Source organism: Rhodococcus sp. 06-1460-1B (assembly GCF_002258475.1).
Classification (GTDB): Bacteria; Actinomycetota; Actinomycetes; order Mycobacteriales; family Mycobacteriaceae; genus Rhodococcoides; species Rhodococcoides fascians.
On sequence record NZ_NOYS01000022.1, the window covers coordinates 57,672 to 172,069 of the forward strand.

Consider the following 114,398-nt stretch of genomic DNA (forward strand, 5'->3'; position numbering starts at 1 on the left):
GTACCGTCCGAGGTGAACAGCCGGGCATTGTGAATCATTGGTGGGAGTCCGCTCGATCGGTAGAGCCGTTGAGCGTCCGCCTCGGCGACGGAGTGAGCGTTTCCTTCCAGATCCCTGATCGCCAACCGTGTCGATGCGCTGTAGCGTCTCGGCCCCTCCGCCAATTCGATTGCCAGCTCTTCGAGTGATGCCGCACCCCGTCTGATGATCTCCGCAATCAAAGCCGTGCACTGAGATCGTCCGCGTAGTGCGCGGGTCGCGTCGACGACACTCCGGGATACCGGAGCACAGCGCGGACCGTGGTCGAACACGGCTTCGGGCATGCGCCAGGTGCGTTCGGATCGGACGAATTTGACGGATGCTCGCTGCATCTCGTTCGGGACGAGAATGTGAACTTCTTTCGACGGTGGATTCGGCCCCAAGCCATGCACACTCAATGCCGCGTTCCCAGTGAGGATGCTGTGTGGACCGCCGTACGCCAGGGCAGCAGCCATTCGCTGTCGGTGAGATGGGAAGCCGTTGTGCAGCAGCACCACCCCTGGGAGCAAGTGCTGCCAAGGTCCGCCGGCTGCGCATCGGCCGGCTACCGTCCCGTCCGCGACACCGGCCGAGCGAAGCTGTGCCCTTGTCACGACGCCGTGATCGGCGACGTCCTCGAGCATCGATAGGTCTGTGGCCCAAACTCCCCGTTTCATGCCTCGACTGTCGAGCGCGACACTGACACTTCGACGTCGAAAACGGCCGTTCAGGGGTTCCCTGTGGATGGTCGACGAGGTTGTGCACAAATGTCTCGAGGGCGTGTCTTGTGCACCGAAGACTGTCGGGGGTCGGTGGTAAGCCCCCGCTCCATCGATCGTGTGCCGAACCCCGCTCCATCGGCCGTACGCCAACCCCCGTCCGAATGAATGCGGGATTCAGTCAGTCAGAGTGCAACAAAGGGACATTGATCCCAAAAGGGAGCGGGCGACACCACGCGGAGGGGCGGGCGAGGCTGGGTGGACTATTTCTCGAAGACTCGCAGCTTTCCGTCTTCGTAGAATCCCGATCGCGTGGTTTCTCCGGTTTGTAGGTCTGCGGGCACGGCGCTGGGGTAGTACTGCTCGTAGCGCTCGAGTGAGCCCCAGTCCCTGGCCCAGTCGTTTTTGAGGTAGGTGGGGACGGCGACTGGCTTGGCGAGTAGTTCGGACCATCCGAGCGGTCCGCCGTTCTCGCCGGATTGCCAGGTGTCGGTGGAGCTGACGGCCAGTGGGCGGTCGGGGAGGATGCGGTAGCCCGGTACCTCGGCGACGCCGTAGCGGTGGTCGAACGGCCGTTGGCACGGGAACTGGAGTCCGACGGCCCAGTCGAGCAGAACGGGCTGCTCACTGCCGATCATGGTGTTCAGGTTGTCCATCACCGGAACTCGCGGCGGGGTGAATGCGAGCCACTGGTCGCCGGTGAGGTTGGGGTCGTTGGCGACGATGCGGACGGCGTCGGCGTCGGGTGCGATGTCTGCCAACGGAACTCGCAGGTTGCGCCACGAGGGTGCGGGTCCGATGTCGCGAGGTAGGTAGGTGCCCTGCGCCTGGACGCTTCCGTCGGGCTGACGCTTGCCGTATTCGAGCAGCAGCGACTGGCCGTAGGTGAGGGCACCGGTGTCGTCGTAGGACCAGATGCGTCCGGCTGCGGAGAACACGACGAGTGGTGCGTCGTCGCTGCGGGCGGGTAGCTGGTACCAGCTCGAGGTGGCCTCGGCCGGTTCCTGGATTCCTTCTTGGTAGGAGCCGAGGACAGGTGTGGTGGCGGGGTCGAGTCCGAAGGGGAGGGCGGCGGTGGAGCCGTTGACGCCCAGTGCGCCGGTGCCTCCTGCTGTTCCCGAGCTCTGGCCTTCCTCGAAGGCGGGGCCGACGGCTTGTTGGTCGGTATTGCCTTGTCCTGGTTTGACTTCCACGGCGTCGGCGCTGAGGTCGCTGGGGATTCCGTTGGCGGTGAAGTTGCGCAGGGTGGCGCTGGCTCCGCCGAGGGGGCCTGCGACGGGATCGAACTCACCCGGCAGGGGGCTCAGTACATCAGCGTTGGGATCGGCTTCGACGAGCACGTCGTTGGCGAGTCCGCACGAATTGCCCAGTACCGATTGCACATTGGAGCGCGCGAGCGAGTAGGCGGGATATTGGGAGACGGCACCCTTGACGAGGGAGAGGACCTCGAACAGCACCATGATTCCGGCGATGACGGTCAGTGGTGCGGCAGCGAACTTGCGAATGCGTCTACCGCGGGCCGACGTCGGTTTCGGTTGTGGCGGTGCGTATCCCTCACGTAGGTATTGGAATGCCGCGACGGCGAGAACCAGTCCGAAGAGGACGAGGAACAGCGAGCCGGATTCGTTGCCGCCGAGCGAGACCGTCTTGTCGAACCACGGCACGCCGTAGCTCGAGACGTACCAGTACCCGTTGATACCCGAGAACGACAGTGCGAGAACGAACATCAGGCCGGCCGTGAACAGTGATCGGTTCCGGCGTGAGCGCAGTGCACTGGCCGAGACGGCCACTGCGGTCAGTGCAGCGAGCCCACCGGCGATTCCGGCGTAGGAACCGAAGTGGTGAGTCCACTTGGTGGGGTTGAACATCATGAAGAAGATGGTTCCGAGGACGACGCCGAGCAGTCGCCAGGCAGGCCCGTTCGCGATTCCGGGAATGCGCCGGCGGCGCAGGAGCACGAACAGCGTGGTGAACAGGCACAGGAGCATCGCGAGGAACGCGAAGCGGCGGGCCACGGAACCGTCGACGGTCTGGACGAAGAGGTAGTAGTACCGCAGGAAGTCTTGGTACCACGCCTCGTTGGGGCCGATGATGGTGCGCACTCGGGTGGATTCGATGACCGTCGCGAAGGTCTGGTCGGCGAACACGACGACGAGGACGAGTACTCCGGCAGCGGCCAACGGTGCCAGCATGGCGAGGGTGCCGACCTGCCGGTGGCGTCGGACCACGATGCGAGCGATGGGCCGGGCTCCGGCGAGAAGCGCTGCCACACACATCAATCCGGTGGGTGCGGCGGCCAGGGTGAAGGCACCGATGAGGCAGGCGGCGGCTGCGGGAAGCAGTCTGCCGGTGGCGATGGAGCGTTCGATCGAGCACCAGGTCAGCAATGCGCCGAGGGCGACGATCGGCTCGGGACGCAGTCCGTTGTTGTACGGGAGCCAGAAGGCGAGGAAAACCAGTCCGCCGGTCCACAGCGCCACGTTCGATTTGCGCACCGCGCGTCCGAGTCGCGGCACCACCTCGCGGCTGATCACCATCCAGCACAGGACTCCGGCGATCAGGGCGGGCAGGCGCATCCACGGGCTTGCGGTCGAGATCTTGGCGAAGACGGCCAGGACGTCGTAGTACCAGCCGAACGGTGCCTCGGGGACGCCGAACCAGCGGAAGTAGTTGGCCATGTAGCCGGAATGTTCGGCCGCGCGGGCCATGGTGAGCAGATAGCCGTCGTCGGAGGTGTTGGCACCGACGAAGTGCCAGCCGACGAGGACTCCGAGAACCGTGACGTCGACGCCGGTGAACTTCCACCAGTGCGACGGGAAGAAGCGGCGGTGCGCGCGGCGGTCGGTGCCGTCGAGCCGTGCGAGCGCGCCCATGGCCAGCAACGTGCAGGCGATCGCCAGCACCATTATCAACGACTTCAGGATGGTCGGAGTCGACGAGAAGCGGGAGTCGACGTCGACGGTGACCGACATGTCGGCCGGGGCCGCGCCACTGAGATCACTGAAGATGCCCACGACCTGCGGACGGAGGTCGCCGTCGAGCCGACCCTGGACGGGTTGGCCGCTTTCGTCGGTCAGTCCGGTGAAGGCTGCGGAAGTGTACTGGTCGTTCGAGGTGATCTCGATGGCGGCGCAGCGCGTGCTCTGGACGTCGGCGCGCGGTGCCGTCGCGACGACGACGTTGCGGTCGAGGACATCGACGTTCGACTCGCCGACGCGAACGAACAGGCTGTTGAGGGCGGCACCCTCACCTTGCGGGGGTGCGGTCGCCAGCAACAGCCCGCCCGACGCGGGTAGTGCGGCCACAGCAGAGCACGGGAGGGTGGCGGACAGTCGCAGGGGTGCCTGGGACACCAGTGGGGCGTCCACGTCCTGTAGGAGGCCGTTCTGCGGCCACTCGATACTCGCGGTGGTCTGCGTGACGGGTGCGAACGGAGTGATCAGTGCGAACAGCACGCCGAGTATGCCGGCCACCATCGCGATCAGCCGGGGAATCCGTACCTGAGCACGAAGTTCGTCCGAGGCTCCGAGCGGAGCGGGGACGGGGGGACCAGCTGATGAATCTGTCACGACGTCGGGCACGATTGTCGATGTTATGCGAGCGTGACTTCGAGGTCACACAGGCGCCGTCCCCGGATCCGATGGAGAAACAGGGAATCAGCCGGTCTTCATCGGTCCGTCGCTGGACAGTCCCGACCGAGACTGTTGCTCGACGGTGATCCGGGCGGTCGCGGCAGCCGGATCGAGTGGCGTGTATCTCTCGATCGACCCCCAATCGCGGGCGTAGTCGTCAGCCAGATACGACGGCAGAGTCTGGGCACCGAGCAGCAGTTCGGTCCACCCCAGCGGGCCGCCACCGAAAGAATCCTGCCAGGCGTCGGTGGATTCGGCTCCGGTTCGGTCGGGCAGGATGCGGTACTTCGGCACCTCGGCGACGCCGTCGCGATGATCGAACGGACGCTGGCACGGGAACGCCAGCCCGACCGCCCAGTCGAGCAGAACGGGGTCGGTGGACCCGACCAGAGAATTCAGCGTCTGAGTTTTCGGGACGCGAGGGGGAGTGACGGCAAGCCACTGATCTCCGGCCAGGTCGTTGTCCTCGGCGACGATGCGAACGGCGTCCGCGTCGGCGGGTAGGTCGCTCATCGGTACGCGCAGGTTGCGCCACGACGGTGCCGGGCCGATGTCGAGAGGCGTGACACGGCCGAGTGCCTGGACGTCGCCGCCGTCGCGGCGTCCGTATTCCAGTTCGACGCGTTGGCCCGGGGTGACGATGCCGTCCTTGTCCACCGAGCGAATTCGGCCTGCGGCGGCGATGGCGATCAGGTCGCCCTCTCCAGGCAGCGAATACCAACCGGAGGTCAGTGACGCGGGCTCGGTGGCTCCGAAGCTGCCGAGGACCGGGGTCGTTTCGGGGTTCAGTCCGAACGGCAGAGCGACTGTGCTGCCGTTGATTCCGACGTTCTCGTTGGTTCCGCCCGAGGTGCCTGCGGAGTTCGACGAGGTGGCCGACGCGCTCTCTTCGGAGTCCTCGGGGCGGATGGAGTTGGCACTGCCCTGGGCGGTGTCCTCGGAGTCGGCCGTGAGGTCTTCGGCGACGCCGTCCGGGGTGAATCCGGTGCTGCCGCCTGCTCCCAGCGCGTCCGGGGCGGGGTCGATCGGCTGCAGGACGGATCCGTTGACGTCGGTCTCCACCTGCACGTCACCGGCGAGTCCGCACGAGTTGCCCGCGAGTGCGGAGAAGTTGGATCGCGCGATGGAGTACGCAGGGTATTGCGCCACAGCACCTTTGGCGAACGAGAGCACTTCGAATGCGACGACACCGCCGGCGACGATGGTCAACGCGGAGGGGGCGAAGCGTCGACGCGTGGTGGTTTCTGCTGTGCGATAAGGCAATCGGACATGTTGGTACGCCGCATACAGCAGGGTCAGCACGGTCAGGCCGAGCAGGATGGTCGAGAAGCCCTTGCCGGCAATGGACGGCGGCTTATCGAACCACGGAATGCCGTAGCTCGAGACGTACCACCAACCGTTCGAGCTGGTGAACGCCACGGCCGTCAGGAACAGCACCGCGGCGGTGAACAGCGTTCTGTTACGCGGGGATCGGACGGTGGCCGCCGTGACGGCCACCGCTGCCAGTGCGCCGAGGGACGCGGCGAGACCGGCGTACACACCGAAGTGGTGGGTCCACTTGGTGGGGGTGAACATCATCAAAGCAAGTGCGCCCAAGACGATTCCGAGTATCCGACGCGATGGCCCGGTGGCGGTACCGGGGATGCGTCCGTTCTTGCGGAGCATCACTGCGATGCAGACGACGATGCACAGCAGCATCGCGAACATGCCGAATCGTCGGGCGAGCGAGCCGTCGGGGGAGATGGTCATCAACGCGTCCCAGCGCACCCGTTCCTCGAACCAGGGCACGTTGGGTCCGAGAGCCGAGCGCACCCGGGTCGCTTCGAGCACGGTGCTCAGAGTTTGGTCGGCGAAGATCGCGATCACCACGGCCAGTCCCGACGCGATCAGCGGCGCGAGGACCGCGAGCAACCCCACTTGGCGGGCTCGTTTGACGATGATCATCACGATCGGGCGCAGTCCGGCGAGCAGCGCGGCGACGGCGATCAGTCCGGTAGGTCCGGCGGCGAGGGAGAAGGCGGCGATCAGTGTGCCGACCGCGGCGGGCAGCAGTCGTCCGGTGGCGATGGCCCGCTCGATCGAGCACCACGTGAGCAGCGCGCCCAGGGCGATGACGGGTTCCGGGCGCAGTCCGTTGTCGTAGGGCAGCCAGAAGGCGAGGAACACCAGGCCTGCGGTCCACAGCGCGACGCGGTTGGTCAGTACCGCGCGCCCGAGGCGGGGGATGACCTCGCGGCTGATGACGAGCCAGCACAGCAGTGCGGCGATCGTGGCGGGTAGGCGCATCCAGATGCTGGCGGTGCTGACTTTGGCGAGGGCGGCCAGCATGTCGTAGTACGGCATGCCGAACGGTGCTTCGGGAACGCCGAACCAGCGGAAGTAGTTGGCCATGTATCCGGCGTGCTCGGAGACGCGTGCCATGTTGAGCAGGTAGCCGTCGTCGGAGGTGTTGGCACCGATGAAGTGCCACAACACCAGCACTCCGACGACGACGGCGTCGACGCCGGTCACCGTCTTCCAGCGCGACGGCAGGAAGCGGCGGTGACGCCGACCGTCCACGCTGTCGAGGCGATGCAATGCGAACAGGGAGGCGACGACGGCCAGCGCGCCGACGATCATCGCCAGCAGCTTGAACGTCGTCGGGGTCGAGGAGTAACGGGAGTCGATGTCCACGCGCACGTTCAGACCGTCGACCGGCGCGGTGAGGTCGGTGAAGATGCCGACGACCTGAGGTCGGACGTCGCCGTCGACAGTGGTGGCCGCGCCGCCGAGGTCGACCACCGTGCGAGCGGCGTTCGAGGAGATGGTCAGCGCGCAATCGGAGGCCAGGTCGGATACGGGAGCCTCGGCGAGAACGCGATCGCGCAGCAGCACCTGCAGTCGATCGTCGTCGACCCGCACGGTCAGTGCTCGCTGCTCGGTTTTCGCGGCCGCGATCGGAGCGGTGGACATCACCGTGCCGCCGCCGTCGAGCCGAGTGGCAGTACTGCACGGGATCGTCGCGTCCAGATCGAGCGGGGAGTAGCTCACCAGCGGAGCGTTGACGCTCCCGAACGAGTTCTGCGGCCACGACAGCGTGGAGACGTCCTGCTGCACCGGCAGCAGCGGAGTGGCGATGGCCAGGACGGCACCGATGATGCCGGTGACGATCGCTATCAGCCGGGCGGTCGTGATGTTCGGAGCGGTCGCAGGCACACCGGCGATGCTATTGGACGAGCGAGCGCACATCCCACACCCATACGCCGCCGGTGTATTGCGGCTGGACGTCGAGCAGCTCGGTGACCGTGCTGCGCAGGGCGACGGTGTTCTTGCTCGGCGGAAGTACCACGACGTCGGCTTCCCAGAAGCTCATGTCCTGCGCCGCCTGGCTGCGCTGATCGGCGGTGATCTCGGGGACGGTGCCGGAGTCGTAGACCGAGCCGAGCAGCAGCGCCGTCGGGCGGTCGACGGCGCCGTACTTGGCGACCTTCTCTTCCTGATCGCTCGGTCCGACGAAGTATCCGGCGGCCAGCGTGAAGCCCATGTCCGCGTCCATCTGCCAACGCAGCGGACGGGCGTCCTCGGGCCGTGGGAGAGGGACGGTGACGACGGAACCGTCGTCGACGTAGTTCTGCCAATCGCCGTCGGCGAAGAACCGAGGTGTGGGGGATTTGTCGACGGTGACCAGCGGCGTCGGGATCAGCGGAACGAGGGCGAGGGCGAGTCCGGCGATCCAGAATGCAGGCAACGGCCGTAGTCCGTTGCGGAACGTCCGGTCGGTGGCCAGGACGAGCAACAGAGCCAGTGCGGGGACCGCGCCGAGGGCGAAGCGGGTCTCGAGGACGGATTCGACGAGTGGGTATTCGGCGAGTTTCGTCCACGGCAGGGTGATGCCGGTGTCGTTCTTGCCGATCGTCAGCGTTGCGCCGAGCGAGAGCACGCTCATGACGATGGCCGTGGCAGCCGCGGCTCTGGCGCAGGCAACACGCCACATCCACACTGCCGCCACGAGGCACAGCGCGAGCAGCGGCCAGCCGAAGTAGGCGTTCTCCTCGGTGGCGTTGATCCGTACGTTCTGACCCGGGGTGGCGACGCCACCGATGGATTGCGTCGGGAACTGGAACAGGGCTTTGGCGTCGTTGCCCATCGGGCCGTGTTCGAGGAAAGAATACGACTGCGGTCCGAAGAACTGCCACCACAGCGGCAAGGCCACGATGGCCAGCGCGATGCTCGCCGATACCGCGAGCCGGGGTACGGCATTGCGGACGGCCGGCCACAGGGAACGCGGCCGGGACAGGTAGTAGACGACGGCGAAGATGGCGAACGACATCGCGAATATCAGCAGCGGTTCTTCACCGAGCAGGATCTGCAGCGCGACGATCAGGCCGAGCCCGACGGTGTTCTTGGTGGTTCCGCCGCCGTGTGCGATGCGGGTGACCAGCATCGCGATGACCGGGAGCAGAAACAGCACCACGAAGTTCGGGTGGCCGTTGGCATGGGAGATGGCACCGGGCGCGAAGCCGCACAGTGCGCCGCCCATTGCGGCGGCACCCTTGGACGCGTTCAGCTGACGCGAGAACAGCCAGTACCAGGCGAACGAGGTGCCGGCGAGACCGGCGGTGAGGGCGATCGCCCAGGTGACGGTGGGTCCGAACAACAGCGTGATCGGAGCGAGCGGGATGGAGATGCCGAACATCGCCGTGTTCGCCATCAGATTCACCCCGAGCGGGTAATTCTGCAGGTCACTGGACAGTGGATTGTCCAGATGCGCGACGGCGTGGGCGGCGACGGAGAAGAACCACTCCCACATCGTCTGGTCCTGGCCGCTGTTGTAGAGGTAGCCACCGTTGAGATTGCGCCACTGACCCTGCAGGACGTACACGGCGGCGATCAGAAACCCGACGGCCGCCACGAGGTCGCCACGCCCGACGCCGGAGTGTCGAGCCGGTGCCGTGGTCGGCTGCCGCTCGAGAACGCTCTGGTCGTGGGTGGTCATCGCGTCGAGGTTACAGAAAGATCACGGTGGGCGAAAACTCGAACGTGCTGGGTCACACCGGCTGGAGTGCGACGCCGCCCCACCCGTATGTACAGATCAGTCACCGATCCAGGTGGCCACGTTCGTCACGTCCTCCCGTTCGGTTCGGAACGAGTTGATCGGGTGCTCCAGGTCCGCGTATCCGAACGAGATGCCGAGCACGATGCGCCGGTGCTCCGGTATGTCGAAGTAATCGTGCAGAAAATCGGAGTACGACGCGAGGGCGGCCTGTGGGGCGGTTGCGATGCCGAGGCTGTGTGCGCTGAGCAGAAAGGTGTTGACGTACAGACCGCAGTCGATCGCTCCGTACTCGCCGAGATCGGCCTCGGTGGTGATCACGGCGACGTGTGGCGCATCGAAGAAGTCGAAGTTGCGGAGCATCTGAGCAAGGGCGCGCGGATCCCCCTTCTCGATGCCGACACTGTCGTAGAGCTGCAGTCCGCACGCACGGCGACGGTCGCGATAGTCGCCGGCGTACTGGGTGGGGAAGGGGATGTCACTCTGCACGGGGCCGCCGCCGCGGACGTGGTCCTGGAGTGTCCGGCGGAAGCGGTCTGTCCCTTCCCCTTCCGTCACGATGACCTGCCACGGCTGGGTGTTGCACCACGACGGTGTGCGCTGGCTCAGCGCGAGCACACGCTCGATATCGCCGCGTGGCACTGCATCCGGCCGGAACTGTCGGCACGTCCAGCGTTCTTCGAGAATTCCGGCGAGTGCCGAGAATTGCTGCCCTCGATCGTCTGTCACAGCGTCCATGTACACCCCTGGTCTCATTTCGAGACTACAAAGTAGCAGCAATAGTCTCGTTTCGAGACTGCTGGGTAAGGTCGACGGTATGCGTCATGCGGAGCTGGCCGATGTGCCCTGCTCGATTTCGAGGTCTCTGTCCGTTCTGGGTGACCGGTGGACGCTGGTGATTCTGAAGTGGTCGTTCGCAGGGGTTCGCCGTTTCAACCACTTCCAGAGCGCCATGGGGATCTCACGAAGTCGGCTGCAGGATCGACTCGACCGCCTCGTCGAGCACGACATTCTCGCCAAGGTGCAGACCGATTCCACCTACGCGGAATACCGGCTGACCCGCAAGGGCCACGACATCTATCCGATTCTGATGGCCTTCAAGGACTGGGGCGACGCGTACATGGCACCCGACGGTGTCCCCGTGCACTACACGCACCGCGACTGTGGGGGCAACGCACACGTGAGGCTCGAGTGTGACTCGTGTGGCGATGAGATCACGGCTCGTCAGGTGCTGCCGGCGCCTGCCGCGGGTAACCCGCTTGCGCCGTGACGTACTCGGCCTGCGGCCGCGGTCTCGATCCGGCGCGCATGGCGTTTATGCAGTGCGCACCACCAGTGCGAAGGGGCCGATATCGGTCACCGTGAAGCGTGGATCCTCGAACAGTGACTCGGGGAAGGTGACGGTGTAGCGCCGCACGTTCGGATCGTTCGGGTAGACGTCCTCCGCCAGTCTCAAGGTGTAGCCGTCGGCACCGCGGCGGAACAGGAAGGCGTCCGGGGCGCGCCACTGGCTGGTGTCGAGCGCCTCGATCATCTGGTCGGGAGTCTCGAGCTCGGTCCACCGCTCGATGGCGTCGGCCCGCTGATCGAACTGCGCCAGCGGGTTGGCGTAGTGCGAGGTCAGTCCTTGGAATCCGAAGTACGGGTAGTAGCTCAGGAACGAGGTGTCCGCAGTGAGCAGGACGGTTTCGTCGCGTGGTCGACCGGTCTGTTCGGTCAGGGCGTCGTCGACCTCGCGGTAGTACGAGACGGCGCTCGGCGGACGCATATCGGCACGGTTGCCGTCACCGTCGGTGTCGGAGTACGCGACGGTGATCTCGCTCTGCAGTACCTGGGGGATGTTCTGCGCGAAAGCCATTGCGCCGATGGCCGCGACGACGACGGCAGCGATGCGGAACTTCGGGGGCTCGTTGATGGCCTGGTAGATCGCGTGGCTGCCTTCGAGGAATCCGAAAACGCCTGCGCTGCCGAGCAATACGATGAGAACCGCTTCGAGTCGGAACGAGAGCAGTGTGGTGCCCGCAGCCGTGGCCGCCATCGACAGCAACGTCCACAGGTAGACCGCGACGACGCCGACTCCGAGTGCCTGTGCTCGACGCGACGACGAGAAACGTACTGCGACCCATACCGTTCCGATGAGGCACAGAATGCCCATCATCGAGAACTCGAACATCGGGAACGGAAGCGTTGCACCGGCCTCGGGCAGGTAGTGCAGTGCGGTGCCCGATGTGGACGGTGCGCCGCGGAGGAAGTCGACGAGATACGGCAGCCATACCGTCGCCGCTATGAGGCCCGAGATGACGGCGATCGCAGCCACTTTGATTGCGATAGGAATCAAGGCCCGCCAGGTCTTGCGCTCGCGGTAGGAGAGAACGGCGGCGAACAAGGCCATCAGCACGACGGTGAACGCGGCCAGACCCAGGTACAGGGTGTAGAACGTCGCGGCCAGACCGAGGAACAGGCCGGTACCGATTACCGCTCCCCAGCCGCTTGCTGCGCGTCCCCCCGTGGGGATGAATGTCCCATTCTTGCCGTCTGACCGACTGGATGCCGCATTCATCCCGACGGGCCGATGCAACGCGCCCCAGGCCAGGAGCAATGCCGGGGCGAACAGCAGCACGATGACGGCGCTGTAGGCCTCGGGGGAGGCGTAGGCGACAACCAATGCAGTCGTGACAGCGCTGACGGCGACGGCCCAGTCACTGCGGATCAGGGCCTTCCACAGTACGAAAGCGACCACCGACGTGACGGCAAGCAGTCCGATTGCGTACGGCTTGAACACTTCCCAGCCGTCCATACCCAGCAGGTTGCCGACGCGTCCGCCGAGCCAAAACCAACCGGCGGGGTAGAACGGTGGGATGTCGGCGTACGTCATGTCGCGCAACGACGCCGAATCCGTCAGCCGCGTCAGGTATTCGGTGCGAAACTCCTGGTCGACGGAGATGCCGAACAGGTACAGCTTGGTTGCCGCCAAGGGCATTCCGAGGGTGACGGTGACGAAACCGGAGAGCCCGACCCACGCCGAGAGTCGAGCGATCCACGGCCACTTGCGGATTCGGTACAGGTAGATCGACGACGCGAACAGTGCCGCGGCTACCACCTGGCCCAGAGTTGTCAGAGCGCGAGTGACGTTGGACGAGTTGAACGCCGGCCACTGAACCAGTGAGAAGGCGTACAGCCCGACCGTCGCCACCACGACTGCGACGAGCGCACCGAGAACGATCTCCCCGACGGCAGAGGCGGTTCTGCGAGCCGGTGCAACCCCGTCAGTCATCGAGATCAGATGGGCAGCTTGCGGAAGATCGGCCGCGGCACGTGTCGCAGCACCATCATCACCAGACGCCACGGTGCGGGAGTCCAGATGAGCGGGGTGCCCTTGCGCGATGCATTCACCGCGAGCTTCGCGATGACCTCCTTGTCGACGGTCATCGGTGCTTCCTTGACGTGGGCGCTGAACTTGGTGCGCACCATGCCCGGACGAACGACGGTGACCCGAGGACCGAACTCGCGCAATGCTTCTCCGAGTCCGAGGTAGAAACCGTCGAGGCCGGCCTTGGTGGAGCCGTAGACGAAGTTGGAGCGACGGACCCGCTCGCCTGCCACCGAGGACATGACGATGATGCGGCCGTACGCCTGCGCCTTCATCTTCTCGCCCAGCAGAACGCCGACCGACACCGAAGCGGTGTAGTTGATGTTCGCGGCGAGGACGGCCTTGCGCTGGTCCTGCCAGAGCTGCTCGGCATCGAAGTCGACGGCGAAGGCAACGATGGCGACGTCGACGTCACCCTTGGCCCAGGCCGCATCGATGACCTTCGGATGCGACGCGGTGTCGAGTGCGTCGAAGTCGATGACGTCCACGGACTTCGCGCCCTTGGCGGTGAGCTGTGCAACGGCACTCTCACGCAGCGGATCGTTGGGCAGCGCAGCGAGAACGACGCGTGCCGGAGACTTCGACAGGTACTCCTCGGTGATCGCGAGACCGATCTCGCTGGTGCCACCCAGAACGAGAATCGTCTGTGGGTTACCTACGGCGTCTATCGTCACAGCAGTTCCAGCCTTCTAGCCATATCGGAGGCGAAAACGCCTGTGGGGTCTACAGATCGACGAACCTTGATCCATTCGTCGATCCGCGGGTACATCGAGTGGAACGTCTCGGCGTCGGTGCGCGAATCCTTCGCGGTGTACAGACGACCGCCGAACTCGAGCACACGCTTGTCGAGTTCGCGGACCATCTCGTTCAGCCCCGCCTTGATGGGGAAGTCCATCGCGACATTCCAGCCGGCCATCGGAAAGCTCAGTGGAGCTTTGTTTCCCGGCCCGAACAGCTTGAACACGTTTAGTGCCGAGTACTGGCCGGAGCGTTGAATGAACCGGATGATGTCCTTGAACTCCTCGAGCGCCTCTGTCGGAACAAGGAACTGGTACTGCAGGAAACCCTTGGGCCCGTAGCCTCTGTTCCACTCACCGACGAGGTCGAGGGGGTGGTAGAACTGCGTCAGGTTCTGCACCTTGCCGGTGTAGTTTCCGCCCATTCGGTAGTACGCCTCGCCGATCATGCTCATCGACAGTTTGTTCAAGCCGCTGATCGGAAAGATGTCCGGCACAGTCAAGAGCTGGGGTGCGTCGAACTTCAGTGGATCCTTCTGCAGTTTCGCGGGAAGTTCGTCGAACTTGGCCAGCGATCCGCGAGTAATCGTCGCGCGCCCAAGCTTGGGTGGTGCGCTCATCACGTCGAACCACGCACTCGAGTACGTGTAGTTGTCCTCGGTGCCGTCCTGGTGAGCCGCGACGGTCTCGTCGAGGCTCTCGGTGCGGATGCCGTCGTTGATGAAATAAGCCGTTTCTGTCGGCGTCATCTCGATCGTCGCACGCAGGATGATGCCGGTCAGGCCGTTGCCGCCGACCGTCGCCCAGAAGAGCTTGGCGTTCTTGCCCGTCGGCGTCAGGTGACGGATCTGGCCATCGGCGGTGAGCAGTTCCATCGAGCGGACGTGGTTGCCGAAGCTACCCGCGCTGTGGTGGTTCTTGCCGTGGATGTCGCAGCCGATGGCACCACCGATGGTGACCTGACGGGTACCCGGAAGCACCGGTACCCACAGGCCGAACGGCAGCGCAGCGCGCATCAGCTGATCGAGACTCACGCCGCCGTCCAGATCGACGATCCGCGTCGCGGTGTCGATGCTGTAAATGCGGTTGAGCGCCGTCATGTCGATGACGAGCCCACCGGAGTTCTGTGCGTTGTCGCCGTAAGACCGGCCGAGGCCGCGTGGAATGACGCCGCGTCGGAGGTAAGTCGGCTTGGAGTCGTTCTGCTCGGCGACCTGCTTGACCGCGTTCGCGATGAGCTCGGGGTCGGAGGTAGCGAGCACCTCTCCGGTCGAGCGCGCGGTGCGTCCGAATCCGGAGATCGTGCGGGTCTGCGTGGGTAGCGGCGCAGTGTTCCCGGCCTGTGGTTCCAGGGGGAAGAGTGCGTCGTCGGCTGTCGTGGACATCGCTCAAGAGGGTACCCGCATTGCGATAGCAGCTAATGTCAGTCCTCGTGTCCACCCCTGATCGCTCCATCGAAGACGGCTCCGGGAACGACGACTGGTCGCCCGAGGACGACGAGCTGCAGCATCACGTCCCGCTGCCCGTCGAGCTGCCACTGACCGAGAACATCGCCGACGCGGCCCTCGATCTCAAGACGCAGGTGGTGCGGTTCTTGGCGACGGGTGTGCTGTCGGCGATCGTCGATCAGGGCGTCAATCTGATCCTGCATTTCGTGTTCGGCGTCGGGGTGACTCTGGCCAAGGCAATCGGGTTCGTGCTCGGCACCACCACGGCGTACCTGATCAACCGTCGGTGGACGTTCAACGCGGCACCGTCCCGCGCTCGGTTCTTCGCCGTCGTCGCGTTGTACGGAGTCACCTTCGCCGTCCAGGTCGGGATCTACACCTGGCTCTACCAGGTTCTTCCCGACGGCTTCTGGTACGCCAACGTGGCATTCGTCGTCGCGCAGGGAACGGCGACGGTCATCAACTTCCTGGTGCAGCGGTTCGTGATCTTCAAAATTCGGTAACTGTTGTGGGGCGCTAAGTTTCCTTGATCCCGGGCCGAAGTCCTGGTTCAATATGGCCCCAGGAGGGGAGTATCCCCCAGCAGCTTCGTCGTCACCACGGCCCGGCAATCCGGGCCCGGCGAGCGGCCCGCATCGGGCGGGAGAGACCTCCAGTTCACCGAACTGGAGGTTGTCATGTCCGTTCCATTCTGGGCTTGGGTGGCAGTACTCGGCTTCATCGTCGCCATGCTTGCGGTCGATTTGTTCGCCCATCGGCGAGCACACGTCATCGGAGTGCGCGAAGCGGCTGTCTGGTCCGGTATCTGGGTCGCTTTCGGCGTTGGATTCGGAGTACTGATCTGGGCCACCGCCGGTGCCGAGTTCGGCCAGCAGTACTTCGCCGGCTACCTGATCGAGAAGTCGCTGGCGGTCGACAACGTGTTCGTGTGGGCCATCATCTTCACGTATTTCGCGGTGCCCAGGGAGTTGCAACACCGCGTCCTGTTCTTCGGCGTACTCGGTGCGCTGGTCTTTCGTGGCATCTTCATCGCCGGGGGATCTGCCCTCATCGCCAGCTTCAGCGCGGTGCTCTACCTCTTCGCGGCCTTCTTGATCTTCTCCGGATACCGCATGGTGCGTCAGCGCAACGAGCATCTCGATCCCGAACAGTCTCGTACGCTGCGGTTGTTCCGTCGCTACGTTCCCATGACCGACGCGTTCTACGGGCAGAAGTTCGTGGTGCGCATCGGGGGCGTTGCGTTGGCCACTCCACTGTTGGCGGTGCTCGTACTCGTCGAGGTCACCGACATCGTCTTCGCTGTCGATTCCATCCCGGCGATCTTCGCCGTCACCGACATCCCCTTCCTGGTGTTCACCGCCAACGCATTCGCCATTCTCGGACTGCGGGCGATGTACTTTCTGCTCGCGGACCTGATGCACCGATTCGTGTATCTGAAGGTGGGACTGGCGTTGGTCCTGATCTGGGTCGGCATCAAGATGGCACTCAAGGTCGACGTGTTCTACATCCCCACCGCCGTCTCGCTCGGTGTCATCTCGTCGATTCTCGCGGTCTCCGTGATCCTCAGTTTGCGAGCCACCCGAGGGCAGGATGCGCACCCGCAGGTCGACCAGTCGGCGTCTCCGTTCCGGACGGCGACGGAAACGGAACTTGCTGCGGCTCAACCTTTGTGGAGCACGCGCGGTCGACGGAAAGACCGTCTGTAGCCTTCGCATCGGGTGTTGGGGCGACGCCGCACGACCGCGGTGTCGCCCCAACAACGACCAACTCAGAAGGTGGGCAGGTTTCCTGCTTCGAGGGCTTCGGTGAGGGTGGGGGCGGCTTTGTCTTTGGCGGAGAGCTCGTAGGTCAGAGGCGATCCGTCGCGGCCGGTGGTGGGCCAGTCGATGCCCAGGGCGGGGTCGAGGGGGTTGATGTCGCGGTCCAGTGCCGGGGTGTACTCGAGGCCGCACAGATACATGACGGTGGAGTTGTCTTCCAACGACAAGATGGCGTGCCCGAGGCCTTCGGAGAGGAACACCGCTTTGCGGTCGATGTCGTCGATCAGCACGCTGTCCCATTGCCCGAACGTCGGGGAGCCGACGCGCAGGTCGACGATGACGTCGAGGAACGCTCCACGGGCGCAGGTGACGTATTTCGCTTGCCCGGGTGGGTTGCTGGTGAAGTGGATACCGCGCAGCACTCCGGCGGCGGAGACCGAGCAGTTCGCCTGCTTCAGATCCAGGGCTCGCCCGGTGGTCTCCTCGAACAGGCTCGCTTTGAACCATTCGAAGAACACGCCGCGGTCGTCACCGAACTGGCGTGGGGTGTATTCGTAGGCACCGGATATCTTCAGTTCACGAAAGGTCATCTGTTTCCTCGGTCGATCAGGTCCAGCAGGTAGCGGCCGTAGCCGGATTTGACGAGTGTCTCGGCGCGGGCGCGCAGTTCGTCGTCGGTGATGAATCCTCGTCGCCAGGCGACTTCTTCGGGGGACCCGATCTTGAGTCCTTGGCGTTGTTCGATGGTGCGCACGTAGTTGGAGGCGTCGAGGAGGGAGTCGAAGGTGCCGGTGTCGAGCCAGGCGGTGCCGCGGGGGAGGACTTCGACCTGCAGGCGGCCGGCGTCGAGGTAGTGGCGGTTGACGTCGGTGATCTCGTATTCCCCGCGGGCGGAGGGGGCGAGGTCGCGGGCGATGGCGATGACGTCGTTGTCGTAGAAGTACAGGCCCGGGACGGCGTAGTTCGATTTCGGGGCGGCCGGTTTCTCCTCGAGGGAGATGGCTTTGCGGTTCGCATCGAATTCGATGACGCCGTAGGCGGTGGGGTCGGAGACCTCGTAGGCGAAGACGGCGCCGCCGTCGATGGTGTCGAAGCGTGAGAGTTGGGTGCCCAGGCCGGGGCCGTAGAAGATGTTGTCGCCGAGCACCAGGGCGGCGGAGTCGGTGCCGATGTGATCGGCTCCGAGGACGAAGGCTTGGGCGAGGCCGTTGGGTTCGTGTTGGACCTTGTAGGTCAAGGAGATGCCGAATTGGGAGCCGTCGCCGAGCAGGCGTGCGAACTGGTCGGCGTCCTGAGGCGTGGTGATGATGAGGATCTCTCGGATGCCGGCGAGGATCAGGGTCGAGAGGGGGTAGTAGATCATCGGTTTGTCGTAGACCGGGACCAGCTGTTTGCTCACTCCCATAGTGATCGGATGAAGCCTTGAGCCCGTGCCGCCCGCCAGAATGATTCCCCGCATGAGCCCGAAGTCTTCCAGACCCTCCGATCACCCGCTCGGTCGTGCACCTTCGTTCCGGCGCGCGAGGTGGCAACTGCCCATAGACTCCGGCCAGCCCTGCCCCGTTCCGACGGAACCGCCCGTCGACCGAACAAAGGACAAGCCACGTGACGACGAGTAGCCAGATCGCCACCGGTGCCACTCAGATCACCGAATTGATGGCCGGAATGACCGACGCCGAACGCGCGTCGGCCACGCCCTGCACGGAGTGGACAGTCGCTGACCTGACGGACCACCTGGTGCACACCGCGGCCAACCTGGTGACGATGGCGCGAGGTGGGGAGATCGACTGGTCGGCCGCACCCGAGCCCTCCTCGGATCCGGTTCCGCTGTGGACCGCCCGGACCCGCGAACTGCTGACCGAGCTCGACGCAGGTTCACCGCTGCCGGCCGGCATGGTCGCTGCTGAACTTTCGGTGCACGCGTGGGACCTTGCGACCGCGCTCGGGCGCGGTACCGACGACTTCGACCAGACCGTGGCGGAGGAGGGGATGGTGTTCATGTCGGCCAATATGACCGATGAGCGCAGGGGTGGTGCCTTCGATCCCGAGCAGCCTGCACCCGACGGAGCAAACGCGTACGAGCGCATCGCGGCTTTTGCCGGGCGTACTGTTCGACGGTCCTGACACGTCCAGCGGCGCTCACTGCCACGGGATTCGATAGGGCTGAGACAGGGCTTCGGTCGTCGATGTCGGCCATTCCGACGGCCACACGATCAGCGGATCGGCTGTGAGCTCGTCCACCTCCGGAGGCAGCGGATTCGCGTCCACCTGGATTCGTTCCCAACTGCATTCACCCGACGCGACGCGGCGTGCGTAGTGGAACAGGTCGGCCGACGCTCGCGGTGAGGACGCCACGCGGGCCAGTAGTTCCGTTGTGACGGTCCGGGTTTTCAGGTCTGCGTTCGAGGCGCGTGTACGCATGGCTTCGAGCTCTCCGCAGGATGCCATCAGTCGGTCGTAGGCAGCGCGGGCGTGCGGAGGCAGGGACTCGATCATGCGTCCCTCCATGGTTCGTCGCCGGTGCCGACGGAGAAGTCCTCGTCCGGTGTGTCGAGTACCGGTCGGATATCCGCGGTCTTGCCCGCTTCGACGGCTTGCTTGCCGTAGTCGAGGAGGTCGTTCAGCGGCCGCAGTGTGTCGTCGATCTTCTGGCCCACCTGGCCTTCGGGGTCGCCGAGCGCGTCGAGGAACCCGCCGAAGTCGTCGACCACCTGCTCGATCTTCACAATGAGATCCTTGGTCAGATCCATTGTCGTCAAGCATATTTCGATGATGCTCTCCACCTGCCATGTAGTGCCGACCACCGGCACTTTCTTGAGCACGACCTTCAGCGCACCGCGGGCGTTGTCGAGGGCCACTTCGGACTCGAGCAATTCGACGATCTTGCGGACCACTGCCAGCGCTGCGCCACGAAGTTGCTCGGCGATGGCTGTACAGATTGCGGCGATCGTTCGGCCGGCATGCCCTTCCCATCGCATTGCGGCGAGTTGTCGGTCGGCATAGTCGGTGAATGCCTGTGCGGCTGCACCGTTCCAGTGACCGTCGACGCGGCGTACTCCTGCAGCCAACGACTCTGCTGCGGCTTCCATGGCGTCGCCCGCAATCTGGTACGCCTGACCGATTCGACGGATTTCGTTCCAGTTGCCGGTGACAGGAATGGTCGCTTCGCGTAGCGGACTCCACCCGGAGAGTTCGAAGATCGTTCGGTCGATCTCGCCGAGCCACTCGGAGGCATCGGCGAGCACGTCGCGGATGTCGTCGATGGCGGGATTGGTTGGAGGATAATCGATTCCGTGAGGATGACTGTAGTCAGCGGCACCGTCGAATTCGTCTACATTCCCGGCCGCGGCGTGATCCGAACTCCCGCGGTCGCTGCCGGGTAGCGGTGGCACAGATGTGTGGGCGTTGAGCAGGTCGTAGTTCTTTCGATCTTGATCGGCATACAACCAGGCAGCTTTGTTCAGCTCGGCCCCCATCTCGCCGCAGTTGGCCGACAGGTGAACGTGTCGGGTGCGGGTCATCTCTTGGAAGCGCGCGATATACGGACTCAGCTTCTTCAGAATTTCTCCGACCACGTTCTCGCCGAGGCCCGCGTTGTCGAGCAAGTAGTGGTGACTGGCCAGGGTATCGGCACCGATGCGATCGAGAAGATTACCGAGACCGGCGATGTTCGCCGCGTCCGCCGAAAGGAGTTCTTTGGTCATCGCGTCACCCCGCCGGGATCGGTACGGCGGAGTGTGGAAATGATGTCTTCGACGACCGAATGATCCACTGCCCCGTCGACAGCGAGGTCCAGCTTCACGAAGAACACGGCGACCGTCGCCGTCGCGAACCCGGGCACGGCAACAACATCGAACGTCCCCTTCGTGGGGTCACAGTCGGCTCGCTTGTGCACGCTCGATGCCGTGACGGTGTATCGCACAGCCGGCCCGCCTGCGACCTCGATGTCGCTCGGCTGCGAGTACTCGATTCGAGGCGGTGCGGCGGAGTCGTCGCCGAAGATGATCTCTGCGCCTCGTGCTGCGTCGAGCGCTGCGGTGTGCAGATCCATCGCGCGGCGCCCGGTCATGCCGGACATGGCAAGCGTCGACCCGTCGGATTCCGGGCAGTAATTGCTCCCGAAATCTCCGATCGAGCCGTAGACGACCGATCGACCGGCATTCGACCAACCCGCGATTCCGGTCGAAAAGTTCCGCCACTCTGCTGGTATGTCGTAAGTCCAGCCGAATTTGGTGGCGATGGGCTGCGGCTGCCCGTCGGGCACCTCGATTTTCGGTGGCGGGCGTTCCATCGACGGAAAACCCGGCGGCAGGGGCGGCGGCACTGTCGTCGAGCCCGTGGGTCTGGGTGACACCGGTGGCAGAGTCCGTACACCCTCGTACGGTTCCGGCACTTGCGGAGCCAGCTGCGGAATTGCCCACATGAACCCGAACAGCAGCGTTGTCAGTGCCGCGAGGCGGACAAGAATTTTTCCCAGACCCATTGACGTACTCCCCCCGAAGTCGAACAGAAGCTAGCACGCGCGCCCGACAAGAACGGCCCGCACGACCCTCCACCGGTAAAGTGCCTGTTCATGAGAATTCTCGTCACGGGTGGGGCCGGGTTCATCGGCGCGAACTTCGTACATCAGACCCTCGCGCAGCGCCCCGACTCCCAGGTCACCGTGCTCGACAAGCTCACCTACGCCGGCAACAAGGCCTCTCTGGACCCCGTCGCCGATCGCATCGACTTCGTGCACGGCGACATCGCCGACGCCGATCTCGTCGACCGCCTCGTCCGCGAGACCGATCTCGTCGTCCACTTCGCCGCCGAATCCCACAACGACAACTCGTTGACCGACCCGTGGCCGTTCGTGCACACCAACGTCATCGGAACCACCACGTTGCTCAATGCGGTCCGCGAGCACGACGTCCGCTACCACCACATCTCCACCGACGAGGTCTACGGCGACCTCGAACTCGACGACCCGGCGAGATTCACCGAATCGACCCCGTACAACCCGTCGAGCCCGTACTCGTCGACCAAGGCGTCAAGCGATCTGCTGGTGCGCGCGTGGACCCGATCGTTCGGCGTCCGCTCCACCATCTCGAACTGCTCCAACAACTACGGTCCGTATCAGCACGTGGAGAAGTTCATCCCGCGTCAGATCACCAACATCCTCAGCGGCTCACGCCCCAAGCTCTACGGTGCCGGCCAGAACGTGCGCGACTGGATCCACGTCGACGACCACAACAGCGCCGTCTGGGCCATCATAGACGGTGGCCGCATCGGCGAGACCTACCTCATCGGAGCCGACGGCGAAGCCAACAACCGCACCGTCCTCGAAGCGATCCTCGAAGAGACCGGCCACGAGCCCGATGCCTTCGATTTCGTCACCGACCGCCCCGGCCACGATCTGCGCTACGCCATCGACTCGACCAAACTCCGCACCGAATTGGGTTGGACACCAACCTATGTCGACTTCCGAGCAGGGTTGAAAGCGACCGTCGACTGGTACCGCGACAATGAGCAGTGGTGGCGACCGCAGAAGGACGCCACCGAGGCCGTCTATGCGACGAAGGAGTCCGTACTGCCTTAGCTGCTGCGCGACATCCGATGTCGCAGCAGCAGGTACACGGCTCGCCGCATGAACGAGGTCATGAGTGCCTTGGCGTTGCCGATGCGAACGTCACTGTCGGACAACAACGTCGGGTCGCTCGCCTGGAGGGAGCGGTGGAAGTCGGCGGCCTGACGGGCCTGCTGGGTGGCGAGCTCGACGCTCCACTGTCCCGAGTTGATGCGAAACGACGCCAGCGGCTGGGGAATGGCAACGATGTCGCCGCGCAGCGCTACCGCAATGAAGGTGGCCTGGTCGATCAGGTACGGATGACTGTTGTCCCACAGTCCGACTGCGCGCAGTTCCGACAGCTTCATCATGACGCCGCCGGGTTCACCGAAGATGTTGGCTCCGGCCCGAACTGCCGTTCTCGCGGCCACTCGACCCGACGTCTTTCCCTGTAGTCCGCCGAGTCCGCGCGCGGCGATGACGGTTTTGCTGTTGGCGTCGATCAACGTGCGTTGCGCGGCGACGAGTACCGCGGTCGGATGGGCGTCGAAAGCCTGAACCTGGGCGGCGAGCGCGGTGCGGTGGATGGTGTCGTCACCGCACACGAGTTTGATCAGCTCGCCCGACGCTTCTTCGGTGACGCGATTCCAGTTGGCCTGTGCCCCGCCGCCCGCGGGTGTGGTGAGGAGTCGAATGCGTGGATCGTCGTACTTCTGGGCAACGGCCAGGGTGCCGTCGGTCGACGAGTGGTCGGCAATGACCAGCTCGAAGTCCGTGAACGTCTGGGCGAGAATCGAATCGATGGTCTCGGCCAGGTATTCGGCGTTGTTGTACGCCGGGACGACGACGGAAACTCGGGGTGTCATGGTGTGGGGTCCTGGCTCTTTCTGCGAAACGAGAAGTCGCGGTAGCCGAAGAAGCTGACGACTGCCATCACTGCTGTGACGACCAATTGGGAAGGGATGGGCGGGAAGTGGAACACCGAGACAGCGAGGGTCATCAGTGAGATGTTGGCGAGGAACGCTCCGAAGTTGACCACGAAGAACCGGAGCAGATCTCTGAAGAAGTGCCCGCGAACGCGAAACACGAGGTAGCGATACATCGCGAACGCGCACAGTACGTTGCAGAGATACCCGAGCACGATGGCGGCGTGGTAGCCGTATCGCTCGCCGATCAGCAACTGCCACACGATGAACCATGCGGTGCCCAGTGCGGTGTTGACGCCGCCGACGAGCAGAAATGCGATCTTCTGATTCTTGACGATGCGCATCAGTGGTCCCGGTGCACCGTTCATGCCGGCCGGAGGCGCGGGAGTCTGCGGTTCGGTCATCGGCCCACCGCCAGTGCCTGACGCGTCGCGAACAGGGTCGAGGCGATACCCGCAGGCAGTGTGCGGTGGGTGCGTCGATCGATCTGCGGCCAGACGTTCGACCGCAGTCGTAGGTCGCGTCCTTGGAACGCCGCGAGGGGAGAGGCCGCCAGCACTACGTTGGGGCGTCGACGAAAGACCGTTCGGCAGGCACCGAGAATGGAACCGATGGTGACGGCCTCACCCGAGGCGAAGATCTTGACGGTCGGAGCGATACGTCGTTCGGCGGAGACGGTTAGGGCGTCGGCCACCATTTCGGCGGCGTCGCTGACGTAGAGGTAATCGCGCAGGGTGTCCATGGGGACGTAGATCGACACCGGTGAGGCCATCAGGTATCCGCGGCACAGGTGCGAGATCAACCCCTGAGGTTTCGCGAGATTCTGTCCCGGGCCGTAGAGGTTGGCGAATCGGCCGACGACAACGTTGACCCCGGTGCGGATGCCGAATTCGGTCGCGACCGACTCGGACTGCAGTTTCGCGAAACCGTAATCGCCCAACGGGATCGGCGGTGTTTCTTCGTCGTGTGGGGCTCCCGGTGCGCCGGCGTAGACGCCTCCGGCAGACGACGCGAGAAACACCGTTCCGGTGTCCGCGCGGTCCGCAGCGACGGACTCGATCCGGGCCAGTACGGTCCGGATCAGATCGTTCTCTTCGGCGAATTGTGCTGCGCTGGTGCCGTTCACGCCGGCTCCGGCGGCCCAGACGACGTTCCACGCGCCGGTCCGGAACGAGTCGAAGAAGGCCGAACAGCGTTGCAGCAGAGTTTCTTCGGCCAGTGACCGGTCGGACCACGGGATTGCACTGGTGTGCACGTGATGTCCGCGTCGTCGAGCTTCCCGCGTCACCGATGCGCCGAGCAGTCCGCCGCTGCCGACGACCCAGGTGTGCGTCGTCGCGCTCACGCCGGCGGTGCGGGATCGGTCGACGGTTCGGTGCGTCCGAGCGGCCCGTTTCCAGGGTCGGTCACGATCAGGTAGGGCGGCTTGCCCATGGCGGTCTTGACGTTGACGCCGACGTACTCGGCCACCACTCCGAGCGAGAACAGGGTGGCTCCGAAGCCGAACAGCAGGATCACCATCGTCGATGCCCAGCCTCGCACTTCGGCACCGGAATCGAAGACGAAGTACGACACCAGCACGTAGGCGACGAGAACGAGGCCCAGTAGCGCGAAGGCGATGCCGATGAAGGACACCAGCCGCAGACCTTTGGTGCCGCTGGAGAGCACCATTCGCCAGAAGTGCGACAGAAGCGTCCGCAGCCGGTATCCCGATCGACGGTCCACTTCTTCTCGCAGGGCCACCGGGCTCGTCGTGACGTCGCCTGCAATCCACCCGAGTGCGATGTCGAGGTATGCCTCGGAGCCGGCGTAGGCGGCAACGGATCGACCGACTTCGCCGAGGACCAGGCGGTAGCTCTGGTAGTCGACGGTGTTGTCTCCGGCCAGAGCCTTGGCGATGAGCCACTTCGCTCCGCGTGAGGCGGCGTTGCGCCAGAGTCCGTGCGGTGCGACGTTCGTCGGCTTGGCGTAGACGACGGTGGATTGCCGGTCGAGGGCGGTATCGAGCATGCCGCCGATCGCGGCCGGGTCATGCTGGCCGTCCTCGTCCATCGTGACGATCCACTCGCCGCCGCTCGAAGCCATGCCGGCGAGGGTGGCCGGGTGTTGGCCGAAGTTACGACTGAGCCACACGCCACGAACGAACGTATGCGCCTCGGTCAGCTGCCGGATCACGGCTGCGGAGTTGTCGGGTCCGTGATCGAACACGAGGAGAACTTCTTCGACGATCATCGGCCGCCCGAGGGGCGTGTAGGTGACCTGCGTCAACGGGATGATCTCGTCCATCAGCGCGCTGAGCGTCCGTTCGCCCTGGTAGACCGGAACCACGATGGAGATGCGGTGCGGAGCAGCAGCGTCGGACGTCACGAGGTCTGACCCTATCTGCTGGACGTCGTACTGCCGAACTCCGGCGCGGAGGGGCGTCGACGTCGTCGAACATCGAGTACGACCAGGCCGATCAGCACCATCACCCCACCGGCCATGGCAGCGAGTCCGAGTCGTTCACCGGGCGGCCGGAAAGTGAGTTCCAGGTCCGCTGCGTCGGTGCCGGGCGGCAGGTCGACGTACAGGAAGATATCGGCCAGGCCTTTCGTCTGCAGCGGCTCACCGTTCAGAGTGGCGGTGTAGCCGGGCCAGGCCAACCGCGAGAAGACGACGCTGCCGCCGGCGGGCGCGGAGACGGTGACGTGCTCGGAGTCCGCGTCGGACGAGATCGGGTCGGCGGAGGCGTTCACCGTCGCTACGACGCGTCCCGACGCGTCAGGAATCAATCCATCGACGCGTTCGAGGACGTAGACCTGCCGAGCGGAGTCGGGGGTGGGCGCGGTGACCCACTGCCAGCCTGCGGGCGCGGCCTCCCTCTCGGCCAGCGGATACTGCAGTTTCTGCAGCACGACGCGGTCCAGCTGCATCAGATCGGCATAGGTCTTGCCGGTGTACGGCTCGATCTCGAAGAGCCGATCGAAGGCGTCGGTGCAGGTCGAACCCTCGTGCTCGAAGCACAGCAGGTTTGCGAAATCGAGGTAGCCGACGGGGGTGTAGGCGTTGACGTAGTCCAGGCCCATCACCTTGGCGGAGTTGCCGTAGACCTGCGAGTGCCACGGCAACTGCGGGTCGTCGGGCCCGTCGGCTTCGGTCTCGGTCAGCGCACGACTGCCGAGCTGCAGCGTCGAGCCCTGCCACTGCGGGAACTGCGCCTTGGCCTCGGACTGCGAGGTGGGGAGCCACCATTTGGCGAACGGCGGTTGGTACCCGGCCACCTGGTACATCGCGATCGGCGCGATCGTGACCAGGATCAGCGCGGCGGTGGCCCGGGTGGAGAAGCGGTGGGCGAGCAGCAGGGCGAGTGCGCCGACCAGCAGGATCGCGAGCGCAGCAACAATGTGGCGGCCGAAGAACTCCGGACCCGACGAGCCGGCACGCAGCAGCAACACCAGCGTCAGCAGGCCGGCGGCGAGCAATCGGGGCCGCAGCTTGTCCAGAGTTCCGTATCGGCTGATCAGGGTGACGACGAGGATCAACGCGACGATGGCGACGAAGGGGAGGATGCGCGCGGGCCAGCGGATGGGGCCGATATCGCTGGGGCCCGCGGTGAAGACCAGCGCGAACGCCAACAGAATCAGTGGTGCGGCCAGCTCACGCAACGCCGTGGGCACCCGACGCCACGCGATGAACGCGAGCGCAGGGACGAGGAACCAGGCGATGTAGGTGACCGGGGACTCGGTGGTCTCGCCTGCCCACGATTCGATGCTGGTCACGGCCGTCGGGATGCTGGCGGTCAACGATTCCGACCACGGTGCCGTCAGGAAGTTGTCGTTGAACGTTCCCTCGTCACCGCTGCGCCAGGTGACCGCGGAGGTCAGTACTCCCGGCAGAAAGGTGACGGCCCCGCAGGCGGCCGCGGCGATGCCGACGCTGCACACCTTCAGCGCCGGACGCCACAGGCGCTGGAACAACCGTTCGCCGATCGCGACCGAGCCGATCATGACTCCGGCCATGACCGCGGCGTGGACGTATCCCACGCTGATGGCCAGGTAGAGGAACACGAACGGCACGACGGGGCCGCTGTGGCCGCGGGCGTACTTCACCGAGCTCGCCCATGCGTTGGTGATGTACGCGGTGCCGATGAGGGCCGTCACCCACGAGGTGTTCTCGAAGAACAGGGTGAAGCCGACGAACGGCGCGCTTGCGCCTGCGACAGCGGCCCAGTTCGCGCGTGCCCCGTAGACGAGCGCGACGCGGTACACACCCCAGGCCAGCAGGATCGAGAAGCCGAGTTTGACGACCGTCGCGAGCAGGACCAGGTTGTCGATCGAGGGCGAGACGTAGTTGATCGCCATCTGCACCGGGTTCCACAGTCCGCCCTGGCCTTCGACGGGATAGTTGCCCGCCATCCACTGATCGAGCACGAGGGACGGGAAGTGACCGTCGCGCATGATGCGCCCGAGTTGAAGCCAGTTGGGGATGGCACCGGATTCGGTGTCGTCGATGTAGAAGAAGCGAGGGTCGACGCTGAGCACCAAGAGATAGCCCAACACGACGACGGCCGCAATCGCCGCTCCCCATACGAGGCGCTCTCGTCTGCTGTCGGGCAGGGAGCTGCTCGCGATCTGGGTATCCGTGGTGGGCAAGGGTCAACTCCGTGAGTTCGGGCAAAGACACCCGACTGTAGCTGTCGCCTTGCTCCCGAGCCGAAACGCCGACGCATGCACCACGCAGATGTCCGCAGGAAAGCGGCTATTGCGAGTGACCACTCTCTAAGTTACTGTTTCGTCATTCTATGACGGAGGTCACATGAACCCGAACATTCCTTTCGATGTCGTCATCGCCGGCGGAACCGTGTATGACGGATCCGGCGGCCCTGGAGTTCGGGCGGATGTGGGCATCGTCGACGGCGTCGTGCGGGCCGTGTCGTCCACTCCCCTCGAGCCGAGCGCGACGACCGAGGTGGTCGATGCCACCGGCAAGTGGGTCACGCCGGGGTTCGTGGACGTACACACCCATTACGACGCAGAGGTGTTGGTCGGGCCGGGTCTCGAAGAATCCGTCCGGCACGGGGTCACGACGGTTCTCCTGGGTAACTGTTCGTTGTCGACTCTCTATTCCACTCCGGTCGACATCGCGGATCTGTTCAGTCGGGTCGAGGCGCTGCCCCGCGATCATGTGCTCAAGGCCGTCGATGCGCACAAAAATTGGAACAGTCCCGACGAGTACATCGCAGCGCTCGAGCGCCTGCCTCTCGGTCCCAATATCGCTGCATTGGTTGGGCATTCGGATCTGCGCGCGCACGTCATGGGATTGGACCGCTCGACCGATCGCAGTCAGAAGCCCACCCGCGAGGAGTGGCGCGCCATGTCCGACGCGCTCGAGAAGGCGCTCGATGCCGGGCTGCTCGGAATGTCGACCATGACGAACCCGTGGGACAAGTTGGACGGCGATCGATACCGGTCTCGTTCGTTACCGTCCTCGTATGCGCGGTGGAGCGAATTCCGTTCTCTGCACAAGATTCTGCGTCGACGCGGTCGGTTGTTGCAGAGCATTCCGAACCTGAATACCAAGTACGACATGTTGTTCTTCCTCGCCTCGGCCACCGGGGTCGGCCGCACTCCGCTCAAGATCTCGTTGCTGGCGGCGGCCGATGCCAAGGCGTCGCCGTGGATCCATCGCGTCTTCGGCCCGCTCGCCCGGATGGTCAACGGCCCGGGCAAGGGTCAGTTCCGCTGGCAGCACCTCCCCACCACGTTCGACGTGTATTCCGACGGCATCGATCTCGTGGTGTTCGAGGAGTTCGGCTCCGGCCGCGCCGCACTGCATCTGCGAGAAGAGTTGGGACGCAACGAGTTACTGTCGGACGAGGCCTACCGCCGCTGGTTCCGTGCCGACTTCGAGAAGAAGTTCAGCTCGCGCGTCTGGCATCGCGACTTCGCCGACGCCGAGATCACCGAATGCCCCGACGCCTCGGTCGTCGGAAAGAACATCGCGGAGGTCGCGGCCGAACGTGGTGTGCACGTGGTGGACGCGTTCCTCGATCTGGTGGTCGAGCACGGCCGAAAGTTGCGCTGGCACACGACGGTTGCCAATCACCGCAAGCGGCAGATGGACAAGCTGATCAATCAGCCCGGGGTGACCGTTGGTTTCTCCGATGCCGGCGCTCATCTGCGCAACATGGCGTTCTACAACTTCGGCATTCGGTTGCTGCACCGCGTGCACGACGCGCAAAACGATCGCCGGCCGTTCATGACCGTGGAGAAGGCAGTGCACAAGCTCAGCGGCGAACTGGCCGACTTCTACGGTGTCGACGCCGGTCACCTGCGGGTGGGGGACCGTGCCGATATCGTCGTGATCGACCCGGAGGGCCTGAACGAGGATGTCCTGGCCTATCGCGAGGAGACCATGCCGGAATTCGGTGGCCTGAGCCGCATGGTCAATCGCAACGACCGAGCGGTCACCGCCACTCTGGTCGCGGGCCGAGTCGTGTTCTCCGGCGGCACCTTTGCGCCCTGGTTCGGTGTGTCGGAGCGGGCCGGTAGCTTCCTGCGGGCAGGCACTCCCACGGCCCCGCGACGCCGGGAGCGTGTGTGAGTGGCGAGTCAACACCAGCGTCGAACCGAGACCATCGGAAAACTTCTCGACGCGACTATTTCGTCGTTGTGCGAGAAGGGCTACGCCGCAACCAGTGTCAGTGAAATCGTCAGCCGGGCCGGGGTGTCGTCCGGGGCCATGTTTCGACATTTCGACACCAGGCTCGACCTGATCGTCGCCGCAGCCGACGAGGTTCGTCGACGTCAGTTCGAGGAGTTTCGCCGCGGCCTGTCCGGTTTCGGTAGCGCATCCATCGAGCACTGTCTCGAACTGCTCAGAGCAGCGTGCCGCGCCCCGATCAACGGGGCCTGGTACGAGCTGTTGACCGCCGCCCGCAGCGACAACGAGCTGCGAGAGAGACTGCAGCCCTTCACCGTTCGATATCACGAGCAGATCGCCGAACTTGCTCGTGCGCTTCCCGTTGCCGGCGTGATCGATCCGCAGCATCTGGAAACGGTGGTCTTCAGCGTCGTCCACCTGCTCGACGGCGAGGCGTTGGCAGCCGTGGTCCATCCGCAGCCCGAGCAGGAAGCCATGCGGTTGAAGATGATTGCTCACCTGTTGCGTGGCGGCGCACTGCATGCCCTGACCGACGCGGGATGACCCACTGGACGGTGCGCATCGCCGGTGCCGAGCTTCCCGTCTTCGAATACGGGGACCCGGCCGCGAAGTCCACAGTGCTGCTGGTGCACGGCTATCCCGACAACCGTCACGTGTTCGATCCGCTGATCACCGCGCTCGGTGACACGGTCCGGGTGATCGCCTACGACACTCGAGGCAGCGCAGCGTCCGTGTTGGAGCCTGCGGCAGACGTCGCCATCGAGCAGCTGGCGCGGGACGCCTTCGCGGTGGTCGAGTCGATTCCGGGCCTCACCGGCAAGGTGCACGTCTTCGCCCACGACTGGGGGTCGGTCCAGATGTGGGAGGCGATGGCCTCGCCTCGGGCGAGCACCGCATTCGCGTCGTACACGTCGGTGTCGGGGCCGAGTCTGGATCATCTGCGGCAGGTGGCACGGGCGCGGTCGGTCCGGCCGCATCGGTGGCCGTCGCTGGTGGGGCAGTTGGCCAGGTCCTGGTACGTCTTCGGGTTTCACGTGCCCGTCCTGCGAACGCGAATACCGGCTCTGCTGGCCCGACTGCAGGCCGAGGGCGAGCCGACCCCGACGGCTACCGACCAGCAGCGCGGCATCGCGCTGTACCGGGCCAACGTGCTGCGGCGTGTGCTCCGTGGGCCCGATCCGCGATGCGTCGTCCCGACCACCGTGGTGGTCCCGACACACGACCCGATGCTGTCGACGAACCTCACCGAGGGTCTCGATCGGTGGATCCCCGACCTGCGCGTCGTTCACGTCGAGTCGGGCCACTGGTGGCCGTACACGCACCCGGCCGACGCCGCTCGGGTGCTGATGGAGAGGGTTCGGGAAGGGGAGTAGGTGGCGGGCAGTGCGGCGAGCGTCGGACGGATCGGCCGTGGGCTGTGCAACCATGGTCAGTGGTCTTCTTCTCGGTACGGCCACACCTGTGATCGCTCGAACTGTCACTACTCGAACTGGATGGGGTATTTCTCGGTATGGACGGCACTGCTCTCGATCGTCTCGGTTCCTCGGACGTGCCGGCTGCCGCCGGCGGTGACGACACGGCCGAACTGACAGTTCAGAGGCTTCTGTTCGACGGCCCGTCGCCCCTGGTCAGCGCAGACATGTACAGCGAGGTCCGCAAGGGCAACGCCGAGCGCACCCGCACCGGTGTCCGGATCGCCAAGCGCAGCGTCGTACATACCAACAGCTACTTCGGACGGTTCCCGGCCAGCTACTGGCAGCGGTGGACCACCGTCACCGAGGTGGTGTTCCGGGCGACCGTCGCCGGTGCCGGCCGGATCGATCTGGTGGCCACGGACTACAAGGGTCACGAGCGCACGATGGCCAGCACAACGGTCGATTCCGCGAACGCGTCGACTCAGTTGGCCGTTCCCGTCGCCACCACGCAGTTCCTCGACGGCGGCGCGCTGTACGTCCGCTTCACCACCACATCGAGCGAGTTGTCGGTGCAGGACGCGGAATGGACCGTCGCCGCACCGGAGAAGCTGCGTCCCACCTCGGTGGTGATCTGCACGTTCAATCGCGCCGACGACTGCGCCAACACCGTCGCTGCCATGGCCGACGATCCCATCGCTCTGCTCGGTGTCGACAACGTCTACGTCGTCGATCAGGGCACCGATCAGGTGCAGACGCGGGAGAAGTTCCAGCGCGTGGCGGCCGAGCTCGGCGACAAGCTCGTCTACATCACCCAGCCCAATCTCGGAGGTGCCGGCGGGTTCACCCGCGGCCTGTACGAGGTACAGGGCAAGGGCGGCGATCCGGCCAACGTGATCTTCATGGACGACGACGTGCTGTGCGAGCCCGAGGCGATCGTGCGCATGAACTCGTTCGCCAACATGACCGTCGAGCCGGCGATCATCGGCGCCCAGATGCTGTACCTGCTGCACCCTGACCGCGTGCACGTCGGTGCCGAGGTGGCCAACCTGCAGAAGCTCGAGGCCGGAGTCCACGTCAAGAACGCGGTATCGGACAAGAGCGCATTCAAGCGCAAGCGTCAGCAGGACGTCCGCGTCGACGCCGGATACAACGGCTGGTGGTCGTGCCTCATCCCGTCGGAGATCGTCGGGCAGGTCGGCTACCCGTTGCCGCTGTTCTTCCAGTGGGACGACATCGAGTACGGGCACCGTTCGCGCGCAAACGGATTCGCCACCGTCACGCTGCCGGGCGCAGCGGTGTGGCACGCCGACTTCGCGTGGAAGGACTGGGACGAGTGGCACCGCTACTTCAACCTGCGCAACGGCATGATCACCGCCGCCCTGCACATCGAACTCGACGGTAAGACGCTGGCCAAGCAGCTGTTCACCGACCTGCTTCGCTACCTGGTGTCGATGCAGTACGGCATGGCGTACACGCTGATCAAGTCCGTCGAGGACTTCCTGGCCGGTCCGGAACATCTGCTCGACGGCGGCATGGACGCGGCCGGTTCCATTCGGCGCGAGCGCGCAGCGTACGGAGAAACCAAGCGGCACAACGCCAACGACGTTCCGGGGGTGCGTCCGGCCGACATGTTCATCACCCCGGCCGGCCCGCACCCGAAGAAGAGCATGGAATTCGCCGTGCTCGCCAAGCGCGTCCTCAACCAGTGGCGCGGCACGGTGGATCCGGGCCCCGTTTCCATCTCGGCCGACGACGCGCACTGGTGGCACGTCTCGCTGTTCTCCCACGCGATCGTCACCGACCGCTCGCAAGAGGGCGTCCGAGTTCGCAAGCGCAACAAGGCACATGCCGTCGAGCTGCTCAAGCGCGGGGTGACGGCACTCAAGCGTCTGCGCACAGAGACACCCGCCGTGGCAGCGTCGTACCGCGCCGCCGTCCCGCAGCTGACGAGCCGCGAGAACTGGGCTCGTCTCTACGGGCAGTAGCTAGTTCGACCGGACCTTGGGTGCCGTGCGAATCCGCACGACGACCTGTTCGTTGTCGGCGGTGTACCCGAGGTAGTCGAATTCGGTGCCGGTGCGTGCGACGAATTCCGTCCACGCCCGGTACTCGTGGTTGCGCCAGCCGGGGAAGTTGAAGTACTCGTCGAACACGATGACGGTGCCCACTGCGAGTCGATCGGCCACGAGGTCCAGCACGGTGACCGTCGACGAGTACAGGTCGGCGTCGAGGTGCAGGAAGGCCAACTTCTCGTGGTGGCCCTTCAGGAAGCCCGGCAGAGAATCCTCGAACAGCCCCGGGACGATCTGTGCGCCGGGCACTTCGGGGATCGTGTCCTGCTCGAACAGTCCCTTCGGGAAGCCCGTACGCCAGGTCTCGGGTAGGCCGGAGAACACATCGAATCCGGCGACGACGGTGATGTCCTTACGCGACGCCAATTCCTCGGCGATGATCTCGAGCGTCGTCCCGCTGGCCACTCCGAACTCGAGCGCCATGCCGCGAATGGAGACCTCACCGAGTGCGAATCGCAGTGTTGCGTGCGGCCGCAGGAAGGTCGGTGCCTCCGGCATCATCTCTTCGGCGAATTCTGCGCTCTGGGCGGCGGCCTCGACGTCGGAGGCGTACGGAATGTCGCGACGCATCCGCATCTCGAGACCGCGAATGAAGGCGTGCAGATCGTCGATCTCACGTCGTTGACGTTCGAGGACGTCGAGCAATTTCGCTTGCTGATCGCTGGTCTGCTCGGCCAGCTGCGCGGTCTGCTGCGCCAGAACCTCACCGATTGCTCGTTGAAGTTTTTCTCGAGCCGACGACTTGATGCGATCCGCGAGCTTCCGAGGTTCCGTCATGGGCACACGGTAGCTGGTGAGGGCGCGTTCGCAAACACGTCAGGGCTTACGAAAGTGCTCTCGACGGCCGAGTCCGCGCAACCGGAACCACTCGGCCAGACCGCGAGGATTCCTGGTGGTGATCAGGAAGAACCAAGTGAAGCGAATCCACTCCTGCGGCAACAGCTTTCGCATTCCGGGCTGCGACATGAGGTAACCGCGGTTGCGGTAGGTGAAGTACCGCTTGGTCGCATCCTCCGGGTACTGCGTGTGCATCCGGCCACCGAGGATCGGCTTGAACTCTTCGGCTCCGTTGGGGTGCACGTACGCGGTCGTGAGACACGTTCCGAACTTCAGGCCCGAGCGCTGCAATCGGCGGTGTACTTCCACCTCGTCACCGCGCACGAACAGCCGCAGATCGGGTACGCCCACCGCATCGATCGTCGACGCCTTGAACAGGGCACCGTTGAACAACGATGCGATGCCTTCGAGCAGATCGTCTTCGGGATTCTCCGGGTCGATCAACTCCGAGCGAAGACGGCGCCACTCGACGCCGCGTCGCAGCGGAAACGCCAAGCGATCCGGATCCTCGATGTCACAGACGACTGGGGAGACCTCGTCCAGTCCGTGCGCGAGCGCGCAGTCGTAGAGGGTTTCGAGGACCTTCGGGCCCTCGGGTCGGCCGTCGTCGTCGGCGAGAAACACCCAGTCCGCGCCGAGCGAGAGCGCATACAGAATGCCGAGCGCGAATCCGCCTGCGCCACCCAGATTGTGCTGCGAGCCGAGGTACGTCGTCGGCAGGGCCGTCGACTCCACCAACTCACGGACGTCCGGCTCGTTCGCATTGTCGACGACGACCAGATGATCGAGCGGACGCGTCTGGGCACCGATCACGTCCAACGACAGAGCCAACAACTCACGCCGCTTGTGCGTGACGATGACCCCGACAATCTTGTCAGGCACCGGTGTTGTCCTCGCGCTCGATCTCTTTCAGGATCTGCGCGACGTGGTCACCGGCGTCGTCGCCGTCGTATGCCCGCACCACGTCCTCGATGCCGCCCTGCTGGCGAATCTGGCCGTGATCGATCCACATCGCGGTGTCGCACAGCTGAGCCAGGAACTCGTTGGAGTGGCTGGCGAACACCAGGATTCCCGAGCGCTTCACCAACTGCTGCAGTCGGTGCCGGGCCTTCTTCATGAACTCCGCGTCGACGGCACCGATGCCCTCGTCGAGCAGCAGGATCTCCGGGTCGATGCTGGTGACGACGCCCATCGCGACGCGCACCCGCATACCTGTGGAGTAGGTGCGCAGCGGCATGTCGAGGTAGTCGCCGAGTTCGGTGAAGTCGGCGATCTCGTCCATCTTCGCGAGCATCTGCTTGCGCGTCTGGCCGAGGAACAGCCCACGAATGATGATGTTCTCGTAACCGGAGATCTCCGGGTCCATACCGACGCCCAGATCGAACACCGGCGCGACGCGGCCGCGGATGGTGGCGCTGCCACGCGTCGGCTCGTAGATGCCCGAGAGCAGCCGCAGCAGCGTCGACTTGCCCGCGCCGTTGTGACCCACCAGGCCGACGCGATCGCCGTCCTTCAGGTTCATCGTGATGTTCTTGAGAGCTTCGACGACGACGACGTCGGAGGAGTTCCGGTCGATGGCACCGCCGGCTTTGCCGAGGAACGCCTTCTTCAAGGACCGCGTCTTGGCGTCGAAGATCGGGAAGTCGACGCATGCGTCATGAGTACTGATGCTGATGGACAACTGCTGACCCCTAAACCCAGTAGGGCACGCGGGCCCGGTACTTCTTGAGAGCGACGATGGCCAGCGCCCACCCGACGACGGTGAACCCGAGCACGATGTACCAGTGGTACGCCTGCTGGTCCTCGCCGATCAGAGGGGCCCGGATGATGTCCAGGTAGTGGAACAGCGGGTTGATCTCGACGAGCTTCGCGCGATTCGCGGCCTCGCCGCCCATCTGCTGTAGGCCCGAGGTGGTCCACACGATCGGCGTCATGAAGAACATCAGCGTGACGAAGCTGCCGAGGATCGGGGCGATGTCGCGGTAGCGGGTGGCGATGATGCCGAAGAGGATCGACACCCACACGGCGTTGAGCAGAATCAGGACCAGCGCCGGGATCGCGAAGATCACGGTCCAGTGCAGTCCGCCGGGCGGCCAGAAAATCGCGATGATGATCACGTAGATCAGCAGGTTGTGGCCGAGCAGCAGGAGCTGACGCCACACCAACCGATAGACGTGCACGCTGAGCGCACTGGGCAGCTGCTTGATCAGGCCCTCGTTGGCGACGAAGACGTCTCCGCCTTCGAGGATCGCGGCGCTGATCAGGCCCCACACGATCAGCCCAACGGTCACGTGCGGCAGGAACTCGCGCAGATCGATGTTCAGGAGCACCGAATACAGCAGGCCCATGGCGATGGCCTGGACGCCGGTGGCGATGGTGATCCAGAACGGGCCGATCACCGACCGTCGATAGCGCTGCTTGATGTCCTGCCAGCCGAGATGCAGCCACAACTCACGCTGGTTGAAACCGGTCCGCAGATCGCCGAACGCGCGCCGATAAGTCTGTGAGTCCGAAACCGGAGCAGGCATCTGTTCTCCTGCCTCGCTCTCGGGATCCTTCGCTGGTGCCGACACGACGGTCGACACTACCTGTAATCGACCATGCAGCTCATTTTGCGAGCGTGTGTGTGGTGTTACAGGTACTGGCCGGTACCGCTGCCGTGGCCGCCGGCCGGTGTGGGCATGACGCCGGGAGGCAATGCACCCTGACGCATCTGCTCGAGCTGGGCCCGTGCGGCCATCTGCTGAGCGAACAGTGCCGTCTGGATGCCGTGGAACAGTCCTTCGAGCCAGCCGACGAGCTGAGCTTGCGCGATCCGCAGTTCGGCGTCGGTGGGCACGACGTCGTCGCCGAACGGCAGCACCAGACGCTCGAGCTCGTCGCGCAGCTCCGGGGCCAAGCCCTGCTCGAGCTCCTGGATGGACGATTTGTGGATTTCCTTGAGCCGATTACGGCTGGCGTCGTCGAGAGGTGCCGCGCGCACTTCTTCGAGCAGTTGCTTGATCATCGTGCCGATGCGCATCACCTTGGCGGGCTGTTCCACCATCTCCGAGAGGTCCGATCCGTCGGACGACTCCTCGTTGGCCGCCGATCCGGAAGCGCGGGCTGCAGCAGCGGTGGCTTCCTCGCGGCTCAGTGCGAGTGGCTCTCCGTTGGGGCCGATCACGACGACGTGATCGCCGGGTGCATTGTTCGACTCGGATTGCGTCATGCATCCATCTTTACGCGTCGCCTGCCGTTGCGCGATCGACAGGGGCGATTATCCTGGTTCGGTCGTTCGCAACCGGGGTGTCAGGAGGATCGAAGCGTGCGTTGTTGGCTGCCGTTCCCTGGGGAAACGGGACGTGAAACACACCCTCGGCGGGTCGGCGCTTAGAGTGTCCGGCATGGGGTACGACGTCGCACGGGTCAGAGGGTCCATTCCCTCCCTCGGCGACGGGTGGATTCATTTGGACCCTCAGCTGGGAATGCTGATTCCGGATCGCGTGTCGACGGCCGTCTCCACGGCGTTCCGGCACAGTGCGTCCAATCATTCGGCCGGCAACATCGCCGCCAAGCGGAGTGCTGCTCTGCTCGAATCCGCCCGCGTCGCAATCGCAGATCTGGTCGGTGCCTATCCGTCCGGGGTGGTCATCGGACCGGATCGGGCGACGCTGCTGTCGTGGCTCGCCGATTCTCTGAGCTCCCGGCTCGGGCTGGGAACCGGCTTGGTGCTGTCGCGTCTGGACGAGGAAGCCAACGTTGCGCCGTGGCTGCGGGTCGCCAGCCGAACCGGAGCACACGTGCGCTGGGCCGAGGTCGAGATCGATACGTGCGAGCTGCCCACGTGGCAGTTCGAGGAACTCATCACCTCCACCACCCGGCTCGTCGCGGTCACCGCGGCGTCGCCGATCGTGGGTAGCGCTCCCGACGTTCGCGTCGCGGCGGATCTGGTCCACGAGGTCGGTGGACTCATCGTCGTCGATGCCGCCGGAGCAGCCCCCTACGCGCACGTCGACATCAAGGAACTCGGAGCCGACGTCGTCGCGATCGACGCGGCCGCGTGGGGTGGGCCGTCGGTGGGTGCGCTGATCTTCCGCGATCCGACACTGCTCGACCAGTTGCCGTCGATGTCGCTGAACCCGTCGGCGAAGGGGCCGGAACGGCTCGAGGTCAGTGGTCATCAGTACGCGCTGCTGGCCGGTGTCGTGTCGTCCATCGACTACCTGGCCAACCTCGACGACGCAGCCACCGGCACTCGCCGTGAGCGGCTCGAACTGTCGATCGGGTCGCTGCAGCACTATCAGGATCGGCTCTTCGAGCATCTGATGGCTGCGCTCGCCACCCTCGATCACGTCATGGTGCTCGGCACTGCGCCCACGCGTATCCCGACCGTCAGCTTCACCGTCGACGGTATGCCCGCGGTGAAGGTGTCCGAGCAACTCGCGCAGGCTCGAATCGGCAGCGTCAGCGGGGTCCATGGTGGCAGTCGTCTGCTCGACGCCCTGGGCGTCAACGACGAAGGTGGTGCCGTCACCATCGGACTCGCTCCCTACACCACCCGGTACGAGATCGATCAGCTCGTGAAAGCTCTCGCTGCGCTCGCCCTTTGAGCGGCTGCGCCGCACGTGCGCGAGGTGCCTCCGGGTCGTTCCGCAGGCTCCACTCCGGCCTCGTAGCCCACTACGAAGTTCCACGCACGACCCTCGGACGCACATCACTGCACGCGCAGGATGACTTTCCCGATCGTCTCGGCGTCGTCGAGCATTCGATGTCCTTGTGCTGCTTCGGTTATCGGGATTTCGGCATGCACGACGGCGGTGACGCGGCCTTCGGAGATCATCGGCCACAGGTGCGCGGTCATGTCGGCGACGATGTCGGCTTTGCTCGACGGTCCGGTCTCGGGGCGTCCACGCAATCCGGCCGCGTGTACCGAGCCACGCTTGGCGATGAGCTTGCCGAAGTTCAGCTCACCCTTCACGCCGCCCTGCATTCCGATGGTGACGACGGTGCCGTCCATGGCGAGCGCGTCGAGGTTACGGTCGAGGTACTTCGCGCCCATGTTGTCCAGGATCAGGTCGGATCCGTGATCGTTTGTCTGTGAACGTATTTCGGTGACGAAGTCTTGGTTCTTGTAGTCGATGAGTATGTCGGCACCGAGGTCCGCGCACATGTCCAGCTTGTACTTGGATCCGGCGGTCACGGCGACGGTGACGCCCAGCTGTTTCGCGACCTGGATTGCGTGCGTACCGATTCCGCTGCCGCCGCCGTGGATCAGCAGTACTTGGCCCGAACGCATGTGCGCATCCATCACCAGGTTGGACCACACCGTGGACGCGACCTCCGGAAGTGCTGCTGCCACATGGAGATCGAGGCCCGCAGGGATCGGGAACAGCTGGGTGGCAGGCACGGCGACCTGCTCGGCGTACCCGCCACCTGCCAGCAGCGCGCAGACCCTGTCGCCGACGTTCCAGCCGCTGACGCCGTCACCGAGCTCGGAAATGATTCCCGAGCACTCGAGACCGAGGATCTCGCTGGCACCCGGGGGCGGCGGATAGTTGCCTTGACGCTGCATCAGATCGGCACGGTTGACGGCGGTGGCGAAGACGTCGACGATCACCTGTCCGCGGGCCGGTCGTGGATCGGGAACCTCGGTCCACTCCATGACGTCGGGATCGCCGAATTCTTTCAGTGTGATTGCACGCATGCATCCATGATGCGCCACCACTGTCGCAGGCGCTTTACAGGTCCCAGAGGTTGATGCCGAAGTCGCCGGCGTGACTGTCGATCTGTTCGAGTTCGGCGTCGGAGAAGTCCAGATTGTCCAGCGCCGCGACGTTGTTCTCGAGCTGCTCGACGCTCGATGCGCCGATCAGTACCGACGTCACTCGCCGGTCGCGCAGCGCCCAACTCAGTGCGAGCTGCGCCAGGGACTGACCGCGGGCCGACGCGATGTCGTTCAGTGCGCGAAGGTGCCCGATGTGGTCGTCGGTGAGCCAGTCCGGGTTCAGCGACTTGCCCTGTGCTGCGCGCGAATCCGCGGGAATGCCGTCGAGGTACTTGTCGGTGAGCATGCCTTGAGCGAGGGGAGAGAATGCGATGACGCCTGCGCCGATCGCGTCGAGTGTGCCCAACAGTTCGGGTTCGATCCACCGGTTGACCATGGAGTAGCTGGGCTGATGGATCAGCAACGGAACACCGGCGTCGGCGAGTAGATCCGCCATCTTCTGCGTGCCCTCGGGCTTGTACGAGCTGATGCCCGCGTACAGGGCCTTCCCCTGTTGGACAGCGCTGATCAGCGCGCCGGCTGTCTCTTCGATGGGAGTGTCGTGGTCGGGGCGGTGGCTGTAGAAGATGTCGACGTGGTCGAGTCGCATACGCGTTAACGACTGGTCGAGTGAGGACAGCAGGTACTTGCGGGAGCCACCGAAACCGTACGGGCCGGGCCACATGTCCCATCCCGCTTTGCTGGAGATGATCAGTTCGTCGCGGTACCCGGCGAAGTCCTCGGAGAAGATGCGGCCGAAGTTCTTCTCGGCGCTTCCGTACGGCGGACCGTAGTTGTTCGCCAAGTCGAAATGGTTGATTCCCAGATCGAAGGCGCGACGAAGAATCGCGCGCTGCTTCATCAGTGGAACGTCGTCGCCGAAGTTGTGCCACAGGCCCAGCGACACCGCCGGCAGTACCGGCCCACGCGATCCCACTCTGCGATACGACATGGATTCGTAGCGATCGGCGGCGGCAACGTACGGAGGGTCGATGTAGGGATCTGTCATAACTCGACCCTAGGTCTCATCGGCGAATCGGACCCCGAACCACGGCAAGCTACTCGTGAGTAGATTTCCTGCCTAAGATGACTCGCGTGACGGCCGAATTAGCCATTGGTCCCGGGGGGGACCCGCAGTGGCTCGACACTGCGGAAATGAGAGCTTGGCGTGCCTATGTCGACGGCGGTCAACGATTGATGGAGGTATTGAACAGGGATCTACAGGACAAGCACGACCTGTCGATGGCGGAGTACCGCATCCTGGTGATGCTGTCCGAGGCGGACGACGGCTCCATCCGCATGAGCGAGTTGGCCGACGGGGTTCTGTCCTCCCGAAGTCGCCTCACCCACCAGATCAGGCGAATGGAAGTCCAGGACATGGTGCGCCGCAGTACCTGCGCGCACGACGGCCGTGGCGTCCTCGCCGTCATCACCGAGGAAGGTCGACGACGACTGACGGAGGCAGCACCCACGCACGTCCGCAGCGTCCGGCAACATCTGGTCGATCTCCTCACCCCGACCGAACTCGACGTCCTGGGCGACATCTTCCAGAAAGTGGACGCCGCAATGGACGCATCGGCAACCCGACCCCGACGCTGACAGACCGGCAACGAGGGGCGATTGGGCCGGTGCCGCCCCGGCCGTTAAGATCGCACACGGAAGCGTGGCAGAGCGGCCCAATGCACTCGCCTTGAAAGCGAGAGACGTGTAAAAGCGTCCGGGGGTTCAAATCCCTCCGCTTCCGCCATATGTCGATTGATCGAGCCCGGTCCGCCCGCGAGGGTGGACCGGGTTTGTTCGTTTGTGCATTCCTGTCGTCGGCCTCACACGCCGAACCGACGTCAGCGCTCGGTGTATCGCCGGATCCAGCTCGATAGCCGCCCACCTCGGGTCTGCTGACGCCCTTCTAAATCAACCGAAGAATGAGACAATCGATCAATGAAACACACTGCGACAGTCCGAGTTTCGGATAGTGAGATGCGATTGGCCCAGCAAGTCTCCCTGGATTTGATCTGGCCTCCCAGCGGTGTTCCAGGATTCGTGTATTTCGGCGACGGAGGAGCACTGATCAAGACTGGAATCTCGGGAGGGTTCGTGAGCGTCGAGCTAGAAGTGCTCGGAAGTGAACCTGATCTGAATCTCGCCCCGTGGGAAGACGTCGACGAGGGTGACCTGGCAACCAAGGCCGGAGGCATACGTCTGTCAGCAGGTATGGAGGTCACGAACTGGATACCCGGAGGCAACGAGGGCCTGACGGCTCGACATCCAGCGCTCCACCGGGTTCGGGTCAGCGCCGCAGGCAGAAGCAAGAACCGCGACTTGGTGATAGTTGGCGATGGACCTGTCGAGTCGTACTCGATCGAGATCTGGCCGGTGTCATCCGTATCGGCATCGATCGTCCGCAAGCGCTCGTCGGGCTGTTAGGGCTCGGAATATTTTGGCTCACAGCCTGGGTCGGTGTGGGACTTTTCCATCGACGCAGATGTCGAGTGCTCACAGGAAGGCTGCCGACGGGCTGGCATCAATACCGGTTCAGTGGGTACTACCTGCCAATGAGCGAAGAAGCGCGGCGCAACGACGGCGACAACGAGGGACCTCTGGAAGAGGAGCTCGAGGAGAGTTTCGACGCTGTCGTCACCGAAGGCGGTGAGCGATTGCACCGCACCGTACGCACCGTGCTGATCACCGGACTCTTCGGCGGACTCGAGGTCGCTCTGGGGGTGATGGCGTACCTGGCGGTGCTGGACGAGACCGGCAGTCACCTGCTGGCGGGCCTGGCGTTCGGAATCGGCCTGGTGGCCATCTATCTCGCACACGGTGAGCTGTTCACCGAGGATTTCCTGATGCCGATCGCCGCGATTGTGGCCCGCAACGGCACGCCTGCGCAGCTCGCGAAGTTGTGGGTCGGGACGCTGCTCGCGAATCTGCTCGGCGGTTGGTTCGTGATGTGGTTGATCGCGCACGCGTTTCCGCAATGGCTCGAAGTGTTGTCCGAGTCGGCGCATCATTTCGTCTACGCACCCTTGGATCTTCAATCGATCTGCCTCGCTGTTCTCGGCGGCAGCACGATGACACTGCTGACCCGCATGCAGCAGGGAACCGAATCCGACGTAGCGCGGATCATCGCCGCCATGGCGGCGGGTTTTCTGTTGGCCGGATTGCAGTTGTTTCACTCGGTCCTGGATTCCCTGCTGATCTTCGGGGCCATCCACGCAGGAGCGGACGTGAGCTATCGCGAGTGGATCGAATGGTTCGGCTACACAGTACTGTTCAACATCATCGGCGGCGTCGTGTTGGTCACGGCGCTGCGCTTGGTGCGCACGAAGGAACTCGTGAAGTCCGAGCGTGACCAGAATTCTGAGTAGGGCTCCACGAGAGAAGCTTCTGTGCCCCTGGTGGAAAGCGCGGCGATCCGATCTGTTGCTACCTTCGTCGGTATGAATTCCGCCGAACAGGCCTACTTCGCAATTGCGCTTTTCGAGCTCGGCTCGAATGATGGCACAGGCAAGTATTACCGGGAAGATTTCTATCTGATCCACGCCAATAACGATGTCGCTGCGCAGGGCAAGGTCGAAATGCTCGCGCGCGAGCAGGAGTACGAGGTGGGCTCCGGCGAGGACCGGTCATACGTCCGATTGGTGCGTGTGGTCGATGTGGCTCGCACTCTTCGCGATCTCACCGGTGACGCCGACGATCTGTATTCGCGTCACTTTGCCTCGCTGGAGACGTATTCAGAGTTCGAGATGAAGCTGGGCGGACGCGATCCTCTCGCCCCCGGTCGCGAGTGATCAGCCCTCCGCGGTCTCCCAACGCTCCAGGCTCCGTCGAGTCTCGTAGCGTCGTACAGCTTTCGAGATCGGGTCGATGAATTCGATTGCACTGGCGAGTAATTGGAGGGGTACTGTGAAATCGTCGACGGCTCGGCCGGTTGCCGTCGGGTAGAGATCGTCACCCAGGATGGGAATGCCCAACGAGTTCATGTGCAGACGTAGCTGGTGGGTTCGTCCCGTCGACGGTGTCAGTCGGTACCGTCCGATACCCTCGCGGTGTTCCAGAAGTTCGACTACGGTGTGCGCGTTGGGTTCTCCGGCCACCTCACGTGCAGTGAACTGGCCCTTGTCCGCGACGATTCGACTGCGTACCTCGGTCGGCAGGGTGACCGACGGGTTGTACGCCGCGATGGCCTAGTATTCCTTGTGTACCTTCCGATCCTGGAACAACGTCTGATACGCCCCGCGAAGTGTCGGATCGACGACGAACAGCACCAGGCCCGCGGTGACGCGATCGAGTCTATGAGCAGGCACCAGTTGCGGAAGATCGAGTTCGAGGCGCAGGCGCACCAGCGCGGTCTGCAGAATGTGGCCGCCGCGCGGGATCGTCGGTAGGAAGTGCGGCTTGTCGATCACCAGTACGGCGTCGTCCTGGTGCACGATCGAGATGTCGAAGGGCACAACGGTTTCCGTCGGCAGGTCGCGGTGGAACCAGACAGCGTCGCCGGGGACGTACGGCGCATCAGCGGATACAGGCCCGCCCATGTCGACGACCTCGCCCGCAGCGAGCATCTCGTCGACGCGCTCCGGCGAGATCCGCTGCTCGGTCGCCGTCAAGAACTCGCGGACGGTGGGCCATGTCCCGTCCTCGGGCATTCGGACGCGGGCGGGGTCGAGGCCGTTGCGCTTCGCCAGGGGCGGTTGCTGGCGTCGTCTCACCGGCCGAGCGTATCCGCCCGCCGAGATCGCACTTGTGCAGACGATCGACAGCGATTCACCTACACAAGTGCGAACTCGCTACTCGCAGCCGATGCCGTCGTTGTCGCGGTCGAGGTGGGGGCCGTAGCCGTACTCGTCGCGATAGACCGGTGCAGCTCCGGCGTCGCGGGCGGCGTCGCAGTTCTGGTACTGGAACCCACCGTTGGGCCGAGGTGCGGGAGCGGGCGCACCCTGAGGTGCGGGCGGGGGAGCGAAAGCAGGCGGCGGCGGAAGGATGCAGAACTGAGCCGAGCCGGCACCGCACAGGAAATCGGTGATCGGATCCGCCGAAGCGAGGGCGGGGGTGGTGACCATGGCTGCCGCAGCGATCGCGCTTCCGATGCCGATTCTGACCAGCAGATTCTTCGTCTTCATGTTGCTCCAATTCGAGGGGGTGCGATGGAGCCTCCTCGCCGGATCCTTGAACTGTCAACGAAGTCATTCGCGCGACCGACAGCCGTGCTGAGCAGGGCGGCACCGAAATGCGCAGGGTCGATGCGTTTGGAAACCGGCAGTAGAGCGTATTTACGAACGTATGAGCGAAAACGAGCAGGTCAACCAGAACCCCGAGAAGGATCCCGACGACTGGGTCACCGGCGACGAGCCGATGACCGGTCCGCAGAAGAGCTACCTGAGCACCCTCGCGCAGGAAGCAGGGGAGGAAGTTCCCGACGACCTGAACAAGGCGCAGGCGTCGGAAATGATCGACAAGTTGCAGGGCGAAACCGGCCGCGGTTGAGCCTGCTCCGTCAGAAGTCCACTCGATGTGACATTGACCCCCGAAAAGTCCACCGAATGTCACATTGAGTGCCTTCTGAAGGACCTCCCGGTGGCAGCATCCGACCAGGTAGACCGTTATTTCTTCGGTACATGTAACAAAGGATTACGCAGACTTTTGTACCCGGGATTTCGCGGCTACTGTGAGCGGACCCACAGCCCTCGGCGTGTCTGCGTCGCGGTGGGTACGTTGTGGAACGGATGTTGTTTTGTGTTGCGCCCGCGAGGGTGCGCCTGGGGAGGATGGCAGATCAGATGCACCGTCGTGTGTTGGCAGTAGCGGGGGCTGCGCTGGCTGTGTCCTTGCTGTCGTCGGGTATCGCCGGAGCGCAGCCGCTTCCGGGTACCGGCAGTGCCGATGGTGGCGGGGCAGCACCTGGCATACAGGCACAGTCGTTGCCGACGGCAGCGGCTCGTATCGACCGAGTCGACATGTTGACTCCGCGTCGTGCGGCCGTGTGGGTCGATTCGCCGGCCATGGGTCGGGCGATTCAGGTGCAGGTTCTTCTTCCGGCCGCGCAGGCCGTGTCCCGTCCGACGCTCTACATGCTCGACGGGGTCAGTGCCGGCAAGGAATCCGATTACAAGGAAAGCACCTGGACGCAGAAGACCGACATCGTCGATTTCTTCGCCGACAAGCCGGTCAATGTGGTGTTGCCGGTCGGTGGATCGAGTAGCTACTACACCGACTGGAATGTTCCCGACCCCGTCCTGGGCGTCAACAAGTGGGAGACGTTCTTGACGGCGGAGTTGCCGCCGCTGATCGACGCGCGGTTCTCCGGTAACGGCACCAATGCCATCGGCGGTGTGTCGATGGGTGCCCAGGCCGCGATGGATCTGATCACGCGCCACCCCGATCTCTACACCGGAGTAGCCGGTTTGAGCGGGTGCTACGACAATTCGCAGAACAACCTCAAGGACGCCGTGCGCGCCACGGTCGCTACCAACGGCGGCAACGCCACCAACATGTGGGGCGAGAACGCCGACGCGAAGTGGATCGAACACGATCCGTCACGCAACGCAGAAGCATTGCGCGGCAAGGACGTCTACGTGTCCGTCGGCACCGGCCTACCCGGCCCGTACGAGCTGGGCCCCGGAGGCGGTGGTGTGCAGGAAGCTGCGATGGGCGGACCGCTCGAAGCTGCAGCGCTGTACTGCACCACGCTCTTCGACACACGCCTGCGCTCGATCGACATACCGGCCACCTTCACCTACCGCCCGTACGGCATTCATCAGTGGCCGTACTGGCAGGACGATCTCCGGGAATCCTGGCCGACGCTCGAGCGCGCGCTAGGACTGTAGAGCGAACTTCAGAAACGCGTCGTTCTCGTGCGGGTCGCCGATGGTGACCCGCACTCCGTCGTTTCCGTAGGAACGCAACAGCACGCCCTGTTCGGCTGCGCCCGAGGCGAATTCACCCGAACGCTCGCCCAGCGGCAGCCAGATGAAATTGGACTGGGATACGCCCACGTCGTAGCCACCCGAGACCAGGGCGTCGCGCACTCGATCACGTTCGGCGATCAGGGCATCGGTACGAGCCAGTAGCTCGGCCGAGGCTTCGAGCGACGCCAGAGCTGCCTGCTGAGCAATCGTGCTGACGGCGAACGCAATACGAACCTTCGACAGCGCAGTGATCACCTCAGGATCGGCCACCGCGTAGCCCACCCGCAGACCCGCGAGGCCGTACGCCTTCGAGAACGTCCGCAGCACGATCACGTTGCGCCGACCGCGAGCGATCTCCACCCCATCGGTGTGATTGCCTGCCGCGTCGGGCCGGGTGTACTCGAAGTAGGCCTCGTCGAGGACGACGAGGACGTTGGGCGGCACCGCGTCGAGAAAGGCCACGAGCTTGTCGCGCTGAACGACGGTTCCGCTCGGGTTGTTCGGGTTGCAGACGAAGATGAGCCGGGTGCGCTCGGTGATGGCGTCGAGCATGGCGTCGAGATCGTGCACGTGGTCCGAGGTCAGCGGCACCTGAACGGGCGTCGCTCCCGTCACCCGGACGATGATCGGATAGGCCTCGAACGAGCGCCACGCGAAGACAACTTCGTCACCGGGGCCACAGGTGATCTGGACGACCTCCTGGCACAACGCGACCGAGCCGTTTCCGGCGGCCACGTTCTCCGGAGCCACTCCGAGCTTCTTCGCCAACGACTCGACGAGCGCCGTCGCGCGGATGTCGGGGTAGCGATTCACGCCGCCGGCCGCTTCCGCGATGGCCTCACGGACACTCGGCAGAGGGCCCTGTGTCGTTTCGTTACTCGCCAGCTTGATCGCACCGGGAAAGCTGCGGCCGGGTACGTAAGCGGGGATGGCGTCGAGGTCGGGGCGGATGTGCACGGTCACGTCAGTCATTATGCGCCGACCCTGTCGGTAGTCGACTTCTGCCTGTCCGCGTCAAAGCTGTGCAGGACGGCCGCGATCGTCCTATCTTCGTACAGTATGTCGGGAACTTTCAGCGACTTCGCAGTCCTTCGGTCCGCCCCCGCGCCCACAGTCGGCGCGGACGACGAGGTGGATACGGCCGCATCGAAACCCGTCTCGCAGGAGAAAGTGCCGTTGACGGCCGTCGAGCCCGATGGGTCACCGCGCGGCGGGATCGTCGTGTTGCACGAGGCCAGGGAAATTCCCGAGTCGCTGAAGGATCTCCTGCGCGCGCTCGCGTTGGAAGGGTGGCTGGCGGTAGCGCCGGATCTGTTCCATCGGGGGCACGGCGACGACAAGGAAGTGTTCGGCGACGACCTCTTCGCCGATTTCGACGCCACCTCCGACTGGCTCGTCCAGCGCGGGGTGTACTCCGATTGCATCGGCGTCATCGGATTCGACGATGCCGGAACGGCCGCGTTGATCGTGGCCACCAGCCGTCCGGTCGGAGCGGCGGTCAGTGTCGCCGCAGCGGGGATCGTGGAGCCGCTCAATTCGGACGCCATCGCATTGGTCGACGCCGCGCCCAAGCTGCAGGCGCCGTGGCTCGGCCTCTACGGCGAGAACGACCCCCACACCCCACCCGAACACATCGAAGCCCTTCGCGATGCCGCCACGCGCGCCTCAGTGGCCACGAACGTCGTCAGCTACTCCGGTGTGGAGCATCGCGCCGATCATCCTCGGGAACAGCCGGGCAGCAGCGACGACACCGACCCCGCCGAGGCCGCTCTGGTCGATGCGCAGACGCGCATCTTCGACTGGTTCGACAGCTTCATGCGTTGACGAGCAACAAGCATCTTTTACGCGAACGCCGCGCGAACCTGGGGCGTCGACCAGCCGTTTTGCCTTCTGGCCTCAGCCGTGTGTAATCTCTTTCCTCGGCGGTCCGAGAGGGCCGGCAGCCTAGGAGGCGTGCCAGAGCGGCCGAATGGGAGTCACTGCTAATGACTTGACCCTTCACCGGGTCCGGAGGTTCAAATCCTCTCGCCTCCGCCACGCTGATCCGCAAGGATCGGCACGTCGGTTCTTCGGAACCGACACAACTGAACATGCGCCCGTAGCTCAACGGATAGAGCACTTGACTACGGATCAAGAGGTTAGGGGTTCGAATCCCTTCGGGCGCACAGAAGAAAAAGCCCCGAACTGCAGCGATGCAGTTCGGGGTTTTTTCGTCGTATAGGCCAGTGGTGGGCGGCTCGACACCTGCCCGGTCCAGACCTCCGACGACGGGTCCGCGTGTGGGATGAACAACAGGGACGCCGGCGAGGGGCGGCCTGGTAGACGGCGTGCAGATCGGTACAAAGCGCACCCGTTGGAAACAAACCGGACGTAAGGTGTGCTTGTCTCGCCGAGGAGGGCACGTGAGCGATCGATCAGGCAGAACGGCGACTGTGAGCGAGTCGGATGCTCAGGCTTCGCCGTTGTTCATCCCGCTGTTGTTCATCTCGGTGCTCTTCGTCGGTGCGTTGCCGTTCTACGTTCGGCAACCGGTCGTCGGTGGTGAGTCGGTGTCGGGTCCGGCGTGGTTCGGCGGTGCGCACCTCGTAGAACCAGCAGCTGATGTGTACTGGCTGTGCGCTCTGCCGGTGTGTATCGGGGCCGTCGCGGCCTACTGCGGGTGGAGCGAACGACGATCGGGCGTCGCCATGCACGTACGGCTTTGGCTGGTCGCGAGTCTGGGATTGTCGATTGCAACAACGGTTTTCATGCAGAACGGAATGATGTTCTACGTAGGCAACCTGACGATTCGAGGGCTGTTGCCCTTACTGGCGATATCGATCGCGGTCCTGGTGTGGGGTGTCGGCCTGCGGTCGCGGTTGCTGGTGGCAATAGGTGTTGTCGCCGTTGCTGCGAGTCTGGTGTCCAACCTCTACAACGTCGAGAATCTCGTGCCGCGGGAGTGGGCACTGGACCCCCGCTTCGGTCTGTGGCCGAACATCGTGCTGACCGCAGCGGTGTTCGCGGTCGGAGCAGTGGGGTCGGGGTTTGCCGAACGGTCCCGGCGGTAAAGCCTGCAACGCAGCGCGACCCGGACGATGGGGGTCGTCGCCGGCGGTGGACACTGGCAGGATGGCCAGCCCAGGTGACCCGAAGTCGGTGTGGACGACAGTCTCGGTGATCGTCGGCACCGTGGCAGCAGGCGTCGTAGTCGCCGGTCTTCTCCACGATCCGCAACCCGACGCCGTGTCGATACCCGGCTGTGCGGAGGTCGTCCAGCCCGAGGACATGCAGAGAATCAATTACGCCATTGTCGGACCGGATTCCGCCCCGGCGGGGTTCGACGCAACAGCCAAGTCGGCCGCTTTGGCGCGAGCCCTTCCCGCCGGGACCACGGTAGAACCCGATGCCATGTTCCCACCGCTGACATTCGACTTCAGCGCCTCTGCGTATGGGCGTATCTCGCTGGGCGGAGCCGTGGGTGACCTGAACGTGAGGCTGTCGACATCCGATCAATCTGCCGGTCCATGTTTGGCCGGCTACGTCGATGAGCGTCGGACACTGAGTGACGGTACAGTCGTCGATTTGAGATCATCCGAAAGAGGCAGTCGCGTAGAGGTATACGGGACCGACGGCAGCATCGTCGATGTATCCGCCGACCCCGTGTTGACGGTCCAGCAAGTGACCGAGATCGCGATGACGCCCGGTCTTCGCTGGAATTCCTAGGCCCCCTTGACCGCCGTACCTTGCACGCCGAAGTCGGCACTGCCCCAACAAGTCCGACCCCGCCGCAATGTCTGCGACGGGGTAGGGCACATTAGCGTGTATCTACGCGCGGGCGACCAGCTTTCCTGCGATTCCCGACAAGATTTCGGTCGGCCTCTGCTGCTCACCCTGCTGAGCACCCAGCACCACGAGAGTTCCGGTCAGGACCGGCAATGCCCACTGGAGGTACTTCAATTGCTTCTGTGCCGCGGCGGCCTCGCGTGGGGTTCCTGCTGACGGCTCGGTTGCCGAATCGATCGAATGGCCCTGAGCCTTGGTCGTTTTCGCGCCGAGAACGCCGCTGTACGCGGTTGCGGCCAGGGCGGCACCGGTAACGGCGATTTTCAAGTTGGTATTGGCGGTGACACCCTGCTGATGACGAGCCCGACCGCGGTTGGCCATGAGTATGCCTGCGCCGCCGATGAGATGTGCACCGATGGCCGCGGCGTTGACCGGAGCCCATTTCGCCCACCCTGCCGCGGCAACCTGTGCGCGGTCTCGCGGATCCTGCACCGCAGTGGCAGCACCGTTGACGCCCACGGCACCCATGAGCGAGCCGCCGAACCAGGCAGCGGCACCGAGATCGTGTAGCGAACGGATGAGGGTATTTCTGTTGGACATCTGAGGATCCTTCGGTTGTGTGCGCTGCTCCGATCGCGAAACGCGCGATATAACAGAGGTTTTGGCGGCCTCGTGAACGGCTCCTTGGCTATCGGTTACCCGCGTGAGCGGTTTCCACACCTGGGCCCCGCGCCGATTCGCGTTGGAATGCTGGTCGTTTGAGCCATATCGCGGTCGTACCGGGGGCTGAGGCGTGTTCAGGTTCGATGGCGCGAAAAGTCACCCGCCGATCAGAGGCGGCGGGGTGTGCTCGTACATCTCGCTGAATGTCGCGTCGTCCAATGTCATCAGGTGATTCGATGCAGTGACGACCATCCAGCTACCCACGTCGGCGATCACGTGCCCGATCCCGACCGCGCCACCGCAGTTGGCCGCGTCGAGTCCCTTGGTCTCGAGCCAGGTCACGACGTCGTCGGCGTTGGTTCCATCGACGCGGACCGCCTCCACCGGAGAACCGGTGTAGGCCTGTGGAGTGGAGCCGGTTCTCCATCGTTCGTAGTCACTGTTCACCACGGATGCGCCCTCCTCGCTCTTCGGCTCCGACGGCGTTCATTGCGCGTCGTCCTCTTCCTCGCCTTCCGCCTGATCCGGTTGCGTGCCGGCGTTCTGCGTGAGGTTGGCCGGGTCCGCATCCGGATCCTCGCCGGGGTCGTATGGGTCCGTCGAATTCTGTGGACTGTTTTCACTGGTCATACTGCAGCTCTACCCGCGCGGAACGTACTCAATCGGCGCACGGTCGTTTGATTCGATCCGGACCGGATATCTCGATGTCGAGGTAGAGCCACCGACTTCGTCACCCGAAAGGACCGACCGTGAACGACATCGCCGATCGACTGCAAGCTTTGTACGACAGCACCCCCGATGCGCGACTCGTTCTAGTGGAGGGCGAACTCGTGCTCGATGTTCCGGAGAAGTCCGGCGACCAGTCGCAGGACGACGTCGCTGTTGTTGTTGTGACCCGAGCAGCGTTGACGGAGCGTCTGGAGGACGCGGGCGGCTTCTCCCGCGCGGCGTTGGAAGACTTCGCCCCGGTCGTCGTTGACATCGCTGCAAAGTTGGGCGCATGAGTTACTTGCATTCACCCCGTAGCGAGAACCGACACAGCAGGGGGTAATCCCATGTCCGTCCTCGATCTCGCGCGACGCAGTCGAGATGCGCAGCGCGCTGACGACAGCAGATTCTCCGAACTCCGCACTGTATCGACGCACTTGCTGGGTCTGCCTTTTCGCGGCCTCTCGGCCGTGCGGAACGCCCGGGCTTTTCATCCGGACGGGGTGAGTTTCAGTGGCTCCCTCGAACGACTGTTGCCGGACCGATACGGAATCCCGTTGCGTTCCTGCGAGGTGACCGTGCGAATCTCGAAGGGGATCGGTATTCCCGCAGGCCTCCCCGATGTCGCCGGGGTAGCGATCCGGGTCCCACCGCTCGAGGTCGGGGCAACCCCGTGGGATCTGTTGCTCGCCGGCTCGGCGACCGGAGTGGTAGGACGTATGGTGCCGTGGCCGTCGACGTCGTGGAACGACGCGCATCTGTCGTCTCTGATGCCGGTGAAGTACCGGGGCAGGATGTGGTGGTTGCGTGCACGGCTGACCCGCCCGCAGATGAACGGGATGAGCGTCGCGGACGTTCGACAAGCGATCGACGACCACGGTGTGAGCCTGGTTCTCGAACATGCTTGTGGTACAGCTGCGTTCGAGCCACTGGCCGTCGTTCACTCGACGACAATTCTGCAACCGTCCGAAGAGATCGACGCGTTCGATCCGGTGCTGAACAGTCCTGCGTCGGTGCGCCCCCAGCCGGAGTGGCTCCGCAACCTGAGACTGTCGGCGTATCGCAATTCTCGCGCAGGGCGAGGTATCGACAACGTCCGCAGAGGCGACAGAGGACGTCCCACCTGAGTGAACGAAACACATCGGCAAGCCTCTGCCGATGTGTTTCGTCCTCGAACTCCCGTCAGGCGTTCAGAGCAGTGAGCCGACCAGTCCGCCGTCCAGAACGAGGCTGCTCCCCGTGCACCACGACGACTGTTGCGATGCGAAGAACGCGACAGCTGCTGCTACTTCCTCCGGTGTGCCGTAGCGCCCTTGTTTGTCGGCGATGAGGGTGTCGAACCCTCCTTCCGGTAGCCCCAGAGCTGCCTCGAATTCGGGGGCTGCCTTGGTGACCAGGGCGGTGTCGATGAACCCTGGCAACACAGCGTTGACCCGAACACCCTGAGCCCTGAACTCCGTTGCGGCAGTTTCGGTCAAATTTCTCACCGCGGCCTTGCTGGCGGCGTAGGGCGCGAGCAGCGCCGAACCTGCCGTCGCGGTGATCGAGCTGATGGTGACGATGGAGCCGCCGCCGGATGCTGCGATCGCGGGTGCGGCGTAGCGGATGGTCAGGAACACGCCGTCCAGGTTGACTGCGGTGGTACGCCGCCAATCGGCGTACGACATCTGTGCGATCGCTCTGACCTCGCCGACACCGGCGTTGGGAATTGCTATGTGCAGGTTGCCGAAGTGTTCGACGGTCTGCTCGACGAGAGATCGAACCTGATCCTCGTCGGTGACGTCTGTCGCGACAGCGATCGCACCGTCGATCGAAGACGCCACCTGGCGAGCGGCGTCGAGATCGATGTCGGAGACGACCACCTGTGCGCCGTCGGAGGCCAGTCGCCGCGCGATGGCGGCGCCGAGGCCTGCCCCGGCACCGGTGACGAGTGCGACCTTGCCGTGGAGAGATTCGTCGATTGGCATTGTGTTCGGTCCTTCCGTGGGAAAGCAGAGGTGGTGCCTTCTCGCTGACGACAGAGAAGGCGAAAGGTATTGCTGTGTCGCTGTTTCAGCGCTTCAGCAGGTCATCCAGAGCTCGTCGCGCTGCATTCAGTCCCGCCATGCCGTGTGCACCGGGTCCGGGGGGAGTTGCCGCAGAGCAGAGATAGAACCCCGGCGTTCCCGTGCGGTACGGGTCTCGGCCGGGACGTGGTCCGAGGAGCAATTGTGTCGGTGACGACGTACCGCACAGAATGTCGCCGCCGACGAAATTCGCGTTTCCTTCGGCGAAGCTATGCGGAGACGTGCTGACTGTCTCCACAATTCGCGAACGCAGGCCCGGTGCGAACTGTTCGATGCGGTCGATCACGACGTCGGTGACATCGTGGTCGAGGCCGGCGGGAACATGGGCGTATGCGTACAGCGGTACGACGTCTCCGTCCGCGCGCTGAGGATCTGCGACGAACTGCTGCCCGACGAGGACGAACGGCCGATCGGGCATTCGTCCTGCAGCAACGGCCGCCTCGGCTGCGATGGTGTCCTCGGCGCTACCTCCCACGTGCACAGTGCCGGCCTGCGCGACCCGGGGGTCGGTCCACGGGACTCCACCGCGCACCGCGAGGTCGACCTTGAACGCAGCCGGTCCGTGCCGAAACCTGTTGTAGGAGCGACGTGTACGCGTCGTCAATTCCTGGCCGAGTACGTCGGCCACCACGGCCGGCGTCGTGTCGAAGATCGTGATGTCCGACGACGGCAGATCGGCTCGCGTGGCAACCCGCGTCGAGGTCTGCACGGTTGCTCCCAGTTCGATGAGCGCGGAGTGCATCGCCCGTGAGATCGCCGCGGTTCCGCCCTCCGCCACCGGCCATCCGTTGTGGTGTCCCGCGGTCAGGATTCCCACCCCGATGGCGGAGGAGAACACTTCGGTCAACGGCCGCATCGCGTGTGCCGCTGCTCCGACGAACAGTGCCCGCGCCTGCGGCGTGGCGAACACCCGTGACAACACCGCAGCGGGCAGAGCAGTCGGCGCACCGAATCTCGCCAGCAGCAGTGGATGTCGGGGCAGGTGCACGACCGGTCCGAGTAGGTCTGCGGACAGTCTGTCGTACGACGACGACGGTTGCCCGAACAGTGCCTTCCATCGTTTGCCGTCCGTGCCCAGGCCCACAGCAGTCTCGTTTATCGATCGATGGAGCAGCGCTGCCGCGTCGTCGAGAAGCGGATGGGCACAATCGATCTCGGGCCACCGCCACGTCAGTCCGTGTTGCTCGAGACCGGCGAGGGCAGGTGAACCCACCGCCATCGGATGGAAACCGGCACAGTGATCGACGAGCAGATCGACGGTGGTGAAAGGCCGGTGGCTACGGGTGCCGCCGCCGATCTCGCTCTCCGCCTCCAGCACGGTGACGTGTATGCCGTCGCGTGCCAGAGCAAGTGCAGCGGCAAGCCCGTTCGGGCCGCTGCCCACTATCGTCGCGGATCGCGTCATGATGTCGATTCTCCAGCACCGGCCGTCGCTGACGACGTCTCCGGTGCCGAGTGTCGAGCGGTTGTCGAGTCTGCGCGACGCCGCCACGTCACCGACATGGGGATGGGGCCGTCGGGTAGCCACGGCTGGGTGGACACCGCGTCGTCGACGTTCCACGTACCGGTTTCGATCACGCCGAGGGCGGCATCGATGAGTTTGTACGACTGCGTCTTTCGATGGATGGGCTGCGATTCGACCCACGCCACCACGAACTCGCCCGGCTCGAAGTTGCAGCGTCGCTGAATCGCTGCGATGAGGGAGGCGTCGTGCAGGTGGCCGTCGCCGAAGTTGAAGCCGAGAATCGAGTTGCAGGCGAATTCGCCTTCACGCACCGTCCATCGATCGATGTCGGGAACGTTGCGGATCAGAAGCGAGAACAATCCGCGACCCTGACTGTGCATCGAGCGCCATGCGATGGTCTGTTGCATCGTGATCTCGGCGACGGCCGGCGGGTAACCCATGGCTTCGAGCTGTCGTACCTGATTGCGGGTGGGGCGCACGATCTGATCGAGCTTGTCCTCGGCACCCGGTGCGAACGCCCACAGACCTGAGGCCCAGTTGCCCGCGTACTGGCGCATCGAGGGCGTGAAGGCCACGAGGTCCGGTCGGAGGTTGCCCAGAACCGGGAAGAAGAACAAGCACACCAGCGCTGTCGCCACGAACCACGGGGAGGCGTCGAAGATCGAGAATCCCTGTCCTGCAGGGTGTCCGACGAAGAGGAACACTGCTGCGTAGGCGAACAACAGATTCCACTCGAGCGGCACCGCCAGCGGGAACGTCGAGATGATGAACAGGTGGAATGCCACCATGAGAAGTGCTCCGACGAGTGCGACGGTCGTGTTGGTGGTGAGCAGCAACACGACCGGTACTGCGATCTCGACGGTGGTGCCCAATACGTGCGCGATCAACTTGGCCGTTGCCGAGGGGCGAATGTCGTCCGGGAAATTCCGGTAGTGCTTGCGTCTGGCCCAGCGCGTGGGAATGCAGGGGCTGTTCGAGACCATGGGCGGAACGACGTTGGCGAAATGTGCACCGAATTTCGAGATGCCGGCCCCGACCCACACCGAGAAAATGAGCAGTTTCAGCCCGACGACGAGGTCGACGATGGCGTTGTCACCGAGGATTCCCACGAGACCGAACAGGACTATCGCAGGACCGTACTGCTCGGCGCGGGCAGCGATGAAGATCGTCTTGTCACGAAGGCCCACAACGATGGTGAGCAAGACCGGCGCGATCGCCCAGCGTGGATCGACGAGGTTGCCGATGCCCTCGGGCAGGATCGAGGCAAATGCACCGGGCGATGTTCCGGGCGCGATGACGGGTACGAACAGACTCACCAGGAGCGCGAGATACAGCACGACGTCCAGCGGCGTCCTGGTGTCGCCCGAGGTGAACGGCACCTTGCCCGGCCACGGAGGCATCCGAACGGTCCCCGGTTTCGCCCAGAACAGGATTCCGCCTGTCATCGGCTTGAACTTGCCGGCGATCGGTCCCCATGACCCCGCGAGTCCGACGGTTTCGAGCAGCATCGTCCAGTAGACCAACTTCTGGTAGACGATCATGTCGTCCCACCACGAGCTGACGTCCCACGGCATCCCGACGCCGGAACTCAGTGTCGCCAGAGTCAGGCCGATCCCGATGTAGAGCACCAGGAGCTTGACGACGTAGGTGGTGGGGATGACCTTCGGCGAGCCGAAGCCGTAGTCGACCCAATGCAGTGCAAGGGTTTTCACTCGTTCCAGCAGGGGCCGGTCGAGGAAGGTTTCGAGGTCGACAGGTGGAAACTGTCCGTTCTTGAATCCCATGAGTGAGCTTTCTGTAGCGAGCGCTGAGGATGAAGGAGCAGGAGTCAGCCCTGTCGCCCGAGGCTCGGGTCGCGGTGACGCAACCATCGGACTGTGTCCTGCACCACAGAAAGCTACGGGGTTCCTATCGGCGGTCCCAATGGTTCGCCGACCCGAGGCTCACCTTCGTTTTTGTGACGCCGACACAAAGTGCACTCTCAGGAGAGGATCCGAGACCCGAGCCACTGACATGCGGTGAGGGCAACCTCGACGGCGAGTCGGTCGTCGGACAGTGGCCGGGGGAGCAGCTTCTCGGCGTTGTCGACGCGGTAGCGAATCGAGTTCTTGTGCATCGTCATCACCGCAGCCGCCGCGGAGAGGCTCCGTTCGCACGCAAGGTAGATCCGCAACGTGGTGCGCAATCGTTCGGCATGTGTGGTGTCGGCAGCCAACTGCGGTCCCAGCACGCTCAGGACCCAGGCCTGCAATGCCGACGGGTCGCGAGCGCACAGGTCCACCACGGCCAACCCGGGGTCGTCGTAGCGTTCGATCGTTCGGCCTCGGCCACCCAGAACGGCCACGTGATGGGCGCGCTGAGCCTGTCGGTGGGACGTGACGAACCCGGCCGCGTCGAGTCCGATGGCCCCGGCCGCCAACAGGGGTGCGTCCTCGGTCCGCGGTCGAGTGTTGATGCGATCGAGAACGACGGCGAGATCTGTGTCGTTCGCTGGAATCTGAATCCATCCCCACGCGGTAGCGCCGTCGCGTCCGACCACCAGGGGAGGGGCCGGACTGTCCAAGTCCGCCGCCAGAGCGCGGATGGTGGTGGTGAACCTGCGCATCCGGTCGCCGCGAACGGCGGACTCGCCGACCCAGGCCACGACGGCCAGGTGGCGTCCGCGCAGTCGATACCCGGTCACTCGCTCGACGACGTCCACCGACCCCTTGCCGTTCAGGAGATCGAGTACCGCATCGAGTCGAGCATTCTCGCGATCCGCCAGCCAGGACTCCCGCTCGGTCTCGTACACCGCGGCCACCCGTTGCGAGATCCAGTCGATGTAGTCGAACACCGAATCGACGATCACGCGGTGCGCTTCCATTCGGACCGGGTCCGGCGCGGCCAGCGACATCGAGGTCTCGAACGCTCGATCGAGCAGAAATTGCTGTCCGAGTCGATAGGCGCGAACCAAGGCATTGACCGGCACGCCCCACTGAGCCAGGCGGCGCGCATATTCGATGGCCGCCGCCGGCGGCTCGAATCCGGCACCGCCGATGTCGTGCTGCAGAGCGTGCAGGATGGTGTCGACGTTGCCCTCGATACTCGATCCCAGCAGCTCGATCAGCGATGGTTCGTTGTTCAGTTCCGTGATGCGCGACGCGAGTGTCGTGCGCATCTGCGCCACGACATCTGCCAGCCGGGCATTGAGGTGCGCGGCAACCGCAGCCACGTGAGTGCGCACCGCCTCGGCGGAGGCGGGCGAGATGTCGGCAGGTGTCGGCACGGGTGTTCCTTTTCGTTTCGGGCTACAAATAATCCGCGGTTTTTGTGCTGCTGGACCGAAGTCTTACAAATGGGCAATCCGTAACCTACGTCACATGCTGCCAATTCTCGACGCCTCCTCGCCGGTTCTGCAGGCCATGTACCGCCGCATCGACAACGACCCGGACGGCGCGTGTCTGTCCGACGACTCCACTCGGTTGAGCAATGCCGAGTTCGGGCTCGAAGTCGACGCGGTTGCCGCCGAACTCGTCGACGCGGGGGTGGGAGCGGGTGATGTGGTTGCAGTCTTGCTTCCGAATCGCATCGACATCATCACCACGATGTTCGCGGCATGGGTGCTGGGAGCAACGTTGACCCCCGTCAATCCCGCACTCACCGACGACGAGGTGCGCTATCAACTCGAGGACTCGACCGCCCGCGTGCTCGTCGGTAGCGAGCGAGCCTGCACTCTCGGCCGCGCACAGGGTATTTCGTTCATCGACGTGGACTCCCGCGATCGTCGTCCCCACACGCCGCAGTTGGACGGCATGCATCGTGGAGCGGGGCCTGCCGACAGCTCGGCCCCTGCCTTGATCGTCTACACCTCGGGAACGACGGGGCGGCCGAAAGGCTGTGTGCTGACTCATCGCAACGTCGACCGGATGAGCGCCGCCATCGTGTCGGCCTGCGAACTGACCGAGGCCGATGCGAGCCTGTTGGTGCTTCCACTCTTCCACTGCAACGGACTCGTCGTCGGCTCGGTCGCTCCGCTACGAGCCGGCGGGCGTGTGCACATCGCGCCTCGTTTCTCGCCGGACACGTTCTGGCGCAACGTGGAGACTGTCCGGCCCACCTACTTCTCCGCAGTGCCCACCATGTACTCACTGCTTGCGGACCGTGGATCGACCGACCGCGACATCTCGTCGCTTCGATTCGTCATCTGTGGAGCAGCGCCCATGCCTGCCGGCCTGATCGCGTCGTTCGAATCGATCTTCGGCGTGCCGGTCGTCGAAGGGTACGGCCTGTCGGAATGTACTGTGGCGGCAACGATCAACCCGCCGAACGGGATTCGAAAGCCGGGCACGGTCGGCATCGCGCTACCCGGTATCGACATTGCGATCGATACACCCGACGGTCCGAGCTCCCTTCCTGGCCGGACCGGTGAAGTGTTGGTGAGCGGCGAGACGGTCATGCAGGGATATCTGGGTCTGCCGGACGTGACCGCTAAGACCATTCGAGAGGGGTGGTTGCACACCGGCGACATCGGAGTCCTCGACGAGGACGGCTATCTCGTCTTGGTGGATCGACTCAAGGACATGATCATTCGCGGCGGCGAGAACATCGCGCCGAGCGAAATCGAACATGTCCTGCAATCCCATCCCGACGTCCTGGAAGTGGCCGTCGTGGGCGAAGCGCATCCGGTCTACGGGGAGGTGCCCGTCGCGCACGTCGTTGCACGAGCCGGTCGCAGTATCTCGGTCGACGAGCTGGACGCGCACTGCGCGCGGAGCCTGGCCAAGTTCAAGCGACCGACTCGGACAGTCGTCCACGACGCTCTACCGAAGAACTCCGTCGGAAAGATCGTGAAGAAGGAGCTCGGCGCGTAGTCCGATCCGACCTGCCCTGTCGCTACCGGGTCAGGACGGTCGCGGTCACATGGACGAGGCCGCGAAGGTCAGGAACACGACGAACAATCCGATGCCACCGAGCGCCGCACCGATCACGGCGTCGCGACCGTTGGACGCGTCGCCCTCGACTGCGCGGCCGAGACCGATCCAGCCACTGACCACCGCGATCACTCCGGCCGGGATGGTCACGAAGTCTCCGACGAACGGCACGAATGCGCAGACGACCGCGATGATGCCCGCAATCAACGCCAGGTTTCCGGCACCGTCACGGAACATCGACCGAGAAGGGGACTTGCGCATCACCGGCACTCCTTCTCGCATGCAGTGCGGCAGCACCGCCCCGACCTGTTCTTCTGCAGGTAACCGGCAACGACGCCTCCATAGTAGAGACTCGATCATCTCTTCATCGGCGACGGTCAGTCGGATTTCATCGGAACGGGGTGGGAGTCGCGGCCAGTTGTATGCGCTGTGCCGTCGGGCAATCGCCGTCGAGCCTCGCACATGACCCGAATGGTCAGGGCGTGGGCGTGCTTCTGCGAACGCGGTAGTTGTGCCATGCCTGCGCCGCCAGAGGCATCCCGACAGCGCCGATGCAGACGACCGGCAACGCGAAAAACCACGGTACGGATGCGCTCTTCGCGGCCACTGCAACACCGAAGACGACCATCGGAAATCCGAAGGTGTCCAGTAGGTCTACCTGCCGGGGTTCGATCGGCGGCCGACCGTTCCAGGGAATTCGGCGGCCCGCGTTCTCGCACAGCGTTCGCCTCGTCGACGCAACGGTCAGCGCCGCGCCTATCGCTGTGGTGCATATCCCTGCGACAACCATCCATGACTGTCCGTCCTCGAACAGAATCGCGGTCAGAACAAGTCCTACAAGGACGATGCGCGCACCCCACACCTTCCATCGAGGTGCAGCTTCGCGCTCGTCCCGTTGCACGTCGACCGGCCGCATCGGCTGCAGGGGCTCCATGTCTCGACCCTCCCATACCGCGGCTCTTGACCGGTCCCTGCGACTCACCGTACCCTGACCGACAGTTGATATATCAGAAACGCAGCGGCCCGCCGAACCGAGGAATCGAAAGTATGACCACAGCGCTCAAGATCGACGGAACCGCGGTCAGCGCGATCGTCAAGGACGATCTGCGGTACCGCGTCGAACGGCTCGCCCAGCAGGGGATTCGGCCCGGCCTGGGCACGATTCTGGTGGGCGACGATCCGGGGAGCCGTTCCTATGTCGCGGCGAAGCATCGCGACTGCGCCGAGGTGGGACTGCATTCGATTCAGGTCCGGTTGCCTGCGTCCGCGAGTCAGCAGGAGATCGAAGATGCCGTGCACGCTCTCAACGAGGATCCCGAGTGCACCGGGTTCATCGTTCAGTTGCCGCTGCCCTCGCACATCGACACCCATCGGGTGATCGAGCTGATCGATCCTCGCAAGGATGCCGACGGGCTGCATCCGACCAATTTGGGTCGGCTCGTACTCGGCATGGACGGGCCGCTGCCCTGCACCCCACGCGGGATATTGGAACTGCTTCGGCACCACGATGTTCCGATCACCGGTGCTCGCTTCTGCATCATCGGATGTGGAATCACGGTGGGTCGTCCGCTCGGCTTGATGCTGACGCGTCGCAGCGAACACGCCACCGTGACGATGTGTCACGAGGCGACGGTGGACACCGCCGCGCACACTCGGGCCGCCGACGTGGTCATCGCGGCAGCGGGTGTTGCGCATCTGGTGCAACCGGACTGGATCAGTGCCGGGGCCACGGTGTTGTCGGTGGGAATCACCCGTACCGTCGAGGGCATTCTCGGCGACGTGCACCCCGGCGTCGAGCACATTGCGGGGCGGCTCAGTGGAGCGACCGGCGGGGTCGGGCCGATGACCAGGGCGATGCTGTTGACGAACGTGGTGGAGTGCGCGGAGGCCGCTCAGGCCGAGGGGATGAAGGACTCCCGGTAGCCCATCTTCTCGCTGATCTCGGCGGCGGCGGCCAGTACGTCGGGGACGATGGCCCGCATTCTGGTTTCGTCGAAGCGGTATACCGGTCCCGAGATGCTCAGCGCGGCGGTCGTCTTGCCGGTGTAGTCGAGAATCGGGGCTGCGATGGCGTTGAGTCCGGTCTCGAACTCTTCGACGACGACGGCATATCCGAGGGATACCGCGGCATCGAGTTCGGCAGTGAGACCGGCTTTGGTGGTGAGTGTGTGCTCGGTGTACCGGTGGAGGTCGAGTCCGTCCACGACGTCCTGACGCGTATCGGAGTCGAGGGCAGCCAGCAACACCTTGCCGCTCGCGGTGGCGTGCAGCGGTGTCTGCTCCCCGATCCAGTTGTGGGTTCCCACCGAACTCGGCCCGCGGGCCTGATCCAGGTGGACCGCTGTATTGGACCGCAGCACAGCGATATTGACCGTTTCGCCGAGCTTGCCGGCGAGGCGTTCACAGACCGCGTGGCCGTATTCGGTGATCTCCAGACGCTCGGGCACGGCCGCCGCGAGCCGGAGGACTCCGAGGCTGAGCCGGTACTTGCCGCGATTGTGCGTCTGCATCACCATGTCGTGTTCTTCGAGCGACGCCAGCAGCCTCGACACCGTGGATTTGTGCACACCGATCTCGGTGGCGATGGCGCTCACGCCGGCCTCTCCGAGCCGTGCCACGACCTCGAGCACCCGAAATGCGCGGTCGACGGACTGGACGCCACCCTCGGGGGCACGTGTCGAATCGTCGCTGGCCACCCCCGCGACTATACGTAACAGGCACTTGGCCGTGGTGTTGCCCCTCGGGGCGTGGCCCGAGCCGGCGATCTAGATGACGGCGCGCACCGCGTCGTCGAACTCGGTCACGTGTGCTCGGGCGATGGTCGCGGCCTTCTCGGCATCCCCGGCCGCGATGGCGCGCAGCAGCTCGGTGTGCGTTCCCACGTGGTCGGCCAGCGGAGGCAGACGATCCATGAACAACCAGAAGATTCGCGTCGCGAGATTGTTGTAGCGAATCAATGCGTCTTCGAGAACCGGGTTCGCCGCCAGCCGGTAGACGGTGCGATGCACTTCGGCATCCCAGTTGATCAGGTCGTGTTGGCTCGGCGGCGTCGCCTCGAACTTCTCGGTGCGGTCGGCCATGCCCAGCAGAACTTGGCGTTGGGTTGCGGTGGCCGCGGTGGCTGCCTTGGCGGCGGCAAGAGGCTCAAGCCGCTGGCGGATTTCGGAGATGTCGCCCAGATCGGCGACGTCGATGGCCGTGGCAAAAGTGCCGCGGCGGGCGTGCGAGATGACGAGGCGCTCGTACTCGAGCCGTTTGAGCGCTTCCCGTACCGGCGTGCGTCCTACCCCCAGCTCGGCGGACAACGCCGATTCGACGACGGCCTCACCCGGCTTGATGGTCAGCATGATCAGTTTGTCGCGGATAGCCGAGTAAGCGACGTCGGCCATCGTCGCTCCGGGTTCGCCCGGCACCCCCGACGATCCGGGGGCGCCCGGCGATGCGACCTCGACACTCATGGTTACCGATCCTATCGGCACCGAGTGCGGGGCAGCGTGCGGTCAGGCCTCGATGCGGTTCTTCAGCCAATCGTGGAAGATGCCGATGTGGTGTTCGCTGCCCACCAGCACTCCGCCGTCGCGGTACTTCCGTGAGCTCATGGCGGGCTGGCAGCGTTCGCACGCCTCGAAGTCCTGCAGATTGACGCGGTGGAACAACTCCACCGATTTCTGCAGATCCCGTCCCGATGCGACGACGCCGGGCAGGTACAGCCAATCGCATTCCACCAGAGTGCGATCGGCGGCAAGCGGATACATCCGATGGATGATCACGTGATCCGGGACGAGGTTGACGAACACCTGTGGCCGGACGGTGATGGCGTAGTAGCGCCGGTCCTGTTCGGGTGCGATTCCGGGAATGGAGTCGTGTCCCTCGGAACCGTCGAGCGTGAATCCCTTGACCGATTCCCCGAATTCGGCCCCGTGGCCCACGTAGTACTGGGCGGCGTAACCGTCGGCGAATTCGGGAAGTACCTCGGTGAGCTCGGGGTGAATGGTGGCGCAGTGGTAGCACTCCATGAAGTTCTCGATGATGAGCTTCCAGTTGGCCTTGACGTCGTAGCTCACGCGGCGGCCGAGACCGAGGTCTTCGATCTTGTAGCGGTCGATCGACTCGACGTCGCCGAGTCGATCACGGATGTCCTGCACCACAGTGGTGTCGAAGGAGGCCGGATTGTCGCTCAGATTGACCCAGACGTACCCGAGCCATTCCTCGACCGACACCGACGCCAGGCCGTAGCGAACCCGATCGATGTCGGGCATCTTGGTGAGATTCGGTGCTGCGATGAGCTTTCCGTCGAGATCGTAGGTCCAGGCGTGGTACGGACACTGGAACGATCGCTTGACTTCGCCCTTGTCCTCCATGCAGATTCGAGCACCGCGGTGCGCGCACACGTTCAGGTAGGCCTTGATCGCCCCGGTTCGGGTGCGCGTCACGATGACGCTTTCGCGGCCGATCTGCACGGTGCGGAAGGCACCGGGCTTGTCCAGATCGGCGGCACGGACCGCGCAGATCCACAGTTCCTCGAAGATCTTCTCCTGCTCGAGCTCGAAGATGGCCGGATCGGTGTAGTAGCGACCGGGCAGGGTGGAGATGAGGCTTTCGGGCAGGGGAAGCGAGGTTGCGGGCGGCGTGGTGTCGGGAATGGTGGTCAAGGGGTCCTCCGTACGTGGCCGATCTTGTGGATCGGTGACGAGACGTCAACTGGGGTAATGGAATACGACGGGTGGAGCAGCGGCCTGGGTGATTTCAGACCGCGCGAGCGGGAGCCGAGAGCTGTCGGCGCCAGCGGGTGAACAATCGAACTTGATTGACACCGAGTACACCGACCGGAAGTCCGTCGGATCGATACACGGCGAGGAAACTCCCGAGTTCGGGCGAACCCTCTTCGATGGTGCATTCACTGTCCGGTCCGGCGGTGCCGGCGAACTGAATACGTGACCCGTACTGGTCGGACCAGAAATACGGAGGTTTGACGTGTTGGCCGCCGTAACTGCCCGAGAGCAGGGTGGCCACTGCAACGGTGGGCCGTTCGGACGCCCCGGCCCAATGCTCGACGCGTCGGTGGACACCGGTCGAATCCAGCCATGCGGCGCAGTCGCCGACCGCGACCACTCCGGGTACGGCGGTCGCGCCGCCGCCGTCGCACAGGATTCCGTTGCCCAGCGCGAGTCCGCTGGTGCCGAGCCAGTCGATGTTCGGAATGCCGCCGATGCCGACAACCACGACGTCGGCGTCGAGGAGTCGGCCGTCCGCGAGGCGAACGCCTGTCACTCGGTCGGTGCCGGTCAGGCCGTCGACGGCGATTCCGCAGATCAACGTGGTGCCGTTGTCGCGGTGCAGATTTCCCACCGCGCTACCCAATCGTGCACCGAGTGGCCCGGCGAGCGGTGACGGGGCGGCTTCGACGACGGTGACCTCGAGTCCCAACTTCCTTGCGGTGGAGGCTACTTCGGCTCCGATGAAGCCTGCGCCGATGACGACGAGACGTGCGCCGGGCGTGAGATCTGCACGCAGCCGGTCGGCGTCGTCGATCGTACGCAATACGTGCACACCGGCGAGGTGATCGGTACCGGGAAGCGATCGCGCGCGTGAGCCGGTGGCGAGGACGACGCCGTCGGAGGTCAGCTCGGCACCGTCGTCGAGGGTGACGGTGCGACGCGATGGATCGAGGGCGGTGGCCGTGCGGCCCAGAATCCAGGTGGCGTCGAGGTTTTCGTCGTCGGGTTCGAGGGCGAGAGTGCTCACGTCCACGTCGCCGGCGAGGTATTCCTTCGACAGGGGAGGGCGGTCGTAGGGTCGATGGCTCTCGGCACCGACGATGGTGACCGAGCCTTCGAACCCAGCGGCCCGTAGTGCACGCGCGGAGCACAGGCCTGCCAGGGAGGCTCCGACGATGGTGACGCTCTTCATGAATGTCCCTCGGCGGCCAACCGGCTGCGAACGTCGGGCGGAAGATTGGGGGCCGCGGTGCTCAGCTCGACGTAGACGACGCCGTCCTCGACGACGACGGTGTGCGTGCGGACAGGCAACTTGGCGGGCGGAGCGTCGACAGCACCGGTACGCAGGTCGAAGGTGGACGCGTGGAGTGGGCATTCGACCGCGCACCCTTCGAGCCAGCCGTCGGCGAGCGACGCGTCCTGATGCGTACAGGTGTCATCGATCGCGAACAGCTCACCGTCCTCGGTGTGGAACACCGCCACCGGAGGGGTGGTGTCGACGCGCAGAGCTTCGCCGCCGGGGAGATCGGCCAAGGAACACACCTTGAGCATTCGGATCCTTTCTGTATCGCTATGCGGAACACGTCTTACTTCCCGCAACAACAGTGTGAACATCGCCACAAGAGTGTGTCAATAGGTGACGGCACTTTTCATACACGCGAAACACGACGTAACCGGAACCGGACAAACCACGCGTTGTACCAGCTGAGCAGGTGGTTAGCCCGTGCAATGACATGCGTAGCCGGTGCCTCATCCGCCCGACTCGATGATGCCCCCGACGCCGGAAGACGTCGAGGGCACCATGAAACAAAACGCTACCAACGGGTAAAAAGGTCCACTTTGATATATCAGAGGTGGCGAGCCGCAGCGCACGGGCTCGAGTCACCGGAAGCGGCCACCTTCTCGATTCGCAACTGCCCGCTCACAGGACCACCACCGAACGCAGCACCGTGCCCTGATGCATCTTCTCGAACGCCGCCTCGATATCACCGAGACCGATCCGTTCGGTCACGAACTTCTCGAGCGGCAACCGACCCTGCTCGTACAGATCGACCAACATCGGAAAATCCCGCTCCGGCAGGCAATCGCCGTACCACGACGACTTCAACGACCCACCCCGGGAGAAGAAATCGATCAACGGCATCTCCACCGTCATCTCTGGGGTCGGCACACCCACCAACACCACCGTCCCGGCGAGATCGCGGGCATAGAACGCCTGCTTCCACGTCTCCGGACGCCCGACGGCATCGATGACCACATCCGCCCCGAACCCACCCGTCAACTCCTGGATGGCCTCGACCGCATCGACCTGCGAGGCATCGACGGTGTGGGTGGCCCCGAGTTCGAGGGCCCAGTCGAGTTTTTTCTTGTCGCGGTCGACGGCGATGATCGTCGACGCCCCCGCCAGGCGGGCTCCGGCGATCGCGGCATCGCCGACACCGCCGCACCCGATCACGGCGACGGAATCCCCGCGGGAAACGTTCCCGGTGTTCATCGCCGCACCCAACCCGGCCATCACCCCGCACCCGAGCAACCCGACGACCGCCGGATCGGACTCCGGGTCGACTTTGGTGCACTGTCCTTCGTGGACGAGGGTCTTGTCGGCGAACGCCCCGATCCCCAACGCCGGAGAGAGTTCGGTGCCGTCGGCGAGAGTCATCTTCTGCGACGCATTGTGGGTGTCGAAGCAATACCAGGGGGTGCCCTTCTTGCAGGCTCGGCATTCCCCGCACACCGCCCGCCAGTTCAACACCACGACATCACCGACCTCGACATGAGTGACCGCATCGCCGATGGTTTCGACGGTGCCCGCGGCTTCGTGGCCGAGCAGGAACGGGAACTCGTCGTTGATGCCGCCCTCGCGGTAATGCAGATCGGTATGACACACCCCGCACGCGGCGATGGTGACCACGACATCGTTCGGGCCGGGATCGGGAACGGTGATCGTCTCGATCGAGACGGGCTCGCCTTTGCTTTTGGCGACGACGGCGCGGACCTGCTGCGGCATGGTTGGTACTCCTGAGTGAGGTGAAGGAGCGGCGTTCGAGGCCGCCGGCGGTGGTGGAATCGGCTTAATATATCAGTTACCGGGCAGTATCGAATGTTAAAAGCGAGTATCGAATTCGGACAACTTTTGGCATATGTACTCGCATAGTTGCTGTTCAGGGACGTTGTCCGTTTCGAAAAACCGTGATGAACGCGTCGAAATGACCAGCCATCTATTGACATAGCCCCTGGGTCGGCTCAGTCTTGTTCGAGTCCAAACAAATCGTAGTTGCGCAGAGAGCAACGAGTCGCGCACCTATCCGACCACCCACGCTGCGTGCACGGGCGACACACCTATTCGGCGAGAGCCGGAGGGAGAACGATGTGACAACGAACAGCAAACCCCGGGGCGACAAAACTCGCGTCGCTGCACCCGAGAAACATGCCCCTCATCATTACGGCCCCCTCGAGGTCTACCACCACGGAGAGGAGGGCAAGCCGCGCACCGACAAGGTGGTGTTCGGTATCACCGCCGCCATCGTGATCGCGATTCTGGCGTGGGGCATCCTCGGCACCGAGAACATGAAGTCCGTCAACGCGTCGGTACTCGACTGGGTCGTGACCAACGTCGGCTGGCTGTTCATCTTCTCGGCCACCGGATTCGTGATCTTCGCGCTGTGGCTCGCACTCAGTCGATACGGGAAGATTCCGCTCGGCAAAGACGGTGAGAAGCCCGAATTCAACACCGTCAGCTGGATCGCGATGATGTTCAGCGCCGGCATGGGAATCGGCTTGATCTTCTGGGGAGTGGCCGAGCCCCTCACTCACTTCGTCACCCCTCCGCCCGGAATCACCGATTCCACTGTGGGAACGGCACTCTCGACGGCCATCTTCCACTGGGGACTGCACCCCTGGTCGATGTACGCGGTGGTCGGATTGTCCATCGCCTACGGCACCTACCGGATGGGCCGCAAGCAGCTCATCAGCTCCTCGTTCATCCCCCTGATCGGTCGCCGCGCCGAAGGCCCCATCGGCAAGGTCATCGACATTCTGGCGATCTTCGCCACGATGTTCGGCACCGCGGCATCCCTCGGCCTCGGCGCACTCCAGATCGGTTCCGGTATCGAGGTTCTCGGCTGGGTCAACCAAGCGGGGACGCTTCTGCTCGTGGCTGTCGTCGCCATCCTGACACTTGCGTTCGTGGCCTCGGCAGTGTCCGGGGTTTCCAAGGGAATTCAGTGGCTGTCGAACATCAACATGGTGCTGGCTCTGGTGCTTGCGATCTTCGTGTTCGTCGCGGGCCCCACGGTCCTGATCCTGAATCTGCTGCCCACCACTCTCGGTGACTACGCCGCGCACATCGCCGGCATGTCGGCGCGGTCGGCGGCATCCGGTGGTCCCGAGACCGAGTCCTGGCTCTCGTCCTGGACGATCTTCTACTGGGCCTGGTGGATCTCGTGGACCCCCTTCGTCGGTATGTTCCTCGCTCGCATCAGTCGTGGCCGTACCATCCGCCAGTTCGTCATCGGCGTCATTCTCATCCCTACGTCGGTGAGCTTGGTCTGGTTCTCGATCTTCGGTGGAGCGGCAATCGGCGAGCAGCAGAAGGGAACCGAGGATCTGGTGGCCCTCGGTAAGCCGGAATCGCAGCTGTTCGCGGTTCTCGACCACTTCCCATTGGCCGGCATCTCGTCGGTGTTGGTGATGGTCTTGGTGGGCATCTTCTTCGTCAGTGGTGCCGACGCTGCCTCGATCGTGATGGGCACCCTGTCGCAACGCGGCACCCTGGATCCGTCGCGTGGGGTCGTCGCCTTCTGGGGTGTCGTCACCGGCGGCATCGCGATCCTGATGCTGTGGACGGGAGGTTCGGACGCCCTCAACGGGTTGCAGACGATGACCATCATCGTGGCGGCACCGTTCGTACTGGTGATGATCGGTACGTGTGTCTCGCTGTACAAGGACGTCACGAACGATCCGTTCATCGTCAAGAACCCCAAGGCCCCGCCGAAAGTCAAGGCCGGCAAGTGAAGTGAGCGATGGTGCGGGACGCGAAACTATGCGTCCCGCACCATCGGTATTTCGGGGGTTGACCACATCCATCCCTGCCCATACTCTTGATATATCAATCTCTGGTTAGTTGTCGTGCAGGCCGTGGACCGCTTCGGCCGAGCTCCATCTCTCCACCCCGATACGGAAGGACCACCATGGGTTCACCGAGAGTTGTCATCATCGGCGCCGGCATAGTCGGTACCAACGTGGCCGACGAGCTCACCGCACGCGGTTGGGATCGCATCACCGTGCTGGATCAGGGGCCGCTCCCTCTCACGGGTGGATCCACCTCGCACGCACCGGGTCTGGTGTTCCAGACCAATGCATCCAAGACCATGACCGAACTCGCCCGATACACGGTCGAGAAGTTCATGGGCCTCGAGGTGGACGGGCAGTGGTGCTTCAATCAGCTCGGCGGCCTCGAAGTGGCCACCACCGAGGAGCGACTGGCCGACCTGCATCGCAAGCAGGGCTGGGCCACGTCCTGGGGCATCGAAGGATCGGTCATCGACCCGTCCGAATGCGCCAAACTGCATCCGCTGATCGACCGTTCGCGGGTTCTCGGCGGTCTGTACGTCGAGACCGACGGTCTTGCCAAAGCGTCCCGTGCCGTCGTGGCACTGACCCGTCGCGCAGAATCGCGCGGAGCCGTGTTCCGTGGTTCCACCAAGGTCATCGGTATCGAACAGACGGGTGGCCGCGTCACCGGTGTGGCAACCGACAACGGCGTCATCGAGGCCGACATCGTGGTGTCCTGCGCCGGCTTCTGGGGCCCCGATGTGGGCGAACTGGTCGGCATGAAGGTGCCGCTGCTGCCCTTGGCGCACCAGTACGCCAAGACCGATCAGATCCCGGAACTCGTGGGACGCAACACCGAAGCGGCCGAGGCCGGCATGCCCATCCTGCGTCACCAGGATCAGGACCTGTACTTCCGCGAGCACGTCGACCGTCTCGGCATCGGAACCTACGCGCACCGCCCGATGCCCGTCGACACCAAGACCCTGCCCGGCGGAGACGGTGTGTCCGACGAGGCGATGCCGTCCATGCTCGACTTCACGCAGGAGGACTTCGCGCCGTCGTGGGAGCAGTCCAAGCTGCTGTTGCCGTGCCTCGAGACCGCCAAGATCCACCACGGCTTCAACGGAGTCTTCTCGTTCACCCCCGACGGTGGACCGCTGCTCGGTGAGTCTCCGGACGTCAAGGGCTTCTGGATCGCCGAGGCCGTGTGGGTGACGCATTCGGCCGGAGTCGGCCGGGCCATCGCACAGTTGCTGGTCGACGGACGCTCCGAGGTCGAGCTGCACGGATGCGACGTCAACCGCTTCGAGGATTTCCAGCTCGATCCCTCGTACGTCAGCGAAACCTCGCAGCAGAACTTCGTCGAGATCTACGACGTGCTGCATCCCTCGCAGCCGCGGTTGTCCCCGCGTGACGTTCGGGTCAGTCCCTTCAATGCGCGGCAGCATCAACTCGGTGCCGTGTTCCTCGAAGGCGGCGGGTGGGAACGCCCGCACTGGTACGAGGCCAATGCCGATCTGGTGCAACAGCTTCCCGTCGAGTGGCAGCCGCCCGAGCGCGACGAGTGGGCGTCGATGTTCCATTCGCCCATTGCCGCGGCCGAGGCGTGGAAGACCCGTACGTCCGTCGCCATGTACGACATGACCCCGCTCAAGCGTCTGCGCGTACGCGGACCCGGTGCGCTGGCACTGTTGGAGGGATTGACGTCCGGCAAGATGGACAAGTCCGTCGGGGCCGTCACGTACACGCTGGCTCTCGACGAGAAGGGCGGCGTCCGAAGCGATCTCACCGTGGCGCGGTTGTCCGCCGACGAGTTCCAGGTCGGAGCCAACGGCAACCTCGACTTCGACTACCTTCGCCGCGAAGCACCGAGCGACGGCAGCGTCACCGTCGACGACATCACCGGATCCACGTGCTGCATCGGTCTGTGGGGTCCGCACGCCCGCGAGGTCGTCGAAAAGCTCACCCAGGACGACTTCTCGAACGAGAACTTCAAGTACTTCCGCTGCAAGCAGGTTCGCATCGGGGGAGTGCCCGTCACGGCGATGCGGTTGTCGTACGTGGGCGAGCTCGGGTGGGAGCTGTACACCACTGCCGATTACGGGCAGCGACTGTGGGACATGTTGTGGCAGGCCGGTTCCGAGTTCGGCATCATCGCCGGCGGGCGCGCTGCGTTCAACAGCCTGCGCATGGAGAAGGGCTACCGGTCGTGGGGATCGGACATGACCACCGAGCACAATCCCTACGAGGCAGGCCTCGGCTTCGCGGTACGCCCGCAGAAGGGCGAATTCCGCGGGCGCGACGCCGTACTCGAGATGTCCGACGACACCGTCTCGAAGAAGCTGGTCTGCTTGAAGATCGACGACGGCACGTCGGTGGTACTCGGCCACGAGCCCGTCCTGGTGGACGGTGAACCCGCTGGCTACGTCACCAGCGCCTCGTTCGGTCACACCGTCGGTGCGCCGATCGCCTACGCCTGGGTTCCTGCCGGTAGCGCAGAACCCGGTGCAGCAGTGCAGATTCGATACTTCGATCGGCTCGTGTCCGCCACCGTCGTGGCCGAGCCTCTCGTCGACCCCGAGATGGCCAAGATCCGCAGCTGACGACCCACCAGTACCAGGAGATTCGATGACCGAGAACTTCACCCTCACGCTCAGCTGCGGACAGCGGCCGGGCATCGTCCGGGCCGTCAGTGCATTCCTCTTCGACAACGACTGCGACATCGCCGAACACCAACAGTTCGACGACTCCACGGACGGCTCGTTCTTTCTTCGCACCTCGTTCGTGGCCAGCGGTGCCACCGACATCGAGAAGCTGACGGACAGCTTCCGCGAGGTGGCCGATCGATTCGCGATGACGTACACCTTCAACGGCTGCAGCCAGCCGCGCGTGCTCGTCATGGTGTCCAAGATGGGGCACTGCCTCAACGACCTCATCTTCCGTTGGCGCTCACAGAATCTCGGCGGCGAACTGGTGGCCGTGGTGAGCAATCACGAGGTGCTGCGGCCGATGGCCGAGGCTGCCGGGCTGCCGTTCGTCCACGTTCCCGTCACCCCGGGCACCAAGGCCGAGGCCGAGCAACGCCTGCTCGACCTCGTCGCCGAGTACGAGGTGGACCTGGTGGTACTGGCCCGCTACATGCAGGTGCTCTCCGACGAGACGTGTCGAGCGCTGCACGGCAAGGCGATCAACATCCACCACTCGTTCCTGCCCGGCTTCAAGGGCGCAAAGCCCTACCACCAGGCATTCGACCGGGGCGTCAAGCAGGTCGGAGCGACGGCGCACTACGTCACCCCCGACCTGGACGAGGGCCCGATCATCGAGCAGCAGGTCATTCGTATCGACCACACTCACGACCCTTCTCGTCTGGCCACCGTCGGTCAGGACGCCGAGGCCCTCGCACTCTCGCGGGCGGTGCGCTGGCATTGCGAGAATCGCGTTCTGCTGCACGGACACCGGACGGTCATCTTCAGCTGAGCCGACACACGACGAGGGGCCCGTACCGAATCGGTACGGGCCCCTCGTCGTTGTGTGGCGGTGGAGAAAGTTCTCGGCCTCTAGCACTCCACGAAGTTCACCGGCACGTTGATCGCGAGGCCGCCACTGGAGGTCTCCTTGTACTTCGAGTGCATGTCGGCACCGGTGGACCGCATCGTCTCGATCACCTGGTCCAGGCTGACGCGGTGGGTACCGTTGCCGCGCAATGCCATCCGAGCGGCGTTGATTGCCTTACCGGCCGAGATCGCGTTGCGTTCGATGCACGGAATCTGCACCAGTCCGCCGATGGGGTCGCATGTGAGACCGAGGCTGTGTTCCATCGCGATCTCGGCGGCGTTCTCCACCTGTTCGGGTGTGCCGCCCAGTACCTCGGCCAGACCGGCTGCGGCCATCGACGCCGCCGAACCCACCTCGCCCTGGCAGCCCACGTCGGCACCGGAGATCGACGCCATCTCCTTGTAGAGCGATCCGATCGCGCCGGCGGTGAGCAGAAAACGCACCGTGCTGCCGTCGGGATCGGCGACCCCCGCGGCGGTGTAGCGAGTGGCGTAGTGCAGCACGGCCGGGATGATGCCGGCCGCGCCGTTGGTGGGTGCTGTGACGATTCGTCCGCCGGAGGCGTTCTCCTCGTTGACTGCGAGGGCGACGAGATTGACCCAGTCCTCGGCGAATTCGCTCGAACGGTTCGGATCCTCGGCATCGAGCCGCAGGAACCAGTCCCGTGCTCGGCGCCGCACGCCCAGCGCGCCGGGAAGGTAGCCGTCGCGGGAGATGCCGCGAACCTCGCACTCGACCATGACGTCACGGATGTGCAGCAACGCGTCCCGAATCTCCTCGTGCGTGCGGCGTTCGAGCTCGACCTCGGTCATGACGTCACTGATGCTGCAGCGCCGACGTTCACAGAGCTGAAGTAGTTCCTTGGCCGACGCGAATCCGTTCGCGGAGGCGAGGGGTGCGACGGCCTCGACGCTTTCGGCCTCGGTCACCACGAAGCCGCCACCGACGGAGAAGTACACCTCGCTGTGCAGTTCGGTCGAATCCGCTCTGCGCGCAGTCAGTTTCATCCCGTTCGGGTGGAACGGCAGTACCGTCAACGGACGCAGCACGATGTCGTCGACAGCCAGGTCGATCTCGCGGTGACCACCGAAGACGATTCGGCCGGTGGCCGCCATCGATGCCTGCCGTTCTTCCATGACCTCGGTCGTGATGGTCTCGGGCGCATGGCCTTCCAACCCCAGCAGTACGGCGGTCATGGTGCCGTGGCCGGCTCCGGTCGCGGCCAACGAGCCGTACAGATCGACCGCCAGCTCTCGAACGTCGTCGAACGCAGACATGGTCCGCAGGTCGTCGACGAACCGGGCGGCCGCGCGCATCGGTCCGACGGTGTGCGAACTCGAGGGGCCGACTCCGACGGAGAAGAGGTCGAAAACACTGATGGTCATGAGGTCGTCCGAACTGCGCCGGTCGGCTCGCGCATGGTCAGGTCGTCGAACGACGAGGCAGCGGGAGTCAGGACGGCGAACAGCCAGCCGGCACCGAGCGGATCGGCAGCGACGAGCGACGGGTCCTCGCGCACAGCGGGGTTGACGATCGTGACCATGCCGCTCGCCGGGGCGTACACCGTGACCGAGCCGGCGGAAGTGTGGATAGTGCCGCACGCATCGCCGGCGGTGAGCACGGTACGTACCGACGGAAGATCGACGCCGACGATGTCGGCCGCGTCGGCCAACGCTGCAGGCGTCACACCCACACGGCTCGGAGTCTGGGCCGGTGAACCGAACGGGTCGACGGCCATCCAACCGTGCTCGGCGCTTAAGAGCCGACGGGCGGAGGAGAGAGATGCGGTCATGAGGTGGCCTCGGCATTCGTCGTGGATTGACCTGGGTGTGCGGGCAGTGCGTCGAGCGACCGCACTGCCCGCATCACGGCCAGTGCGTCGATAGTGGCGGCGACGTCGTGAACCCGCAGGAGTGACGCCCCGTTCTGGGCCGCGATAATCGCGGCGGCGAGTGATCCGGCGAGTCGGCCGTCGACCTCTCGGCCGGTGATGGCACCGATCATTCCCTTCCGCGACAGACCCGCCATGATCGGTCGCCCGGAAGCGGTGAGCGCCCGAAGACCCTGCAGCAGTGTCAGGTTGTGCTCGAGAGTCTTTCCGAATCCGAATCCGGGATCGACCAAGATGCGGTACGCCGGGATTCCTGCTCGGATGCATTCGGCGGACCGGTCGTCGAGGAACTCGCGGACCTCTGCCGTGACGTCGCCGTACCGAGGGGAATGCTGCATCGTCGCCGGCTCGCCCTGCATGTGCGTCAGGCATACGGCAACGTCCAGTTCGGCAGCTGCGGCGAGCGCGCCCGGAAGACGAAGAGCACGAACGTCATTGATGACGCTCGCCCCGGCGCGTACCGCCTCTCGCATCACCTCGGGCCGTGAGGTGTCGACCGACAGCGGTGTCGAGGTAAGTCTGGACAGTGCGTCGATCACCGGTACGACTCGCTCGATCTCCTCGTCGACGGTGGGTGGGGTTGCCCCCGGCCGGGTCGACTCACCGCCGATGTCGAGCAGTTCGGCACCCTCGTCGACCATCGACAGAGCATGCGCCACAGCACGATCCGAGTCCAGGAAGCGGCCGCCATCGGAGAACGAATCCGGGGTGACGTTGACGATTCCGCAGACGACCGGATGCGAGGTCGTCAACCGGGTCAGCAGCCGGTCGCGGGCATCGGCTGCCCGGGTTGCCGTGGAGACGGTCGTGAGCACTGCGGTCACCTTTTCTCTCGCGTCGGGTTCGGTGGTGCGACTCAGCCGGCGTCGGTGTATTCCTCGGCCGCGTCGGTCAGCCAGGCTGCGAGATAGCGTGCGAACGACGAGCGCACCAGGATTCGATAGTCCGTTCCGGTGTCGTCACAGGCAATGAGGATCATGCCTGCCATCGCCAGCATCGTCTGTACCGTCGACCCGGCCGGGAAGACGCGGGGGTGCAGATCGATCGAGCACCCTTTCGCCAGCACGTCGCGGGCCCGGGAACCGCTCAGGCGCAGACTGGTTCGCTGTGCGGACACATCGGTTGCCGCACCGCGATGCTCACGAACGGCCGAGCCGAGACGGTGTTCGAGTTCGACCGGATCGAGGCCCGCCCCGATCACCAGCCACTCCTCCGGGCCGAGCCAGATCGCGGTGGTGTTCGTGCCCTCGGCAACGCGTCCGGGGCCGGGCAGCTCGGTGCCGAGCTCGGCCGAGGCAGCGGCACCGCCCGGCCCGCTCGGGTCGACCCACAGGTCGATCCCGGCCAGGAACGGCTCCTCCACGATGCGTACAGCAGACGAGTCCGGCAGAACTGTTTCTGCGAGTGGGCTTCTGGCGGCGAGTCGGTCAGCCATCACGGCGGTTACCTTCCGGGTCGACGAGTACGGAGCCGGTGACTTCCACGGCGACGAGGGTGTCGCCCACCGGGACGTGCAGGATGTCGCCGAGTCGGTCACGCCCGGCCTCGAGCAGGGCCAGCCCGAACGGCCTGCCCAATTCTGCGCTGGCGTAACTCGACGTGACGTGGCCGAGCATCGGAACCGGAAGCTCGGGGAGGACGCCGCTCTCGGAGTGCTCGATGATCTGCGAGCCCTCGGGAAGGACGGTCTCCCGATCGACGGGCAGGAGCCCGACGAACTGCTTGCGCAACGGGTTCCGGTTCTCGGCACGGTCGAACGAGCGCTTTCCGATGAAGTCGAGCTTCTTCTTCGATACCGCCCAGCTCATACCGAGGTCCTGTGGGGTGACGGTCCCGTCGGTGTCCTGGCCGACGATCGGGTAGCCCTTCTCGGCCCGCAGCACGTGCATGGTCTCGGTGCCGTACGGGGTGATGCCGTACTTCTCGCCCGCATCGATCAGCCGCGACCACAGTGCGTGGGCGTGCCAAGAATCGATATTCACCTCGAAGGCCAGTTCACCGGAGAAGCTGATGCGCGCCACGCGTACCGGCACACCGTCGACCGAGGCGTCACGCCAGGCCATGAACGGGAACGCCTCGTTGGAGACGTCGAGCTCGGGGAAGATCTCGCCGACGAGGTCGCGGGAGCGCGGTCCGACGACGGGGAACGTGGCCCACTGCTCGGTCACCGACGTCAGCCGAACCGCCAGGTGCGGCCATTCGGTCTGCAGCCACTCCTCCATCCAGTCGAGCATTCCTGCTGCGCCGCCCGTGGTGGTGAACACCTGGAATCGGTCGTCCGCCAACCGCATCACGGTGCCGTCGTCGATCACCATGCCGTCGGCACCGCACATCACGCCGTAGCGAACCATGCCGACCTTCAAGTTGCTCATCATGTTCGTGTAGAACATGTCCAGCACCACACCGGCGTCGGGGCCCTGCACGTCGATCTTGCCCAGTGTCGAACCGTCGAGCATGCCGACGCTCGCACGCACGGCCGCGCACTCGCGGAGCACGGCGTCGTGCATCTCCTCGCCGGGCAGTGGATAGTAGCGGGGCCGCTTCCACTGTCCGACGTCCTCGAAGACCGCGCCGCGTGCGACGTGCCAATCATGAACTGCAGTAACCCGTTCCGGGTCGAAGGCCATGCCGCGGTTGCGGCCGGCCAACGCCGCGAACGCCACCGGGGTGTACGGCGGTCGGAAGGTGGTGGTGCCCAGGTTCTCCACCGGCTTGTCGAGCAGTTCCGCCACGATGCCCGAGGACACCACACCGGAGGTCTTGCCCTGATCGTGCGCGGTGCCGATCGTGGTGTAGCGCTTGATGTGTTCCATCGACGACATGCCTGCACCGACGGCGCGGACCAGATCGGCCACCGTCGCGTCTCGCTGCACGTCGACGAACTGGCTGTCGGCTCCGAAGTCGTCGCGCACCCGCCACAGCACCAGTGACTCGGTGATCGGCACGGATTCGGCTGCTGGAGGCGGTGTTTCGGTGATGTCGAAGCCGAGACGGGTCAGCACACCTGCCGCGGCCGAGTTACCGTCGCGGAGGCATCCGGCCAGATCGAACACCCCCGAGGCCGATCCGGCGACGCTGATACCCTCGACGTCGTCCGCCGGGACGAACGCTCCGAGTGTGCCGTCGTAGCGGAGTTTGCCGCGGGCCTGACTGAACAGGTGCACGGCGGGGTTCCAGCCGCCACTGACGAGCAGTACGTCGCACGCCACGGTGTCGGTGGCACCGTCGGCTCCGGTCACCAAAGCATGGGTGACGCGGGTGTCGCCGCGGGTGCCGGATACGACGCTGCCGGTACGCACCTCGATGCCGCGTTCGCGGCACAGGCCGAGCCAGTGTTCCGGTGCCTCGGAGCGGGCATCGACGATGCGCGCGATGCGGACCCCGGCGTCGTGCAGATCGACGGCTGCCTTGTACGCGCTGTCGTTGGTGGTGAACACCACGGCCTCGGTTCCTACCGTCACGCCGTAGCGATGCAGGAACGTACGTGCACTGTGCGCCAACATTATTCCGGGTCGATCGTTGTCGGTGAAGACGACGGGACGCTCGTGGGCGCCGGTGGCCACCAGGATGTGACGCGAGCGAATACGCCAGACTCGCTGACGGCTCAGCGCTGCAGGAGCTTCCAAGCCCAGGTGATCGGTGCGGCGCTCGAGGGCGAGCACGAAGCCGTCGTCGTAGGAACCGAACGCGGTGGTGCGGCGCAGCAACGTCACGTCGGGGAAGGTCGACAACTCGGCCACCGCGTCGGCAACCCAGTCCAGGGCCGGCCGTCCGTCGATGACGTCGTCGGAGCCGAGCAGGGAGCCGCCAAACTCGCTCTGATCGTCGACGACGACCACGCGAGCGCCACTGCGGGCGGCGACCAGAGCTGCCGTCAGACCGGCCGGGCCGGCTCCGACGACCAACAGGTCGGCGTGGGCGTGCATGGCGTCGTACTTGGCGGAGTCGGAGATCTCGGCGAGTCGGCCTTGCCCGGGGATGCCGCGAGCGACCAGGCCGTCGTACAGCTCGATCGTCGTGGCGAGCAGCATCGGCTCGGGGAACGGCTCCTCGATCTGTACGAGTCCGCCGGTGTCCTCGGCCCATGCAGCGGTGAATCCACGGGGCCTGCCGAGCTTGATGCTGGTGGTCACCTGATGAATACCGTTGGCGAGCAACGCAGATGCCAGCGTGTCGCCCGGGTGGCCCTGCAGGGCCGAGCCGCCGAACGTGAAGTCGAAGGTGCTCGTGCGGTCGATGCGGCCGCCGGATGCGGTGCGGAATGCGGTCATGGGTTCACCGGCTTCGGGTCGTCGAGGCGATAGACACTGTGGATTCGGTAGGTGGCGGTGTCCCGCACGGCGTTGAACCAACGCCGACAGCCCGCACTGTGGCTCCACCGTTCCGCGAAGAGCCCCTTGGGGTTCTCGCGGAAGAACACGAAGTGCGCCCACTGTTCGTCGGTCAGAGCCGAGGGATCCTCGGGGTAGGCGATGTGCGCCTGGCCGCCGTAGTGGAACTCGGTCTCTTCTCGACTCCCGCACCACGGGCATTCGATCAATTGCATTGCCGCTCCAAGATTTCTCGTTCGGGTGCTGCGTGTGTCGGGGCGGAGAAACTAGTGCGCCACGCCTGCGGCACCGTGCTCGTCCACCAGCGCGCCGGTGACGAATCGGTCCAGACTGAACGGTGCGATGTACTCGTGCACCTCGTCGTTGGCGATGGTGTCGGCCAGGCACCAACCGGCACCGGGGGTGGCCTTGAATCCGCCTGTACCCCAACCGCAATTGAGGAACACGTTGTCGAACGGCGTGCGTCCGACGATGGGGGAGGCGTCGGGGCAGACGTCCACGATGCCGGCCCAGGTGCGCAGCAGGTGCGCGCGAGCGAAGACGGGGAACAACTCCACCGCAGCCGCCATCTGCCGTTCGATGATGTGGAACGCACCGCGCTGGCCGTAGCCGTTGTAGGAATCGACGCCTGCACCCATCACCAGTTCGCCCTTGTGGGCCTGAGAGACGTACACGTGCACGGCATTCGACATGACGACCGTGGGATGCACGGGCTCGAGCAACTCCGAGACGAGGGCCTGCAGCGGATGGCTCTGCAGCGGAGTCTTGATGCCGAGCATGTCCGTCAGCGTCGAGGTGTGCCCGGCCGCGCACAGCGCGACCTGGCCGGTGGCGATGTCGCCGCGCGTGGTCTTGACCCCGGTGACGCGGTTGCCGTCGGTGGTGAAGCCGGTGACCTCACAGTTCTGGATGATGTCGATACCGGCCGCGTCGGCGCGTCGGGCAAATCCCCAGGCGACGTAGTCGTGCTTGGCGATGCCGGCGCGTGGCTGGTACGTCGCACCGAGCACCGGGTAGCGAATGTCGCTGGAGATGTTGACGATCGGGCACAGCTTCTTGACCTCGTCGGGGTCGACCCACTGAGCGTCGATGCCGTTGAGTCGGTTGGCCTCGACGCGTCGCACGCTGTCGCGCACGTCCTGCAGGCTGTGCGCGAGGTTGAGGACTCCGCGCTGGCTGAACAGGATGGGGTAGTCGAGGTCGTCGGCGAGCCCTTCCCACAGCTTCAGCGAATGCTCGTAGATGCGCGCACTTTCGTCCCACAGGTAGTTGGACCGGATGAGGGTGGTGTTGCGCGCCATGTTTCCGCCGGCGAGCCACCCCTTCTCCAGCACAGCCACATTGGTGATGCCGTGGTTCTTGGCGAGGTAGTGCGCGGTGGCCAGACCGTGTCCGCCGCCGCCGATGATCACGACGTCGTACGACTTCTTCGGCTCGGGGTTGCGCCACAGGAAGTCCGGGTGGTCGGGCAGATGTGCGCCCGGAGGGGTTGCGGGGGCGGTCATCGGTAGCCTTCCGTCAGGTCGGAGTAGAGGGGGAACTGCGCGGCGACGGCTTCGACCCGGATTCGCAGTGCATCGAGTCCGCGGTCGTCGGTGTCGGGACGTAACGCGTGGGCGATGACATCGGAGACCTCGGCGAACGCCGTGGCGTCCAGGCCGCGGGTCGCGAGGGCCGGGGTGCCGATGCGGACTCCGGAGCTCACCATGGGTGGCCGTGGATCGAACGGAACTGCGTTGCGGTTCACGGTGATTCCGACGTGATGGAGTCTGTCCTCGGCCTGCTTGCCGTCCAGTTCGGACTTGCGCAGGTCCACGAGAACGAGGTGGACGTCGGTGCCGCCCGAGACCACGTCGATGCCTGCGGCTGCTGCGTCGTCGGTCAACAGTCGATCGGCCAGGATCTTCGCGCCTTCGAGGGTGCGCTGCTGCCGTTCCCGAAAGTCCTCTTCGGCAGCAAGTTTGAAGGCGACGGCCTTGCCGGCGATGACGTGTTCGAGGGGCCCGCCCTGCTGACCGGGAAAGACCGAGGAGTTGAACTTCTTCGCCAGCGCGGCGTCGTTGGTGATGATGACGCCGCCGCGTGGTCCGCCGAGCGTCTTGTGCGTCGTCGAGGTGACCACGTGTGCGTGCGGTACCGGTGACGGGTGCAGTCCGGCGGCGACCAGGCCGGCGAAGTGCGCCATGTCCACCATCAGGTAGGCACCGACTTCGTCTGCGATGCGGCGGAATTCGGCGAAGTCGAGGTGGCGCGGGTAGGCGGACCAACCGGCCATGATCAGCTTGGGACGGTGCTCGTGGGCGAGGCGCTCCACCTCTTCCATGTCGACGCGGTGGTCGTGCTCGCCGACGTGGTAGGCCGAGACGTCGTACAACTTGCCCGAGAAGTTCAGCTTCATGCCGTGCGTGAGGTGTCCGCCGTGGGCGAGTGCGAGACCGAGAATCGAATCGCCCGGCTGCAGCAGTGCCGCCATGGCAGCGGCATTTGCCTGCGCACCCGAGTGCGGCTGCACGTTGGCGAACGACGATCCGAACAGGGCGTTGAGCCGGTCGATCGCGAGTTGCTCGATGACGTCGACGTTTTCGCATCCGCCGTAGTAACGCCGGCCGGGGTAGCCCTCGGCGTACTTGTTCGTCAGTACCGAACCCTGCGCCTGCATGACGGCCAATGGTGCGAAGTTCTCACTCGCGATCATTTCCAAGGTGTTCTGCTGGCGGCCGAGCTCGGCACTGATCGCGCGGTGCACCTCGGGGTCGAGATCGGCGAGTACTCGGTTCGTCACGCCTCTCGGGTGCGGTGCCGTCGCCGTCGGTGCGAAGTCCTGCGTCAAGATGGCCGCCCTTCTGGAAGATCAATGATCTGGAACTGATATATCAAGATGCCAATAGAGTAAGATCACAAAGCAGAGCCGTCAAGGGCGGGGCGTCGACCGGGAGTGAGCAGACAAGATGACGATCGAAATTCAGCCGGTGATGGATGCAACGCAGTTTGTCGGAACCAATGCCGATCGAGCCTACGAAATAGTGCGTGAGCAGCTGATCATGCTGGAAATTCGTCCGGGTGAACCGATCAACGACGACCGCCTGGCCGAGCAATTGGGGCTGGGGCGCACACCGATTCGTGAGGGTCTCAAACGACTCGAACGTGAGCGTCTCGTCGTCGCGTATCCCCGACGCGGAACCTTCGCGACCGCCGTCGACATGACCGACCTGGCCAACATCTCGGAGATCCGCAAGCAGCTCGAGCCGGCGGCCTCGGCTCGTGCGGCGCGGACGGCGACACGGGCGGCCCGAGACCGGCTGGCCGAGCTCGCGGCCTCCATTGCGAGCATCGACGACACCGACGATTCACGCGAGGTGCTGCGCAAAGATGTTGCGGTGCATCGAGAGATCTATCGGGCGTCGGGCAATCCCCACCTCGAAGACATTCTGGTCAGCCTCGACGCGCACGCCACGCGCATCTGGTGCCTGTTTCTCGACCGACTCCCGAACGTGGCCGGCCATGTCCGTGAGCACGTCGTGTTGCTGCAGGCGATCATCGACGGCGATGCGGACACCGCGGCCGAACTGACCCTCGAACACGTCACCGGCTTCGAGAACGCCATCAGGGAACTGCTGTAGTTGCAGCCGCGATGCGCTCGGCCGCACCGCGCAATGCGGTCGAGATGGCATACATCGCCGGGGTGTACTGACGCCTGGCGAGTGACGCGATGTAGATGACGCGCGTCGGCACGCGATCCGTGTCGGGGAAGTCGATGGTGGTGACGTCGGGTCGATGGTGAATCACCGACAACCCGGGCACCATGGCGATGCCGACACCGGCAGCCACCATGGCCTCGATCTCCTGATAGTCGTGTGCCTCGTAGACGACGTCGGGCTCGAATCCTGCTACGCGACAACTGCGATAGAGAACTTCGGCAGCCGGGTGGTCGTTGCTGCGGATGATCCATCGCGCGTCACGAAGATCGTGCAGCGACACATCGTGCTGCACCCGATCGTCGTCGATCGGCAGCAGCAGCACGGTCGGGTCTTCCATCAGCGGCTCGAGTGACAGCGATCGTTCTGCCTCCTCCGTCCAGGCGTAGCTCCACAGCAGCGCCAGGTCGATTTCGCTCGAATGCAGCATGTCGAGCAACTGCGGGCGCACCGCCGATCGCACGCGAACGTCCACACCGGGCCATCGTGAGTGATAGTCCTTCAGTGCGTCGGAGAGCAGCGACGCACTGACCGTGGGAAACGAGCCGAGGCGAACCGAACCGCGTTCGAGCCCCCGGATCGCTTCGAGGTCGCCGCTCGCGGCGCGCATCTCCCGTCTGAACAAGCGGGCGCGGCTGGTGAGGATCTCGCCGGCTTCGGTGAGTTGTACGCCACGTGGCAGGCGGGTCAACACGGGCTGTTTGATGCCGTGTTCGAGTTTGCTGATGCGTTGGGACGCCGCGGAGGGCGTCATGTTCGCTCGTTCGGCACCTGCGGTCAGTGAGCCGGCCTCGGCGATGTCGAGAAGAAGAAACAACGTCACGACATCGAACGTGTGGTTCATACGGATATCTTTCAGCTCAGCTAAACGACCAGGTAGCAAAACGATATTGTCCTAAAAGGCGGACGTCAATAATGTGACTGGGACAACGTTCGAGTGCGGATGTAACCGAGCACTTACCAGCCACCTGAAAGACGCCCATGACCTCCATCGAGATCCTCCCGCTCATCGCATTGGTTGCGATGTTCGTGATCGCAACCTTCTTTCCGATCAACATCGGCATCCTCGGCTTCATCGGTGCCTTCGTGGTCGGATACTTCGCGCTGGGATTCGACGACAAGGAAATTCTGAACGAGTTCCCCAGCTCGATCGTGTTGACCATCGTCGGAGTCACCTACTTCTTCGGCATGGCCAAACGCAACGGCACCATCGATCTTCTGGTCAACAGCTGCATCCGAGCGGTGCACGGCCGGGTGACGGTCGTTCCGTGGGTGTTCTTCTTTGTCGCCTCGGTCTTGACGGCACTCGGTACCTTCAGCCCCGCCGCGGTGGCGCTGATCGTGCCTGCCGCAATGGCGTTCGCAGCTCGAACCGGCATGAGCCCGCTGGTCATGGGCATCATGGTGATCAACGGTGCCCATGCAGGCGCGTTCTCCCCGATCTCCGTCTCCGGTGTTCTGGTTCGCGACATCGTCGAGAACAACGGCCTCGCCCTGAACCCGTGGACGCTGTTCTTCGCCAGCTACGGCATCAACCTGCTGCTCTCGGTGCTGACGGTTGTCGGCTACGCAGCCCTGGCCCGCATGAAGGGCTTCGAGTACACCGCAACGGGGTCCACCGATCCCGCTCCCGGTAGCGGCCCCGTCGGCGGAACGCCGGTCAAGACGTCCGTCCCCACCGGCGGCGGTACCGGCGGTATCGGCGGCGGCAGCTCGGCAGGCGGCAGCACCCAGGTGCTCACTCGTCCGACCACTACCACCCTGGTCGACGCCCCGGCCCCGGTCACGTTCGTCCAGAAGCTCACGCTCTTCCTCATCGGCGCACTCCTTGTACTCGTTCTCGTACTGCACCTGCCGATCAGCTTCATCGCTATCGGAGCCGGAGCGGTCCTGGCGTTCACGGATCTGAAGAAGCAGAACGAGGCCATCGCAGACATCAGTTGGTCGACGGTTCTGCTGGTCGCCGGCATGGTCACCTACATCTCGATCCTGCAAGAAGTGGGCACCATCGATCACCTGGCCGAAATGGCGATCACCATCGGTGCTCCGATCATCGTGGCCATCGTGCTCTGCTACGTCATCGGCATCACCTCGGCCTTCGCGTCCTCCACCGCCCTTCTGGCCGCCGTCATTCCGCTGGCCATGCCGCTGCTGGGAACCGGTGCACTGCCGGTCGTCGGTGTCGTCGCTGCTCTGGCCATCTCGGCGACCGTCGTCGACGTCTCGCCCTTCTCGACCAACGGTGCGCTCGTGCTGGCCAACGCGCAGAACATCGAGCGCCCGCGCTTCTACCGTCAGCTGCTGCTCAATGCCGGAATCGTCGTCGCCATCGCGCCGGCCCTGTGCTGGTTGATCCTGGTCGTCGTGCCCGAGCTGTTCTGACCGGGACGAGCGCGTTAAGCGCTCCTGCACGGCCTGAACATATTTCGTAATTGTGCTTGACCATCCTCTGTCGCAGGGTGGAAGCATCGGATCCTGATCGGAAGGCACACCAGATGTTCACTCTTCGTGGAACGTGGATGCGTGGAGGCACCAGCAAGTGCTGGCTGTTCAACGCGGTCGACATCGACCCGTACATCGCCGACGCCGGCGGTCTCGACAACATCCTGACCGCGGCCTTCGGTTCGGGTGACCCGCGCCAGCTCGACGGGGTAGGGGGTGGCAGCTCCACCACCTCCAAGGCCGCCATCGTGCGACGCTCCAGCGCAGCCGGTATCGATGTCGACTACCTGTTCGCTCAGGTCGCCATCGAGAACCGCACCGTGGAGTGGGGCAGCAACTGCGGAAACTGTGCGACGGCAATCGGCCTCTACGCCGTGCAGACCGGTCTCGTCGCCGTGGACGACCATGTCACCGTGGTCCGGATGCGCAACGAGAACACCGGCGCAATTCTGGCGGCGGAGATCGCGACCCCCGGCGGACGCATTCCTGCCGAGGGCGACGCGTCCGTCCCCGGCACCACGGCTCTCGGCGTCCCGGTGGGGTTGACCTTCACCGATCCGGCGTCGGACCGAGTGACGATGCTTCCCACCGGTGCCGAGGTCGATCGAGTCGCATTCGGCGGCAACGAGTTCCGCGGAACGTTCGTTCGAGCGGGTGCGCCCGCCGCATTGTTCGACGCCGCCGATTTCGGACTGACCGGGTCGGAGCCCAACGACCTCGTCGCCGCTCACGTCCCCACTCTGATCGCGCTACGCCGACAGGCCGCTCTGCGGATGGGGCTGAGCAAGCCCGAAGAACCTGTCTCGCATGCCATTCCGAAGGTCGGCATCGTCGGGCCACCGCGGGAGTACGTGACCACCACGGGCGAGTACGTCGCTGCCGCCGACTACGACATCTCGGTGCGCATGCTGTCGATGATGGCCCCGCACCCGGCGATCGGACTGACTTCCGCGGTGGCCGTGGCCGCAGCGGCGACGGTCATCGGTGGGGTCGTCACTGCCAACGCAGGGTCCGGCCGTCCGGGAACCATCCGAATCGGTACCGCCGCGGGAGTGCTCGCGGTCGACTACACGGTGGACGCCAACGGGTTACTGCAGTCGGTCACCCTGCACCGCGCAGTGCGACGCATCGCCACCGCAGACCTCTTCGTGGTGCCGATGCCGGCTCTGGTCGGTGCTCACGCGTTCTGAGCAGCTTCCCTCGTGCGCGTTTTGCGTACCTGGAGGCGCGCAAAACGCGCACGACCGGAGCTACACACCACCGAGGACCGCGTCGACCAGACTTTCTGCGTAGACGCGGTCCTCGGTGTCGCCTCGATCGGCATCGGTGTGATGCGAGAAGATGACGTGGCTGAGAACCGCTCCGGTTACCAGTTCGAGAATCCTGGTGGTATCGGCCGACTCGGGTAATTCGCCCCGTTTCTGGGCCCGGTGCACGATCAGTCGGGCCGCAACCAGTCGGCTTCGGTTGAGTGTGTCGATCATGTGCCCGAGTAGGTCGGGGTGCACCCGCGCATCGAGGGCGACGCGCAGGCTGACGAGACCGGCCGTTCCTCGGTAGCCCTGCAGAAGCTGCACCGCCAATTCGACGAGATCCGCCCGCAGGTTGCCGAGGTCGATCGGTGTCGCGAGCGGACTTCGAGCGTCCAGCGCGTCGACGACCAAGGCCCCCTTCGATTCCCAGCGCCGATAAAGCGCCGCCCTGCCGACGGACGCGCGGCGGGCAACGGCGTCGAGTGTGAAACCCGACCAGCCTTTCTCCCAGTAGACCTCGAGCACTGCGTCGTAGACGCGGTCCTCCAGATCAGGATCACGCGGCCTACCCCGTCGGCTCCTGGTTTTGTCGGTCACCCAGGGATTGTGGCACCTACCCGGCATTGCGGACAATCTGTGTCTGTAATAGGTTCCCGGTCATGAGTTCAGTACGCCACGAGGCGTCGACGGTGGATCCGAGACGTGTTCCGGTGATCGTGGCTATCGGTGAGACAAGCGGCCGCGGCGAACCCATGGGCGTCGAACCCATGGAACTGATCACCCGCGCTGCCACCGAGGCACTCCAGGATTCGCCGACGTCGGAGCCGTGGATTCGTAGAGCGGACAGCATCACGTTCTGCCACATCGCCAGCTGGGCTTACGCCAGTCCCGCCGCTGTGCTGGCCCGTAGATTCGGTGCCACCCCCACAGATGTGTTCGACGCGCCGATCGGTGGCCAGTGGCCCGCGCGCCTTCTCGATCGCGCAGCCTCGCGCATTGCGTCCGGGGAGTCGACGGTAGCGGTGATCGCGGGCGGTGAAGCGCAGGCCTCGATGGGTGCCTTGGTCAAGGCCGGGCGAGAGCCCGTGCGGGATGGGGGATGGAGCGCGGACCCGGGAGGTCCGCCCACCTTCGACCTCGATCAACTCGGAAGTGCCGCAATGCAAGAGGCCGGACTGATCACTCCGGTTCGGATCTATCCCTTGTTCGAGAGCCGCTTCAGATTCGAGGCCGGACTGGATCCGGAGTCTCGACTGGCCGAGTGCAGCGACCTGTATGCGGAGTTTTCCGTTGTCGCCCAAAAGAACCCGTACTCGTGGAACGGGCGAGTGCGGACGGCTGCCGACATCGGCACGCCGTCGCCGAAGAACCGCATCGTGTGCGAGCCGTATCCGTTGTCGATGAACGCCATGCCCTTCGTCGACCAGGCAGCGTGCATTGTGGTGACCAGCTTGGCCGAAGCCCGAGAACGCGGTGTTCCCGAGGGCGACATCGTGTTCGTCTGGGGTGGTGCGGGTGCCGAGGATTCGGTCGACATTCTCGACCGCAGCGATTTCGGCCGGTCTCCAGCGATGGAGGATGCGATGGACCGAGCCTTGCGCGCCGCAGAGATCGGAGTCGAACAACTCGACGTGGTCGACGTGTACAGCTGTTTCCCGATCGTGCCGACCCTCGCCACCCGACACCTCGGGACGCCGAAATCATTGGTACCCACTGTGACCGGTGGTCATTCGTCCTTCGGTGGTCCCCTCAGCAGTCATTCGCTGCATTCGATCACCGCATCCGTCCGCGAGATTCGCGGCGGCAAGAACTGCGCACTGGTGCACGCGAACGGTGGCTACATGACGTATCACCACTCGGTGCTGCTCGGTGGCGACCAGCATCCACTGGGCTACGTCGGAAATCCCGAACCCGCAGTGCTGACGCCGGGTTCACCGCCTCGTGCACCTGTACAGGACGGGACTCTCGTGGTGGAGACAGTGTCCGTCGAGCATTCTCGGCAGCAGGAACCGAACCAGGCGTTCCTCGTCGCGAGAGACGAACGCGGACGACGCGTCGCCGCACAGACGGCACCCGGGGACACGGCGAGCGCCCGTGCGCTGTCCCTGTATCGAACCGACCCGGCACGCGAAATCATCGGGACCACAGTCACTGTCGACACCATCGAGGGGAACATTCGTGTCCGAAGCAGCTAGCATCGAACCTGTCGTACTGACCAGGCGGGAAGGTCACGTACTCGTCGTCACCATCAACCGACCGCGAGCTGCCAACAGCATCGACGCCCGCGTGCACACGTTGCTCGGGGAGGCGTGGGAGTCGGCCGAGGCAGATCGAGACATCCGAGCCATCGTCTTGACCGGCGCGGGATCGGCGACTTTCTGTGGAGGTGCTGATCTGAAGGCCCTCGGCACCGGAGGACCCGGCGCGGTGACCCCGCCCGAGACCGAGCACTGGGGGTTCGCCGGCATTGTGCAACACCCGATCTCGGTCCCGGTCATCGCGGCCGTGAACGGGTCGGCGATGGGAGGAGGAACCGAGATAGCTCTGGTCTCGGACATGGTCGTCGCGTCGGACACGGCAGTGTTCGGCCTGCCCGAGATCCGGCGTGGTCTCATCGCTGGTGCAGGTGGCGCTTTTCGGCTGATGTCCGCCGTGCCGGAACACATTGCCCTGGAGATGATCTTGACCGGACAGCCGATCTCCGCGCAGGAAGCCGCACGGTGGGGATTGGTCAACAGAGTTGTGGCCCCGACCGAGGTCCTCGACGCCGCACTCGAACTCGCTCGGCTCTGCGCGGAAGGCGCTCCGCTGGCGGTGCGCGCATCCAAGCGTCTGGCCCGACGTATCACCGACGGTGCCATCGCGCACGAGAAAGATTCGTGGGCACAGAACCGTCAGGAATTGGATCGACTCACCACCACGCAGGACGTCGTCGAAGGAATCACCGCATTCCTGCAGAAACGCGATCCGACATGGACCGCGCAGTGAGCGCTCAGAACCGCGAACCACGGTGGTCTTCTCGGTGCGGAGCCTGACGCACCGCCGTCACTGCGATTCTCGCCGCGTGGCCGATGGCCTGATCGACGAGTGGGAGGTACAGGTCCATCCGCGCCGCCCGAGTGAACACCGACACCGCGACGGGTTTCTCGCCCGGAAACGAGACCACGGCAACCTCGTTGCGAATAGGGCCGATAGTTCCGGTCTTCCCCGAAACCTGCACATCTGGGTACGGGACTCCGCTGCGGATTCTGTGTGGCCACACCTGCTGAGACAGAACCTCTTTCATGTACCGGCACTGCTCCGGTGATGCCGCGGCGTCCAGCCAGATCGAGCGCAGGACAGTGTTGCTGTCACGGGGTGTCGTGCAGGAGGTGTAGGCGGGATCGAAACCAGCACTGTCGATCACTGTGTAGTTGCTGGCCAACAATCCCAGTGCCTCATCCGAGCTCAGCCGACCGGTGTCCCGCACGATCTGATCGCCCAGTGTCTTCGTGCCACCGACGATCCGAGTCTGCTCGAGTCCGAGATCCTCGATCACTCGCGTGAGTGCATTCAGGCCGAGTGCACCGAGAAGCGCATCGGCAGCGGCATTGTCGGAGACGGTGATCATCGAACGTGCGATGTCGCGCCAACTCATCGTGACCGGATCTGCGTAGCTCGCGATGCCAGTCGGCCCAGGACTGCACTGGGCCGGGACAAGTCGTACCGAATCGGTTGCGGTCAAGGATCCTTCGTCGAAGGCCCGCCCTGCAGCGACCAGCAGTACGAGCTTCCATACCGACGCAGCGACGACGGGATCGTCTCCCTCATGGTCGACGACCGTGCCGGTGCCGTCGATTCGTTCGGCACGTACCCAACCCCGGCAGCCGGCATCTGCGAATACTGCGCGCAGCTGCTCGTCGGTCGTATTCACTTGCCTGCCTGCAACAGGATTCGGTCGATGACAGTCACCAGGGGCTCTACTTCGTCGTCGCGGCTCACGATCCGAACCCGCAGGGCCACTTCCTCCGAAGCAAGATCGAGATGCGCGGTGCCAGGCAATATCGGGTTGGACGCAGGCACGAGTCCGAAACAGCGACCCGACGCGACGCCGATCGCCACATCGCGAAATGTATTCACGGCGAACACCTCGGGGTCGAGGGCGTGGCGTCGAAACGCGTCGAGCAGCAGATCATGCGCGGGTGGGTTCGCAGTCCGCGGTGTGGTGGCGAATGCGAGGTCGGACAGCATGGTCAAGCGTGGACGCTGCGCGTGCGCCGAGCGGTGACCGACAGGAACCACGACACGGCGGGGCAGTGTGACGACCGGTCCGGCGAGCAACCGGTCGATTACCACTGGGTGATCGACCACCGCGAGGTCCAGTTCGTGTGCGCGCACACGGTCGAGCAACGACACCGCACCGGCGGTCTCCACCCGTGCCTGGACGCCTACGGCGGCGGCTATGCGCGCGGCGATCCCCTCGTCCAGCTCAGGTACGAGGCCGATGCGGATCGATCCGGACGCTGTGAGTGATTCTGCGGCAGTGGTCAATCGGCGTGCGTCGTCGACGATCAACCGGGCCCTGGGCAACAGTGCGGACCCGTGCTCGGTGACGGCGGCTCCGTCGGGGGTTCGCTCGATGAGCGTGAGCCCGAGGTGCTTCTCCAAGGCTTTGATGGCCCGAGACACCGGTGGCTGCGTCACTCCGAGAGCGGCCGCGGCGCGGCCGAAGTGCCGTTCTTCTGCGACGGCGACGAAATACTTGAGATGGCGAACCAGATCCACCGACCTATTGAAACACGATCACCTGCCGCGATACCGAAGAGGAATGAACCGGCCGGGCCTCGGGACTTGGCTCGATGGTGCTCGGATGTGATCGCATGACCCCATGCGTACCTCGACATCCACCCGACTGATCACCGTGATCGCGGCGGCAACGTTGACGGCAGGCGTCGCGTGCTCCTCGACGTCCACGACCGAGCCACCGCAATCCGCAACGAGTACATCTCGGACCACGACCGATCAGGCGATGGCCGAACAGCCATATTCTCAGCTCGAGGCGAGGGACAGCGCTCGGCTCGGCGTCAGCGCACTCGATCTCACGTCCGGATCCATCCAGAGTTATCGCGGTGACGAACGTTTCGCGTTCTGCTCGACGTTCAAGGTGTATGCCGTCGGTGCCGTACTCGCCGCCGTCGACGCAGGCAGGCTGCGGCTGACCGACACCAGAACAATCGCCGCAGAGGACAAGGTGCCCGAGTCGGCCGTCGATTGGGCACCCGGCTCGGTCGTCACCATCGCAGATCTCGCCTCCGCAGCGTTGACGAAGAGCGACAACACATCCGGCAATCTGCTGATACGTGAAGCAGGTGGGACAGCGGCGCTCACCGATTTCGCGCGATCGCTCGGCGACACCGAATTCCGCCTCGATCGCATCGAGCCGGAGTTGAATACGGCCATCCCCGACGACCCTCGGGACACCACGACTCCGAACTCGATGGCCGCCGGCTATCGGACCCTGCTCGACGGCGACGCACTGACGCAGGCATCACGACAGCAGTTGCTGGACTGGATGGCCGGCACACAAACCTCCACGGCCCGCTTCCGCGCGGGCATTCCCCCGCAGTGGACGTCGGCCGACAAGACCGGAACCGGTAGCTACGGTGTCTCCAACGACGCGGGCCTGGTGCTCGGACCCGAAGGTCAGAAGATTCTGCTCGTCGTCCTCAGTGCTACGACGTCGGGTGCGGAGGACTCACCGGCCATGAACGCCCTTGTCGCCGACACGACTCGGACGGTCGTAGAACAGCTGGATTGACGTCAGTTCTCGGATCGGCGGACGGCGTCGACGAGGGGGACGAGATCCGGTTCGCTTGCTGCTTCGTCGAGGGCCGCGCGCAGGGCCGCGTCGTTGGTCGGCCGCGCTGACTCGAGCAGAGCCAGGCCTTCGTCGCTGACGTCGGTGTAGATGCCGCGGCGGTCGGTGGGGCAGAGGTACCGGGTGAGGAGTCCGCGGTCCTCGAGGCGGGTGACCAGGCGGGTCGTCGCACTCTGGCTCAGGACGACGGCGTCGGCCACCTGCTTCATCTGCAGGTGTCCGCCCACCCCGTCGTGCTGACGTGCCAGGACGTCGAGCAGCCAATACTCGCGAGCGCTGAGGTTGTGGCCGGCCTGCAGAGCCTTCTCGATACGGCTCTCGATGCGACCGTGCAGGACCGACAACGCCAGCCAGTTCTGGGCCAGCGCCGTCAGGGCGGGGTCCTTCGCCGTCATTGCTGCGCCTTCCGTGCCGATGCTGGTACAGCCACCGTACAGCGCCTGCCGTTAATCGGCGTCTGCAACTACATCGGTCGGCGGGCGACGATGCGTCGAGCATGCGCCAGCACCGGTGCGTCCACCATCTGACCTCGGAAGGCGAACACCCCGCGATTGTGCTCGACGGCGTCGAGTACGGCTGTGGCCCAGTCCATTTCCTCGACCGTAGGCGCATAGGCCTCGCGAATGACGGGGATGTGGCTGGGGTGGATGGCCACTTTGCCGTCGAAGCCCACGGCTACAGCGTCGTCGGCCTCGGCGCGCACCCCGTCGAGATCGGGGATGTCGAGGTAGACCGAATCGAGCGCGAACAGTCCCCGCGCCTTGGCGGCCAGCAATGTCTGCGATCGAACATGCTGTGCGACATCGCGGTAGCGGCCGTCGCCCAGTCGACTCGAATTCCCGCCCATCGCAGCGACCAGATCCTCGGCACCCCACATGGCACCGATGGCATTGTCGGCTGCGAGTGCGTCGAAGACCGTCATCGCGCCGAGCGGGGATTCGATCAGTGCGACGACATTCAGTGATGCCAGAGCTGTTATCTGAGCGGCAGATTCACACTTGGGCAACATGACGGTCGTGTAGTCGGTGCGCTGCAACGCGTCGAGGTCGGCGGCCTGGTCCTCGGTGCCGTGTGCATTGACTCGAACGATGGTGCGCGACGGGTCCAGCGGTGTCGACACCACGGACTCGCGAGCGCCGGCTTTGTCCGCGGCACCGACAGCGTCCTCGAGATCCAGAATGACGACATCGGCTCGGGCCGCTGCCTTCTCGTATCGCTCGGGTCGATCAGCGGGACAGAACAGCCACGCCGGGCCAGGGGGAATCCAGGTCACGACGCGTCGTCCTCGGGCCGCATCCGGACGAGAGTCTTGCGGACGGCAATCGCTACGACGTCACCGTGCTGATTTCGACCGGTGTGGGTGAACGTCACGATTCCCTCGCCGGGGCGGGACTTGGATTCGCGCTTGTCCGAGATCACCGTCTCCGCGTAGAGGGTGTCGCCGTGAAACAGCGGCTTCGGGAAGGAGACCTCGGAGAAGCCGAGGTTGGCGACAATCGTGCCCTGGGTCAGCTGCGTCACCGACAATCCGACGAGGGTGGACACGGTGAACATCGAATTCACCAGCCGTTGACCGAAAGATGTTGTCTCACTGTAGGCGGCATCGAGATGCAGGGCCTGGGTGTTCATCGTCTGTGTGGTGAACGATGTGTTGTCGGCCTCGGTGATGGTGCGGCCGGGGCGATGTTCGTAGACGGTACCGAGCTCCATCTCCTCGAACCACAGGCCGCGTTGCCGAATGCGCTTGTCGCTCATAGCCCCAAGCTCCGGGCGATGAGCATCAGCTGAACCTCGGTGGTGCCTTCACCGATTTCGAGGATCTTGCTGTCGCGGTAGTGACGGGCGACAACGTATTCGTTCATGAATCCGTAGCCGCCGTGAATCTGCGTCGCGTCGCGGGCGTTGTCCATCGCAGCCTCGGAGGCCACGAGCTTGGCGATGGACGCGGCCTTCTTGAACGGCTTGCCCGCCAACATCAGTGCCGCCGCGTCGTAATACGCCGTCCGTGCGGTGTGTGCGCGTGCCTCCATGCGGGCGATCTTGAACGAGATCGCCTGATTGCGGGCAATCGGAGCGCCGAACGCCTCGCGCTCCTTGGCGTACTTGACGCTCTCGTCGACGCAACCCTGAGCCGCACCGACCGATACGGCAGCGATCGCGATCCGGCCCTCGTCGAGGATGTGCAGGAAGTTCGCGTACCCGCGGCCTTCCTGGCCGAGCAGGTTCTCCTGCGGGACTCGTACATCGGTGAAGCTGAGCGGGTGTGTGTCCGAGGCATTCCAGCCGACCTTGTTGTACGCCGCTTCGGCCACGAACCCGGGAGTGTCGGTGGGCACGAGGATCGACGAAATCTGCTTGCGTCCTGTTGTCTCGTCGACGCCGGTCACAGCGGTGACGGTCACCAGTTCGGTGATGTCGGTTCCGGAGTTGGTGATGAACTGCTTGCTGCCGTTGATGATCCAGTCACCGCCGTCGCGCTTGGCGGTGGTCTTGGTGCCGCCCGCGTCGCTACCGGCACCCGGCTCGGTCAAACCGAAGGCAGCCAGTGCCTTGCCCGCGGTGAGCTTGGGTAGCCACTGCTGCTTCTGCTTGTCGTTGCCGAAACGGTAGACGGGCATGGCACCGAGCGAGACGCCTGCCTCGAGCGTCATCGCGACGCTCTGGTCGACCTTGCCGAGCTCTTCGAGTGCCAGGCACAGGGCGAAGTAGTCTCCGCCCATGCCGCCGTACTCCTCGGGGAAGGGCAGACCGAAGAGGCCCATCTCGGCCATCCCTGCGACCACCTCGTACGGAAAGGAGTGCTCGGCATCGTGTTTCGCCGAGACCGGCGCGACGACGGTGCGGGTGAAGTCCGCCACGGATTTGACCAGTTGCTGGTATTCGTCGGGCAGATTGGACGACGACAGATGTTCGGTCATGACTTGTCCTCTTCGGTGTCGGTGGGAACGATGCGGGCGAGGACCTGGTCGACGCGGACCTGATCTCCTACTGCGACTGTGAGTTCGACGGTGCCGTCGATGGGCGTGGTCAAGGTGTGTTCCATCTTCATCGCCTCGACGACGACGATGGCCGTGCCTGCGGTGACGGCGCTACCGGAGGTCGTTCCGATCGCGATGATCGAACCCGGCATCGGCGAGAGGATCTCTGCGTCGCCGGACTGCGTGTCGTCCTCGCGCACATTGGGTTCGGCGATTCGATCGATTCTCCAGGTGCCGCGTGAGCTGGATACCCAGGTGGACGATTCGTTTCGGGCTACGGTCATCGAATCGCGTCGATCATCGAGTACGAGGTCGATGGAATCCTCGGTAGCGGAGGCCCGCAGTCGGCGCGGTTCTTCGTCGTCGACGACGACCGTCGCCGCATCGAGGGTCCCGGTGATGGACACGTGCGCGGTCCGAGTGCCGGATGTCAGCCGGAGCTGGAACGGTGCGTGCGCTCCCACCCGCCAGCCCGACGGCGTTGCCCAGATGTCCTGGCCCGCCTCCTGCCACGTATCGAGCCAGGCGACGGTGGCTGCGGCGATCATCGCCTCGTCGGGGGCGTCGGCGGCAACGAAATCCTCGACGCGGCGGTCCAGTAGGCCGGTGTCGAGATTGCCGGCACGGACCTCGGTGTCGGCGAGCAGGAATCGAGCGAACTCGATGTTGGTGACGACGCCGAGTACCGAGGTATCGGCCAGCGCACGATCCAGGCTGCGCAGCGCTGTAGTCCGATCGGGGCCGTGCGCGATGACCTTCGAGAGCATGGGGTCGTAATTGCTGCCCACCTCGGTGCCGATGGCGAGACCGGAGTCGACGCGGATGCCCGTGCCGGTGGGCTCGCGCAACCCGACGACGGTGCCGCCGGTCGGGAGGAACTCGCGGCCGGGTTCCTCGGCGTAGACGCGGGCTTCGATGGCGTGTCCGGTCAGTCGAATATCGTGCTGACTCAGCGTGAGTGGCTCGCCGGCGGCGATCCTGACCTGCCACTCCACGAGGTCGATGCCGGTGACCATCTCGGTCACCGGGTGTTCCACCTGGAGTCGAGTGTTCATCTCCATGAAGAAGAAGTCGTCGGGGTGGTCGGCGGAGACGATGAACTCGACGGTGCCGGCACCGGAGTAGTCGACGCTGCGAGCGGTGTTGCAGGCAGCCTCGCCGATACGCGCTCGGGTCTGCGCGTCGAGCAGTGGGGACGGCGCTTCTTCGATGACCTTCTGATGGCGTCGCTGCAGGCTGCATTCACGCTCACCGAGGTGGATGACGTTGCCGTGACCGTCGGCGAGGATCTGCACCTCGATGTGCCGGGGCCGCAACACGAATCGTTCGAGGAACAGCGTGTCGTCGCCGAACGAGGAGGCCGCCTCGCGGCGGGCACTGGCCAGCGCGGCAGGCAGATCCTCGGCGCGCTCGACCAGACGCATGCCCTTGCCGCCGCCACCTGCGGACGGTTTGACCAGGACCGGGAATCCGACGTCGGGTGCACCGGCGACGAGGTCGTCGTCGGACAGTCCCGGTCGGGAGATGCCGGGTACAACCGGGACACCGAAGGCGCTGACCGCGGCCTTGGCGGCGATCTTGTCGCCCATCACCTCGATGGCCTTCTCCGGCGGTCCGAGGAAGGCGATTCCGGCTTCGGCGCAGGCCGCAGCGAAGTGGGAGTTCTCCGAGAGGAATCCGTAGCCGGGGTGAATTCCCTGTGCGCCGGTGGCTTTCGCGGCGGCGATCACCTTGTCGATGTCGAGGTAGCTCTCGCGTGCGCTGGCGGGGCCGAGTCGTACCGCGGTATCGGCTTCGCGGACGTGCCGGGCGTCGGCATCCGCATCGCTGTAGACGGCGACGGTGCGAATGCCCATGCGACGCAGCGTGCGTGCCACTCGGACGGCGATCTCGCCGCGGTTGGCGATCAGAATGGTGTCGATCATCGTGGTCATGCCTCTCACATCCTGAAAACGCCGTAGGAGACCGGCTCGAGCGGCGCATTGGCGCACGCCGAGAGTGCCAGTCCGAGAACAGTTCTGGTGTCAGCGGGGTCGATGATGCCGTCGTCCCACAGCCGGGCCGTCGAATAGTAGGGGTTGCCTTGACTCTCGTACTGGTCACGAATCGGAGCTTTGAACGCTTCCTGGTCTTGCTCACCCCACGGTTTGCCTGCGGCGTCGAGTTGGTCGCTTCGTACCGTGGCGAGCACCGATGCGGCCTGTTCGCCGCCCATCACCGAGATTCGCGCGTTCGGCCACATGAACAGGAAACGCGGGAAATACGCTCTGCCGCACATGGAGTAGTTGCCTGCACCGTACGAGCCGCCGATGACGACGGTGATCTTCGGAACGCGGGCGCAGGCCACTGCGGTGACCATCTTCGCGCCGTGCTTGGCGATGCCGCCGGCTTCGTAGTCTCGGCCGACCATGAAGCCGGTGATGTTCTGCAAGAACACCAGTGGGATGCTGCGCTTGTCGCAGAGTTCGATGAAATGCGCGCCCTTCATCGCAGATTCGGCGAACAGCACACCGTTGTTGGCGATGATCCCGACGGGATGGCCGTGGAGGTGGGCGAATCCGGTGACGAGTGTCTTGCCGTATTCGGCTTTGAACTCGTCGAATTCGCCTGCGTCGACCACCCGGGTGATCACCTCTCGCACGTCGTACGGGGTGCGTGGGTCGGTGGGGACGACGTCGTAGATCTCGCTCTGGTCGGCGATCGGGTCGCGGGTGGGAACGACATCCCATGGCCGCGGCGTGCGGGGCCCGAGGGTGGAGACGATCTTCCGGACGCGGCGCAATGCGTCGCGGTCGTCGTCTGCCAGATGGTCGGTGACTCCGGAGACCTTCGAGTGCAGGTCTCCGCCACCGAGTTCCTCGGCGGTGACGACCTCGCCGGTCGCAGCTTTCACCAGGGGCGGGCCGCCGAGGAAGATGGTTCCCTGATTCTTGACGATGATGGCCTCGTCGCTCATTGCAGGCACGTATGCCCCGCCCGCGGTGCAGGAGCCCATCACGGCGGCGATCTGCGCAATTCCCTTGGCGCTCATCGTCGCCTGGTTGAAGAAGATGCGTCCGAAGTGGTCGCGGTCGGGAAATACCTCGTCCTGACGCGGCAGGAATGCGCCACCGGAGTCGACGAGGTAGATGCACGGCAGTGTGTTCTGCAGGGCGATCTCCTGCGCGCGCAGATGCTTCTTCACCGTCATCGGGTAGTACGTGCCGCCTTTGACGGTGGCGTCGTTGGCAATGATGATGCACTCTCGACCGGCCACGCGACCGATGCCTGCGATCACGCCTGCCCCGGGGCACTCGTCGTCGTACAGGCCGTTGGCAGCCAGCGGTGCGATCTCGAGGAACGGGCTACCCGGATCCAACAGCTCGTCGACCCGGTCGCGGGGGAGCAGCTTGCCGCGGGCGATGTGCCGTTCCCGGGACTTCTCGCTACCGCCGAGTGCTGCCACGGCGAGCTTCTGGGAGAGCTGCTGCGTGAGTAGCTGATGATCTGCGCGGTTGGCAGCGGTATCGATCGCCATGAGATGCACGCCTTCAGGGGTTGGACGTCGGTGTCACACAGGGGTCAGTTAATGGTTGATAACTGACATGATAGTAAACTACGATTAACCGAGAGTCCAGGTTCGAGGGGGTGGCAGTGCAGGAGATCGAGGTCAAGCCGGCCACTGTGCGTGAGCAACGCAAAGCCGAACGTCGGCAGCAACTGCTCGATGCCGCGGCATCGCTGTTCGCCGAACGCGGGTTCGCGTCGGTGCGGCTCGAGGATCTGGGTGCAGCCGTCGGCATCAGTGGACCGGCCGTCTATCGCCACTTCCCGAACAAGGAGGCGGTGCTCGTCGAACTGATGGTCGGAATCTCGGAGTATCTGCTCGACGGCGGTCGCGAGGTGGTCGGCTCGCGGAAGGTCGATGAAGAGACGGTGTCGGCTCTGGTCGATTTCCACCTCGACTTCGCTTTCGAGACACCGGCTTTCATTCGAATTCAGGATCGCGACCTGCAGAGCCTCCCTGAGGGGGCGCGCCGCAAGGTGCGCCGCATGCAGCGCGAGTACGTGGAGCTGTGGGTGTCGACCTTGTGTGCCGTCGACCCGGAATTGAACGAGGCCGATGCGCGCACCACCGCGCACGCAGTGTTCGGACTCATCAACTCCACGCCCTACAGCGCGGGCCGCACGCCGTCGCGCAATGCCCGACCGGTGCTTCGAGCAATGGCATTGGCGGCATTGGGGGTATTGCACTGACCTCAGCGCCCACAATTCGACTACGTAAGCGGGATTCCGCCTGCAGATACGAATAGTGGGCGCTGAGGTCACCTCTGCGCCGCGCACAGGAAGAGCAAACCGCCTAAATCGGCGACAATGATCACCATGACGACCCAACTTTCGCCCGTCGAGATCGGCCGACGGCAGAGTCGATTCACTCGTGACGAGGTGCCGCGACTGCTGGCGATGGCCGGCTTCATCGCCGCTCTGCATGTGATCGGTTGGGGCCTGTTCACCCACTACGACTCGATTCCCAGCATCCACGGCCTCACCGGAGCCGACGGCACTCTCGTCTACGCCGGAGCCGGCGTGCTGGCGTACACCCTCGGTCTCAGGCATGCGTTCGACGCCGATCACATCGCCGCCATCGACGACACCACCCGCTTTCTGCTGCAGAAGGGTAAGCGGCCGTTGGCCGTCGGGCTGTTCTTCTCGCTCGGGCATTCGACCGTCGTGTTCGTGTTCGTCGCTGCGATTGCCTTCGTCGCGTCGCAGGCGACGGCGTTTCAGGACGCGTTCGCCGGGGTCGGCGGCATCATCGGCACGTTGGTGTCGGGAACCTTCCTGTACCTCATCGCCGCGCTGAACATCGCGGTCCTCGCCGGCATCGTCGGAGTCTGGCGGCGCGCAAAACGAGGTGACGTCACCGAGGCCGGGCTCGACGAGCTGTTGGCCAAGCGTGGCTTGATGAATCGACTGTTCCGGGGCCGCTACGACAAGATGATCAACCACTCGTGGCAGATGTACCCGCTCGGCTTACTGTTCGGACTCGGTTTCGACACCGCTACTCAGGTCGGTCTACTCGCGATCGCCGGCACCACCGCTATCGCCGGCGGACTCCCACCGATGGCGATCATCGCGCTTCCGGTCCTGTTCGCCGCGGGCATGACCACGATGGACACGATCGACGGCATCTTCATGTCCAAGGCGTACGGCTGGGCGTTCGTAACTCCGGTCCGCAAGATCTACTACAACATGACGATGACGGGCCTGTCGGTCTTCGTTGCGTTGGTGATCGGGACGGTCCAGCTGCTGACGCTGCTTGCCGAGCAGTTCGAGCTGACCGGTGGCTTGTGGGACGCACTGGCCGTCATCGACCTCAACCTCGCCGGCCAACTCGTCGTCGGCACGTTTTTCGTTGTCTGGATCGGCGCGGTCGTGTATTACAAGGTGGCGCGCATCGACGAACGCGGTGGCGCACACTCGAACGCAACGGAGACCCAGTGATTGCTCGTCGTCGGATCGGTGCCCTTGCAGTAGTTACGGCGCTGGCGTCGAGCATGGCTTCTGGCCTGCTGACCGCCCCTGCCTCCGCAGCGCCGACGATCACCCAGAACATCGGCGATGTCGTCTCCAGTCGCGCTCTACCGCAAGAATTCTGGATCCCCGGCTCGTCCTCGGCCGAGGTGCTCACCTACGTCACCACCGACACGTTCGGCGAGAAGGCCCTGAGCACCGGCACCGTCTTCCTTCCGCAGGGCACTGCGCCCGAGGGCGGTTGGCCGGTGATCTCGTGGGCTCACGGCACCTCCGGGCTCGGTGACTCGTGCGCGCCCTCGGTCGCGGGACCGGCGCTGGCCGAACGAGATCTGCCGTACCTCGGTAACTGGCTCGCGCAGGGCTACGCCGTTGTGGCCAGTGACTATGCCGGCCTCGGCACCGAAGGATTGCAGGCATATCTGGACGGGCGGACCACGGCGCACAACGTGGTCGACATGGTGAAGGCAGGCCGCAACTACAGCGATCAACTCTCGCGCAAGTGGGTGACGGTCGGTCAGTCCCAGGGCGGCGGCGCAGCGATCTACACCGCGCGCTACGCAACCGAATTCGGTGGACCGGATCTGGACTATCGCGGCGCAGTGGGCACCGGAACTCCCGCGTACATCGAGAAGCTCGTCTCGATCGGCGGACCGGGTATGCCGCCGGTGGCGCTCCCGGCCGGTCTGACCGCGTATGTCGCGTACATCGCTGCGGCTCTTCGCTATTCGCACCCCGAGCTGGGCCTGGACGACATCCTCACTCCCGTAGGAAAGAAGTACGTGGATCTGGCCGAGACGGCCTGTGTCGCGGACCTCGAGGAGCAGCTCGAGGGCGTCAAGGTCGGTGACTTCTTCACTGCGCCGTTGACCGGCCTGCCGAATTTCACCGCAGTGCTCGACGACTACATGGCCATGCCCGAGGCCGGCTTCGACAAGCCGTTCTTGATGGGTCACGGCCTGCGGGACACCGACGTCCCGTTCCCGACCACCGCCGCCTACGTCGCCAGGCTCACCGCCAACGGTCAGCCGGTGACGTTCCGGCCCTACGACGCCGATCACAGCGGAGCGCTCGTCCAATCACAGGCCGACACTATTCCGTTCGTCGCAGGGCTGTTCCGCTAGGTCACCGGTTGCTTGCTGGGCAGTCCGTATGCCCGGGCGGTGAATTTTTCGAGCACGGTGCGCGGCAGCAGTCGCTGCGCCATGAACACCGCGGGAGCGTTGCTGCCGATGGCATAGAGGGGTCGAGTCTTCTTGTCCTCGACGGCTTTCAGGACTGTTTCGGCCACGGTGTCCGCGGAGATACCCTGTGCCTCTTTGGCGTCGAGGTGCGAGATCACTGTCGTGAAATCGCGGAGATACGGAGAATGCGGTCCGCAGTACTTCGGGCGGCGGGCGGAGAGTCCGGTGGCGATGGAGCCGGGTTCGACGGTGGTGATGTCCACCCCGTAGGGCGCGAGCTCGAAGCGGGCCGCCGTCGAGAAGCCCTTGATCGCTGCCTTGGTCGCGGCGTACGACGAGCGATAGGCCAACGGGAAGCTGGCCAGCATCGAGCCGATGTTGACGACCTTGCCCCGACGGCGTTCGCGCATCCCCGGCAGCACGGCTTGCATGAGCTCGACGGCACCGAACACGTTGAGCTGGAACAGCCGGGTGACCGCCTCGATCGGGAGTTCCTCGACGGGGCCGCACTGGCTTTCGCCCGCATTGTTGATCAGAACATCGATCTCCACGCCGGCAAGTCCGTCGACGAACGTCCGGATGGAGTCCGGGTCGGTCAGATCGAGATCTCGGTACTCGACCCCGGGGATGGGGTCGACCACGGTGGAACAACTGCGGCTCGTGCCGATGACGCGGTAGCCGCGAGCGAGCAGTAGTTCGGCGACGGCTTGGCCGATACCGGACGTGGCTCCGGTGACAAGTGCGGTGTTCATCTACGCCTCTTCGTTGCGGTGTTTCCGGTTCTCGGGGTGGCTACTGCCGCCGTGGGAGTGGTTCGATCGATTCTTCGCAACCTGGTGCTCGGAACTCGGGTGTGCAAGGCCGGCACCGACTTACCCGCCGCCATGACGGTTCGGTCCGGTCGTACGACAGCCGCTACCGCGTGACCGCGCCGCAACCACAGTCCGAGCTCGGAGGAGGCCGCGACCTCGACGACGACAGCGCCACGACGATCGACCTCGCGTCGCTGTTCGACGGTCAACGGGGTCGTCGAGACGAAGAGAAACTGTCCCGGCGCGATGCTGTCCAGTCGGGTGCCGTTGTCCAGGGAGCTGTTGGGGCACAGCGCGCCTACCACCGAACGGATCTGCGCTGCCGGACGCTGGACGAAATCGGAACGGGTGAGCGGAGGAGTGGCGCTGTCGGACACCTTCGCTCCGATGAGGGGCAGGTGGCCGAGAGCCGGTGCGAGCGTGGTGCGCAGAATTCCGGTCAGTCGGCTGCCACCGGTCATTGTCCAGCCCATGGCGACGGCCATCCGAATCATGGCCGTGGCATGAGTCTTTCGCTCGATTTCGTAACTGTCGAGTGCCGAATCGGAGACGTGCCCGTCGAGGGCCCCGACGATCTTCCAGACCAGGTTGCGCGCATCACGCAGACCCGCGCCCATTCCCTGTCCGATGAACGGTGGAGTCAAGTGCGCCGCGTCGCCGAGGACGAACACGCGTCGATCCCGCCATCGGCCGGCGACCTGCGCCCGAAATGTGTACTCGGCGCTCCGAATCAGCTCCATGGCGGGGTCGTCGACGTGCCGCAGCCACGGCGCAATGAGCGGCCGGACGGCGGCGAGATCCTCGAACTCGTCGAGGGTTTCGCCGTCGAGCATCCGAAATTCCCAGCGGTAGCGGGTGGAGCCGATCCGCATGTACGTGGCGGATCGTTCGGAGTCGCACACCTGGTGAACGCCGTCCCACTGATCGAGTTCGGCATCGGTGGCGATATCGATCACCAACCACCGTTGCGCGAACCCGAGGTCCTCCATCTTCGACCCGATGGACCGGCGCACGATGCTGTTGGCACCGTCGCAGCCCAGTACGTAATCCGCGGTCACCCAGTGTGGGGTTCCGTCCTCGGTGGATGTGTACGACACTCGGGCGGCATCTTTCAGGTTCTGCACGTCGGTGATCTCGCACCCGCCGCGCATCTCGATCGTGTCGTATCGGGCGACGTGCGTGCGCATGAGGCGCTCGAGGTCCGGTTGATCGAACATGTTCGCCTGGGGGTAGCCGTGCGGTCTGTCGTCGGGATCGCGCTCGAACTCGGCCAGGGTGCGCAGATCTTTGGTGCACAGTCGCAGCCCGCGGCCGGGACGTGAGATGCCCGCGAAATCCTCCGCGACACCGATGTCGTGCAGAATTCGGTACACCTCGTCGTCGAGATGTACTGCGCGCGGCTGCGGATAGACGTCGGCCCAGCGATCGAGCACCAGGCAGGGGATGCCGTACTGCGCCAACAGCAGAGCGGCCGTCATGCCCGTCGGGCCGGATCCGACGATGACCACCGGGTGGTGGGTGCCGTCGGATCCGCGTTCGATCATCGGTACGAGACCCGGGTGCGCTGCACTCCCAGGTCGAGGGATCCGTCGGGGGTGGAGCACGTCAGTTCGAGAACGTCGCCGTCCTGCAGGAAGTCGGGATTCTTGGCCTGCTTCTTGAAGAACACCTTCCACTTGAGCGCCGGCGGGATCAGAGATCCGATCATCTCGATCGGCTTGGCCGGAGCCTTCAGCGCAGTACCACCGGGAGTGCCGGTGAGCAGCAGATCTCCCGCGTCGAGCCGCTGGAACTTGCTCAGCGCCTTCAGGGATTCGACGGGACGGTAGATCATGTCGGCGACCGTACTGTCCTGTCGCACAGTCCCGTTGACGCGCAGTGTCAGAGTCAGCTCGCCGAACCGGTCGAATTCTCCGGCCTCGAGAAGGAGCAGTCGTGGGCCGACCGGCGTGAACGTGGGGTACGACTTACCCTCGTAGAACTGGGTTTTCGGTAATTGGACATCTCGCGCAGACACGTCGTTGGTGATGACGAGTCCGGCGACGTACTCGGCCACGTTGGTGGCGTCGATCTTTGTGCCGACGGTCAGCGTCTTGCCGAATACCAGGCCGATCTCGATTTCGTAGTCGAGGAGTTTCACGTGCGTCGGCTTGACGATGTCGTCGGTGGGGCCGCTGATCGAACCGGACGTCTTCCGAAAGAACGTCAGTGGCACCGTGTCGGGGTTCATGCCCGAGTCCTTGACGTGTGACACGAAATTGGTCATGTTCGCCACCACCCGGCACGGTGCGGTGACCGGGGAGAGGAGCGAAAGCGTCTCCACTGCAACCACATCGGTGCCGGTACGCGCTGCGTCCACAGCGGCGCGATCGGCGAGAAGCTCGGCGGTCGTGGTTGCCGACGTGTCGATGCGCGACGCCCCGGCCGGGGTCTCGATCCACCAGGCGTCGGCGGTGCGTAGTACAGCGATGCTCATGAGGAAGCCACTTTCATCAGGCCACGAAGGCGTTCGGTATCGAACTCGTTGTCGGTGCGTAGGGAGGACAGGATCGATTTGAGCTCGTGCAGAGAGGCTTTGCTCGGGGCGATACCGAGAAAGTCCTTCGATGCCGGTGGGCCCCACTGGGCGAGGCCGGATGCCGTCATCGGTGCCCAGCCCGGTTCGAGCGAGCTGTCGAACATGTCGCCGTCGCTGAAATGCTCCACCAGGAAACCGTCGGGATCGCGCCAGTAGTCGAAGATCTGACTGCCCTGGATGTGTCTGCCGATACCCCAGGAGTGCTTGTACCCACGCTCGGTGAGGAATTCGCCACCGGCGGCGATGGCGTCGATGTCGGTCACCTGGTATGCCGAGTGCACGTACCGATTCGACGGGCCGAGAGTCATCGCGAGCGTGTGGTGATCGGACGGGATGCTGCCCCGATCGCAGCGGATGAAGCTCATCACCGGTCCACGGTCGCGTTGGCCGTCATAGTAGAGGAAATCGCTGACGATCAAACCCAGGTGGTGCAGGTACCAGTTCAGGTTCTCCAGGTAGTCCACTCGCTGCAGCACCACGTGCCCGAGCCGTTGGACGCGCGCCGGCTGACGCGGTGGTCGCTGGGTGGCGTTGATCCGGTTGCGTGGGTCGCCGAAGTTGTAGGTGTGCGCGTCCTGGCCCGGGAGTTCAGGATGTTCGGTGTAGCCCGACACGATCTGCACAGGCTGTCCGCCCGGATCGGTCAGAGTGACGGCGATGCCGCCGAGTGTGTCGGGTAGCCGGTGCACCTGCTGCCCGGTGGCATCGGCGAGGCGGACGACGTCGGCGTCCTCGGCGGCAGCGAACGCCGCGCCGACGAACCGCGTTCGTTTGCCGCGTCGGATGATCACGCACGGCGACCCGACGTGCGTGCCGCGTAGGTGAATCTCCTCGGACGTGCGCAGTGAGACGGTGAAACCGAACGCCACCGCGAATGCCTCGGCCTTGGCCAGGTCGGGTTTGCGGAACTCGAGCCACGCGATGTCGCGCACCTTGATGATCGGGTCGGCGGCTTTTCCCGGGTGTTCGCCTGGTAGCGCGCCCTGATCCACATGCATGTTCTTGTGGCCGTCGACTTCGTGTCCCATCAGCCCTCCCTCGTTGGTGACACTATCGTCACCTATGACTAATCGGTCAGTCAAGAGTGTTGACAAATTCGTCAGCGGTGAGGAAGGGTCAAGGCGGCGACAAATGCACTCAGGAGTAGGGACCATGACCGAAACCCCGAATCGCCTCGAGCGACGCAAAGCGCGCACGCGCGGTGCCCTGATCTCTGCCGCGCAGAGCTTCATCGCCCGCGGCGAATTGCACGTGCCGATTGCCGAGATCACTCAGGCCGCAGACGTCGGCATGGGGTCGTTCTACAACCATTTCGAGAGCCGAGAGCAGCTGTTCCAGGCTGCGGTCGACGGTGCCCTCGAGCTGTTGGGCATCTACCTGGACTCGTTGAGCGACGACGAGGACGATCCCGCAGAAGCGTTCACCCGGTCGTTCCGCATCGCAGGCCGACTGTTCCGGCAACAACCGGATCTGAGCCGAGTGCTCATCCACTCCGGGCCCGAGTTGATCACCTCGAAGCACGGTCTCGGTCCGCGGGCCTCGCGCGACATCGAAGCCGGAGTACTGACCGGGCACTTCCGCGTGCAGGACACCCAGCTGGCTCTGGCCCTGGCAGCGGGGGCACTGCTGGGCATGGGGCAACTACTGCTCGAACAGCCGGAACGTAGCGACGTCGATGCCGTCGACAACATGGCGCACAGCGTGCTGCTCGCCCTCGGAATGTCCGACGCGGATGCGCGCGAGCTGTGTTCGCGAACCCTGCCTCCGCTGGACGCGGTTCCCAGCGTCGACGCGTAAGGGGCCCGTCCGGGTGTCAGTGCGCCCGGCTGTGTTCGAGGTCGCGAATGATATCGCCGACTGCGTTGTCACGCAGTAGCTTCCACTCCAGGATCGGGTTGAGGATCCCACGGAACCAGAAGTACGGTGCCCACACTGCAGGGGCGATCAGCCGTGCTCGACGCGTACGGACCGCGTCGACCAGGAGGTCCGCCGCCCGTGGGGACGGGAGTCGACGGCTCAACGGCCAGGGGAGAAAAGCACCGATCCGCTGGCCCATCGGATCGTTGTCGAGGGTGTGGCGCGCCAGATCGGTGTCGACCACCCCGAAGTACGCCAGACCGGCCGATGCACCGACCGCGGCGAGTTCGATGCGTAGCGCGCGGCCCAGCTGTTCCACGGCGGCCTTGCTGACCATGTAGGCAGACCCGCCCATGCCGGGAGTGAATGCAGCACAGGACGATACGAGCAGAATGTGTCCACCACTGGTCACGATCTCGTCCGCCGCGGCGCGGACGATGGTGAGCACACCGCCGAAGTTGACCGCCATGACGGAGTCGAACACCGCGCGGTCGACGGTCCTGATGGTGGCAGGCGGCGGTGTGATGCCGGCGTTGGCGATCACGATGTCGATCCCGCCGAAGGCGCGCACCGTCGCCTGCACGCACTCCGTCATCGCCTCCGGATCCGTGACGTCCCCGGTCAACAGCAACACCCGTGCAGCACCAGCCGCGTCGGTCGGGAAATCTCGATCCACCACTGCCACGGACGCACCGGCGGCCACCAGTTTTGCTACGGTCGCGGCACCGATGCCGCGTGCGCCGCCGGTCACCAGTGCGACCTTGCTGGTGAGGTCCATGTGGTTCTTCATGCGGACTCCTTGGTGACGGCGAGTGTGCCCGGCACATCGACAGTGGCACTGCGGCAGGAATAGTGGTCGAGTTCGATGGTCGACATACGACGGGTGAAGTTGCGTACCGAACCCGGCCAGTAGGTGACGTTGCGGCCCGATGGGCTCAGGTAGTAGCTGCTGCACCCACCCGAGTTCCACACCGAACCGGTCAACCGTTCGTCCGTGTAGTCCGCGAATTTTGTCTGTGCAGTGCGGGTGACGTCGATTGCGGCCAAGCTCTTGTCGTCCATCGCCCGCAGTGCTGCGAGAACGTAGTTCACCTGTGCTTCGATGGTGACGACCTGCGAGGTGTACACCACCGAGTTGGGGCCGAGGACCATGAAGAAGTTCGGAAAGCCGTGCACCGTCGTCCCTCGATACGACGACATCTCTCCGTCGGGCCAGGTCTGCGCCAACGACCGACCGCCTCGACCGACGATGCGCCGGAAGCCTGAATGCCCGGCGACGGTGAAACCTGTTCCGAGAACGATGGTGTCGACCTCGTGGACGGTTCCGTCGGTCGTGACGACGCCCTCGGGCACGACGCGGGAGATGGCGGTGGTCTCGACGGTGACGTTGTCGCGGCACAGGGTGGGGTAGAACTTGTTCGAGAACGTCGGCCGCTTGCAGCCGAATGTGTAGGTGGGAGTGAGCTTCTCGCGGAGTACGGGATCCTTTACCTGTCTGCGTAGGTGAGCCCGGCCCAGTGCGGTCAACGGCGTCAGCAGGGCGCGGTGCCGAATCAGGCCGGGCACCAGAGCTTCCTGGAACAGATCGAACGTACGACGCATGGCGCGCTGAGCCGCCGGAAACTTCCTGAGCGCGGATCTGCCGGACTCGGAGATGGGACGGTCCGGGTGGGGAAGGATCCACGTGGGCGTGCGTTGAAAGAGCGTCAGATGTGCGGCCGACGGAGCGAGTCGGGGTACGAACTGCACCGCCGATGCGCCGGTGCCGATGACGGCGAGACGCTTACCCTCGGCCGAATGTTCGTGGTTCCATCGGGCCGAGTGAAAGACGCTGCCTCCGAACGATTCCAGACCGTCGATACTGGGAGTGGCGGGTTCACTGAACGGGCCGAGGGCTCCGATCAGAATCCGAGAAGTCCATGTTCCGCCGCTCGTTCGCACGATCCAACGCGCCCGGTCGTCGTCCCACGTCGCGTCGAGCACCTCGTGTCCGAACCGGATTCGATCCCGGATACCGAACCGGTCGGTGCAGTCGTTGAGGTACTGCTCGATCTCGGGCTGCAGTGGATACAGGCGGGTCCAGTCCGGGTTGGGTGCGAACGAGAACGAATACAGCGCCGAGGGAATGTCGCACTGGGCGCCGGGATAGGTGTTCACGTGCCACGTCCCGCCGACCGCGCTGTCACGCTCGAAGATCAAGAAGTCGCCGCGGCCTTCCTGTTCGAGCCTGATTCCAGCTCCGAGCCCGCCGAAGCCGGCGCCGATGATGGCGACGTCGATGTGCGCCGCGGCAGAGTCGTTGTCGGTCATGGTGTGTGGCTCCTTCTACAGATCGAGAACGACGACGTCGCCGTCGACCGCGGCGCGTGACACGCACAGGGTGAGTGAGTTCTCGCGTTCGATGCTGCTCAGCACGCGATCGCGATGGTCGACGCGTCCGCCGGTGAGGCCGACGACGCAGGCACCGCAGAAACCTTGGCGGCACGAGAACGGCTGATCGGGACGGACTCGTCGGAGGGCGTCGAGGGCGGTCTCCTGTGCGCCGACTTCGACGGTGTCGCCGGACCGTGCGAGCTTCAGCACGAACGGACGGCCGTCGACCACGGGGGCGGGCGCGAACAGCTCGGTGTGGAACTCTCGAACGGCGGTACTTCGGGTGGCCTGCTCGCGCAGCCGGCGCGAGAGTGCCGCGGGGCCGCAGACGTACAGTGCGGAGGGTCCCGTCCCGAGATCGACGATGTCCGACGGACTCGGAAGTCCGTCCACGTCATCGGTTTTGATGATCACGTGACCGCGGGAGGTGAGCGCCGACTGCTGCAGTTCGGCGACGAACGGCAGGCTCGCGCGAGATCTCCCGTGGTAGTAGAGGGTCCACCGTGTGCCGTCGGCGACGGCGCGCTCGATCATGGACCGAATGGGGGTGATGCCGATGCCGGCCGCGACGAACAAGTAGTGCTCGGCGGCGGCCATGGGAAATGCGTTGCGGGGTCCACGGACTCGGAGGGTGTCTCCTGGAACGAGACCGTGTATCTCGGTGGAGGCCGTGCCGCCGGGGATCCTGCGGACACCGATGCGATATCGATCTCCTCCTGCCGGCCGACCTGCGAGCGAGTACTGCCGAACCGAGCCTGCCGGTGTGGTCACGTCGATGTGTGCACCGGGCAACCAGGTCGGCAATACGCTTCCGTCGCTGCGACGCAGTAGAAGTGAGCGCACGTCCTCGGCCTCGTCGACGGTCTCGTCGATGGTGGTCTCGAATTCGTAGCCGACGCATCGGCGCGGTCGCGCCGGGGAGAGGGCAGTCACGACGGACGAGTCGGTGACCAGTTTTGCGTATACCCGAGACGCCGCAGCGATGGCTCGGAGGCCACGGCCGGGGTCGGTCACCGTGATCTCACCCAGATGGCTGTGCCTCGAGGCTGTTTCGGTGGTCACTGCTGGGCCGCCAGTGCTGCAGGCGACGTCGCGAGATAGCGCACCGCCTTGTCGATGTCGCCCATCTTCGATGGGTGAAAACCCGGTCGGATGTACAGGGCGAGTTGGACGAACAGAAACGACAGGCCCGGTATCAGTTGCTTGCGGGATGCTCGTGCGAAGGCGAGAGGCCAGGGGGTGCGAAGTCGGCGCTTCCCGGTGCGCGGGGTGGCCACCGAGTTCTTGTACAGGTACGCGGCGGTGCTGAACCAGAGCACGGCCAACCCCGCGCTGGCTATCACCGCGGTGCGGGCGCGGCGAAACGCACCCCCGTCGACGTACTGGAATGCGTCGAAGGCAACGTTGCGGTGTTCGAGTTCCTCGGCCCCGTGCCAGCGAAGCAGGTCCAGCATCGTCGGATCGACACCGAGGCGATCGAATTCGGTGTTGTCCAACAGCCATTCGCCCACTACTGCGGTGAAATGTTCGGCTGCGGCGTAGATCCCGAGGCGCTCGTTCAGCCACGCTTTGCCTGCGCGGCCGGTGAGTCCGTGATCGCCGAACACGACCCCCACCGCGAATCGAATGCGCTGCAGGATCGGCTCGATGTCGACGCCGTGCGCGACGAGGTACGTACGAAAGCTCTCGTGGGAGGACGCGTGCGTGGCTTCTTGTCCGACGAATCCGACGACCTCCTCGTGCAGCCTGCGGTCGTCGATGTACGGAAGCGCGAGGGCGAACACGTCGGCCATCGCCCGTTCGCCCTCGGGCAGCACCAGGTGCATCACGTTCCAGAAGTGCGTGGCATACCACTCGTGCGGAATGTACTGCAGCGGAACGCCGGTCCAGTCGAACGTCACTGCGCGGGCCACGATCGCATAGGACTCGTCCAGGTGGCGCGCGTTCGGGTCGATCGCTCGGTCACGAGACATTCGAGCTCCATTCGTCGAAATGCTGATGAGGTGATGCTACATAGCAACAGATAGTGTTGCAATGTTGCATTCAATCATCGAGGGTGCCGTTAGGATCGGACGATGCATCCAGACGGTGACGACGGGCCGATCCTCGATGCCGCGTTGGAGTTGTTCGGCGAGGTCGGCATCCCCAGAACGACCATCGGGGACGTGGCCAAGCGCGCCAAGATCAACCGGGTGACGGTCTATCGCCGCATCGGATCCAAGGACGAGCTGGTGCGCGCGGTCATGGCACGTGAGTCGACGAGACTGTTCGTCGCGGTGGCGGCAGCGGCCGCCGAACAATCGTCTCGGGCGGATCGTGCCGCGCACGGATTCGCGACGACGATCGAGTCGGTGCGAACCAATCCCGTCCTGCTCAAGATGTTCGACTCCGAGAGTGCGCTGGTACTCGAACAGTTGACGACCAATGCGTCGACCCTGCTCGCGTCTGCAATAGACGCTGCTGCCCAGATCGCCCGGGGAGGGCTGGACTCGGACAGTTTCGCAGTACCCGACGCCCCGGAAATCGTGGTCCGCGTCGTGCATTCGATTCTGCTGACGCCGGCAGCGGGCGCTGCACTCGAGACGTACGACGATCTGCTGGCCTTCGCGCACCGCAGCATCGTGCCGTTGCTTGTCGGCGATGACCACCGCGGCTAGAAGTTAGGCTAGGCTGCCCGGGAGAGGCCGAAATCCGCTGGGGCGAGATCCTCGAGCGCGCTGGTTTGTAGCAACGCGGGCTGTGGTCAGGGTGCCCGATCGTACGAATCCAGAACCCGAAACAGGGCATCTCGCAACGCAGTTCGATTGCCACCCGGTGTCGGCCTTGCGATCTCGTGCAGGGTGTAGCCGTCGATCAAAGCCAGGAAATGCCGAGCCGGTAGATGTGGTTCCGGGATGCCGAATGCTCCGAGCGCCGCCTCGGCCGCTTCCTCGATCATCCGCATGATTCGGTGTACCGAATCCGTCAGCTCGGGTCGTCTGCGTACGGCGAGGTATGCCTCGAACTGGACGAGGGAGTCGTCGTCCTCGGGGGAGGACAGCATCGAGACGAGGTCCATGATCGCGTCGGCGAGATCGTCGCGAGTGAGCCCGCCGGTGTGCGCGACGTCGAGTAGAGCCGTCACTTTCGCTGTCACGTTCTCGGCGATTCGAGTGATCGCGGCATCGATGAGTTCGCCGACCGAGCCGAAGAAATAGCTGGTGGTCGACGGAGGAAAGCCGGCGGCGTCGGCCACGGACCGAAACGAGACACGTTCGAGTCCACGCGTTCCGATCACGCCGATGGCAGCGTCGACCAGCGCGTCGCGGCGCTCCTGGCCTCGTGCGTATCGAGTCTTTCGGCGCTCTTCGGTCATCGCTACAACGTAGCCGGGGCACCGTCGTATGCCCCCATTGCAGTGCTTTCCAGCAGGCACTTTCGACCAATTCTGGCCTAGTGGCCAATATTGAGCTACTGTCGCCGCTACATCGAACAGCCCTGAAAAGGAGCACCCATGACCGACATTCCGGAAGCCTCGCCTGTGGACGTAGTGGTCGTCGGCGCAGGACTCGCGGGTCTGACCGCCGCCAGGGAACTGACGGCCGCGGGGTTGATTGTCCAGGTCCTCGAGGCCAGAGACCGGGTGGGCGGGCGGACGGTCAACCATGCGATCGGCAGAGGCGCTGTGGTCGAGACCGGTGGACAGTTCGTCGGTCCGACGCAGGACCACATCCTCCGACTGGCCGCATCGTTGGGCGTCGGAACGTTCCCCGCGTACGACATCGGATCGAGCACGTACGTCAAGAACGGACGCGCCCGACGCTTCGACGGCGGGGTCCCGCCGGACCTGGCGGCACTTCCGGACGTCGGGATGCTGGTGGCGCGAATCGACCGGGCCGCCGGGCAGATTCCCGTGGGCAGACCGTGGGCGGCACCGCGTGCGAC

At 64.7% G+C, this 114,398-nt stretch carries 107 protein-coding genes, 3 tRNA genes and 1 pseudogene (2 of these 111 cut by a window edge); 41 read left to right on the forward strand and 70 right to left on the reverse strand.

The window, feature by feature from the left end; all coding sequences use genetic code 11:
• From CH268_RS11675 to CH268_RS11695, 5 genes are all read right to left on the reverse strand, one after another.
• Positions 1–695: the 5' portion of a hypothetical protein gene (locus CH268_RS11675; protein WP_094664162.1), read on the reverse strand. It extends 277 nt beyond the left edge of the window; the window shows 695 of its 972 coding nt (coding positions 1–695); its start codon is at positions 693–695; the stop codon falls past the left edge of the window.
• A gap of 305 nt (positions 696–1,000) precedes the next feature.
• On the reverse strand, positions 1,001–4,318 hold the full coding sequence (locus CH268_RS11680; protein ID WP_094664164.1) for an arabinosyltransferase domain-containing protein: 3,318 nt from the start codon (positions 4,316–4,318) through the stop codon (positions 1,001–1,003).
• A 75-nt stretch (positions 4,319–4,393) separates the two neighbouring features.
• A complete protein-coding gene (locus CH268_RS11685) occupies positions 4,394–7,564 on the reverse strand; it encodes an arabinosyltransferase domain-containing protein (RefSeq protein WP_255182365.1) in 3,171 nt (1,056 codons plus the stop codon).
• Positions 7,565–7,574: 10 nt separating this feature from the next.
• The gene (locus CH268_RS11690; protein WP_094664168.1) at positions 7,575–9,344 is read right to left on the reverse strand and encodes a glycosyl transferase; all 1,770 of its coding nucleotides are present in this window, start codon (positions 9,342–9,344) and stop codon (positions 7,575–7,577) included.
• Positions 9,345–9,440: 96 nt separating this feature from the next.
• Positions 9,441–10,139, reverse strand: a complete 699-nt coding sequence (locus CH268_RS11695) for a nitroreductase (protein WP_052066161.1) — start codon at positions 10,137–10,139, stop codon at positions 9,441–9,443.
• Positions 10,140–10,218: 79 nt separating this feature from the next.
• On the opposite strand from CH268_RS11695, the gene CH268_RS11700 reads away from it, so the two are divergent.
• Positions 10,219–10,671, forward strand: coding sequence for a winged helix-turn-helix transcriptional regulator (locus CH268_RS11700; RefSeq protein WP_032366764.1), 453 nt, complete (start codon positions 10,219–10,221; stop codon positions 10,669–10,671).
• A 45-nt stretch (positions 10,672–10,716) separates the two neighbouring features.
• On the opposite strand, the gene CH268_RS11705 is transcribed toward CH268_RS11700, so the two are convergent.
• Genes CH268_RS11705 through CH268_RS11715 form a run of 3 tightly spaced genes read right to left on the reverse strand, consistent with a single transcriptional unit; the run spans position 10,717 to position 14,893 of the window.
• Positions 10,717–12,675 (reverse strand): galactan 5-O-arabinofuranosyltransferase, encoded by a 1,959-nt coding sequence (locus CH268_RS11705; RefSeq protein WP_094664170.1) that lies wholly within the window; start codon positions 12,673–12,675, stop codon positions 10,717–10,719.
• Positions 12,676–12,680: 5 nt separating this feature from the next.
• On the reverse strand, positions 12,681–13,445 hold the full coding sequence (locus tag CH268_RS11710; protein WP_027494796.1) for a decaprenylphospho-beta-D-erythro-pentofuranosid-2-ulose 2-reductase: 765 nt from the start codon (positions 13,443–13,445) through the stop codon (positions 12,681–12,683).
• Positions 13,442–14,893 carry an FAD-binding oxidoreductase gene (locus CH268_RS11715; RefSeq protein ID WP_057473073.1) on the reverse strand — a complete coding sequence of 484 codons (1,452 nt, stop codon included), beginning with the start codon at positions 14,891–14,893 and terminating at the stop codon, positions 13,442–13,444. The genes CH268_RS11710 and CH268_RS11715 overlap by 4 nt, the downstream gene beginning before the upstream one ends.
• 47 nt (positions 14,894–14,940) lie before the next feature.
• Here CH268_RS11715 and CH268_RS11720 point away from each other — a divergent pair, with 47 nt between their 5' ends.
• Both CH268_RS11720 and CH268_RS11725 read left to right on the forward strand, forming a co-directional pair.
• The gene (locus tag CH268_RS11720) at positions 14,941–15,459 is read left to right on the forward strand and encodes a GtrA family protein (RefSeq protein ID WP_080733317.1); all 519 of its coding nucleotides are present in this window, start codon (positions 14,941–14,943) and stop codon (positions 15,457–15,459) included.
• 174 nt (positions 15,460–15,633) lie between these two features.
• Positions 15,634–16,662: a TerC family protein gene (locus CH268_RS11725; protein WP_094664172.1), complete on the forward strand. Its 1,029-nt coding sequence runs from the start codon at positions 15,634–15,636 to the stop codon at positions 16,660–16,662.
• Between the two features lie 62 nt (positions 16,663–16,724).
• On the opposite strand, the gene CH268_RS11730 is transcribed toward CH268_RS11725, so the two are convergent.
• Together CH268_RS11730 and rfbA are read right to left on the reverse strand one after the other, a co-directional pair.
• Positions 16,725–17,306, reverse strand: a complete 582-nt coding sequence (locus CH268_RS11730) for a dTDP-4-dehydrorhamnose 3,5-epimerase family protein (RefSeq protein WP_094664174.1) — start codon at positions 17,304–17,306, stop codon at positions 16,725–16,727.
• Positions 17,303–18,175, reverse strand: coding sequence for a glucose-1-phosphate thymidylyltransferase RfbA (gene rfbA / locus CH268_RS11735; RefSeq protein WP_094664176.1), 873 nt, complete (start codon positions 18,173–18,175; stop codon positions 17,303–17,305). The genes CH268_RS11730 and rfbA overlap by 4 nt, the downstream gene beginning before the upstream one ends.
• A 146-nt stretch (positions 18,176–18,321) precedes the next feature.
• Between rfbA and CH268_RS11740 the strand changes: the two genes are divergently transcribed.
• Entirely contained in the window at positions 18,322–18,840 is a 519-nt protein-coding gene (locus CH268_RS11740; protein WP_051364928.1) for a maleylpyruvate isomerase family mycothiol-dependent enzyme, read from the forward strand.
• A 15-nt stretch (positions 18,841–18,855) separates the two neighbouring features.
• Here the strand turns inward: CH268_RS11740 and CH268_RS11745 are convergent, their stop codons facing one another.
• From CH268_RS11745 to CH268_RS27895, 3 genes are read right to left on the reverse strand one after another with little or no spacing between them, the layout of a single operon-like run.
• On the reverse strand, positions 18,856–19,212 hold the full coding sequence (locus tag CH268_RS11745) for a hypothetical protein (protein ID WP_141215135.1): 357 nt from the start codon (positions 19,210–19,212) through the stop codon (positions 18,856–18,858).
• Positions 19,209–20,420, reverse strand: coding sequence for a WXG100 family type VII secretion target (locus CH268_RS11750; RefSeq protein ID WP_094664180.1), 1,212 nt, complete (start codon positions 20,418–20,420; stop codon positions 19,209–19,211). Before CH268_RS11750 ends, CH268_RS11745 begins: the two co-directional genes overlap by 4 nt.
• Positions 20,417–21,199 (reverse strand): hypothetical protein, encoded by a 783-nt coding sequence (locus tag CH268_RS27895; RefSeq protein ID WP_176457923.1) that lies wholly within the window; start codon positions 21,197–21,199, stop codon positions 20,417–20,419. The genes CH268_RS11750 and CH268_RS27895 overlap by 4 nt, the downstream gene beginning before the upstream one ends.
• Before the next feature lie 90 nt (positions 21,200–21,289).
• Between CH268_RS27895 and rfbB the strand changes: the two genes are divergently transcribed.
• On the forward strand, positions 21,290–22,294 hold the full coding sequence (rfbB, locus tag CH268_RS11765; RefSeq protein WP_032366771.1) for a dTDP-glucose 4,6-dehydratase: 1,005 nt from the start codon (positions 21,290–21,292) through the stop codon (positions 22,292–22,294).
• On the opposite strand, the gene CH268_RS11770 is transcribed toward rfbB, so the two are convergent.
• Genes CH268_RS11770 through CH268_RS11790 form a run of 5 tightly spaced genes read right to left on the reverse strand, consistent with a single transcriptional unit; the run spans position 22,291 to position 27,818 of the window.
• Positions 22,291–23,127: a glycosyltransferase family 2 protein gene (locus CH268_RS11770; RefSeq protein WP_032374163.1), complete on the reverse strand. Its 837-nt coding sequence runs from the start codon at positions 23,125–23,127 to the stop codon at positions 22,291–22,293. The genes rfbB and CH268_RS11770 overlap by 4 nt on opposite strands.
• Entirely contained in the window at positions 23,124–23,591 is a 468-nt protein-coding gene (locus CH268_RS11775) for a GtrA family protein (protein ID WP_032374162.1), read from the reverse strand. The genes CH268_RS11770 and CH268_RS11775 overlap by 4 nt, the downstream gene beginning before the upstream one ends.
• Entirely contained in the window at positions 23,588–24,532 is a 945-nt protein-coding gene (locus tag CH268_RS11780) for an NAD-dependent epimerase/dehydratase family protein (RefSeq protein WP_094664186.1), read from the reverse strand. Before CH268_RS11780 ends, CH268_RS11775 begins: the two co-directional genes overlap by 4 nt.
• Positions 24,529–25,524, reverse strand: a complete 996-nt coding sequence (locus tag CH268_RS11785; protein ID WP_032374278.1) for a glycosyltransferase — start codon at positions 25,522–25,524, stop codon at positions 24,529–24,531. The genes CH268_RS11780 and CH268_RS11785 overlap by 4 nt, the downstream gene beginning before the upstream one ends.
• Before the next feature lie 41 nt (positions 25,525–25,565).
• The gene (locus CH268_RS11790) at positions 25,566–27,818 is read right to left on the reverse strand and encodes a hypothetical protein (RefSeq protein ID WP_094664188.1); all 2,253 of its coding nucleotides are present in this window, start codon (positions 27,816–27,818) and stop codon (positions 25,566–25,568) included.
• A 163-nt stretch (positions 27,819–27,981) separates the two neighbouring features.
• Here CH268_RS11790 and CH268_RS11795 point away from each other — a divergent pair, with 163 nt between their 5' ends.
• The 4 genes from CH268_RS11795 (at position 27,982) to CH268_RS11810 (ending at position 33,229) form a co-directional block, all read left to right on the forward strand.
• Entirely contained in the window at positions 27,982–29,769 is a 1,788-nt protein-coding gene (locus CH268_RS11795; RefSeq protein ID WP_094664191.1) for an N-acyl-D-amino-acid deacylase family protein, read from the forward strand.
• Entirely contained in the window at positions 29,770–30,372 is a 603-nt protein-coding gene (locus CH268_RS11800) for a TetR/AcrR family transcriptional regulator (RefSeq protein WP_094664193.1), read from the forward strand.
• The gene (locus CH268_RS11805) at positions 30,369–31,202 is read left to right on the forward strand and encodes an alpha/beta fold hydrolase (RefSeq protein WP_094664195.1); all 834 of its coding nucleotides are present in this window, start codon (positions 30,369–30,371) and stop codon (positions 31,200–31,202) included. Before CH268_RS11800 ends, CH268_RS11805 begins: the two co-directional genes overlap by 4 nt.
• A gap of 137 nt (positions 31,203–31,339) precedes the next feature.
• Complete coding sequence (locus CH268_RS11810) at positions 31,340–33,229, forward strand: glycosyltransferase (protein WP_094664197.1); 1,890 nt, start codon at positions 31,340–31,342, stop codon at positions 33,227–33,229.
• On the opposite strand, the gene CH268_RS11815 is transcribed toward CH268_RS11810, so the two are convergent.
• The 5 genes from CH268_RS11815 to CH268_RS11835 form a co-directional block, all read right to left on the reverse strand.
• Entirely contained in the window at positions 33,230–34,093 is an 864-nt protein-coding gene (locus tag CH268_RS11815) for a TylF/MycF/NovP-related O-methyltransferase (protein ID WP_032366779.1), read from the reverse strand.
• Between the two features lie 39 nt (positions 34,094–34,132).
• The gene (gene glfT1 / locus CH268_RS11820; RefSeq protein ID WP_094664199.1) at positions 34,133–35,035 is read right to left on the reverse strand and encodes a galactofuranosyltransferase GlfT1; all 903 of its coding nucleotides are present in this window, start codon (positions 35,033–35,035) and stop codon (positions 34,133–34,135) included.
• Positions 35,028–35,834: a galactan export ABC transporter ATP-binding subunit Wzt/RfbE gene (gene wzt / locus CH268_RS11825; protein WP_037218880.1), complete on the reverse strand. Its 807-nt coding sequence runs from the start codon at positions 35,832–35,834 to the stop codon at positions 35,028–35,030. Before wzt ends, glfT1 begins: the two co-directional genes overlap by 8 nt.
• 10 nt (positions 35,835–35,844) lie before the next feature.
• Positions 35,845–36,681 carry a galactan export ABC transporter permease subunit Wzm/RfbD gene (gene wzm, locus CH268_RS11830; RefSeq protein WP_167328462.1) on the reverse strand — a complete coding sequence of 279 codons (837 nt, stop codon included), beginning with the start codon at positions 36,679–36,681 and terminating at the stop codon, positions 35,845–35,847.
• Positions 36,682–36,785: 104 nt separating this feature from the next.
• Positions 36,786–37,364: a bacterial proteasome activator family protein gene (locus CH268_RS11835; protein WP_094664201.1), complete on the reverse strand. Its 579-nt coding sequence runs from the start codon at positions 37,362–37,364 to the stop codon at positions 36,786–36,788.
• 175 nt (positions 37,365–37,539) lie between these two features.
• Between CH268_RS11835 and CH268_RS11840 the strand changes: the two genes are divergently transcribed.
• Positions 37,540–38,745 carry a cysteine desulfurase-like protein gene (locus CH268_RS11840; RefSeq protein WP_032366782.1) on the forward strand — a complete coding sequence of 402 codons (1,206 nt, stop codon included), beginning with the start codon at positions 37,540–37,542 and terminating at the stop codon, positions 38,743–38,745.
• A 104-nt stretch (positions 38,746–38,849) separates the two neighbouring features.
• Here the strand turns inward: CH268_RS11840 and CH268_RS11845 are convergent, their stop codons facing one another.
• Together CH268_RS11845 and mgrA are read right to left on the reverse strand one after the other, a co-directional pair.
• Positions 38,850–39,839, reverse strand: coding sequence for an NAD(P)H-quinone oxidoreductase (locus tag CH268_RS11845; RefSeq protein WP_094664203.1), 990 nt, complete (start codon positions 39,837–39,839; stop codon positions 38,850–38,852).
• A 34-nt stretch (positions 39,840–39,873) separates the two neighbouring features.
• A complete protein-coding gene (gene mgrA / locus CH268_RS11850) occupies positions 39,874–40,908 on the reverse strand; it encodes an L-glyceraldehyde 3-phosphate reductase (protein WP_032366524.1) in 1,035 nt (344 codons plus the stop codon).
• A 77-nt stretch (positions 40,909–40,985) separates the two neighbouring features.
• Here mgrA and CH268_RS11855 point away from each other — a divergent pair, with 77 nt between their 5' ends.
• From CH268_RS11855 to CH268_RS11875, 5 genes are all read left to right on the forward strand, one after another.
• Positions 40,986–41,498, forward strand: a complete 513-nt coding sequence (locus CH268_RS11855; protein WP_094664205.1) for a MarR family winged helix-turn-helix transcriptional regulator — start codon at positions 40,986–40,988, stop codon at positions 41,496–41,498.
• A gap of 58 nt (positions 41,499–41,556) precedes the next feature.
• Positions 41,557–41,646, forward strand: a tRNA-Ser gene (locus CH268_RS11860).
• A gap of 293 nt (positions 41,647–41,939) precedes the next feature.
• Complete coding sequence (locus tag CH268_RS11865; RefSeq protein WP_141215138.1) at positions 41,940–42,323, forward strand: hypothetical protein; 384 nt, start codon at positions 41,940–41,942, stop codon at positions 42,321–42,323.
• Positions 42,324–42,451: 128 nt separating this feature from the next.
• On the forward strand, positions 42,452–43,264 hold the full coding sequence (locus CH268_RS11870) for a formate/nitrite transporter family protein (protein ID WP_027494769.1): 813 nt from the start codon (positions 42,452–42,454) through the stop codon (positions 43,262–43,264).
• A 72-nt stretch (positions 43,265–43,336) separates the two neighbouring features.
• A complete protein-coding gene (locus tag CH268_RS11875) occupies positions 43,337–43,687 on the forward strand; it encodes a DUF4288 domain-containing protein (RefSeq protein ID WP_094664209.1) in 351 nt (116 codons plus the stop codon).
• Here CH268_RS11875 and CH268_RS11880 read toward each other — a convergent pair.
• Positions 43,688–44,545: pseudogene (locus tag CH268_RS11880) on the reverse strand (pseudouridine synthase).
• A gap of 141 nt (positions 44,546–44,686) precedes the next feature.
• Entirely contained in the window at positions 44,687–45,022 is a 336-nt protein-coding gene (locus tag CH268_RS11885) for an excalibur calcium-binding domain-containing protein (RefSeq protein WP_027494767.1), read from the reverse strand.
• Between the two features lie 160 nt (positions 45,023–45,182).
• Between CH268_RS11885 and CH268_RS11890 the strand changes: the two genes are divergently transcribed.
• Together CH268_RS11890 and CH268_RS11895 are read left to right on the forward strand one after the other, a co-directional pair.
• Positions 45,183–45,386 carry a DUF3072 domain-containing protein gene (locus tag CH268_RS11890; RefSeq protein ID WP_027494766.1) on the forward strand — a complete coding sequence of 68 codons (204 nt, stop codon included), beginning with the start codon at positions 45,183–45,185 and terminating at the stop codon, positions 45,384–45,386.
• 293 nt (positions 45,387–45,679) lie between these two features.
• On the forward strand, positions 45,680–46,726 hold the full coding sequence (locus CH268_RS11895; protein ID WP_032388159.1) for an alpha/beta hydrolase: 1,047 nt from the start codon (positions 45,680–45,682) through the stop codon (positions 46,724–46,726).
• Here CH268_RS11895 and hisC read toward each other — a convergent pair.
• Complete coding sequence (hisC, locus tag CH268_RS11900; RefSeq protein ID WP_094664351.1) at positions 46,715–47,770, reverse strand: histidinol-phosphate transaminase; 1,056 nt, start codon at positions 47,768–47,770, stop codon at positions 46,715–46,717. The genes CH268_RS11895 and hisC overlap by 12 nt on opposite strands.
• Before the next feature lie 96 nt (positions 47,771–47,866).
• Between hisC and CH268_RS11905 the strand changes: the two genes are divergently transcribed.
• The 5 genes from CH268_RS11905 (at position 47,867) to CH268_RS11925 (ending at position 50,512) form a co-directional block, all read left to right on the forward strand.
• Complete coding sequence (locus CH268_RS11905; protein ID WP_027494763.1) at positions 47,867–48,631, forward strand: dienelactone hydrolase family protein; 765 nt, start codon at positions 47,867–47,869, stop codon at positions 48,629–48,631.
• A gap of 123 nt (positions 48,632–48,754) precedes the next feature.
• Positions 48,755–48,844, forward strand: a tRNA-Ser gene (locus tag CH268_RS11910).
• A gap of 55 nt (positions 48,845–48,899) precedes the next feature.
• Positions 48,900–48,972: transfer RNA gene (locus tag CH268_RS11915), tRNA-Arg, on the forward strand.
• Between the two features lie 237 nt (positions 48,973–49,209).
• Positions 49,210–49,857: a hypothetical protein gene (locus CH268_RS11920; protein WP_141215139.1), complete on the forward strand. Its 648-nt coding sequence runs from the start codon at positions 49,210–49,212 to the stop codon at positions 49,855–49,857.
• Positions 49,858–49,918: 61 nt separating this feature from the next.
• A complete protein-coding gene (locus CH268_RS11925; protein ID WP_094664213.1) occupies positions 49,919–50,512 on the forward strand; it encodes a hypothetical protein in 594 nt (197 codons plus the stop codon).
• A 102-nt stretch (positions 50,513–50,614) separates the two neighbouring features.
• Here CH268_RS11925 and CH268_RS11930 read toward each other — a convergent pair whose 3' ends face one another.
• The 3 genes from CH268_RS11930 to CH268_RS27900 form a co-directional block, all read right to left on the reverse strand.
• Positions 50,615–51,172, reverse strand: coding sequence for a hypothetical protein (locus CH268_RS11930; RefSeq protein ID WP_032368903.1), 558 nt, complete (start codon positions 51,170–51,172; stop codon positions 50,615–50,617).
• Between the two features lie 219 nt (positions 51,173–51,391).
• On the reverse strand, positions 51,392–51,685 hold the full coding sequence (locus tag CH268_RS11935) for a hypothetical protein (RefSeq protein ID WP_094664215.1): 294 nt from the start codon (positions 51,683–51,685) through the stop codon (positions 51,392–51,394).
• 36 nt (positions 51,686–51,721) lie between these two features.
• Positions 51,722–51,865, reverse strand: coding sequence for a hypothetical protein (locus CH268_RS27900; protein ID WP_176457924.1), 144 nt, complete (start codon positions 51,863–51,865; stop codon positions 51,722–51,724).
• A gap of 119 nt (positions 51,866–51,984) precedes the next feature.
• Between CH268_RS27900 and CH268_RS11940 the strand changes: the two genes are divergently transcribed.
• Entirely contained in the window at positions 51,985–52,239 is a 255-nt protein-coding gene (locus tag CH268_RS11940; protein WP_094664217.1) for a hypothetical protein, read from the forward strand.
• A 51-nt stretch (positions 52,240–52,290) separates the two neighbouring features.
• A complete protein-coding gene (locus CH268_RS11945) occupies positions 52,291–53,070 on the forward strand; it encodes a hypothetical protein (protein ID WP_094664219.1) in 780 nt (259 codons plus the stop codon).
• A gap of 63 nt (positions 53,071–53,133) precedes the next feature.
• Here CH268_RS11945 and CH268_RS11950 read toward each other — a convergent pair whose 3' ends face one another.
• From CH268_RS11950 to CH268_RS11965, 4 genes are all read right to left on the reverse strand, one after another.
• On the reverse strand, positions 53,134–53,910 hold the full coding sequence (locus CH268_RS11950; RefSeq protein WP_094621255.1) for a glucose 1-dehydrogenase: 777 nt from the start codon (positions 53,908–53,910) through the stop codon (positions 53,134–53,136).
• 85 nt (positions 53,911–53,995) lie between these two features.
• A complete protein-coding gene (locus CH268_RS11955) occupies positions 53,996–55,414 on the reverse strand; it encodes a phytoene desaturase family protein (protein WP_094664353.1) in 1,419 nt (472 codons plus the stop codon).
• Positions 55,411–57,258, reverse strand: coding sequence for a DUF3556 domain-containing protein (locus CH268_RS11960; RefSeq protein WP_094664221.1), 1,848 nt, complete (start codon positions 57,256–57,258; stop codon positions 55,411–55,413). Before CH268_RS11960 ends, CH268_RS11955 begins: the two co-directional genes overlap by 4 nt.
• 197 nt (positions 57,259–57,455) lie before the next feature.
• Positions 57,456–58,739 carry a PucR family transcriptional regulator gene (locus CH268_RS11965; protein WP_094664223.1) on the reverse strand — a complete coding sequence of 428 codons (1,284 nt, stop codon included), beginning with the start codon at positions 58,737–58,739 and terminating at the stop codon, positions 57,456–57,458.
• 94 nt (positions 58,740–58,833) lie between these two features.
• Here CH268_RS11965 and CH268_RS11970 point away from each other — a divergent pair, with 94 nt between their 5' ends.
• Positions 58,834–60,324, forward strand: a complete 1,491-nt coding sequence (locus CH268_RS11970; RefSeq protein WP_094664225.1) for a class I adenylate-forming enzyme family protein — start codon at positions 58,834–58,836, stop codon at positions 60,322–60,324.
• A gap of 45 nt (positions 60,325–60,369) precedes the next feature.
• Here the strand turns inward: CH268_RS11970 and CH268_RS11975 are convergent, their stop codons facing one another.
• The gene (locus CH268_RS11975; RefSeq protein WP_094664355.1) at positions 60,370–60,645 is read right to left on the reverse strand and encodes a hypothetical protein; all 276 of its coding nucleotides are present in this window, start codon (positions 60,643–60,645) and stop codon (positions 60,370–60,372) included.
• A 214-nt stretch (positions 60,646–60,859) separates the two neighbouring features.
• A complete protein-coding gene (locus tag CH268_RS11980; protein WP_053068770.1) occupies positions 60,860–61,318 on the reverse strand; it encodes a hypothetical protein in 459 nt (152 codons plus the stop codon).
• A gap of 113 nt (positions 61,319–61,431) precedes the next feature.
• Here CH268_RS11980 and CH268_RS11985 point away from each other — a divergent pair, with 113 nt between their 5' ends.
• Positions 61,432–62,307: a bifunctional methylenetetrahydrofolate dehydrogenase/methenyltetrahydrofolate cyclohydrolase gene (locus tag CH268_RS11985; RefSeq protein WP_032382947.1), complete on the forward strand. Its 876-nt coding sequence runs from the start codon at positions 61,432–61,434 to the stop codon at positions 62,305–62,307.
• On the opposite strand, the gene CH268_RS11990 is transcribed toward CH268_RS11985, so the two are convergent.
• From CH268_RS11990 to CH268_RS12015, 6 genes are all read right to left on the reverse strand, one after another.
• The gene (locus CH268_RS11990; RefSeq protein WP_027494743.1) at positions 62,277–63,080 is read right to left on the reverse strand and encodes an IclR family transcriptional regulator; all 804 of its coding nucleotides are present in this window, start codon (positions 63,078–63,080) and stop codon (positions 62,277–62,279) included. The genes CH268_RS11985 and CH268_RS11990 overlap by 31 nt on opposite strands.
• A gap of 69 nt (positions 63,081–63,149) precedes the next feature.
• Positions 63,150–63,842, reverse strand: coding sequence for a GntR family transcriptional regulator (locus CH268_RS11995; protein ID WP_201010485.1), 693 nt, complete (start codon positions 63,840–63,842; stop codon positions 63,150–63,152).
• Between the two features lie 42 nt (positions 63,843–63,884).
• Complete coding sequence (locus tag CH268_RS12000; protein ID WP_027494741.1) at positions 63,885–65,036, reverse strand: aromatic ring-hydroxylating oxygenase subunit alpha; 1,152 nt, start codon at positions 65,034–65,036, stop codon at positions 63,885–63,887.
• A 94-nt stretch (positions 65,037–65,130) separates the two neighbouring features.
• On the reverse strand, positions 65,131–66,294 hold the full coding sequence (locus CH268_RS12005; RefSeq protein WP_176457926.1) for an NAD(P)/FAD-dependent oxidoreductase: 1,164 nt from the start codon (positions 66,292–66,294) through the stop codon (positions 65,131–65,133).
• Positions 66,291–66,653, reverse strand: coding sequence for a bifunctional 3-phenylpropionate/cinnamic acid dioxygenase ferredoxin subunit (locus CH268_RS12010; RefSeq protein WP_027494739.1), 363 nt, complete (start codon positions 66,651–66,653; stop codon positions 66,291–66,293). Before CH268_RS12010 ends, CH268_RS12005 begins: the two co-directional genes overlap by 4 nt.
• A 370-nt stretch (positions 66,654–67,023) precedes the next feature.
• Entirely contained in the window at positions 67,024–68,109 is a 1,086-nt protein-coding gene (locus CH268_RS12015; RefSeq protein WP_094664227.1) for an S-(hydroxymethyl)mycothiol dehydrogenase, read from the reverse strand.
• A gap of 362 nt (positions 68,110–68,471) precedes the next feature.
• On the opposite strand from CH268_RS12015, the gene CH268_RS12020 reads away from it, so the two are divergent.
• The 3 genes from CH268_RS12020 to purU all read left to right on the forward strand — a co-directional run bounded on the left by CH268_RS12020 (position 68,472) and on the right by purU (position 73,631).
• Positions 68,472–70,115, forward strand: coding sequence for a BCCT family transporter (locus CH268_RS12020; RefSeq protein WP_080729038.1), 1,644 nt, complete (start codon positions 68,472–68,474; stop codon positions 70,113–70,115).
• Positions 70,116–70,291: 176 nt separating this feature from the next.
• Positions 70,292–72,757, forward strand: coding sequence for a GcvT family protein (locus CH268_RS12025; RefSeq protein WP_094664229.1), 2,466 nt, complete (start codon positions 70,292–70,294; stop codon positions 72,755–72,757).
• A gap of 25 nt (positions 72,758–72,782) precedes the next feature.
• Positions 72,783–73,631 (forward strand): formyltetrahydrofolate deformylase, encoded by an 849-nt coding sequence (purU, locus tag CH268_RS12030; RefSeq protein WP_032367897.1) that lies wholly within the window; start codon positions 72,783–72,785, stop codon positions 73,629–73,631.
• A gap of 80 nt (positions 73,632–73,711) precedes the next feature.
• Here purU and CH268_RS12035 read toward each other — a convergent pair whose 3' ends face one another.
• Genes CH268_RS12035 through glyA form a run of 8 tightly spaced genes read right to left on the reverse strand, consistent with a single transcriptional unit; the run spans position 73,712 to position 82,713 of the window.
• Positions 73,712–75,094: an L-serine ammonia-lyase gene (locus tag CH268_RS12035; RefSeq protein ID WP_094664231.1), complete on the reverse strand. Its 1,383-nt coding sequence runs from the start codon at positions 75,092–75,094 to the stop codon at positions 73,712–73,714.
• Positions 75,091–75,501, reverse strand: coding sequence for a glycine cleavage system protein H (locus tag CH268_RS12040; RefSeq protein WP_094664233.1), 411 nt, complete (start codon positions 75,499–75,501; stop codon positions 75,091–75,093). The genes CH268_RS12035 and CH268_RS12040 overlap by 4 nt, the downstream gene beginning before the upstream one ends.
• On the reverse strand, positions 75,498–76,415 hold the full coding sequence (gene folP / locus CH268_RS12045; protein WP_176457927.1) for a dihydropteroate synthase: 918 nt from the start codon (positions 76,413–76,415) through the stop codon (positions 75,498–75,500). The genes CH268_RS12040 and folP overlap by 4 nt, the downstream gene beginning before the upstream one ends.
• Positions 76,416–76,456: 41 nt before the next feature.
• Positions 76,457–77,035, reverse strand: coding sequence for a sarcosine oxidase subunit gamma (locus CH268_RS12050; protein WP_094623143.1), 579 nt, complete (start codon positions 77,033–77,035; stop codon positions 76,457–76,459).
• Complete coding sequence (locus CH268_RS12055) at positions 77,028–79,871, reverse strand: 2Fe-2S iron-sulfur cluster-binding protein (RefSeq protein WP_094664235.1); 2,844 nt, start codon at positions 79,869–79,871, stop codon at positions 77,028–77,030. Before CH268_RS12055 ends, CH268_RS12050 begins: the two co-directional genes overlap by 8 nt.
• The gene (locus tag CH268_RS12060) at positions 79,868–80,146 is read right to left on the reverse strand and encodes a sarcosine oxidase subunit delta (protein WP_094664237.1); all 279 of its coding nucleotides are present in this window, start codon (positions 80,144–80,146) and stop codon (positions 79,868–79,870) included. The genes CH268_RS12055 and CH268_RS12060 overlap by 4 nt, the downstream gene beginning before the upstream one ends.
• A 51-nt stretch (positions 80,147–80,197) precedes the next feature.
• Positions 80,198–81,436, reverse strand: coding sequence for a sarcosine oxidase subunit beta family protein (locus CH268_RS12065; protein WP_032367894.1), 1,239 nt, complete (start codon positions 81,434–81,436; stop codon positions 80,198–80,200).
• Positions 81,433–82,713, reverse strand: coding sequence for a serine hydroxymethyltransferase (gene glyA / locus CH268_RS12070; RefSeq protein ID WP_032373558.1), 1,281 nt, complete (start codon positions 82,711–82,713; stop codon positions 81,433–81,435). Before glyA ends, CH268_RS12065 begins: the two co-directional genes overlap by 4 nt.
• Before the next feature lie 166 nt (positions 82,714–82,879).
• Here glyA and CH268_RS12075 point away from each other — a divergent pair, with 166 nt between their 5' ends.
• Positions 82,880–83,551, forward strand: coding sequence for a GntR family transcriptional regulator (locus CH268_RS12075; RefSeq protein WP_027494729.1), 672 nt, complete (start codon positions 82,880–82,882; stop codon positions 83,549–83,551).
• Here CH268_RS12075 and CH268_RS12080 read toward each other — a convergent pair.
• Positions 83,535–84,470 carry a LysR family transcriptional regulator gene (locus tag CH268_RS12080; RefSeq protein WP_027494728.1) on the reverse strand — a complete coding sequence of 312 codons (936 nt, stop codon included), beginning with the start codon at positions 84,468–84,470 and terminating at the stop codon, positions 83,535–83,537. The genes CH268_RS12075 and CH268_RS12080 overlap by 17 nt on opposite strands.
• 137 nt (positions 84,471–84,607) lie before the next feature.
• Between CH268_RS12080 and CH268_RS12085 the strand changes: the two genes are divergently transcribed.
• Positions 84,608–86,008, forward strand: coding sequence for an SLC13 family permease (locus CH268_RS12085; protein WP_094664239.1), 1,401 nt, complete (start codon positions 84,608–84,610; stop codon positions 86,006–86,008).
• A gap of 113 nt (positions 86,009–86,121) precedes the next feature.
• Positions 86,122–87,258 (forward strand): PrpF domain-containing protein, encoded by a 1,137-nt coding sequence (locus CH268_RS12090; protein WP_094664361.1) that lies wholly within the window; start codon positions 86,122–86,124, stop codon positions 87,256–87,258.
• A gap of 60 nt (positions 87,259–87,318) precedes the next feature.
• Here CH268_RS12090 and CH268_RS12095 read toward each other — a convergent pair whose 3' ends face one another.
• Entirely contained in the window at positions 87,319–87,918 is a 600-nt protein-coding gene (locus CH268_RS12095) for a TetR/AcrR family transcriptional regulator (protein WP_032373556.1), read from the reverse strand.
• Positions 87,919–87,980: 62 nt separating this feature from the next.
• Between CH268_RS12095 and CH268_RS12100 the strand changes: the two genes are divergently transcribed.
• Positions 87,981–89,516 (forward strand): acetyl-CoA acetyltransferase, encoded by a 1,536-nt coding sequence (locus tag CH268_RS12100; protein WP_255182367.1) that lies wholly within the window; start codon positions 87,981–87,983, stop codon positions 89,514–89,516.
• Positions 89,500–90,309, forward strand: coding sequence for an enoyl-CoA hydratase/isomerase family protein (locus CH268_RS12105; protein ID WP_255182368.1), 810 nt, complete (start codon positions 89,500–89,502; stop codon positions 90,307–90,309). Before CH268_RS12100 ends, CH268_RS12105 begins: the two co-directional genes overlap by 17 nt.
• A 4-nt stretch (positions 90,310–90,313) precedes the next feature.
• Here CH268_RS12105 and CH268_RS12110 read toward each other — a convergent pair whose 3' ends face one another.
• Positions 90,314–91,234 carry a serine hydrolase gene (locus CH268_RS12110; RefSeq protein WP_094664243.1) on the reverse strand — a complete coding sequence of 307 codons (921 nt, stop codon included), beginning with the start codon at positions 91,232–91,234 and terminating at the stop codon, positions 90,314–90,316.
• A complete protein-coding gene (locus CH268_RS12115) occupies positions 91,231–92,085 on the reverse strand; it encodes a LysR family transcriptional regulator (protein WP_094664245.1) in 855 nt (284 codons plus the stop codon). The genes CH268_RS12110 and CH268_RS12115 overlap by 4 nt, the downstream gene beginning before the upstream one ends.
• A gap of 103 nt (positions 92,086–92,188) precedes the next feature.
• Here CH268_RS12115 and bla point away from each other — a divergent pair, with 103 nt between their 5' ends.
• Positions 92,189–93,118, forward strand: a complete 930-nt coding sequence (bla, locus tag CH268_RS12120; RefSeq protein ID WP_094664247.1) for a class A beta-lactamase — start codon at positions 92,189–92,191, stop codon at positions 93,116–93,118.
• Positions 93,119–93,120: 2 nt separating this feature from the next.
• Here the strand turns inward: bla and CH268_RS12125 are convergent, their stop codons facing one another.
• The 6 genes from CH268_RS12125 to CH268_RS12150 all read right to left on the reverse strand — a co-directional run bounded on the left by CH268_RS12125 (position 93,121) and on the right by CH268_RS12150 (position 99,673).
• Complete coding sequence (locus CH268_RS12125; RefSeq protein WP_094664249.1) at positions 93,121–93,573, reverse strand: MarR family winged helix-turn-helix transcriptional regulator; 453 nt, start codon at positions 93,571–93,573, stop codon at positions 93,121–93,123.
• Between the two features lie 68 nt (positions 93,574–93,641).
• Positions 93,642–94,451: an HpcH/HpaI aldolase/citrate lyase family protein gene (locus CH268_RS12130; RefSeq protein WP_094664251.1), complete on the reverse strand. Its 810-nt coding sequence runs from the start codon at positions 94,449–94,451 to the stop codon at positions 93,642–93,644.
• On the reverse strand, positions 94,448–94,933 hold the full coding sequence (locus CH268_RS12135; RefSeq protein ID WP_027494718.1) for a MaoC family dehydratase: 486 nt from the start codon (positions 94,931–94,933) through the stop codon (positions 94,448–94,450). The genes CH268_RS12130 and CH268_RS12135 overlap by 4 nt, the downstream gene beginning before the upstream one ends.
• Positions 94,930–96,096 carry an acyl-CoA dehydrogenase family protein gene (locus CH268_RS12140; protein ID WP_094664253.1) on the reverse strand — a complete coding sequence of 389 codons (1,167 nt, stop codon included), beginning with the start codon at positions 96,094–96,096 and terminating at the stop codon, positions 94,930–94,932. The genes CH268_RS12135 and CH268_RS12140 overlap by 4 nt, the downstream gene beginning before the upstream one ends.
• Positions 96,093–98,090, reverse strand: coding sequence for an acetyl/propionyl/methylcrotonyl-CoA carboxylase subunit alpha (locus CH268_RS12145; protein ID WP_094664365.1), 1,998 nt, complete (start codon positions 98,088–98,090; stop codon positions 96,093–96,095). The genes CH268_RS12140 and CH268_RS12145 overlap by 4 nt, the downstream gene beginning before the upstream one ends.
• A 5-nt stretch (positions 98,091–98,095) precedes the next feature.
• Positions 98,096–99,673 (reverse strand): carboxyl transferase domain-containing protein, encoded by a 1,578-nt coding sequence (locus CH268_RS12150; RefSeq protein WP_094664255.1) that lies wholly within the window; start codon positions 99,671–99,673, stop codon positions 98,096–98,098.
• A 116-nt stretch (positions 99,674–99,789) separates the two neighbouring features.
• Here CH268_RS12150 and CH268_RS12155 point away from each other — a divergent pair, with 116 nt between their 5' ends.
• The 3 genes from CH268_RS12155 to CH268_RS12165 all read left to right on the forward strand — a co-directional run bounded on the left by CH268_RS12155 (position 99,790) and on the right by CH268_RS12165 (position 102,794).
• The gene (locus CH268_RS12155; protein WP_032373647.1) at positions 99,790–100,392 is read left to right on the forward strand and encodes an SACE_7040 family transcriptional regulator; all 603 of its coding nucleotides are present in this window, start codon (positions 99,790–99,792) and stop codon (positions 100,390–100,392) included.
• A gap of 126 nt (positions 100,393–100,518) precedes the next feature.
• Positions 100,519–101,640 carry a HoxN/HupN/NixA family nickel/cobalt transporter gene (locus tag CH268_RS12160; RefSeq protein ID WP_051365299.1) on the forward strand — a complete coding sequence of 374 codons (1,122 nt, stop codon included), beginning with the start codon at positions 100,519–100,521 and terminating at the stop codon, positions 101,638–101,640.
• Between the two features lie 53 nt (positions 101,641–101,693).
• Entirely contained in the window at positions 101,694–102,794 is a 1,101-nt protein-coding gene (locus CH268_RS12165) for an alpha/beta hydrolase family protein (RefSeq protein ID WP_141215140.1), read from the forward strand.
• Here CH268_RS12165 and CH268_RS12170 read toward each other — a convergent pair.
• From CH268_RS12170 to CH268_RS12185, 4 genes are read right to left on the reverse strand one after another with little or no spacing between them, the layout of a single operon-like run.
• Entirely contained in the window at positions 102,791–103,606 is an 816-nt protein-coding gene (locus tag CH268_RS12170) for an SDR family oxidoreductase (protein WP_094664259.1), read from the reverse strand. The genes CH268_RS12165 and CH268_RS12170 overlap by 4 nt on opposite strands.
• Positions 103,603–105,210 carry a bifunctional 3-(3-hydroxy-phenyl)propionate/3-hydroxycinnamic acid hydroxylase MhpA gene (mhpA, locus tag CH268_RS12175; RefSeq protein WP_094664261.1) on the reverse strand — a complete coding sequence of 536 codons (1,608 nt, stop codon included), beginning with the start codon at positions 105,208–105,210 and terminating at the stop codon, positions 103,603–103,605. The genes CH268_RS12170 and mhpA overlap by 4 nt, the downstream gene beginning before the upstream one ends.
• The gene (locus tag CH268_RS12180; RefSeq protein ID WP_176457928.1) at positions 105,207–106,142 is read right to left on the reverse strand and encodes a fumarylacetoacetate hydrolase family protein; all 936 of its coding nucleotides are present in this window, start codon (positions 106,140–106,142) and stop codon (positions 105,207–105,209) included. Before CH268_RS12180 ends, mhpA begins: the two co-directional genes overlap by 4 nt.
• Positions 106,139–107,272 carry a VOC family protein gene (locus tag CH268_RS12185; RefSeq protein WP_094664263.1) on the reverse strand — a complete coding sequence of 378 codons (1,134 nt, stop codon included), beginning with the start codon at positions 107,270–107,272 and terminating at the stop codon, positions 106,139–106,141. The genes CH268_RS12180 and CH268_RS12185 overlap by 4 nt, the downstream gene beginning before the upstream one ends.
• Before the next feature lie 124 nt (positions 107,273–107,396).
• On the opposite strand from CH268_RS12185, the gene CH268_RS12190 reads away from it, so the two are divergent.
• Positions 107,397–108,041: a TetR/AcrR family transcriptional regulator gene (locus CH268_RS12190; protein ID WP_027494706.1), complete on the forward strand. Its 645-nt coding sequence runs from the start codon at positions 107,397–107,399 to the stop codon at positions 108,039–108,041.
• 16 nt (positions 108,042–108,057) lie between these two features.
• On the opposite strand, the gene CH268_RS12195 is transcribed toward CH268_RS12190, so the two are convergent.
• The 4 genes from CH268_RS12195 to CH268_RS12210 are packed head-to-tail and all read right to left on the reverse strand — an operon-like array spanning position 108,058 to position 112,447.
• A complete protein-coding gene (locus CH268_RS12195) occupies positions 108,058–108,891 on the reverse strand; it encodes an SDR family NAD(P)-dependent oxidoreductase (RefSeq protein WP_094664265.1) in 834 nt (277 codons plus the stop codon).
• Positions 108,888–110,411: a flavin-containing monooxygenase gene (locus CH268_RS12200; RefSeq protein ID WP_094664267.1), complete on the reverse strand. Its 1,524-nt coding sequence runs from the start codon at positions 110,409–110,411 to the stop codon at positions 108,888–108,890. Before CH268_RS12200 ends, CH268_RS12195 begins: the two co-directional genes overlap by 4 nt.
• Positions 110,412–110,426: 15 nt before the next feature.
• Positions 110,427–111,536 carry a PDR/VanB family oxidoreductase gene (locus CH268_RS12205; protein WP_255182369.1) on the reverse strand — a complete coding sequence of 370 codons (1,110 nt, stop codon included), beginning with the start codon at positions 111,534–111,536 and terminating at the stop codon, positions 110,427–110,429.
• A complete protein-coding gene (locus CH268_RS12210) occupies positions 111,533–112,447 on the reverse strand; it encodes a metal-dependent hydrolase (protein WP_027494703.1) in 915 nt (304 codons plus the stop codon). Before CH268_RS12210 ends, CH268_RS12205 begins: the two co-directional genes overlap by 4 nt.
• Positions 112,448–112,549: 102 nt before the next feature.
• Here CH268_RS12210 and CH268_RS12215 point away from each other — a divergent pair, with 102 nt between their 5' ends.
• Entirely contained in the window at positions 112,550–113,131 is a 582-nt protein-coding gene (locus tag CH268_RS12215; protein ID WP_032368713.1) for a TetR/AcrR family transcriptional regulator, read from the forward strand.
• A gap of 86 nt (positions 113,132–113,217) precedes the next feature.
• Here CH268_RS12215 and CH268_RS12220 read toward each other — a convergent pair whose 3' ends face one another.
• Positions 113,218–113,829 carry a TetR/AcrR family transcriptional regulator gene (locus CH268_RS12220; protein WP_052066138.1) on the reverse strand — a complete coding sequence of 204 codons (612 nt, stop codon included), beginning with the start codon at positions 113,827–113,829 and terminating at the stop codon, positions 113,218–113,220.
• A gap of 138 nt (positions 113,830–113,967) precedes the next feature.
• Between CH268_RS12220 and CH268_RS12225 the strand changes: the two genes are divergently transcribed.
• Positions 113,968–114,398, forward strand: the 5' end (the start) of a protein-coding gene (locus CH268_RS12225; protein WP_094664269.1) for a flavin monoamine oxidase family protein. Its footprint extends 997 nt past the window's final position; 431 of the gene's 1,428 nt are visible here — the first part of the coding sequence; the start codon lies at positions 113,968–113,970; the stop codon falls past the right edge of the window.

What these genes read in the sequence shown, in the direction of transcription:
- CH268_RS11690 (WP_094664168.1), bottom strand. Translation starts at nt 9,344, where the DNA reads ATGACCACCCACGACCAGAGCGTTCTCGAGCGGCAGCCGACCACGGCA.
- CH268_RS11695 (WP_052066161.1), bottom strand. Translation starts at nt 10,139, where the DNA reads ATGGACGCTGTGACAGACGATCGAGGGCAGCAATTCTCGGCACTCGCC.
- CH268_RS11700 (WP_032366764.1), top strand. Translation starts at nt 10,219, where the DNA reads ATGCGTCATGCGGAGCTGGCCGATGTGCCCTGCTCGATTTCGAGGTCT.
- CH268_RS11705 (WP_094664170.1), bottom strand. Translation starts at nt 12,675, where the DNA reads ATGACTGACGGGGTTGCACCGGCTCGCAGAACCGCCTCTGCCGTCGGG.
- CH268_RS11715 (WP_057473073.1), bottom strand. Translation starts at nt 14,893, where the DNA reads ATGTCCACGACAGCCGACGACGCACTCTTCCCCCTGGAACCACAGGCC.
- CH268_RS11725 (WP_094664172.1), top strand. Translation starts at nt 15,634, where the DNA reads ATGTCCGTTCCATTCTGGGCTTGGGTGGCAGTACTCGGCTTCATCGTC.
- CH268_RS11730 (WP_094664174.1), bottom strand. Translation starts at nt 17,306, where the DNA reads ATGACCTTTCGTGAACTGAAGATATCCGGTGCCTACGAATACACCCCA.
- rfbA (WP_094664176.1), bottom strand. Translation starts at nt 18,175, where the DNA reads ATGCGGGGAATCATTCTGGCGGGCGGCACGGGCTCAAGGCTTCATCCG.
- CH268_RS11745 (WP_141215135.1), bottom strand. Translation starts at nt 19,212, where the DNA reads ATGATCGAGTCCCTGCCTCCGCACGCCCGCGCTGCCTACGACCGACTG.
- CH268_RS11750 (WP_094664180.1), bottom strand. Translation starts at nt 20,420, where the DNA reads ATGACCAAAGAACTCCTTTCGGCGGACGCGGCGAACATCGCCGGTCTC.
- CH268_RS27895 (WP_176457923.1), bottom strand. Translation starts at nt 21,199, where the DNA reads ATGGGTCTGGGAAAAATTCTTGTCCGCCTCGCGGCACTGACAACGCTG.
- rfbB (WP_032366771.1), top strand. Translation starts at nt 21,290, where the DNA reads ATGAGAATTCTCGTCACGGGTGGGGCCGGGTTCATCGGCGCGAACTTC.
- CH268_RS11770 (WP_032374163.1), bottom strand. Translation starts at nt 23,127, where the DNA reads ATGACACCCCGAGTTTCCGTCGTCGTCCCGGCGTACAACAACGCCGAA.
- CH268_RS11775 (WP_032374162.1), bottom strand. Translation starts at nt 23,591, where the DNA reads ATGACCGAACCGCAGACTCCCGCGCCTCCGGCCGGCATGAACGGTGCA.
- CH268_RS11795 (WP_094664191.1), top strand. Translation starts at nt 27,982, where the DNA reads ATGAACCCGAACATTCCTTTCGATGTCGTCATCGCCGGCGGAACCGTG.
- CH268_RS11805 (WP_094664195.1), top strand. Translation starts at nt 30,369, where the DNA reads ATGACCCACTGGACGGTGCGCATCGCCGGTGCCGAGCTTCCCGTCTTC.
- CH268_RS11810 (WP_094664197.1), top strand. Translation starts at nt 31,340, where the DNA reads ATGGACGGCACTGCTCTCGATCGTCTCGGTTCCTCGGACGTGCCGGCT.
- CH268_RS11815 (WP_032366779.1), bottom strand. Translation starts at nt 34,093, where the DNA reads ATGACGGAACCTCGGAAGCTCGCGGATCGCATCAAGTCGTCGGCTCGA.
- wzm (WP_167328462.1), bottom strand. Translation starts at nt 36,681, where the DNA reads ATGCCTGCTCCGGTTTCGGACTCACAGACTTATCGGCGCGCGTTCGGC.
- CH268_RS11835 (WP_094664201.1), bottom strand. Translation starts at nt 37,364, where the DNA reads ATGACGCAATCCGAGTCGAACAATGCACCCGGCGATCACGTCGTCGTG.
- CH268_RS11840 (WP_032366782.1), top strand. Translation starts at nt 37,540, where the DNA reads ATGGGGTACGACGTCGCACGGGTCAGAGGGTCCATTCCCTCCCTCGGC.
- CH268_RS11845 (WP_094664203.1), bottom strand. Translation starts at nt 39,839, where the DNA reads ATGCGTGCAATCACACTGAAAGAATTCGGCGATCCCGACGTCATGGAG.
- mgrA (WP_032366524.1), bottom strand. Translation starts at nt 40,908, where the DNA reads ATGACAGATCCCTACATCGACCCTCCGTACGTTGCCGCCGCCGATCGC.
- CH268_RS11855 (WP_094664205.1), top strand. Translation starts at nt 40,986, where the DNA reads ATGACTCGCGTGACGGCCGAATTAGCCATTGGTCCCGGGGGGGACCCG.
- CH268_RS11870 (WP_027494769.1), top strand. Translation starts at nt 42,452, where the DNA reads ATGAGCGAAGAAGCGCGGCGCAACGACGGCGACAACGAGGGACCTCTG.
- CH268_RS11875 (WP_094664209.1), top strand. Translation starts at nt 43,337, where the DNA reads ATGAATTCCGCCGAACAGGCCTACTTCGCAATTGCGCTTTTCGAGCTC.
- CH268_RS11885 (WP_027494767.1), bottom strand. Translation starts at nt 45,022, where the DNA reads ATGAAGACGAAGAATCTGCTGGTCAGAATCGGCATCGGAAGCGCGATC.
- CH268_RS11890 (WP_027494766.1), top strand. Translation starts at nt 45,183, where the DNA reads ATGAGCGAAAACGAGCAGGTCAACCAGAACCCCGAGAAGGATCCCGAC.
- CH268_RS11895 (WP_032388159.1), top strand. Translation starts at nt 45,680, where the DNA reads ATGCACCGTCGTGTGTTGGCAGTAGCGGGGGCTGCGCTGGCTGTGTCC.
- CH268_RS11905 (WP_027494763.1), top strand. Translation starts at nt 47,867, where the DNA reads ATGTCGGGAACTTTCAGCGACTTCGCAGTCCTTCGGTCCGCCCCCGCG.
- CH268_RS11925 (WP_094664213.1), top strand. Translation starts at nt 49,919, where the DNA reads ATGGCCAGCCCAGGTGACCCGAAGTCGGTGTGGACGACAGTCTCGGTG.
- CH268_RS11930 (WP_032368903.1), bottom strand. Translation starts at nt 51,172, where the DNA reads ATGTCCAACAGAAATACCCTCATCCGTTCGCTACACGATCTCGGTGCC.
- CH268_RS27900 (WP_176457924.1), bottom strand. Translation starts at nt 51,865, where the DNA reads ATGACCAGTGAAAACAGTCCACAGAATTCGACGGACCCATACGACCCC.
- CH268_RS11945 (WP_094664219.1), top strand. Translation starts at nt 52,291, where the DNA reads ATGTCCGTCCTCGATCTCGCGCGACGCAGTCGAGATGCGCAGCGCGCT.
- CH268_RS11950 (WP_094621255.1), bottom strand. Translation starts at nt 53,910, where the DNA reads ATGCCAATCGACGAATCTCTCCACGGCAAGGTCGCACTCGTCACCGGT.
- CH268_RS11955 (WP_094664353.1), bottom strand. Translation starts at nt 55,414, where the DNA reads ATGACGCGATCCGCGACGATAGTGGGCAGCGGCCCGAACGGGCTTGCC.
- CH268_RS11960 (WP_094664221.1), bottom strand. Translation starts at nt 57,258, where the DNA reads ATGGGATTCAAGAACGGACAGTTTCCACCTGTCGACCTCGAAACCTTC.
- CH268_RS11970 (WP_094664225.1), top strand. Translation starts at nt 58,834, where the DNA reads ATGCTGCCAATTCTCGACGCCTCCTCGCCGGTTCTGCAGGCCATGTAC.
- CH268_RS11975 (WP_094664355.1), bottom strand. Translation starts at nt 60,645, where the DNA reads ATGCGCAAGTCCCCTTCTCGGTCGATGTTCCGTGACGGTGCCGGAAAC.
- CH268_RS11980 (WP_053068770.1), bottom strand. Translation starts at nt 61,318, where the DNA reads ATGGAGCCCCTGCAGCCGATGCGGCCGGTCGACGTGCAACGGGACGAG.
- CH268_RS11985 (WP_032382947.1), top strand. Translation starts at nt 61,432, where the DNA reads ATGACCACAGCGCTCAAGATCGACGGAACCGCGGTCAGCGCGATCGTC.
- CH268_RS11995 (WP_201010485.1), bottom strand. Translation starts at nt 63,842, where the DNA reads ATGAGTGTCGAGGTCGCATCGCCGGGCGCCCCCGGATCGTCGGGGGTG.
- CH268_RS12005 (WP_176457926.1), bottom strand. Translation starts at nt 66,294, where the DNA reads ATGAAGAGCGTCACCATCGTCGGAGCCTCCCTGGCAGGCCTGTGCTCC.
- CH268_RS12010 (WP_027494739.1), bottom strand. Translation starts at nt 66,653, where the DNA reads ATGCTCAAGGTGTGTTCCTTGGCCGATCTCCCCGGCGGCGAAGCTCTG.
- CH268_RS12015 (WP_094664227.1), bottom strand. Translation starts at nt 68,109, where the DNA reads ATGCCGCAGCAGGTCCGCGCCGTCGTCGCCAAAAGCAAAGGCGAGCCC.
- CH268_RS12025 (WP_094664229.1), top strand. Translation starts at nt 70,292, where the DNA reads ATGGGTTCACCGAGAGTTGTCATCATCGGCGCCGGCATAGTCGGTACC.
- purU (WP_032367897.1), top strand. Translation starts at nt 72,783, where the DNA reads ATGACCGAGAACTTCACCCTCACGCTCAGCTGCGGACAGCGGCCGGGC.
- CH268_RS12035 (WP_094664231.1), bottom strand. Translation starts at nt 75,094, where the DNA reads ATGACCATCAGTGTTTTCGACCTCTTCTCCGTCGGAGTCGGCCCCTCG.
- CH268_RS12040 (WP_094664233.1), bottom strand. Translation starts at nt 75,501, where the DNA reads ATGACCGCATCTCTCTCCTCCGCCCGTCGGCTCTTAAGCGCCGAGCAC.
- CH268_RS12050 (WP_094623143.1), bottom strand. Translation starts at nt 77,035, where the DNA reads ATGGCTGACCGACTCGCCGCCAGAAGCCCACTCGCAGAAACAGTTCTG.
- CH268_RS12055 (WP_094664235.1), bottom strand. Translation starts at nt 79,871, where the DNA reads ATGACCGCATTCCGCACCGCATCCGGCGGCCGCATCGACCGCACGAGC.
- CH268_RS12060 (WP_094664237.1), bottom strand. Translation starts at nt 80,146, where the DNA reads ATGCAATTGATCGAATGCCCGTGGTGCGGGAGTCGAGAAGAGACCGAG.
- CH268_RS12065 (WP_032367894.1), bottom strand. Translation starts at nt 81,436, where the DNA reads ATGACCGCCCCCGCAACCCCTCCGGGCGCACATCTGCCCGACCACCCG.
- CH268_RS12075 (WP_027494729.1), top strand. Translation starts at nt 82,880, where the DNA reads ATGACGATCGAAATTCAGCCGGTGATGGATGCAACGCAGTTTGTCGGA.
- CH268_RS12080 (WP_027494728.1), bottom strand. Translation starts at nt 84,470, where the DNA reads ATGAACCACACGTTCGATGTCGTGACGTTGTTTCTTCTTCTCGACATC.
- CH268_RS12085 (WP_094664239.1), top strand. Translation starts at nt 84,608, where the DNA reads ATGACCTCCATCGAGATCCTCCCGCTCATCGCATTGGTTGCGATGTTC.
- CH268_RS12090 (WP_094664361.1), top strand. Translation starts at nt 86,122, where the DNA reads ATGTTCACTCTTCGTGGAACGTGGATGCGTGGAGGCACCAGCAAGTGC.
- CH268_RS12100 (WP_255182367.1), top strand. Translation starts at nt 87,981, where the DNA reads ATGAGTTCAGTACGCCACGAGGCGTCGACGGTGGATCCGAGACGTGTT.
- bla (WP_094664247.1), top strand. Translation starts at nt 92,189, where the DNA reads ATGCGTACCTCGACATCCACCCGACTGATCACCGTGATCGCGGCGGCA.
- CH268_RS12125 (WP_094664249.1), bottom strand. Translation starts at nt 93,573, where the DNA reads ATGACGGCGAAGGACCCCGCCCTGACGGCGCTGGCCCAGAACTGGCTG.
- CH268_RS12135 (WP_027494718.1), bottom strand. Translation starts at nt 94,933, where the DNA reads ATGAGCGACAAGCGCATTCGGCAACGCGGCCTGTGGTTCGAGGAGATG.
- CH268_RS12140 (WP_094664253.1), bottom strand. Translation starts at nt 96,096, where the DNA reads ATGACCGAACATCTGTCGTCGTCCAATCTGCCCGACGAATACCAGCAA.
- CH268_RS12145 (WP_094664365.1), bottom strand. Translation starts at nt 98,090, where the DNA reads ATGACCACGATGATCGACACCATTCTGATCGCCAACCGCGGCGAGATC.
- CH268_RS12150 (WP_094664255.1), bottom strand. Translation starts at nt 99,673, where the DNA reads ATGGCGATCGATACCGCTGCCAACCGCGCAGATCATCAGCTACTCACG.
- CH268_RS12160 (WP_051365299.1), top strand. Translation starts at nt 100,519, where the DNA reads ATGACGACCCAACTTTCGCCCGTCGAGATCGGCCGACGGCAGAGTCGA.
- CH268_RS12165 (WP_141215140.1), top strand. Translation starts at nt 101,694, where the DNA reads ATGGCTTCTGGCCTGCTGACCGCCCCTGCCTCCGCAGCGCCGACGATC.
- CH268_RS12170 (WP_094664259.1), bottom strand. Translation starts at nt 103,606, where the DNA reads ATGAACACCGCACTTGTCACCGGAGCCACGTCCGGTATCGGCCAAGCC.
- mhpA (WP_094664261.1), bottom strand. Translation starts at nt 105,210, where the DNA reads ATGATCGAACGCGGATCCGACGGCACCCACCACCCGGTGGTCATCGTC.
- CH268_RS12180 (WP_176457928.1), bottom strand. Translation starts at nt 106,142, where the DNA reads ATGAGCATCGCTGTACTACGCACCGCCGACGCCTGGTGGATCGAGACC.
- CH268_RS12185 (WP_094664263.1), bottom strand. Translation starts at nt 107,272, where the DNA reads ATGGGACACGAAGTCGACGGCCACAAGAACATGCATGTGGATCAGGGC.
- CH268_RS12190 (WP_027494706.1), top strand. Translation starts at nt 107,397, where the DNA reads ATGACCGAAACCCCGAATCGCCTCGAGCGACGCAAAGCGCGCACGCGC.
- CH268_RS12195 (WP_094664265.1), bottom strand. Translation starts at nt 108,891, where the DNA reads ATGAAGAACCACATGGACCTCACCAGCAAGGTCGCACTGGTGACCGGC.
- CH268_RS12200 (WP_094664267.1), bottom strand. Translation starts at nt 110,411, where the DNA reads ATGACCGACAACGACTCTGCCGCGGCGCACATCGACGTCGCCATCATC.
- CH268_RS12210 (WP_027494703.1), bottom strand. Translation starts at nt 112,447, where the DNA reads ATGTCTCGTGACCGAGCGATCGACCCGAACGCGCGCCACCTGGACGAG.
- CH268_RS12215 (WP_032368713.1), top strand. Translation starts at nt 112,550, where the DNA reads ATGCATCCAGACGGTGACGACGGGCCGATCCTCGATGCCGCGTTGGAG.
- CH268_RS12220 (WP_052066138.1), bottom strand. Translation starts at nt 113,829, where the DNA reads ATGACCGAAGAGCGCCGAAAGACTCGATACGCACGAGGCCAGGAGCGC.